Origin of the sequence: Xanthomonas sp. WHRI 8393 (assembly GCF_040203315.1) — a bacterium.
Taxonomy (GTDB): domain Bacteria; phylum Pseudomonadota; class Gammaproteobacteria; order Xanthomonadales; family Xanthomonadaceae; genus Xanthomonas; species Xanthomonas arboricola.
In genome coordinates this window covers 56,516-161,285 of record NZ_JBEGGL010000007.1, presented here as the reverse complement: position 1 = coordinate 161,285, position 104,770 = coordinate 56,516, and the positions used below count along the sequence as shown (strand labels likewise).

Annotated in this window: 94 protein-coding genes and 1 tRNA gene (1 of these 95 only partly in view); 55 read left to right on the top strand and 40 right to left on the bottom strand. The window is 66.3% G+C overall.

Annotated elements, in window-relative coordinates; translation table 11 throughout:
- Window positions 1-300: 300 nt before the first annotated feature.
- Window positions 301-2,112 carry a monovalent cation:proton antiporter-2 (CPA2) family protein gene (locus tag ABQ137_RS19070; protein ID WP_053051610.1) on the bottom strand — a complete coding sequence of 604 codons (1,812 nt, stop codon included), beginning with the start codon at window positions 2,110-2,112 and terminating at the stop codon, window positions 301-303.
- 548 nt (window positions 2,113-2,660) lie between these two features.
- Between ABQ137_RS19070 and mgtE the strand changes: the two genes are divergently transcribed.
- From mgtE to ABQ137_RS19025, 9 genes are all read left to right on the top strand, one after another.
- A complete protein-coding gene (mgtE, locus tag ABQ137_RS19065) occupies window positions 2,661-4,028 on the top strand; it encodes a magnesium transporter (protein WP_024940695.1) in 1,368 nt (455 codons plus the stop codon).
- Between the two features lie 260 nt (window positions 4,029-4,288).
- Window positions 4,289-6,997 carry a bifunctional acetate--CoA ligase family protein/GNAT family N-acetyltransferase gene (locus ABQ137_RS19060; protein WP_039521122.1) on the top strand — a complete coding sequence of 903 codons (2,709 nt, stop codon included), beginning with the start codon at window positions 4,289-4,291 and terminating at the stop codon, window positions 6,995-6,997.
- A 106-nt stretch (window positions 6,998-7,103) separates the two neighbouring features.
- Complete coding sequence (locus ABQ137_RS19055; RefSeq protein ID WP_039524674.1) at window positions 7,104-8,144, top strand: DUF475 domain-containing protein; 1,041 nt, start codon at window positions 7,104-7,106, stop codon at window positions 8,142-8,144.
- Window positions 8,145-9,225: 1,081 nt separating this feature from the next.
- Entirely contained in the window at window positions 9,226-11,724 is a 2,499-nt protein-coding gene (locus tag ABQ137_RS19050; protein WP_102582119.1) for a ribonucleoside-diphosphate reductase subunit alpha, read from the top strand.
- A 185-nt stretch (window positions 11,725-11,909) separates the two neighbouring features.
- On the top strand, window positions 11,910-12,953 hold the full coding sequence (locus tag ABQ137_RS19045) for a ribonucleotide-diphosphate reductase subunit beta (RefSeq protein ID WP_046345022.1): 1,044 nt from the start codon (window positions 11,910-11,912) through the stop codon (window positions 12,951-12,953).
- 89 nt (window positions 12,954-13,042) lie between these two features.
- A complete protein-coding gene (locus ABQ137_RS19040; protein ID WP_046345020.1) occupies window positions 13,043-13,528 on the top strand; it encodes a flavodoxin in 486 nt (161 codons plus the stop codon).
- Entirely contained in the window at window positions 13,500-13,826 is a 327-nt protein-coding gene (locus ABQ137_RS19035; RefSeq protein ID WP_024940689.1) for a thioredoxin family protein, read from the top strand. The genes ABQ137_RS19040 and ABQ137_RS19035 overlap by 29 nt, the downstream gene beginning before the upstream one ends.
- Window positions 13,827-13,866: 40 nt before the next feature.
- Window positions 13,867-14,319, top strand: coding sequence for a hypothetical protein (locus tag ABQ137_RS19030; RefSeq protein WP_167764360.1), 453 nt, complete (start codon window positions 13,867-13,869; stop codon window positions 14,317-14,319).
- 38 nt (window positions 14,320-14,357) lie between these two features.
- Window positions 14,358-14,762, top strand: coding sequence for an acyl-CoA thioesterase (locus ABQ137_RS19025; RefSeq protein ID WP_054591206.1), 405 nt, complete (start codon window positions 14,358-14,360; stop codon window positions 14,760-14,762).
- 6 nt (window positions 14,763-14,768) lie between these two features.
- Here the strand turns inward: ABQ137_RS19025 and ABQ137_RS19020 are convergent, their stop codons facing one another.
- The 4 genes from ABQ137_RS19020 to ABQ137_RS19005 form a co-directional block, all read right to left on the bottom strand.
- Window positions 14,769-15,284, bottom strand: coding sequence for a hypothetical protein (locus tag ABQ137_RS19020; protein WP_016903647.1), 516 nt, complete (start codon window positions 15,282-15,284; stop codon window positions 14,769-14,771).
- Window positions 15,285-15,674: 390 nt separating this feature from the next.
- Entirely contained in the window at window positions 15,675-16,619 is a 945-nt protein-coding gene (gene panE, locus ABQ137_RS19015) for a 2-dehydropantoate 2-reductase (protein WP_349783366.1), read from the bottom strand.
- Between the two features lie 5 nt (window positions 16,620-16,624).
- The gene (locus tag ABQ137_RS19010; protein ID WP_046345017.1) at window positions 16,625-17,428 is read right to left on the bottom strand and encodes an ABC transporter permease; all 804 of its coding nucleotides are present in this window, start codon (window positions 17,426-17,428) and stop codon (window positions 16,625-16,627) included.
- The gene (locus ABQ137_RS19005) at window positions 17,425-18,441 is read right to left on the bottom strand and encodes an ABC transporter ATP-binding protein (RefSeq protein ID WP_024940739.1); all 1,017 of its coding nucleotides are present in this window, start codon (window positions 18,439-18,441) and stop codon (window positions 17,425-17,427) included. The genes ABQ137_RS19010 and ABQ137_RS19005 overlap by 4 nt, the downstream gene beginning before the upstream one ends.
- Window positions 18,442-18,476: 35 nt before the next feature.
- Between ABQ137_RS19005 and ABQ137_RS19000 the strand changes: the two genes are divergently transcribed.
- A complete protein-coding gene (locus ABQ137_RS19000) occupies window positions 18,477-19,304 on the top strand; it encodes a ferredoxin--NADP reductase (protein WP_349783365.1) in 828 nt (275 codons plus the stop codon).
- A 260-nt stretch (window positions 19,305-19,564) separates the two neighbouring features.
- On the opposite strand, the gene dmeF is transcribed toward ABQ137_RS19000, so the two are convergent.
- Window positions 19,565-20,539, bottom strand: coding sequence for a CDF family Co(II)/Ni(II) efflux transporter DmeF (gene dmeF / locus ABQ137_RS18995; RefSeq protein ID WP_349783364.1), 975 nt, complete (start codon window positions 20,537-20,539; stop codon window positions 19,565-19,567).
- A gap of 65 nt (window positions 20,540-20,604) precedes the next feature.
- Here dmeF and ABQ137_RS18990 point away from each other — a divergent pair, with 65 nt between their 5' ends.
- Window positions 20,605-20,877: a metal/formaldehyde-sensitive transcriptional repressor gene (locus ABQ137_RS18990; protein ID WP_039514053.1), complete on the top strand. Its 273-nt coding sequence runs from the start codon at window positions 20,605-20,607 to the stop codon at window positions 20,875-20,877.
- A gap of 392 nt (window positions 20,878-21,269) precedes the next feature.
- Here the strand turns inward: ABQ137_RS18990 and ABQ137_RS18985 are convergent, their stop codons facing one another.
- Window positions 21,270-22,835 (bottom strand): GH39 family glycosyl hydrolase, encoded by a 1,566-nt coding sequence (locus ABQ137_RS18985; RefSeq protein WP_184434865.1) that lies wholly within the window; start codon window positions 22,833-22,835, stop codon window positions 21,270-21,272.
- A gap of 328 nt (window positions 22,836-23,163) precedes the next feature.
- Between ABQ137_RS18985 and ABQ137_RS18980 the strand changes: the two genes are divergently transcribed.
- The 5 genes from ABQ137_RS18980 to ABQ137_RS18960 are packed head-to-tail and all read left to right on the top strand — an operon-like array spanning window position 23,164 to window position 27,560.
- Entirely contained in the window at window positions 23,164-23,751 is a 588-nt protein-coding gene (locus tag ABQ137_RS18980; protein ID WP_167710015.1) for a hypothetical protein, read from the top strand.
- On the top strand, window positions 23,748-23,948 hold the full coding sequence (locus ABQ137_RS18975) for a helix-turn-helix transcriptional regulator (RefSeq protein WP_016903655.1): 201 nt from the start codon (window positions 23,748-23,750) through the stop codon (window positions 23,946-23,948). The genes ABQ137_RS18980 and ABQ137_RS18975 overlap by 4 nt, the downstream gene beginning before the upstream one ends.
- A 60-nt stretch (window positions 23,949-24,008) precedes the next feature.
- A complete protein-coding gene (locus tag ABQ137_RS18970; RefSeq protein WP_349783363.1) occupies window positions 24,009-25,592 on the top strand; it encodes an alpha/beta hydrolase in 1,584 nt (527 codons plus the stop codon).
- 31 nt (window positions 25,593-25,623) lie between these two features.
- Window positions 25,624-26,370, top strand: coding sequence for an ABC transporter ATP-binding protein (locus ABQ137_RS18965; RefSeq protein WP_024940732.1), 747 nt, complete (start codon window positions 25,624-25,626; stop codon window positions 26,368-26,370).
- Window positions 26,367-27,560, top strand: coding sequence for an ABC transporter permease (locus ABQ137_RS18960; protein WP_047127582.1), 1,194 nt, complete (start codon window positions 26,367-26,369; stop codon window positions 27,558-27,560). The genes ABQ137_RS18965 and ABQ137_RS18960 overlap by 4 nt, the downstream gene beginning before the upstream one ends.
- A 290-nt stretch (window positions 27,561-27,850) precedes the next feature.
- Here ABQ137_RS18960 and ABQ137_RS18955 read toward each other — a convergent pair whose 3' ends face one another.
- The 5 genes from ABQ137_RS18955 to ABQ137_RS18935 all read right to left on the bottom strand — a co-directional run bounded on the left by ABQ137_RS18955 (window position 27,851) and on the right by ABQ137_RS18935 (window position 35,477).
- Window positions 27,851-28,870, bottom strand: a complete 1,020-nt coding sequence (locus ABQ137_RS18955; protein WP_047127581.1) for an energy transducer TonB — start codon at window positions 28,868-28,870, stop codon at window positions 27,851-27,853.
- Between the two features lie 132 nt (window positions 28,871-29,002).
- Window positions 29,003-30,568: a tryptophan halogenase family protein gene (locus ABQ137_RS18950; protein ID WP_349783362.1), complete on the bottom strand. Its 1,566-nt coding sequence runs from the start codon at window positions 30,566-30,568 to the stop codon at window positions 29,003-29,005.
- Between the two features lie 12 nt (window positions 30,569-30,580).
- Window positions 30,581-31,594 carry a cupin-like domain-containing protein gene (locus ABQ137_RS18945; protein WP_349783361.1) on the bottom strand — a complete coding sequence of 338 codons (1,014 nt, stop codon included), beginning with the start codon at window positions 31,592-31,594 and terminating at the stop codon, window positions 30,581-30,583.
- On the bottom strand, window positions 31,584-32,285 hold the full coding sequence (locus ABQ137_RS18940) for a SapC family protein (RefSeq protein ID WP_349783360.1): 702 nt from the start codon (window positions 32,283-32,285) through the stop codon (window positions 31,584-31,586). Before ABQ137_RS18940 ends, ABQ137_RS18945 begins: the two co-directional genes overlap by 11 nt.
- 177 nt (window positions 32,286-32,462) lie before the next feature.
- The gene (locus ABQ137_RS18935) at window positions 32,463-35,477 is read right to left on the bottom strand and encodes a TonB-dependent receptor (protein ID WP_184577850.1); all 3,015 of its coding nucleotides are present in this window, start codon (window positions 35,475-35,477) and stop codon (window positions 32,463-32,465) included.
- A 251-nt stretch (window positions 35,478-35,728) separates the two neighbouring features.
- Here ABQ137_RS18935 and ABQ137_RS18930 point away from each other — a divergent pair, with 251 nt between their 5' ends.
- The 3 genes from ABQ137_RS18930 to ABQ137_RS18920 all read left to right on the top strand — a co-directional run bounded on the left by ABQ137_RS18930 (window position 35,729) and on the right by ABQ137_RS18920 (window position 41,125).
- Complete coding sequence (locus tag ABQ137_RS18930) at window positions 35,729-36,418, top strand: glutathione binding-like protein (protein WP_349783367.1); 690 nt, start codon at window positions 35,729-35,731, stop codon at window positions 36,416-36,418.
- 345 nt (window positions 36,419-36,763) lie between these two features.
- Entirely contained in the window at window positions 36,764-38,992 is a 2,229-nt protein-coding gene (locus ABQ137_RS18925) for a S9 family peptidase (protein WP_349783359.1), read from the top strand.
- 342 nt (window positions 38,993-39,334) lie between these two features.
- On the top strand, window positions 39,335-41,125 hold the full coding sequence (locus ABQ137_RS18920; RefSeq protein ID WP_104590271.1) for a DUF885 domain-containing protein: 1,791 nt from the start codon (window positions 39,335-39,337) through the stop codon (window positions 41,123-41,125).
- Between the two features lie 112 nt (window positions 41,126-41,237).
- Here the strand turns inward: ABQ137_RS18920 and ABQ137_RS18915 are convergent, their stop codons facing one another.
- Window positions 41,238-41,708: a hypothetical protein gene (locus tag ABQ137_RS18915; protein ID WP_065033446.1), complete on the bottom strand. Its 471-nt coding sequence runs from the start codon at window positions 41,706-41,708 to the stop codon at window positions 41,238-41,240.
- 198 nt (window positions 41,709-41,906) lie between these two features.
- Here ABQ137_RS18915 and ABQ137_RS18910 point away from each other — a divergent pair, with 198 nt between their 5' ends.
- From ABQ137_RS18910 to ABQ137_RS18900, 3 genes are all read left to right on the top strand, one after another.
- Window positions 41,907-42,149 (top strand): hypothetical protein, encoded by a 243-nt coding sequence (locus ABQ137_RS18910; protein WP_024939083.1) that lies wholly within the window; start codon window positions 41,907-41,909, stop codon window positions 42,147-42,149.
- A gap of 264 nt (window positions 42,150-42,413) precedes the next feature.
- Window positions 42,414-43,403 (top strand): porphobilinogen synthase, encoded by a 990-nt coding sequence (gene hemB / locus ABQ137_RS18905; RefSeq protein WP_024939082.1) that lies wholly within the window; start codon window positions 42,414-42,416, stop codon window positions 43,401-43,403.
- 344 nt (window positions 43,404-43,747) lie between these two features.
- Window positions 43,748-46,267, top strand: a complete 2,520-nt coding sequence (locus tag ABQ137_RS18900; protein WP_349783358.1) for a PepSY domain-containing protein — start codon at window positions 43,748-43,750, stop codon at window positions 46,265-46,267.
- Between the two features lie 867 nt (window positions 46,268-47,134).
- Here the strand turns inward: ABQ137_RS18900 and ABQ137_RS18895 are convergent.
- Window positions 47,135-48,016, bottom strand: coding sequence for a TolB family protein (locus ABQ137_RS18895; protein WP_349783357.1), 882 nt, complete (start codon window positions 48,014-48,016; stop codon window positions 47,135-47,137).
- A 52-nt stretch (window positions 48,017-48,068) separates the two neighbouring features.
- Between ABQ137_RS18895 and aroE the strand changes: the two genes are divergently transcribed.
- The 14 genes from aroE to ABQ137_RS18825 all read left to right on the top strand — a co-directional run bounded on the left by aroE (window position 48,069) and on the right by ABQ137_RS18825 (window position 63,623).
- Window positions 48,069-48,920: a shikimate dehydrogenase gene (gene aroE / locus ABQ137_RS18890; RefSeq protein WP_065033449.1), complete on the top strand. Its 852-nt coding sequence runs from the start codon at window positions 48,069-48,071 to the stop codon at window positions 48,918-48,920.
- Window positions 48,910-49,284: a hypothetical protein gene (locus ABQ137_RS18885; protein ID WP_016902791.1), complete on the top strand. Its 375-nt coding sequence runs from the start codon at window positions 48,910-48,912 to the stop codon at window positions 49,282-49,284. Before aroE ends, ABQ137_RS18885 begins: the two co-directional genes overlap by 11 nt.
- Entirely contained in the window at window positions 49,281-49,517 is a 237-nt protein-coding gene (locus ABQ137_RS18880) for a hypothetical protein (RefSeq protein ID WP_024939078.1), read from the top strand. Before ABQ137_RS18885 ends, ABQ137_RS18880 begins: the two co-directional genes overlap by 4 nt.
- A 253-nt stretch (window positions 49,518-49,770) precedes the next feature.
- Window positions 49,771-51,903 (top strand): ATP-dependent DNA helicase DinG, encoded by a 2,133-nt coding sequence (gene dinG / locus ABQ137_RS18875; protein WP_349783356.1) that lies wholly within the window; start codon window positions 49,771-49,773, stop codon window positions 51,901-51,903.
- Between the two features lie 188 nt (window positions 51,904-52,091).
- Window positions 52,092-52,700: a DUF6624 domain-containing protein gene (locus ABQ137_RS18870; RefSeq protein ID WP_349783355.1), complete on the top strand. Its 609-nt coding sequence runs from the start codon at window positions 52,092-52,094 to the stop codon at window positions 52,698-52,700.
- A 434-nt stretch (window positions 52,701-53,134) separates the two neighbouring features.
- Window positions 53,135-54,640: a catalase KatB gene (katB, locus tag ABQ137_RS18865; protein WP_024939075.1), complete on the top strand. Its 1,506-nt coding sequence runs from the start codon at window positions 53,135-53,137 to the stop codon at window positions 54,638-54,640.
- A gap of 58 nt (window positions 54,641-54,698) precedes the next feature.
- Complete coding sequence (locus ABQ137_RS18860; RefSeq protein ID WP_024939074.1) at window positions 54,699-55,274, top strand: ankyrin repeat domain-containing protein; 576 nt, start codon at window positions 54,699-54,701, stop codon at window positions 55,272-55,274.
- A gap of 843 nt (window positions 55,275-56,117) precedes the next feature.
- Window positions 56,118-56,342 (top strand): hypothetical protein, encoded by a 225-nt coding sequence (locus ABQ137_RS18855; RefSeq protein ID WP_016902784.1) that lies wholly within the window; start codon window positions 56,118-56,120, stop codon window positions 56,340-56,342.
- 454 nt (window positions 56,343-56,796) lie between these two features.
- Window positions 56,797-57,801: a tRNA dihydrouridine(20/20a) synthase DusA gene (gene dusA / locus ABQ137_RS18850; protein WP_065033495.1), complete on the top strand. Its 1,005-nt coding sequence runs from the start codon at window positions 56,797-56,799 to the stop codon at window positions 57,799-57,801.
- Window positions 57,802-58,135: 334 nt separating this feature from the next.
- On the top strand, window positions 58,136-58,438 hold the full coding sequence (locus ABQ137_RS18845) for a hypothetical protein (RefSeq protein ID WP_054591227.1): 303 nt from the start codon (window positions 58,136-58,138) through the stop codon (window positions 58,436-58,438).
- A gap of 71 nt (window positions 58,439-58,509) precedes the next feature.
- Window positions 58,510-59,193: a response regulator transcription factor gene (locus ABQ137_RS18840; protein ID WP_002808458.1), complete on the top strand. Its 684-nt coding sequence runs from the start codon at window positions 58,510-58,512 to the stop codon at window positions 59,191-59,193.
- Between the two features lie 74 nt (window positions 59,194-59,267).
- Window positions 59,268-60,638: an ATP-binding protein gene (locus ABQ137_RS18835; RefSeq protein ID WP_024939071.1), complete on the top strand. Its 1,371-nt coding sequence runs from the start codon at window positions 59,268-59,270 to the stop codon at window positions 60,636-60,638.
- 231 nt (window positions 60,639-60,869) lie between these two features.
- Window positions 60,870-62,351 carry a DUF1800 domain-containing protein gene (locus ABQ137_RS18830; protein WP_425519478.1) on the top strand — a complete coding sequence of 494 codons (1,482 nt, stop codon included), beginning with the start codon at window positions 60,870-60,872 and terminating at the stop codon, window positions 62,349-62,351.
- 84 nt (window positions 62,352-62,435) lie between these two features.
- Entirely contained in the window at window positions 62,436-63,623 is a 1,188-nt protein-coding gene (locus ABQ137_RS18825; protein WP_184520029.1) for a DUF1501 domain-containing protein, read from the top strand.
- Window positions 63,624-63,780: 157 nt separating this feature from the next.
- Here ABQ137_RS18825 and ABQ137_RS18820 read toward each other — a convergent pair whose 3' ends face one another.
- Entirely contained in the window at window positions 63,781-64,536 is a 756-nt protein-coding gene (locus ABQ137_RS18820; RefSeq protein ID WP_184520032.1) for a M90 family metallopeptidase, read from the bottom strand.
- Between the two features lie 8 nt (window positions 64,537-64,544).
- Window positions 64,545-64,859, bottom strand: a complete 315-nt coding sequence (locus ABQ137_RS18815; RefSeq protein ID WP_024939067.1) for a hypothetical protein — start codon at window positions 64,857-64,859, stop codon at window positions 64,545-64,547.
- Between the two features lie 88 nt (window positions 64,860-64,947).
- Between ABQ137_RS18815 and birA the strand changes: the two genes are divergently transcribed.
- The 4 genes from birA (at window position 64,948) to ABQ137_RS18795 (ending at window position 67,777) form a co-directional block, all read left to right on the top strand.
- A complete protein-coding gene (birA, locus tag ABQ137_RS18810; RefSeq protein ID WP_065033459.1) occupies window positions 64,948-65,913 on the top strand; it encodes a bifunctional biotin--[acetyl-CoA-carboxylase] ligase/biotin operon repressor BirA in 966 nt (321 codons plus the stop codon).
- Entirely contained in the window at window positions 65,910-66,638 is a 729-nt protein-coding gene (locus ABQ137_RS18805) for a type III pantothenate kinase (protein ID WP_039524746.1), read from the top strand. Before birA ends, ABQ137_RS18805 begins: the two co-directional genes overlap by 4 nt.
- Window positions 66,639-66,793: 155 nt before the next feature.
- A complete protein-coding gene (locus tag ABQ137_RS18800; RefSeq protein ID WP_349783354.1) occupies window positions 66,794-67,669 on the top strand; it encodes an SPOR domain-containing protein in 876 nt (291 codons plus the stop codon).
- Window positions 67,670-67,701: 32 nt separating this feature from the next.
- Window positions 67,702-67,777 (top strand) — tRNA-Thr (locus ABQ137_RS18795).
- Between the two features lie 177 nt (window positions 67,778-67,954).
- Here ABQ137_RS18795 and tmk read toward each other — a convergent pair.
- From tmk to ABQ137_RS18770, 5 genes are all read right to left on the bottom strand, one after another.
- On the bottom strand, window positions 67,955-68,632 hold the full coding sequence (gene tmk / locus ABQ137_RS18790; RefSeq protein WP_016904521.1) for a dTMP kinase: 678 nt from the start codon (window positions 68,630-68,632) through the stop codon (window positions 67,955-67,957).
- A gap of 510 nt (window positions 68,633-69,142) precedes the next feature.
- The gene (locus ABQ137_RS18785; RefSeq protein ID WP_016904520.1) at window positions 69,143-69,685 is read right to left on the bottom strand and encodes a GTP-binding protein; all 543 of its coding nucleotides are present in this window, start codon (window positions 69,683-69,685) and stop codon (window positions 69,143-69,145) included.
- Window positions 69,682-70,599, bottom strand: a complete 918-nt coding sequence (locus ABQ137_RS18780; protein WP_065033461.1) for a hypothetical protein — start codon at window positions 70,597-70,599, stop codon at window positions 69,682-69,684. Before ABQ137_RS18780 ends, ABQ137_RS18785 begins: the two co-directional genes overlap by 4 nt.
- A gap of 94 nt (window positions 70,600-70,693) precedes the next feature.
- Entirely contained in the window at window positions 70,694-71,053 is a 360-nt protein-coding gene (locus ABQ137_RS18775; protein WP_184520039.1) for a roadblock/LC7 domain-containing protein, read from the bottom strand.
- Window positions 71,054-71,117: 64 nt separating this feature from the next.
- A complete protein-coding gene (locus ABQ137_RS18770; RefSeq protein WP_054591235.1) occupies window positions 71,118-71,570 on the bottom strand; it encodes a roadblock/LC7 domain-containing protein in 453 nt (150 codons plus the stop codon).
- Window positions 71,571-72,048: 478 nt separating this feature from the next.
- Between ABQ137_RS18770 and rocF the strand changes: the two genes are divergently transcribed.
- From rocF to ABQ137_RS18735, 7 genes are all read left to right on the top strand, one after another.
- The gene (gene rocF / locus ABQ137_RS18765) at window positions 72,049-72,972 is read left to right on the top strand and encodes an arginase (RefSeq protein WP_046346094.1); all 924 of its coding nucleotides are present in this window, start codon (window positions 72,049-72,051) and stop codon (window positions 72,970-72,972) included.
- 109 nt (window positions 72,973-73,081) lie between these two features.
- Entirely contained in the window at window positions 73,082-73,234 is a 153-nt protein-coding gene (locus tag ABQ137_RS18760; RefSeq protein WP_006451340.1) for an entericidin A/B family lipoprotein, read from the top strand.
- 78 nt (window positions 73,235-73,312) lie between these two features.
- Window positions 73,313-73,447: an entericidin A/B family lipoprotein gene (locus ABQ137_RS18755; protein WP_016904515.1), complete on the top strand. Its 135-nt coding sequence runs from the start codon at window positions 73,313-73,315 to the stop codon at window positions 73,445-73,447.
- Window positions 73,448-73,696: 249 nt separating this feature from the next.
- Window positions 73,697-73,906 (top strand): CsbD family protein, encoded by a 210-nt coding sequence (locus ABQ137_RS18750; RefSeq protein ID WP_016904514.1) that lies wholly within the window; start codon window positions 73,697-73,699, stop codon window positions 73,904-73,906.
- Between the two features lie 181 nt (window positions 73,907-74,087).
- Window positions 74,088-75,377 carry a tryptophan--tRNA ligase gene (locus ABQ137_RS18745; RefSeq protein ID WP_349783353.1) on the top strand — a complete coding sequence of 430 codons (1,290 nt, stop codon included), beginning with the start codon at window positions 74,088-74,090 and terminating at the stop codon, window positions 75,375-75,377.
- Window positions 75,378-75,435: 58 nt separating this feature from the next.
- Window positions 75,436-76,380 carry an MBL fold metallo-hydrolase gene (locus ABQ137_RS18740; protein ID WP_349783352.1) on the top strand — a complete coding sequence of 315 codons (945 nt, stop codon included), beginning with the start codon at window positions 75,436-75,438 and terminating at the stop codon, window positions 76,378-76,380.
- Window positions 76,381-77,233: 853 nt separating this feature from the next.
- Window positions 77,234-78,886 carry a M28 family metallopeptidase gene (locus ABQ137_RS18735; RefSeq protein ID WP_065048491.1) on the top strand — a complete coding sequence of 551 codons (1,653 nt, stop codon included), beginning with the start codon at window positions 77,234-77,236 and terminating at the stop codon, window positions 78,884-78,886.
- Window positions 78,887-79,010: 124 nt separating this feature from the next.
- On the opposite strand, the gene ABQ137_RS18730 is transcribed toward ABQ137_RS18735, so the two are convergent.
- Window positions 79,011-79,427 (bottom strand): Rap1a/Tai family immunity protein, encoded by a 417-nt coding sequence (locus ABQ137_RS18730; RefSeq protein ID WP_046344903.1) that lies wholly within the window; start codon window positions 79,425-79,427, stop codon window positions 79,011-79,013.
- Window positions 79,428-79,513: 86 nt separating this feature from the next.
- Here ABQ137_RS18730 and yedA point away from each other — a divergent pair, with 86 nt between their 5' ends.
- Both yedA and rarD read left to right on the top strand, forming a co-directional pair.
- Entirely contained in the window at window positions 79,514-80,410 is an 897-nt protein-coding gene (gene yedA, locus ABQ137_RS18725; protein ID WP_024939056.1) for a drug/metabolite exporter YedA, read from the top strand.
- Entirely contained in the window at window positions 80,407-81,318 is a 912-nt protein-coding gene (gene rarD / locus ABQ137_RS18720; RefSeq protein WP_104593404.1) for an EamA family transporter RarD, read from the top strand. Before yedA ends, rarD begins: the two co-directional genes overlap by 4 nt.
- A gap of 228 nt (window positions 81,319-81,546) precedes the next feature.
- Here rarD and ABQ137_RS18715 read toward each other — a convergent pair whose 3' ends face one another.
- The 5 genes from ABQ137_RS18715 to ABQ137_RS18695 all read right to left on the bottom strand — a co-directional run bounded on the left by ABQ137_RS18715 (window position 81,547) and on the right by ABQ137_RS18695 (window position 87,678).
- Window positions 81,547-82,662, bottom strand: a complete 1,116-nt coding sequence (locus ABQ137_RS18715) for an alpha/beta fold hydrolase (RefSeq protein WP_349783351.1) — start codon at window positions 82,660-82,662, stop codon at window positions 81,547-81,549.
- Between the two features lie 194 nt (window positions 82,663-82,856).
- On the bottom strand, window positions 82,857-84,182 hold the full coding sequence (locus ABQ137_RS18710; protein WP_425479462.1) for an ABC transporter permease: 1,326 nt from the start codon (window positions 84,180-84,182) through the stop codon (window positions 82,857-82,859).
- A gap of 7 nt (window positions 84,183-84,189) precedes the next feature.
- On the bottom strand, window positions 84,190-85,350 hold the full coding sequence (locus ABQ137_RS18705; RefSeq protein WP_046344898.1) for an ABC transporter permease: 1,161 nt from the start codon (window positions 85,348-85,350) through the stop codon (window positions 84,190-84,192).
- A 12-nt stretch (window positions 85,351-85,362) separates the two neighbouring features.
- Window positions 85,363-86,052, bottom strand: coding sequence for an ABC transporter ATP-binding protein (locus ABQ137_RS18700; protein WP_024939051.1), 690 nt, complete (start codon window positions 86,050-86,052; stop codon window positions 85,363-85,365).
- 381 nt (window positions 86,053-86,433) lie between these two features.
- Window positions 86,434-87,678, bottom strand: a complete 1,245-nt coding sequence (locus ABQ137_RS18695; RefSeq protein WP_161961239.1) for an efflux RND transporter periplasmic adaptor subunit — start codon at window positions 87,676-87,678, stop codon at window positions 86,434-86,436.
- A gap of 288 nt (window positions 87,679-87,966) precedes the next feature.
- On the opposite strand from ABQ137_RS18695, the gene ABQ137_RS18690 reads away from it, so the two are divergent.
- The 3 genes from ABQ137_RS18690 to ABQ137_RS18680 all read left to right on the top strand — a co-directional run bounded on the left by ABQ137_RS18690 (window position 87,967) and on the right by ABQ137_RS18680 (window position 90,806).
- Complete coding sequence (locus ABQ137_RS18690; protein WP_349783350.1) at window positions 87,967-89,154, top strand: sensor histidine kinase; 1,188 nt, start codon at window positions 87,967-87,969, stop codon at window positions 89,152-89,154.
- A gap of 91 nt (window positions 89,155-89,245) precedes the next feature.
- A complete protein-coding gene (locus tag ABQ137_RS18685; protein ID WP_039524779.1) occupies window positions 89,246-89,848 on the top strand; it encodes a response regulator transcription factor in 603 nt (200 codons plus the stop codon).
- Between the two features lie 169 nt (window positions 89,849-90,017).
- Entirely contained in the window at window positions 90,018-90,806 is a 789-nt protein-coding gene (locus ABQ137_RS18680) for a ThuA domain-containing protein (protein WP_349783349.1), read from the top strand.
- Window positions 90,807-90,960: 154 nt separating this feature from the next.
- Here the strand turns inward: ABQ137_RS18680 and ABQ137_RS18675 are convergent, their stop codons facing one another.
- Both ABQ137_RS18675 and ABQ137_RS18670 read right to left on the bottom strand, forming a co-directional pair.
- Window positions 90,961-91,503, bottom strand: a complete 543-nt coding sequence (locus tag ABQ137_RS18675) for a cytochrome b (RefSeq protein WP_016902642.1) — start codon at window positions 91,501-91,503, stop codon at window positions 90,961-90,963.
- Window positions 91,500-92,597, bottom strand: coding sequence for a catalase family peroxidase (locus ABQ137_RS18670; RefSeq protein WP_184520054.1), 1,098 nt, complete (start codon window positions 92,595-92,597; stop codon window positions 91,500-91,502). The genes ABQ137_RS18675 and ABQ137_RS18670 overlap by 4 nt, the downstream gene beginning before the upstream one ends.
- A 162-nt stretch (window positions 92,598-92,759) precedes the next feature.
- On the opposite strand from ABQ137_RS18670, the gene ABQ137_RS18665 reads away from it, so the two are divergent.
- Both ABQ137_RS18665 and ABQ137_RS18660 read left to right on the top strand, forming a co-directional pair.
- Window positions 92,760-93,275 (top strand): RNA polymerase sigma factor, encoded by a 516-nt coding sequence (locus ABQ137_RS18665; RefSeq protein WP_016902644.1) that lies wholly within the window; start codon window positions 92,760-92,762, stop codon window positions 93,273-93,275.
- On the top strand, window positions 93,272-94,027 hold the full coding sequence (locus ABQ137_RS18660; RefSeq protein WP_184520057.1) for an anti-sigma factor family protein: 756 nt from the start codon (window positions 93,272-93,274) through the stop codon (window positions 94,025-94,027). Before ABQ137_RS18665 ends, ABQ137_RS18660 begins: the two co-directional genes overlap by 4 nt.
- A gap of 65 nt (window positions 94,028-94,092) precedes the next feature.
- On the opposite strand, the gene ABQ137_RS18655 is transcribed toward ABQ137_RS18660, so the two are convergent.
- From ABQ137_RS18655 to ABQ137_RS18625, 7 genes are all read right to left on the bottom strand, one after another.
- Window positions 94,093-95,463 (bottom strand): leucyl aminopeptidase family protein, encoded by a 1,371-nt coding sequence (locus tag ABQ137_RS18655; protein WP_349783348.1) that lies wholly within the window; start codon window positions 95,461-95,463, stop codon window positions 94,093-94,095.
- A 43-nt stretch (window positions 95,464-95,506) separates the two neighbouring features.
- Window positions 95,507-96,244, bottom strand: coding sequence for an HAD family hydrolase (locus tag ABQ137_RS18650; protein WP_349783347.1), 738 nt, complete (start codon window positions 96,242-96,244; stop codon window positions 95,507-95,509).
- 110 nt (window positions 96,245-96,354) lie between these two features.
- Window positions 96,355-97,461, bottom strand: a complete 1,107-nt coding sequence (locus tag ABQ137_RS18645) for an AI-2E family transporter (protein WP_184520065.1) — start codon at window positions 97,459-97,461, stop codon at window positions 96,355-96,357.
- Window positions 97,462-97,645: 184 nt separating this feature from the next.
- Window positions 97,646-98,029 carry a hypothetical protein gene (locus ABQ137_RS18640; RefSeq protein ID WP_054591247.1) on the bottom strand — a complete coding sequence of 128 codons (384 nt, stop codon included), beginning with the start codon at window positions 98,027-98,029 and terminating at the stop codon, window positions 97,646-97,648.
- Window positions 98,026-98,514, bottom strand: a complete 489-nt coding sequence (locus ABQ137_RS18635) for a hypothetical protein (RefSeq protein WP_016902650.1) — start codon at window positions 98,512-98,514, stop codon at window positions 98,026-98,028. The genes ABQ137_RS18640 and ABQ137_RS18635 overlap by 4 nt, the downstream gene beginning before the upstream one ends.
- A 3-nt stretch (window positions 98,515-98,517) precedes the next feature.
- The gene (locus tag ABQ137_RS18630; RefSeq protein ID WP_102251076.1) at window positions 98,518-98,880 is read right to left on the bottom strand and encodes a hypothetical protein; all 363 of its coding nucleotides are present in this window, start codon (window positions 98,878-98,880) and stop codon (window positions 98,518-98,520) included.
- A gap of 115 nt (window positions 98,881-98,995) precedes the next feature.
- Window positions 98,996-100,435, bottom strand: coding sequence for a Do family serine endopeptidase (locus ABQ137_RS18625; RefSeq protein WP_046344874.1), 1,440 nt, complete (start codon window positions 100,433-100,435; stop codon window positions 98,996-98,998).
- A gap of 242 nt (window positions 100,436-100,677) precedes the next feature.
- On the opposite strand from ABQ137_RS18625, the gene ABQ137_RS18620 reads away from it, so the two are divergent.
- Window positions 100,678-101,496, top strand: a complete 819-nt coding sequence (locus ABQ137_RS18620; protein ID WP_184520070.1) for a histidine biosynthesis protein HisIE — start codon at window positions 100,678-100,680, stop codon at window positions 101,494-101,496.
- Window positions 101,497-102,000: 504 nt separating this feature from the next.
- Here the strand turns inward: ABQ137_RS18620 and ABQ137_RS18615 are convergent.
- The 4 genes from ABQ137_RS18615 to ABQ137_RS18600 form a co-directional block, all read right to left on the bottom strand.
- Window positions 102,001-102,663 carry a DUF3313 domain-containing protein gene (locus tag ABQ137_RS18615; protein WP_184520073.1) on the bottom strand — a complete coding sequence of 221 codons (663 nt, stop codon included), beginning with the start codon at window positions 102,661-102,663 and terminating at the stop codon, window positions 102,001-102,003.
- A 59-nt stretch (window positions 102,664-102,722) separates the two neighbouring features.
- On the bottom strand, window positions 102,723-103,013 hold the full coding sequence (locus tag ABQ137_RS18610; protein WP_047130141.1) for a hypothetical protein: 291 nt from the start codon (window positions 103,011-103,013) through the stop codon (window positions 102,723-102,725).
- A gap of 99 nt (window positions 103,014-103,112) precedes the next feature.
- Entirely contained in the window at window positions 103,113-104,297 is a 1,185-nt protein-coding gene (locus tag ABQ137_RS18605) for a sensor histidine kinase (RefSeq protein ID WP_054591252.1), read from the bottom strand.
- Window positions 104,294-104,770: the 3' portion of a response regulator transcription factor gene (locus tag ABQ137_RS18600; protein ID WP_016902656.1), read on the bottom strand. The gene runs 189 nt beyond the window's last position; the window shows 477 of its 666 coding nt (coding positions 190-666); its start codon lies off the right edge, out of view — the gene reads right to left on this strand; the stop codon is at window positions 104,294-104,296. The genes ABQ137_RS18605 and ABQ137_RS18600 overlap by 4 nt, the downstream gene beginning before the upstream one ends.

The following is a 104,770-nucleotide window of genomic DNA, read 5'->3' as shown; positions in this document are numbered from 1 at the left end:
CAGAACCCGCTCACCCAGTTTCCGCAGCCCAAGTTCCCCGAGCAGACCCAGGAAGCGCCGGGCGCCCGGTCGCGCGCAGGCACGCTCCTACGAACGGCGAAGTGATTGTGGGTGGTTGGTGGGGGATCGGCGTATGACTTGGACGCAATCGGCCGCTCGCGTGCAGGTTGTCGCCGAGGCAACGACGGCGCCGTTACCGTTGACGAACGATGCACCACATCCACGTAGGAGCGTGCCTGCGCGCGACGAGGCTTTATCGGTAACGCCCGGGTCGCGCGCAGGCACGCTCCTACGAGGGGCTCAGCGATCCTGTGTGGTAGGCGCGGGCTCGCCGTCCACATCGGCCTTGACGTCGGCTTCGAACAGATTCATCAGGTCGGCGCGTGCGTCGCGCGAGGTCTGGATCACCTTGGCTTCGTCGTCGTAGACCAGGTGCTGGCGATGCAGCAACTCTTCGTCGTGCTGGCGGAAGCGTTTGACGTGATCCTTGGCAACCGCCTCGCCCAGGCCGAGCGAGGTCAGCACGCGTTCGCTCAGTTCCAGGCTGGAGGCGAACACTTCGCGGAACGGTTCGGCGCCCAGGTCCATCAGTTTCCAGGCGTGCTGGCGATTGCGTGCACGTGCCAGCACCGTGGCCTGCGGGTACAGGCGGCGGATCAGTCGCACCGTCTTGATGTTGGTGTCCGGGTCATCCACCGCGATCACGAACACCTTGATGCGGTCGGCGCCAGCGGCGCGCAGCAGTTCCGGTCGCGTGGGGTCGCCGTAGTACAGCTGGCTGCCGAAGCGGCGCAGATCTTCCACGGTGTCCGGGTTGTGTTCCAGGGCCACGAACGGCACATGCCGCGCGGTGAGCAGGCGCGCGACCACCTGACCGAAGCGGCCCATGCCGGCGACCAGCACCTTGGGCGTCTGCGCATCGATGGTGTCGAACGGGCGGTCGGACTTGGGCGCATGCAGCCGCAGCGGCCCGTTGAGGATGCGCTGCATGCCGAGCAGCAACAGCGGCGTCAGTGCCATCGACACGCCGACGACGGCCACCAGCCGGTCGTGGTTGGCGCGCTCCAGCAAGCCGACCCGATCGGCCTCGTTGAACACCACGAAGGCGAATTCGCCACCCAGCCACAACACGCTGCCCAGCATCAGGCTGCTGCGCAGCGGCAACTTCGCCACGCTGCCGATGCCGACCAGCAGCGAGAACTTGACCACCAGCAGGATCGCCACGCCGCCGGCGATCAGGCCTGGCTCGGCGACCACCCGGTTCAGATCGATGCCCATGCCGACCGAGATGAAGAACAGCCCCAGCAGCAATCCTTCGAACGGCTCGATCTGCGATTCGAGCTCATGGCGAAATTCCGAATCGGCCAGCAGCACGCCGGCGATGAAGGCACCCAGGCTGGCGCTCAATCCGGCTTCCTGCATGATCCAGGCGGTGCCCAGCACCACCAGCAGGGCGCTGGCGGTGAACACTTCCGGCATGCGCGTGCGCGCCACCACGTTGAACAGATGGCGCAGCACAAAGCGCCCGCACAGGATCACCAGCGCCAGTGCCGCGACCGCCTTGGCCACGTCGGGCCATGCCAGCGTGGCGTTCTTGCTGCCGCCGAGCAGCGGAATCGCCGCCAGCAACGGGATGGCGATCAGATCCTGGAACAGCAGGATGGCGAACGCCAGGCGCCCGTAGTCGCTATTGAGCGCCTTGCGCTCGGCCAGCAGCTGCAGGCCCACCGCGGTGGACGACAACGCCAGCGCCACGCCGACGATCAACGCGCTCTTCCAGCCCAGGTTGCCGAGCATCAGCAGGCCACCCAGGATCAGCGTGGTCACCACCACCTGGGTGGCGCCGGCACCGAACACCGAATGACGCATCACCTTCAGGCGGGCCGGCGACAGTTCCAGGCCGATCACGAACAGCAGCATCACCACGCCGATCTCGGCCGCGCCGCTGATGCGCTCGGCATCCTGCACCACGCCCACGCCATCGGGCCCAAGCACCACACCGGCGACCAGATAGGCCAACACCGCGCCCAGGCCGAAGCGCTTGAACACCGGCACCGCCACGATGGCGGCCAGCATCAGCACCAGAGCCAGTTCCAGACCACCGCTATGCATGCACGTTCTCCGTTGAGGTTCGCATTATGCCGCCCGCGGTCGGCTGCTGGCCTGGATCGGCGTGCGCTGCGTGCAACTGTGTGGATTGGCGGTGTGCGCTGGTTCGGTGATGCAAGCCGGCAGCACCACATCGCGGGCAGCAATGCGCCACGTCGTCCGCATGACTGAGCTGCATGTCGCCACGTCGTTCCGCATTGCACGCGTGCACGCAGCCGCCGTTGCAGGCGATGACCCACGGTCCTGGTCGGTCGCGCACAGCCGGTCGTCGGGTGCAATGCAGTCGCTTGTCGACATGACAGGCCCGGCGTTATGGCGTCCGCCTGGACGCCCGCTGAGCATGGCCTGCGCAGGGCATTGACCAAGCGGGCGCAGGCGCGCAGACTGCGCCGCGCTGCCGCCCGGATCACCGGCCGGTACGCACCTTTCGGAGCCCTTACTCATGTCCAGCGACAGTCACCCTAGACCCGGGTCGATGACCCAGCTGGCGCGCGCCTGAGGCTCAGGTTCGCTGGCTGTCATCGACGACGGTCGTCACCAGGCGAACCACCATGTACAACGAAACCCTGCGCCTTGCCCAAGGCGTCGATGCCTTGATCGCACCCATCGCCGACTTCAACACGGCCGATGCGGTGGAATACCTCAACACCCTCGACCGCGACGAGGCCGCACAGGTGCTGGCCGCGCTGCCGCAGCCGCGTGCGGTGAAATTGCTCGAACAGCCCGAGCTGCATGCCGCCAGCGCGCTGGTCGCGCTGCTGCCGGCCGAGCAGGCCGCCTCCCTGCTCGGGCAGATGGCCGACGACCGCGCCACCGACATCTTCCATGGCCTGGATGCCGAGCAGCGCCAGCCGCTGCTGTGGCTGCTCAGTGCCGAGGCGCGGCTGTCGATCCAGGCGTTGATGCGCTACCCGCCCAATACCGCCGGCGCGCTGATGACCACCGAGTTCGTGGCAGTGCCGGCCGACTGGACGGTGGGCCGCACGCTGCAGCACATCCGCGAGGTGGAGCGCAGCCGCGAGACGGTCTATGCGATCTATCTGCTCGACCCGCACAGCCGCGTGCTGACCCAGGTGGTCACCATGCGCCGGCTGATCACCGGCGCGCCGGATGCGCCGATCCTGGAGGTGGCGCAGGTCAATCCGCCGGTCACGGTGGACCCGGCACTGGACCAGGAAGAAGTCGCCCGCCTGATCCGCCGCCACGACCTGCTGGCGATCCCGGTGGTAGATGCGCACGGCCATGTGCTCGGCATCGTCACCGTGGACGATGTGCTGGACGCATTGATCGCCGAATCCACCGAGGACGTGCACAAGTTCGGCGGCATGGAAGCGCTGGACAAGCCCTACATGCAGATCGGCTTCGGTCAGATGATCAAGAAGCGCGCCGGTTGGCTGAGCGTGCTGTTCCTGGGCGAAATGCTCACCGCCAGCGCGATGCAGCACTTCGAGGACGAGCTGTCCAAGGCGGTGGTGCTGACCCTGTTCATTCCGCTGATCATGAGCTCGGGCGGCAACTCCGGCTCGCAGGCCACCTCGCTGCTGATCCGCTCGCTGGCACTGCGCGAGCTGCGCCTGGGCGACTGGTGGAAGGTGGCGCTGCGCGAGCTGCCGACCGGGCTCACCCTGGGCACCATCCTGGGCCTCCTGGCGATCGTGCGCATCACCATCTGGCAGACCGCCGGCCTGTACGACTACGGCCCGCACTGGCAGATGGTGGCGCTGACCATCGGCGCGGCGCTGATCGGCATCGTCACCTTCGGCTCGCTGTCCGGCTCGATGCTGCCGTTCGTGCTGCAACGGCTCGGCTTCGACCCGGCCAGCGCCTCGGCGCCGTTCGTGGCCACGCTGGTGGATGTCACCGGGCTGGTGATCTATTTCAGCATTGCCGCGGCGATCTTGAGTGGCACGCTGTTGTAATCGGTTGCCTTGGAGGCCTGGCGAGCAGTCGCCAGGCCTCTATCCATGCCGGACGTGTTTCGACTGACCGGAAGGGTGAATGCCTGCGTCCTCGGCGCATCAGGTGCATCGGCCTGGCGCATCGCCGACTCTAGCGATGCCTCTGCACCCCCCGGTTGGGTGGTGACCCCGGCGTGACACACTCATGGTGCACAGCGCGCCGATGCCTGGATCCATCAGTGCGTGTACCGTAGCGCGATGGCATTGTTCTCTTCCGCACGATGAGTACCTACCACCTGCAGCAGGTCTTTCGTCCCACCACCGTGGCGGTGGTCGGCGGCAGTCCGCGCGATCGCTCGGCCGGGCGGGCGGTGGTGCGCAACCTGCGCGCGGCCGGGTTTCCGGGGCAGATCGGCTGGGTGAGCCCGCGCTACAGCGAGATCGATGGCGTGCGCACGGTGGCGCGGCTGACCGATCTGCCCTGGGTGCCGGACCTGGTGGTGATCACCGCGCCGGCGCGCATCGTGCCGCGCATCGTGTCGATCGCGGCGCGGCGCGGGGTGGCTGCGGCGATCATCCTCACCGCCGGGCTGGGCAGCGGCCCCGGCTCGCCGGCCGCGCGCATGGAGGCAGCCGCGCGCGCCAAGGGCATGCGCATCCTCGGCCCGCACTGCCTGGGCGTGATCGCTCCGCATGCGCGGCTCAATGCCAGCATCGCCGCGCATTGCCCGCAGGCCGGCGACCTGGCGCTGATCTCCGAGTCCAGCGCGATTGCCGCAGCCTTGGTGGAATGGGGCGTGGCGCGCTCGGTGGGGTTCTCGGCGGTGGTGTCGCTGGGCGATACGCTGGATGTGGATTTCGGCGATCTGCTCGACTACTTCGCCACCGACTACCGCACCCGCGCGATCCTGCTGTATGTCGAACGCATCGGCGATGCGCGCAAGTTCATGTCGGCCGCACGCGCCGCCGCGCGCGCCAAGCCGGTGGTGGTGGTCAAGTCCGGGCGTCAGTTCCGCATCAATCCCAATGCCGACACCCACGCGCAGGCGTTGGCCGGCTCGGACGCGGTGTATGGCGCGGCATTCGCACGTGCCGGCCTGTTGCGGGTGGGCGCGCTGGACGAATTGTTCGCCGCCGCCGAAACCCTGGGCCGGCTCGGCAGTTTTCCCGGCCGGCGGCTGGCCATCCTCAGCAACGGCGGCGGGGTGGGGCAGCTGGCGGTGGACCAGCTGGTGCTGCGCGGCGGCACCCTGGCCGAGCTGTCGGCCAAGACGCTGGAGCGGCTGGATCAGTCGCTGCCGCAGGGCTGGTCGCGCAGCAATCCGGTTGACATCATCGTCGATGCCGACGGGCCGCGTTATGCCGCGGCGATCGAAGCCCTGCTGGACGATCCGGAGAACGACGCGCTGCTGGTGGTCAACGTGCCCACCGCGTTCACCTCCTCGGCCGATGCGGCCAAGGCGCTGACCCGCGCGCTGGACCAACGCAACCGCTACCAGCGCGAAAAGCCGGTGTTCGCGGTGTGGCTGGGCCAGGACGATGCGGCGATTGCCGCGCTCAATGCCGCGCGCGTGCCCACCTATGCGACCGAGTCGGACGCGGTGCGCGGCTTCACCCACCTGGTGCGCTACCGCGAGGCGCAGGCGGCGTTGATGGAGACCCCGCCCAGCCTGCCGGAAGATTTCGTGGTGGATGCCGGCATCGCCCGGGCGGTGGTCGACGACGCCCTGGCCGCCGGTCGGCGCTGGCTGGACCCGGTCGCCACCAACCGCCTGCTGGCCGCCTACGGCATCCCGATCGTGCCGCTGCAGGTGGCCGCCACCGCCAACGAGGCCGCATTGCTGGCCGACCCGTTACTGGCCGTCGGCCGCACGGTGACCTTGAAGGTGCTGTCCAGCGACATCGCGCACAAGTCCGATGTGGATGGCGTGCGCCTGAACCTTTCCAGCGTGGCGGCGGTGCGCGAAGCGGCGACCGGCATCCTGGCGCGTGCGCGCGCCGCGCACCCCAATGCGCTGATCGAAGGAGTGATCGTGCAGCCCACCGTGCTGCGGCCCAAGGCGCGCGAACTGATCGCCGGGATCGCCGACGACCCGGTGTTCGGCCCGGCGATCGTGTTCGGGCGCGGCGGCACCGCGGTGGAAGTGATCAACGACCGCGAGCTGGCGTTGCCGCCGCTGGATCTGCGCCTGGCCCACGAGCTGATCGGGCGCACCCGGGTGTCGCGCATCCTCAAGGCCTACCGCGACGTGCCGGCCGCCGACGAGCGTGCGGTGGCGCTGGTGCTGGTCAAGCTGGCGCAGCTGGCCGCCGACATCCCCGAAATCACCGAGCTGGACATCAACCCGCTGCTGGCCGACCGCGATGGCGTGATCGCGCTGGACGCCCGCGTGGCGGTGGCGCCGGCGCGCAAGCTGCACAAGGGCCGCGGCCATCCGCGTTTTGCGATCTTCCCGTACCCGAAGGAATGGGAGCGCCAGATCGGGCTGGGCGATGGCACGCATGCGCTGGTGCGCCCGGTGCGCCCGGAGGACGACGCGCTGTTCCGCGCGTTCTTCGCACGGGTCACCGACGAAGACCTGCGGCTGCGCTTCTTCCAGTCGGTCAAGCATTTCAGCCACGAATTCATCGCGCGGCTGACCCAGCTCGATTACGCGCGCTCGATCGCGCTGGTGGCCATCGACCCCAAGACCGGCGACATGCTCGGCGCGGTGCGGCTGCATGCCGACGCCGACTACGAGCGCGGCGAATACGGCATCCTGATCCGCTCCGACCTCAAGGGCCACGGCATCGGCTGGCAGCTGATGCGCATCATGATCGAGTACGCGCGCTGGCTGGGCCTGAAGCAGATCGAAGGCCAGGTGCTGCGCGAGAACCGCACCATGCTGGCAATGTGCCAGAGCCTGGGCTTCGGGGTCCGCCCGGATCCGGACGATGCGACCCTGATGGCGGTGACACTCCCTATAATGGGCGAGCCACGCCCGGCCTGACCTCGCGTCACGCCGCGGTCCCCCATCCTCCACCGCATGCCGGATCTGCCGGGCCTCACCCTGGCCGGTTGCTTCGGCTGTCGTCTCGGCCCGCCTGGGAGTGTCAATGTTCCGCGATTTCAGAATGTCGTTTTTGGTCACAGCGATCTGCCTGGGCCTGGCTGCCTGGTGGGGTCATACCTCCTCGATGGGTATCTGGCAGGCGCTGTGGCTGTGCCTGGTGCTGAGCGTGCTGGAGGTGTCGTTGTCGTTCGACAACGCGGTGGTCAACGCTGGCGTGCTCAAGCACATGAACGCGTTCTGGCAGAAGCTGTTCCTCACCGTCGGCATCCTGATCGCGGTGTTCGGCATGCGCCTGGTGTTTCCGATCGTGATCGTGTCGGTGGCCACCGGCATGGGCCTGGTGCCGGTGATGCAGATGGCGCTGAAGGAGCCGGACCGCTACAGCCAGGTGCTGACCGACAACTACCCGTCCATTGCCGCCTTCGGTGGCATGTTCCTGTTGCTGGTATTCCTGAACTTCCTGTTCGACCAGGAGCGCAAGCTGCACTGGCTCGGCCCGGTGGAACGGCTGGTCGGCAAGCTGGGCAAGGCCGATGCGATGTCGGTGATCGTGGCGGTGACGGTGCTGCTGTGCACCAAGCTGTTCCTGCCCAATGCCATTTTTCAGAGCGTGCTGTTCGCCGGCCTGGGCGGCATCCTGCTGTACCTGCTGGTCGGCAGCGTGGATGCCTTGTTCGAGTCCGAAGAGAGCGAAGACGGCATGGGCCCGGCCAAGCGCTCGGGCATTGCTGCCTTCCTGTACCTGGAAGTGCTGGACGCCTCGTTCTCGTTCGACGGGGTGATCGGCGCGTTCGCGATCACCCGCGATGTGGTCATCATCATGCTGGGCCTGGCGATCGGTGCGATGTTCGTGCGTTCGATGACGGTCTATCTGGTGCACAAGGGCACGCTGGACGAGTTCGTGTTCCTGGAGCACGGCGCCCATTACGCCATCGGCGTGCTGGCGATCATCATGCTGGTCGGCACCGTGTACCACGTGCCGGAAGTGCTGACCGGCCTGATCGGCGTGGCCTTCATCGCCGCCTCGGTGTGGTCGTCGATCCGCTACCGCAAGCGCCACCACATCGGCCCGACCGAGATCTGAGGCCGCGCAAGGCGTCACGCCATCCACTCAGCGCCTTTGTGGCCATCTGTGGCTTGGCTGCAGGGCCCTTGCCCGCCCACCACCGCGGGACACGCCGCAAGTACGTCCATGTAGGCTCTTACGCGGCATCCCTGCCGCGTAAGGTCCCGCGACGGTGGGCGGGCAAGGACCAGTCGAGATGGTCGGTGTGCACGGTAGGAGCCGTGCTTGATGCGCGTTGTTCGATCATGACGCGCCGGCTCAGCGTCCGATGCGCAATGCGCTACAGCAGCTTTCACGCGACCACCGACCAGCAGTCTGGTGCGGTGTCCTCGCCGATTGCGGGACCGTGTGGCGGCATGGATGCCGCCACCGAGCCCCCAGGGACGGGTTCACGGCGTGCCCCGCGAGCGGTGAGGGCGCCGCGCCCTCGACCCGACGTCGGCAGCGGCGAGTTCCTCCCACTGCCGGGCCGGGGAGTCGCCCCAGGTGTGCGGTGCCGCCTGAGGCAGTCACGGCCAACCGTGACCGGCTTCAGTCTCGATGGGTGTCGCAGCCAACCCAACCGGACCCAACTGATCGACAGAATTACCGGTTTGGGCCTTGACTGCGCAGTCCAATTGGACGGGTTCGCAGCCCCGCGCCGACCGTTCGTCAGACAGTGCTTTGTGCTGTAAGGGTTTTCGGGATTTTCCTACATTTGGTGTTGACCCCTCCGGGGGACCCCACTATCTTGGGGGAGTCGGTGGTTGGTCGCCCCAAGGCGTCCGGACCAGTGAGAGCATGATTTGCAGCAGGTTGCCAATCAAACGCCTCTCCGCGGCGGCAGCAACGAACGATCACAGCCATCCGGGCGTCGCCTGGAGCGGGCGGCGTGGTCTCGTTGCGCCGCGGTTGTTTCGCCACCGACCACTGCGCGACAGCACACCGCGCGGTGGCGGCCGTGGAATCTCCGGTAAGGAGATGGCTGGTGAAGGCGATGCCGCCGCAGACCGTGGGTCTTGCGTGCTGGTCGTCGCGCACCGCCATCGCTGTCCAGGGAATCCGGATCCGGCCGCAACCCGTCCCCAGCCGGGTTCGTGTGCCTACGCATGGAGGACGCATGACCACCAACGACACCCTTGCCGCGATCGCCGCCGGTACCGCAACACCCACCAGCGTTCCCGCCAGTGTCAGCGCGCCCGGTTGCGGCGCGCCGGAATTGACCGACCCGTCGGACATCGTGCCGCCTCCCCGCCAAGCCATTGCAATGCACGCACAGACCATCGAAGAACAAGCCGTCGCCACCTGGATCACCAAGGAAGCCGGCAACCGTCGGATTCCGTTCGAGCCGGAGCGCCTGGAGCGCGCCATCGACCAGATCCATGCCGAATTCCCGCAGCTGGACGTGGCCGACTACAAGCGCTCGGTGTTTGGCTTCGTCGACCGCAAGGACAGCGTCAACGCTGACGATCTGGTCGACCACCTGATCCGCGAGGCCGAGGCCCGCGTCGATCTGACCACCCCGGAGTGGGAGCACTTTGCCGCGCGCCTGTACCTGCGCCGCCTGTACAAGCGCGCCAGCCGCAACCGTTTCTACGACGCCAGCCAGAAGTACGGCTCGTTCGTCGGCCTGCAGGAGAGCCTGGCCGACCGCAATGTCTATTCCAACGACATCCTGCGCCGCTACTCCAAGGACGAGCTGATCGAAGCCGGCAAGATGATCGAGCCTGAGCGCGACAAGCTGTTCGCCTACAACGGCCTGTACCTGCTGGCCACGCGTTACCTGGCCACCGACAACTCGCGCGGCGTGTTCGAGCTGCCGCAGGAGCGTTGGCTGACCATCGCGCTGTACCTGATGCAGGACGAGATCGGCAACGGCAAGGGCAGCCGCGAGCGCCGCATGCAGTTGGTCGGCGAGGCCTACTGGGCGCTGTCCAACCTGTACATGACCGTGGCCACCCCGACCCTGGCCAATGCCGGCAAGGTCGGCGGCCAGCTGTCGAGCTGCTTCATCGACACCGTCGACGACAGCCTGCAGGGCATCTACGACTCCAATACCGACGTGGCGCGCGTGTCCAAGCACGGCGGCGGCGTGGGCGCGTATCTGGGCTATGTGCGTTCGTCCGGTTCGGCGATCCGCGGCGTGTCCAATTCCTCCGGCGGCGTGGTGCCGTGGATCAAGCAGCTCAACAACACTGCGGTGTCGGTGGATCAGCTGGGCCAGCGCAAGGGCGCCATCGCGGTCTACCTGGACATCTTCCACCGCGACATCGAGGCGTTCCTGGATCTGCGCCTGAACAACGGCGACCAGCGTCTGCGTGCGCACGACGTGTTCACCTCGGTGTGCATCCCCGACCTGTTCATGGAAGCGGTCGAGCGTCGCGGCGACTGGTATCTGTTCGATCCGCACGAAGTGAAGCGGATCAAGGGCTGGTACCTGCAGGACTTCTACGACGAGAAAAAGGGCGACGCCAACAGCAGCTTCCGTCGCAAGTACGAGGAAGTGGTCGCCGACGAGCGCATCACCCGCAAGACGGTCAAGGCGATCGAGATCTTCAAGCGGATCATGGTCAGCCAGCTGGAAACCGGCAACCCGTTCATGTTCTATCGCGATGAAGTCAATCGCAAGAACCCGAACAAGCACGAGGGCATGGTCTATTCGTCCAACCTGTGCACCGAAATCCTGCAGAACATGAGCCCGACGCGGATGATGCAGGAGATCATCAGCGGCAATCAGATCGTCACCACCAAGAAGGCCGGCGACTTCGTCGTGTGCAACCTGTCCTCGATCAACCTGGGCCGTGCGATCACCGTGCAGGCAGACCAGGCCGATCTGCTGGGCGCCGACGTGCTGGAGCGCTTGATCCCGATCCAGGTGCGCATGCTCGACAACGTGATCGATCTGAACCAGTTGCCGGTGCCGCAGGCCACCATCACCAACCAGAAGTACCGCGCCATCGGCCTGGGCACCTTCGGCTGGCACCATCTGCTGGCGCAGAAGTCCATCCACTGGAATGCCAAGGAAGCCGAGGACTACAGCGACGAGCTGTACGAGCGCATCAACTATCTGACCGTCCAGGCGAGCATGGAGCTGGCCAAGGAAAAGGGCACCTACAGCGTGTTCCGTGGCAGCGACTGGCACACCGGCGAGTACTTCCGTGCGCGTGACTACAACAGCCCGCAGTGGCTGGAGCTGTCCGCGCAGGTGGCCGTCAACGGCGTGCGCAATGCCTGGATGCTGGCAGTTGCGCCGAACATGAGCACCGCGCAGATCGCCGGTTCCACCGCCTCGATCGACCCGATCTACAGCGCGTTCTACTACGAAGAAAAGAAGGACTTCCGTCGTCCGGTCGCCGCTCCGGGCCTGTCGCTGGAAACCTGGCCGTACTACGAAAAGGGCGCCTACAAGGTCGACCAGTTCGCCAGCGTGCGCCAGAACGCGCGTCGCCAGCGGCACGTCGACCAGTCGATCAGCTTCAACTTCTACGTGCCCAGCACCATCCGTGCGAGCACCTTGCTGGACCTGCACATGACCGCCTGGCGCGAAGGCCTGAAGACCACGTACTACGTGCGCTCCAACGACATCGACATCAGCGAATGCGAGTGGTGTTCGAGCTAAAGCGCATGCAGTAGCTAAGCGCATTCGCGCTTCGCTTCCACGGTTCGCGTTGCGAACCGTGGACCCTGCTTCACCAGCTCCCACACCCCCGCGCCCTCGGCGCGCCTCCTGACTCAGGGGGCTTTCCTCCAGATTGATTTGTTGCGCCGCCGTACGCGCGACGCCTGAAACACGAGTAGAAACCCATGTCCGCAACATCGCTTGAGCGCATCAAGATCCTGGAGCCGCGTCACCCGAACCGCTCCACCGCCATCATCAATGGCCAGACGTCCGGCATCCTCAACTGGAACGACATCCCGTACCCGTCCTTCTATCGGGCTTACAAGGAGCTGTCGACCAACTTCTGGATCCCCGACGAAGTGGACATGAAGGGCGACGCGCGCCAGTACAACGAGCTGTCGGCGCGCGAAAAGAACGCCTACGACTCGATCATCGGCCTGCTGGCCACGCTGGATTCGCCGCAGACGCGCTTCATCTACAACGTCGCCGAATACATCACCGACCCGGCCGCGCATGCCAATGCCGCGATCATCGGCCAGCAGGAAGTGATCCATAACGAGAGCTACAGCTACGTGCTGGCCTCGATCACCGGCCTGGCCGATCAGAACCGCGTGTTCGAGATCGCGCGCACGCATCCGACCATCATCAAGCGCAATGCGCCGATCATGGGCGCCTACGAAGACTTCATGCGCGACAAGACGGCCGAAACGCTGATCCGCGCGTTGATCCAGTCCTCGATCCTGGAAGGCATCAACTTCTATTCCGGCTTTGCGTATTTCTACAATCTGGTCCGCCAGAACCGCATGACCGGCACCGGCAAGATCATCAGCTTCATCAACCGCGACGAGCTGGCCCACTCCAAGTTCATCAGCGAGCTGATTCGCGCCATCATCGGCGAGAACCAGGCGCTGCAGGGCGACCAGCTCACCGATTACGTGCACAAGGCCTTCGAGCACGCGATCGACCTGGAAACCCAGTGGACCGCCGAAGTGCTGGACGGCATCGACGGCATCGACGTCGACGAGATGATCCGCTACGTGAAGTACCGCGCCAACAAGATGGCCGGCATGCTCGGCATCGAGAAGCTGTACGAAGGCGCCAACGACAACGTGATGCCGTGGATCAAGGCCTACGCAGACAACTTCACCGAAACCAAGACCGACTTCTTCGAAATGCGCAATGCCTCGTACAAGAAGACCAACTCGGATAACGGCTTCGACGATCTGTGAGTAATAGGGAATAGGGAATCGGGAATGGCAAAAGCAGACAACACCGCGCTCTTCCGATTCCCCATTCTCCATTCCCAATTCCCCGCCCCATGAACATCCTGCTCGCACTGGCCTCGTTGAGCGGCAACACGCGCGATGTCGCGCGCAGTGTTGCACTGCGCTGCGAAGTGGCCGGGCATGCGGTGACCTGGGTGGAAACCGATGTGCAGACGCTGGCGCAGGTGCCGCATGCGCCGGGGCAGTACGAACTGTTTCTGCTCGGTAGCTGGACCGACAACGGCGGCCGTACGCCGGCAGAGATGAAACGCTTCATCGTCGAGTTGGTCGAGACGCTGGGCAAGCCGCCGCGGGTGGCGGTGTTCGGCACCGGCGAAACGCAATGGGGCGAGGACTATTTTTGCGGCGCGGTGCATCGCATCGCCCAGTTCTTCGCCAGCCCGTTTCCACGTTTGACCATCGAACAGATGCCCCACGGCCAGCGCGACGCGCAGGCCATCGCCGCCTGGACCGACGAGGTCCTGGCCCAATGCAAGAACGATCCCCATGATGCAGACCATTACCGTCACGTCGCCTGAGCACTACACCGCCGCCCTGGCCGCGCATCCGCGCTTGCTGGTCGACTACTACAAGGACAATTGCCCGGGCTGCAAGATGCTCGACATGTCGCTGACCAAGTTCGCCGCGAGCGAGGACGCCGCGGGCGTCGCACTGCTCAAGGTGAAGTTGGAAGTGGTTGGCGAGGAGTTTTTCCGCAGTCTGGGCCTGCGGCAGACGCCGACGTTGGCCTTGTTCAAGGACGGCGCGGAAGTGACACGTCTCCCCGGTTTCCAGTCGCCGGCGCAGGTCGAAGCGGCGGTCCGTAGCGGGCTGTGAGCGCGCCGGAAGTCCATCGCAACCGCGCAGGCTTCCGGCAATGAACGCCACCGTCACCATCGTCGCCTGGAGCTTCCTGCTGGCGGGGCTGGGGTTGTTGACCGGTGCGGCGCTGTTGCCCGATCAGGCGCGCTGGATCCTGTTGCTGCTGGGTGTGGCGTTCGGCGGCGTGGGGGGCGGCATCCTCGGTTATCGCGTCTGGCATGCGCGGCGTGCTGCGTGGTTGCGCCGGCATGGCACGGTGGTGGAAGCCCGCTTCGTGTGCGTCGAACGCAATGCGTCCTTGCAGGTCAACGGCGTGCACCCGTTCCGTATCCTTGCCCATCGCCAAGACCGCACGCACAACACCCTGACTGAGTATCGCAGCGACAACCTGTGGATCGATCCGCAGCCGTTTCTGGTCGACGGGCAACCGCTGCGGGTCCTGGTCGATCCACGACGCCCGGCGCGCTACCACATGGACCTGAGCTTCCTGCCAACGCTGCGCAGCTGATCTGGCTGGCTTTCCTTCCTTCTTCCGGTACCGCCTTCATGAGCAGCTCCACCACCGTTGCACCGACCGAGGCCCGCATGGCCGAGATCGTGTTCCCCAACCACACCAACCACATGGGCACGCTGTTCGGTGGGCAGGCGCTGGCGTGGATGGACAAGGCCGCCTTCCTGGCCGCCTCGCGCTATGCACGCCGTGCGGTGGTGACCGCGCGCTCGGACCAGGTGGATTTCAAGCTGCCGATCCGCCAGGGCCAGATGGTGGAAACCATCGCGCGGGTGGTCTCGGTGGGGCGCAGCTCGATCAAGGTGGAAGTGGAACTGATCGCCGAAGACCTGCTCAGCGGCGCACGCGAGCTGTGCACCCGAGGCCACTTCGTCATGATCGCGCTCGGCGACGACGGCAAGCCGACCACGGTGCCGCCGCTGCCCGCGGTCAGCAGCTGACGGCGCTTATTCCTCGACCTCGCGGTCCTCGCGCTTGGTTTCCGCCATCGCCTCGGGCTCCAGCTCTTCGGCGCTGCGATTGAGTTTGACGAATACGCCCCAGGCGATCAGCAACAGCGCCGCGCACAGGCCCACCGCCGCCGCATACGGCAGCTTGGCCGGGTCGTCGTGCATCAGCTCGAAGATCGACACCAGTGTCTCGATCGCCAGCGCAATCACGATCACCACGAAGAACCGCGACAGATAGCGGCGCACGCGCGTGGGGCCGCTGACCTTGACGTCGCGCAGGATCTCTTCCTCGAAGATGGTCTGGCCCAGCTCCAGCGTCACCAGCGCCACGGTGAGCAGGCCGATCGCCTCCAGCACCACGTTGAAGCGGTCGCGCACCACCATGTCGCCGCCGGGGGTAAAGCCATGCCACAGCTCCAGCCCGGCCATCGCCACCAAACCTGCCGCGCACAGCACGAAGAACGCCAGGATCACGAAATGACCGGCACGGAACAGGTGGCTGAGCAGTTTCATCGGCGGCGACACAGGCGAGGGGACGCAGAGCATCGTGTGCACCGCGTCGTTGCAGCGCGAAGGCAATGGCAATGCCCATGCCCATGTCGGCGGTGGCGCGTTGCGGCAGATGTCGCCTTGCAGTGGTCGTGCGTTGACACTGCAACGCACGCGCCCGATCGAAGCAGGCATCAGGAACCGGCTTCTTTCCGAAGACCGCTTCAACGATCAGCGCCCAAGGGGCGCCAATCAGCTGCAACAAGCGTGGAGGTGCCAGAGAGACGGACGGCGCTACACGAGAAGCCGTCTTGCTCCAGGTCGCAGCCCTTCCCCCGCCGGGAAAGGTGCCCGAAGGGCGGATGGGGGGTACGGTCGACACGCACTCCTGCCGCACCCCGCACCCCAACACCCTCAGCTATGCCGCAACACCTGATACGCCTGCAGATGCACATTCGCCGCCATCAGCAGCGGCGCGTTGCGCCCTGTCTCGCGCACCCGCTTCAACATGTCGCCGACGATCTGCGCCGCTTCCACGTCCTGGCCGGTTTCCAGATCGCGCAGCATCGAGGCCTTCAGCGGCGAATCCACCTGCAACAAGGTCTGCAGCGCCTTGGCGCGGGCAGCTTCCGGGATCGGCTGCCCGGCCGCATCGGCGGCCCACAGGCATTCGTTGTACAGGCCGTTGATCAACGCGCGGCCGTCGTCGGTGGCGACGATCGCCCCGACCGGTGCACGCATCAGGCAGGTCGCAGCGGCCAGCGCGGTGAGGAAGCTGTACTTGATCCACTGCTCCTGCGCGATCTGCTCGCTGGCCACATGATCGATGCCGGCCTGCGCGCAGGCCGCCGCAAGCGCCTGCACCCGTGCCGATGCGGCGCGGCCATCGCGCTCGCCGAAGGTCATCGCCGCCGGCTTGCCCAGGTGCAGGATCTCACCGTGCTCGCCCTTGGTCGCGCTGATGAAGCATAACCCACCCAGCACCCGCGCCGCACCGAAACGCTCGTCCAGCGTCGCGTAATGGCGCAGGCCGTTGAGGATCGGCAGCACCGTCGCGTGCTCGCCCACCGCCGGCGCAATCGCCTCGATCGCGCTATCCAGGTCGTAGGCCTTGCAGCTGAGGATCACCAGATCGAACGGCCGCTGCGCCACCAGGGCCGGCAGGTCCTGCGCGGTGACATGCGCTACCGGCAGATCCGCATCGCCCAACGGGCTGCGGATGCGCAGGCCATCGGCCTGCAGTTGCGCGGCCCGCGCAGCGCGTACCAGAAAGGTCACATCGACCCCGGCCTGTGCCAGGCGTCCGCCGAAATAACCGCCGGTGCCGCCGGCACCGAGGATGAGGATACGCATCGCCATCGTCATCAGCTCCGCAGACCCACGCCACGGCGCAGCAGCCACAGCGCCAGCGCGCTGAGCACCGCGACAAAGCCCAGCATCAGCGCGTAGGCGACCCAGATCGGCACGTCCGAGCTGCCGAGCAGGCCGTAGCGGAACGCGTTGACCATGTAGAAGATCGGGTTGGCGTGGGTGGCCGCTTCGGCCCACGGCGGCAGCAGCTTCACCGAATAGAACACGCCTCCCAGATAGGTCAGCGGGGTCAGGATGAAGGTCGGCACGATCGCCACGTCGTCGAACTTCTTGGCGTACACCGCATTGACGAAGCCGGCCAGCGAGAAGATGGTCGCGCCCAGCAGCACCGTGGTCAGCGTGACCAGCGGATGCGGGATGCGCACCGGGGTGAAGAACATCGCGATGATCAGCACCAACGCGCCGACCATCACCCCGCGCAGCACCGCGCCGGAGACGTAGCCCCACAGGATCACCCAGTTGGGCATCGGGCTGACCAGCAGCTCCTCCACATGCCGGCCGAACTTGGCGCCGAAGAAGCTGGAGGAGATGTTGCCGTAGCTGTTCTGGATCACGCTCATCATCACCAGGCCCGGCACGATGAACTGCATGTACGAGTAGCCGCCCATGTCGCCCACGCGCGAGCCGATCAGCCCGCCGAAGATCAAGAAGTACAGCGTCATGGTGATGGCCGGCGGCACCAGGGTCTGGCCCCAGATGCGCAGGATGCGCTGCACTTCGCGGCGCACGATGGTGCCCAGCGCAGTCCAGTTGCGGCGCGCGTTGGTGGGTTCGGTCACGGTGCGGATCTCGTTCATGGCTGGCCTCCGCTGCGCGGCTGCGCGGGCGGTGTGCCGTTGGGGGCGACGGGCGTGGGGGCGGTGGCCGGTACCGGGGCGTCACCAGTCAGGCGCACGAACAGCTCTTCCAGGCGATTGCTCTTGGTGCGCATCGAGCGCACCCGGATGCCGGCGCTGCCGAGCGTGGCGAACACGCGGTTGAGGTCCATCGCGCGCGGCATGTCCAGGTCCAGCGTGTGGCCATCGATGGCGGTGAGCGTGGTGCCTTCGATCACCGGCAGTTCGGCCGGCAGGACACCGTCGATATCGAACAGGAAGCCTTCCACGTCCAGCTTGGCCAGCAGTTCGCGCATCGGCCCCTGGGTGACAATCTGGCCGTGGTTGATGATGGCCAGGTTGCGGCACAGGTGCTCGGCTTCTTCCAGGTAATGCGTGGTCAGGATGATGGTGGTGCCGGCGGCGTTGATCTCCTTGAGCACGCGCCACATGTCGCGGCGGATCTCGATGTCCACGCCGGCGGTGGGCTCGTCCAGGATCAGCAGCCGCGGCTGGGTCATCATGGCGCGGGCGATCATCAGCCGGCGCTTCATGCCGCCGGACAGCGTGCGGCTCATCACCTGGGCCTTTTCCCACAGGTGCGAGCGGCGCAGCTCGGCTTCGGCCAGCGCGGCGGCCTGCTCGCGCGGCATGCCGTAGAAGCCGGCGTAATTGACCAGGATATCGAAGGGTTTTTCGAACAGGTTGAAGTTGACCTCCTGCGGGACCAGGCCGATCAGGCGCATCGCATCGCTGCGTTGGCCGACCAGGTCGGTGCCGAACACTTCCACCTGGCCGGCGGACAGGTTCACCAGCGAGCTGATGATGCCGATCAGGGTGGATTTGCCGGCGCCATTGGGGCCGAGCAGGGCGAAGAAATCGCCTGGCGCCACGTCCAGCGAGACGCCCTTGAGCGCCTGGGTGCCGTTGTCGTAGGTCTTGCGCAGATCGCACACACGCAACGCGGGTGCGGTGATCGGAGATGGAGAATTCAAGATATTCCTTCGCGTCAGCGTGACGGCGCAGCGAGTTGCAGGCCGTTATTATAGAAGCCCGCGGGGGCAAGCCCCGATCACAGACTGTCCCAAATACGTTCGTGCCCGTTCAATTCCCCCTCAAGCTTGTCGACCGGCGCATGATTGCGCCCACCGTGGCCCACTGCCAGTTCCTGCGTGACGACGGGCAGCCGCTGGATTTCCAGCCCGGGCAGTTCATCCAGATCCATTTCGATGCCGCCGACGGCACGCCGACCAAGCGCAGCTATTCGCTGGCGACCATCCACGACCATGCGCTCGGACCGGGCGAGGCGGTGGATATCGCGGTGAGCTTCGTGCCCGGCGGCTCGGCCACCGCGCTGTTCGAAGGCCTGCAGATCGGCGACCAGTTGCAGGCCAGCGGGCCCTACGGGCGCTTCTGCCTGCCGCCGGGCAACCACAACCGGCGTTATGTGCTGATCGCCACCGGCACCGGCGTCACCCCGTACCGCTCGATGCTGCCGCTGCTGGCCGAGGCGATCGCCACCCGTGGCGTGCAGGTGCTGCTGCTGCAGGGCGCGCGCACGCCGGCCGAGCTGTTGTACGGCGACGACTTCCGCGCGTTTGCCGATGCGCATCCGCAGTTCCGCTATGTGCCGTGTTTTTCGCGCGAGCTGCCCGAGCAGCCGCATGCCGATGTACGCCAGGGTTACGTGCAGCAGCAGCTGGCCGAATGCGCGCCCGACGCGCAGGGCGATATCGCCTACCTGTGCGGCAACCCGGACATGGTGGACAGCTGCATCGAGGCGTTGAAGGCAGCCGGCCTGCCGAACGCGCAGATCCGCCGCGAGAAATACGTCAGCCCGGCTCCGGCGAAAACCTGAGCCAGTCGCACGGTGCCGGGCTGGCTTGCTCGGTACCCGCCGATCGCGCCCGGTACGCGGTTCCCGACGCGTTCAAGGCCGCTCGACAGCATCGCGATGCTGTCCTGGCCATCCCTCCCGCCCACTGTGCGCTGCTGCAGTCGCATCCTGTGCTCCGGCGCGTGGTGCAACTGGAGCCACTGCTGCTCGGGCTGGCATTCTCGCTGACCGCTTCCGCGCTCACTACTGCAGGGCGCCGAATGCAGCGCGCCGCCGAATCGTCAGGCCGCAGCCCGCGTCGCTGGCGGGCGCTGCAGCTCGACGGTGATGTGCACCAGTTCTTCGTGGATCTGCAGGGCAGCGCGGACCAGGTCCGCATCGATGTCGGCCGCCGTGACCAGACTGACGACGCAGGCATAACGATCACTGCCCACGCGCCAGACATGCAGGTCGCCGATGTCGATGGCGTGCGGCAGCTCGGCGATGACCTGCTTCACTTCTTCCACCACCGGCGCATCCATTTCCGCATCCAGCAGCACGCGGCCGGTACTGCGCAACAGCCCCCACGCCCACACGGTGACCAGCACCGCGCCGAGCATGCCCATGATCGGATCCAGCCAGGTCACGCCCCAGTACATGCCGGCGAGCAGCGCGACGATCGCCAGGACCGAGGTCGCCGCGTCGGCCACCACGTGCAGATACGCGGCACGCAGGTTGAGATCGGCATGCCCATCGTGGTGATGACCATGACCATGACCGTCATGCGCGTGGTCGTGGTGATGACCATGCGCGTGGCCGTGCGAGTCGCGTAACCACCAGGCGCAGATCAGGTTGACCAGCAGGCCGATGACGGCGATGACGGTGGCTTCCTGGTACTGGATGGGCTTGGGCGAGAACAGCCGTTCCAGCGACTGGAATGCCATCAAGCCGGCCACGCCCAACAGCAGGATGGCGCTGGTATAGCCGCCCAGCACTTCGACCTTCCAGGTGCCGAAGCTGAAACGCAGGTCGTTGGCATTGCGCCGCGCGAAACGGTAGGCGAACAGTGCCAGCCCCAGCGCCAGTGCGTGCGAGCTCATATGCCAGCCATCGGCGAGCAGGGCCATGGAATTGAGCGTCCAGCCGCCGACGATCTCCACCAGCATCATGACCACGGTCAGGATGACGGCCTTGCGGGTGCTGCGCTCGGCAAGCGGGTTGGCGCTGGCGAATGTGTGCGACTGCGCGCAGTGCGGTGCGGCGTGCGTGATCGACATCGGAAGGGGCTCTGGCTACGATACCCCCCTAGGGTATCTCAGGTACCCCCGGGGGGTATACGGCAATGGCACATCTGAATCAGGACAAATCCAAACTGCTCGCCCGCGTGCGCAGGATCCGCGGGCAAGTGGAGGGGCTGGAGAAAGCCCTGGCGCAGGACGTGGACTGCACCGCGTTGCTGACGCAGGTGGCGGCGTTTCGTGGCGCTGCGCAGGGCCTGATGGTCGAGCTGCTCAGCGAGCACTTGAAACACCACGTCGCGGCACCGGAGGCGCTGGGCGAGCGCGAACTGGCGGTCGACGACATCACCGCCATTCTCAAGACCTATCTCAAGTAAGAGCGGTCATCAAAACGACTGCGCTCACCGTCAGATAGGCGCGGCCGGTGCTTGGAATGGGCGTGTACCACTCGTGCACTGCGGCTCCTGCGCGCTACGTTTTGTTTGCAGCTTCAAGTCCTGCACATCGGGTCCAAGCGATCCCGCCGATTCGATTTCAACCTTGTGCGCTGCGCGGGCTGAGCGACGGCCCAGCGCGCTGGACCTTGATGATGTCGTGCCTGCAGTGTCCTGCGGCGATGCGCACGACGTGCCGCAACGCACGCGTGACGCATCCGATGTCGCGAACGATGCACGGTCGGGACATCGCGCCGAACTGCGCGCATCGCTGCGCGCACGCAATCCACCCGCAACGCCTCGCCTGATTGCAGGCGCAATGGCGTGCCGGGCGCTCAGCGCGCCGATGGCTCCAGCGTCATCAGCACCACATCGTTGCTGCGCATCGGCACGCGGATCTCCACCACGCCATCGGCGCCGACGCGCACGCGCCGGTCCTGCTCGGGCGTGTCGCGCGTGGCTTGCTGCAACTGCGCCAGCTGCCGCGGCGCCAGGTCCTTGGGCATGCCCATGTCGATGTACAGCGACAGCGGATCGTTGCGCCGGTAGCCGGTCTTGCGCACCTGCAGCCTGTAGTTGCCGGCCGGCACGTGCGCCAGGCGGAAGACCAGCGCTGCGCTGTCGGTGCTCGGCACCTGTTTGGTATAGAACGGGGTATTGCTCACCGCCTGCACCGGCTGCTGCCAATCCCAGGCCAGCGCGGCGATGCGCTGGCCATCCACCGCCGCAAATGCGTGCGCATCGCGCAGCGGAATATCGCGGCCCTTGAGCGCGTTCAAGTACTTGTAGGCAAACCACGCCGGCTTGCGGATGCCCTCGCGATTCATCAGCCCGAAGCCGCCGTGGAAGGGCGTGGGCGGCGGACCGGGTTCTTCGAACAGGTCGGTGTAGGTCCAGTAGCTCATGCCCTGCACCAGGCCTTGCACCTGCTTGAGCTTGGTCAGGATGTAGGGCGCGTTGATGTAGCTGTCGTGGACGAAATCGCGCGGCGTATAGCTGCTGCTCCACTCGGTGAAGTACAGCGGCAGATCCGGAAATGGCGAGGCCTGGATCTGCGCACGCACGCGGCGCACGTCGCCGACGATGGCATCCGGCGATGCCGACAGCTTGACGTCCTGCTTGCCATCTTCATCGAGAAAGCCGCCCTCCACGCCATAGGTATGCGTGGTGACGAAGTCGATCGGCAGTTTGTGCTTGGCAACGAAGGCCAGCAGTTCCGGCACCCAGTCCGCACCGGCGGTGGAGGGGCCACCGACGCGCAGCTGCGGATCGATCGCCTTGATCGTGCGCGCGGTGTTCGCATACAGATCGAAGTAAGCCTGCTGGTCGGCGTTCTCCCAGAAATCCTTGAGGTTGGGCTCGTTCCACACCTCGAAATACCACTGCCGCACCTCGTCGGCACCGTAGCGCGCACGGATGTGGCGCACGTACGCATCGATCAGCTGCGTCCACTTGGCCGGGTCCGGATGCGAGGTGTTGCCCTTCCAGTAGAAGAGCGTCTGTTCGGAGGTCTTCATCGCGGCGGGCGTAAAGCCCAATTCCACGAACGGACGGATGCGCTTGGCCAGCAGCGCATCGTAGAGCTGATCCAGTTTGGTCCAGTCGTAGACGAGCGTGCCGTCGACGTCTTTCACCGTGCCGAGCACGTCATGGAACACGTCGTGGAAGCGGATATAGCGAAACCCCAGCTCCTGCACCGCCGGAACCAGTTGCGCCTGGCTGTCGCTGCGGATCAAGGTGCCGGGAAAGTCCGAGCCGATCGACAGGTCGTAGAACCGGTCGACCGGCCCGGCGGCGCTGGCCAGATCCAGCTCGATCGTGCGAGGCGCCGCCTCCTGCGCCATGGCAGAGCTCGCCATGCAGCCGCTCAGTGCAATTGCCAACCAGATCTTCAGACGCATCACCGCTCCCGCCAATGTTCGATCGCGGAGCGTAACCCAGCTCCGGCCCAGTGCTGCGGACGGGCGTGCTTGGTCTTCCTGCTGCCAGCGTTGCGTGGCGATGGGCAGGGATTGCACGCGGTCGAGTGTGTAAAGGGTGCTTGACAGCCGGCCGCGCCCGGCGCATCGTGCCTGTCAAGTTGACTTGACAGGCGAAGGGAATGCGTCAGCAGCATCGGCAATGGGAGTGCATACCGGCGTGGTCGGCGCAGCGGTCGCTGCGCAGCGATACCGGGATGGAGGGCACTGACCTGCCAGTGCGTCCATCGGACCGCGCGAGGCAACGCGCATGACCCGCTGCAGACGCAATGCGCTACTGGCGCTCTGCCTGGGAGCCGGCCTGCTCGCCGTCAGCGCGCTCGGTCGTTGGCAACTGCTGCCGCTGAGTGCCCACCTTGCCGGGCTCTGTGCCGGCGCGGGCGTGTCCTGCCTGGTGCTGTCGCTGCTGCTCTTGCTGTCGCGCGGCAGCCTGCGCGACAGCACACGGCCGGCATTGGCGCGGCGCTATTACCGCGAATTCGGCGTGCCGATGGGCTTGTATGTGGTGGTGATGCTGTTCTGGAGATATTTGCTTGCGCATGTGGATCCGAGCTGGGCACGCGTGCTGATCGCCTTGTTGCCGGCCGTGCTGGTCGCCCTGGTGATCCGCGCGGTGGCGCGCTACGTGCGCGACTCGGACGAAATGCAGCGGCGCATCGAATTGGAGTCGATCGCCATTGCCGCCGGCCTGGTCAGCGGCGCGTACATGACCGGCGGGTTCCTGCAGGCCGCCGAGCTGATCGACATCCCCGCGACGGTGGCGATGTTGTGGGTATTTCCGATGTTGTGCGCCATCTACGGCATCACCAAAAGCATCAATGCCCGACGGTTCGAATGAATAGCCGGGTGCGCGAATTGCGCGAGGCCAGCGGCTGGTCACAGGGCGAGTTGGGCGAACGCCTGGGCGTATCGCGGCAGACCATCAATGCGCTGGAAACCGGCAAGTACGATCCCAGTCTGCCGTTGGCATTTCGCATCGCGCGTCTGTTCGGGGAATCGATCGAGCACGTCTTTCTTTACGAAGACGGGCAGTAGCCGCGCCGGTCACACCCGACCGGATGCGGCGTCAGGGGACAGGAACTATCAGGAGAGATGGTGAACATGGTGAAGCAACCCACACTGGTGGCGGCGCTGCTGATCGCATTGCTGGCAACCGGATGCCAGCCTGCGGACCAGCCGGCTAAAAACACGGCTGCCACGACCAAGACGGGCGCAGCCACGCCCGGCCTCGCGCAGCCGCAGACCGGCACCGCCGCAGGCAATCGTTACGGCACGCTGCAATTTGCACCGTGCACGCTGAGTTCCGGCAGCGCGGCCGGCAATATCGAGGCGCAATGCGCCAGCCTGCGCGTGCCGGAAAACCCGGCCGCGCCGACCGGGCGCAGCATCGATCTGAAGATCGCCTGGCTGGAAAGCGAGGCCGGCGCCGGCAGCACACCGGATCCGGTGTTCTTCATTGCCGGCGGGCCGGGACAATCGGCCACCCAGGTCGCCGCGATCGTGGACATGGGGCTGCATGAAGTCCGCAAGCGGCGCGACATCTTCCTGGTCGACCAGCGCGGCACCGGCGGTTCGCATCCGCTTGCGTGCCGCGATGCCGCCGGCAAGCCGCTCGTACTGGAAAACAGCAGCGCCGCCACCGCCGAGCAATTGACCGATTACGCACGCCAATGTGCACAAGGGCTACGCAACGATGCCGATCCGCGCTATTTCACCACCAGCGAGGCGATTGGCGATCTGGATGCGGTGCGCGCCGCACTGGGCGTGCAGACGCTCAACCTGATTGGCGGCTCCTACGGTACCCGGGTCGCACAGCACTATGCGGCGCGCTATCCGCAACACACACGCACGCTGGTGATCGATGGCGTGGCGCCGAACGATCTGGTGATCGGCGGCGAGTTCGCGCGCACGTTCGAAGATGCGATCGCGTTGCAGGCCACCCAATGCCGCAAGGACGCGGCATGCGCCAAACGCTTTCCGGTGGACACGCGCACGCAGCTACGGCAGGTGGTGGAGCGCTTGCGTCAGGCGCCGGTGGCGGTGGATTACCGCGACCCGCGCACCGGTGAGCTGCACCACGAGCAGGTGACGGCCGATACCGTGGTCGGCCTGGCGTTCGGGTTTTCGTATGTGCCGCAAACCGCCTCGTTGTTGCCGCTGGTGCTGGACGAGGCGGCGGCAGGGCGTTACGCCTCGCTGATGGCGTTGGCGCAGATGAGCGCCTCGGACATGTCCGACCAGATGAATCGCCCGATGCAATGGTCGGTGCTGTGCAGCGAAGACGCCGGCCGCTACACGCCGCCATCCGGCAAGGACGACACCTTGCTGGGAGCGGAAGTGGCGCAGATGTTCTTTGCGCCCTGCAAGGCCTGGCCGACCAAGCCGACCCCGGCTGCCGACGCCGCACCGTTCAAATCCAAACTGCCGGTGTTGTTGCTGTCGGGCGAGCTGGACCCGGTGACGCCGCCGCGCTATGCCGAGCGTGTGCTGCAGGGCCTGCCCAATGGCCGTCACCTGGTGGCGCCGGGGCAGGGCCACGGGGTGTTTCGACTGGGCTGCATGCCCAAGGTGCTGGGCCAGTTCCTGCAGACCGCCAATGCCAAGGCACTGGATGCGCAGTGCGTGGCCAGCCTCAACAATGTGCCCGCGTTTACCTCGTTCAACGGATGGGAACCATGAGCCGCACCGACCACGCCACGGAGGCGCACGCATGATCGTCGTCGACAAGCTGCACAAGTCGTTCAAGACCAAGACCGGGCTGGTGAAGGCGGTCGATGGGGTCAGTTTCAGTGCTGCCGATGGCCAGATCACCGGCCTGCTCGGTCCCAATGGCGCCGGCAAGACCACCACCTTGCGCATGCTCTACACGCTGATGTCGCCCGACCAGGGCAGCGTTACCGTGGATGGCGTGGATGCCGCCCGCGACCCGGTGACGGTGCGCCGCGCGCTGGGCGTGTTGCCGGATGCGCGCGGCGTCTACAAGCGGCTGACCGCGCGCGAGAACATCGCCTACTTCGGTGAGCTGCATGGCCTGTCGCGTGCGCGGATCGCCGAGCGCACGCGCCTGCTGTCGGCCGCGCTGGACATGGACGACATTCTCGACCGTCAGACCGAAGGCTTCAGCCAGGGCCAGCGCACCAAGACCGCGATTGCGCGCGCGCTGGTGCACGACCCGCGCAACGTCATCCTCGACGAGCCCACCAACGGGCTGGATGTGATGACCACGCGCGCCATGCGTGGCTTCCTGCAGCAACTGCGTGCCGAGGGGCGTTGCGTGATCTTTTCCAGCCACATCATGCAGGAGGTGGCGGCGCTGTGCGATCGCATCGTCATCGTCGCCAAGGGCACGGTGGTGGCCTGCGGCAGCGCCGACGAACTGCGCGCCAGCACCGGCGAAGACAATCTGGAAGACGCCTTCGTCAAGGCGATCGGCTCGGACGAGGGACTGCACGCATGAGCACCACATCGTTGTTGTCCACGCTATGGACGGTGCTGCGCAAGGAGTTGCGCGACATCGGCCGCGATCGCCGCACGCTCGCACTGGCCTTGCTGCTGTCGCCATTGCTGTATCCGGTGCTGATCCTGGGCATGGGCGCATTGAGCGAAAGCCGCGTGCGTACGCAGATCGACAAGCCATTGGAGATCCCCATGCTCGGCCGCGAGAACGCGCCCAATCTGGTGCGGTTCCTGGCCGCGCAGGGCCTCAATGCGGTCGATGCGCCGGCCGATCTGACCGCCGCGATCCGCAATCAGGATGTGGATGTGGCACTGCGCATCAGCGACAGCTACGCCGACGATTGGCGCGCCGGGCGCCCGGCCCTGGTGGAGGTCATCAAGGACAGCACGCGGCGCGAGGCCGACGTGCCGAGCCTGCGCCTGCAGGCTGCGCTCGGCAGCTATAGCCAGCAGGTGGGTGCACTGCGCCTGCTGGCGCGCGGTATCGATGCGCAGGTGGGCAGGCCGCTGGAAATCGCCGCGCAGGATCTGGCCACTGCCGACGCCAAGCGCGGGCAGATGATGGCGATGCTGCTGCCGGTGCTGCTGGTGATCACCTCGTTCCTGGGTGGCGCCTCGCTGATCCTGGATGCCACCGCCGGCGAGCGCGAACGCCAGTCGCTGGAACCCTTGCTGGCCACCCCGGCGCCGCGCAGCGCGATCGTCAGCGGCAAGATCGCCGCCGCCTGCGTGATCGGCATGGTGTCGCTGTTGCTGACTTTGCTGGCCTTCAAGTTGAGTGCGCAGCTGTCCACCTCGAACCTGGGCCGCCAGCTCAACGTCGGCTTCGTGCCGATGCTGCAGATGCTGTTCATCCTGGTGCCGATGCTGTTCATCGGCACCTCGCTGCTGACCTATCTGGCCGCCGCCGCCAAGAGCATGAAGGAAGCGCAGGCGCATATGACCTGGCTGTTGCTGCTGCCGATGCTGCCGGGCTATGCGCTGATGGCGTATCCGCTGAAGACGCAGCTATGGCATTTCGCGGTGCCGTTTCTGGCGCAGAACCAGATGCTGCTCAAGGTGATTCGCCACGAGCAGATCAACGCGCAGACCTGGGCGGTGTATCTGCTGGCGGGCTTCGGCGTGGCCGCGGTGCTGTGGTACGCGGCAGTGCGGCGCTATCACCAGGAGCGGCTGGCGATTTCCGGCTGATGTTCCTTCTCCCCCTCGGGAAAAGGTGCCCGCAGGGCGGATGAGGGTACGGGTCACCAGCAAACAAAAAGCCCGCATCGCTGCGGGCTTTTTGTTTGGTGCCCGACATTCGCCGGGAGTGCAGTGCATCGATCATCGGCAGCCATTGGCCATCAGCCAGCAATCAACAAACGATCGACCAATCAAGCGATCAACGACCAAGCAATCAAGCAACCAAGCAATCAATCAAGCAACCAGCAGACTCACTCACTCAGCCGCATGCAGATGCACTCGATCGCCCAACGCACCAATCAACCGCCGGGGTTGAACGACAGCGTGCGCCGCGTGGTCACCGGTGCGGCCACCGGTTCGAAGCGCCAGCGTTTGACCGCATTGAGCGCTTCGCGGTCGAACACGCGCGGCGGGGTGGCGCGCAGCACGCGCGAGGCGGTGATCGAGCCGTCGGTGCCGACGGTGATCTCCACCAGCACTTCGCCGGAGGTGCCGGCGCGCAGCGCTTCGGGCGGGTAACGCGGTGCCGGGGTGCTGATCGGGCGTAGCGACTGCGCGGCCGGTGCAGCTGCGGCAGTCGCCGGGGCCGGGCGCGGGGCGGCCGGGGTCGGAGCAGGCGTCGGGGTCTCGGCCTGACGGCGCGCCGCAGCCTGGCGTTCGGCTTCTGCGCTCTGCTGGCGGGCGGCTTCCTGTTGCGCGGCGATCTGCTGCGCAGCGGCCGCCTCGCGGGTCTGCTGCTCGGCCAGACGCTTCTGCTCGGCCGCCTGCTTGGCCTTGTCTTCGACCAGCTTCTTGGCCTGCTCGGCATCCTGCTCGGAGCGGCTGGCGGCGGTCTTCATGCCGGTCTCCAGGCCGCTCTTCAGGCGCGGCAGTGCCGGTGCCTTGGGGTCGACCTTTTCGATCAACGCGATCAGGCGCTGCGCTTCGGGGAATTCTTCGCGGCTGATGCCCTGTTCGGCGGCGATCAGCGTGTACGGCAGCAGGTCGGTCAGCGCGCTGTTGACGGTGGCGTCCTGCGGCTGCTTTTCACGCAAGGCCAGGTAGTACTCCACCGCGTTGTCGCCGGCCGGGGCATACATGCGATTGTCCTGCAAGGCCTTGGTGGCCGATGCGCGCAACTGGTCGGCGGCCATCGATTGCACCTGCGGCGACACTGCGGTGGCCGGCGTCGGCGCGGCGGCCGGTGCCGCAGGCGTGGCGCCGGTGGCAGGCGCGGTGGCGGCGGCCTTGTCGTCCTGCTTGGAGCAGGCGGCCAGGCCGACCAACAAAATGACCGGCGCGATCCGGCGTGCCATACGGCCCTGTGTCAGATCCAACATGCGTCCCCCTTACCCCGATTGCGAAAGATGCTGCGGCGAGGCCGGCCATTGTTCCCGCAATGGACGGCAAAGCGGCAATCTAGCATTGCTGGGGCGGTCTAAGCCAAGGGGGGCGCCTGCCGGGCGCGAAATTCATCGCGCTCCGGTGGCCAGCGCGGCGTTGGCCGGCAGCCGCGTGGCCGGCTCGGGCAGCGGCGGCGCAGGGCAGTAGCGGCGCAGGAAGTCCGCATGCGCAGGCAGCCGCGCCAATGCGGCATCGACCCGCGTGCGGATGGTCTCCAGGAAATGACGAAGCTCGGCATCGCCCATCAGGTCGGCCACCGGGTGGTGGTGCTTCGGCGTGATGCCCTGGCCCAGCATCACCTGCACCCAGGAATTCTCGGCAAACAGCTCGTTGGCCTGGTGGAACACCCGCCCGCTCTGGCGGAACAACTCCACCCGGTGACGCAGCGTGTCGGGGATGTCCATCGCCGCGCAATCGCGCCAGAACGGCGTGTCGCGGCGGTCGGTGGCGTGGTAATGCAGGATCACGAAATCGCGGATATGGGTGATTTCGGCGGCGGCCTGGCGGTTGTACTCGGCAATGTCGACATCGTTGATGACCTGCGGAAAGGTCTGCATCAGCCGGATGATGCCGCGCTGGATCAGATGGATGTTGGTCGATTCCAACGGCTCCAGGAAGCCGCTGGCCAGCCCCAGCGCCACGCAGTTCTTCTCCCAGACCCGATGCCGCTGATTGGGCGTGAAGCGCAGTGCGCGCGGCTGGGTCAGTGCGCGGCCGCTGAGATTGCGCTGCAGTACCTGCGCGGCGCTGTCCTGATCCATGTAGCGGCTGGAGTACACGATGCCGTTGCCGACCCGGTGCTGCAGCGGAATGCGCCACATCCAGCCCGCCTGATCGGCGCGCGAGCGGGTGTAGGGTACCGGCGCGCCGACCGATTCGGTCTGCACCGCCAGCGCGCTGTCGGCAAACAGCCACTGCGACCAATCGTCCGTGCCCACGCCCAGCGTCTTGCCGATCAGCAGGCCGGCAAAGCCGGTGCAATCCAGGAACAGATCGCCTTCCACCCGCGTGCCGTTATCCAGCGTCAGCGCGGTGAGATAGCCGCTGTGCGCGTCGGTCTCCACGTTGCCGATGCGGCCTTCGATACGCTGCACGCCGAAGCCTTCGCTGAAGCGGCGCAGGAAGCGCGCGTACAGTCCGGCATCCAGGTGATAGGCGTAATTCATGCCGCCGTTGGGCAGATGCGCAAAGCGGCCTTCCTGCGCGGCACGCAGTTCCAGGCAGTAGTCGCCGAAGTCGCGCGCCAGGCCACGCTGCCGGCCCTTCAACCAGAAATGCTGGAAGCCCGCGCTCCAGTGATCGGTGCCGGTGTGGCCGAAGGAGTGGATGTAGTGCCGGTTCACATCGCGCCAGTGTTCGAAGCCGATGCCCAGCTTGATGGTGGCCTGCGTGGCGGCCATGAACGCGGCCTCGTCGATCTCCAGCAGGCGGTGAAAGGTGACCAGGCTGGGAATGGTGGCTTCGCCCACGCCCACCGTACCGATCTCGTCCGATTCCACCAGGGTGATCTGCAGGTGCCGGCCCAGCACTTTGGATAACGCGGCGGCGGCCATCCAGCCGGCGGTGCCGCCACCGGCGATGACGACGCGGCGTACCGGGCGCTGTTGTGGGTCGGAAGGGGCGGTGTCGGTCATGGCGTCAGATCCTCAGCGATTCAGGCGTTGCAGCAACCGCGCGCGCAGGCTGCGGGCACGGGCCTCGTCCATCGGCGCCAGGACGCCGCGCGCAGACTCCGGCATGTGTGCGGCGGTGTCCGCATCGGCATCGAACACGTAATGGTCGAACACGTTCTGCCAGATCGCGCGTTGTTCCGCTGGCAGGTCGCGGAGGGTGAGCAGCGCCAGCATCAGCGCGTTCATCGGCGAATCCATGTAGGCCGGGCTCTGCCGCCACCAGAAATTCACCAGCACGTTGAACGGCGTCAGCGCTTCGACGTGATGCCACCACATGCTGGGAATGAACAATGCATCGCCCGGTTCCAGCTCGGCCACCAGCGCGTGTTCCAGCGCCTGCGCATAGCGTGGAAAGCGCTGCAGGTCCGGCGCGGCGATATCCACCAGGCTGACCGGCTGCCCGGCCGGGGTGAGATCGAGTGGGCCGATATACAGATTGGCCAGTTGCTGCGGCGGAAACAGGGTAAAGCGGCGGCGCCCGGCGACCACGCAGGCCAGGTTGTCGGGCAGGTCCTGATGGGCGGCGATGCGGGTGCGGTTGCCGATCCAGATACTGGCCAGCGGCTCGCGCTGCGGCAGCGCGATCGGGTTATGCGCGCGCAGGCCGGGCAGGTAGGTGTCCAGCGTGGTGGAGCCGACGTAGATCGCCGGTGGCTGCGGGTTGTGCAGATCGCGCAACAAGGTCTCCAGCACCACGCCCAGCGGCACGCGCTCGGGGCGGAAATTGAAGCCGCTCATGTCCGCGTTGTAGAAGAAGCGCCCGCCGATGTCCGGCGGGCCGACCTGTGCCACCACCGCTTCGCCGCGATCGAAGCCGCGCAGGTAGGCGGCGGCGGCCTGCGCCGAGGTGGCGCCGGCCTGCGCCAGTGGCCAGTCGCGCACCAGCCCGCGCAATACCAACGGCGTTGTCGAGCGCAGCACGGCTGGGTCCAGCTGTTGCGGGTCCAGTCCGTGCCGTTCTTCGATGGCGCGCGGCTCAGCCAGCATGACGGCGCTGCATGCGGTCGAGCAGATGGCGGAACTGGGCGACCGAGGCCACCGCCATGTACAGCGGTTCCAGATCGCCGTGCCGGTGCAGGTCGAGCAGGGCCGCATCGTCGAGTGCGCGCAGGCGTTCCTCGTGCACGGCGTAGAGCCCGGTCAGACGGCATTCCAGGCCGTTCTGCAGCGTGGCCTCGAACACAAACGGTTCGAGCAAGTCGTAGCCAAGCAAGCGGTCGACGAACGCCTGGCTCGCGGCCAGGCCATCGTGCAAGGTGCGCAACACCTGGCCGATGTGGTCGAGAAATTCGGTGGTACCGCCGTGTTCGCGAAACAGCACCTCGCCTTCGCTGCGGCTGATGCGCGGGCTGTCCAGGTCCACGTGCACCATCGGCCCGTCCGCCTGTTCGCCGATCAAAAACGGTTGCCGCTGGATCGCCAGCGGCACGTACGGCGCATCCCAGCGCGCACCATCCAGGAACAGGTTCTCGCCCAGGCGTAATCCCAGCAATGCCAGCGGCTGAAAACTGCGCTCGCCGCTGCGATGGAACACGATCGGGTACTGCGCCTGCAGTTGGCGGAACTCCTGCGGAAAGGTCGCGGCCGACATCACGTCGTCGCCGTAGGCGGCGCCGTGCGTGGTGATCACGCGCAGGTCGCGGTGATCGAGGTTGTTCAACAACACGGCATTGGTCATGGGGGGAAAGACACATCACGCGGGGCGCGTGGCCCATGCTTGGACAGTTGCTTCGGCATGGCAAGTCCCGGATGCGACACATCCGGGAAACGCCACGAGAGCGCCGTGCGAAACGCCCCGGCAGACTCGCTGCCGGGAGCGCTTAAAAGAACATCACTGCATGACCAACGCGCTGCATCACCAGAACTTGTAACGCACGCCCAGCATGTAGCGCGGGCCGGTCTGGGTGGCGTAGATGATCTGGTTCGGGTGACGGCCGTGCTGGCGCTGCACCTCGTCGGTGAGGTTGATCGCCTCCAGGCTCAGCGACAGGTTCTCGGTCCACTGGTAGCCGATGCTCAGGTCCAGCTGGCCATAGGCTTCGGTGTAGACCGGGTTGGGCTGGCCGCTGCCGTCGAAACGTGCAGCCAGGAACTCGTCGCGCCAGTTGTAGGCCGCACGCACCTGCCACTTGTCCCTGTCGTAGAAGCCGACCACGTTGGCCGAGTCGCTCAGCCCTTCCAGCGCGAATTGCTCGCCGATCACGTAGTTGTCGTAAGTCAGGCCGGAGTCGACCTTGGTGTAGTTGGCCGACACGCCGAAGCCGCTGTCGCCGAACATGTGCTGCAGGTTGAATTCCCAACCGTCCAGCGAGGCCGAGCGCTGGTTGGCCGGCGCGGTGATGGCGAAGTTGGCCACCGGATCGCCCGGCTGCCCGCTGATCACGCCGGTGGCGTTGCCGTTGGAGTCGTCCGGCCCGCGCGCCACACCCGGCGCACCGCCGCGGTTGCGGAAGATGTAGTTGCGGATGCAGGTCAGGTCGGCCGAGGCGCAGCCGTTGCCCAGCGCTTCGTTCCAGTACGCACCACCCACTGGCGTGTTCAGGCCCAGCGAGGTGTCGTTGCGCGTGGTCACGCCGATGTAGTTGTCGATGTTCTTGCGGAAGAAGCCCACCGAGGCGTAGCTGGCATCGCTGTAGTACCACTCCAGCGAAAAATCGATGTTGTGCGAAAGCAGCGGCTTCAGGCCGGGATTGCCTTCCTGGCCGGTGCCGCCTTCCAGGCGCGCGATCTGGTTGAGCGTCTGCCCGCCCTGGATATCGCCCCAGCCGGGCCGGCCGATGGTTTCGCCGTAGCTGCCGCGCAGCACCAGATCCTCGGTGAGCTTGAAGCTCAGGTCCAGACTGGGTAGCCAGTATTCGTATTTGCCGCTACCGCTGGCGAACGCCGAGTCGGCCAGGCGGATCGGCAACTCGTTGTTGGCGACCCAGTCGATACCCACCGCCACTGGCACCAGTGCCTGCGCCTCCACCTTGGTTTCTTCGTAACGCACACCGGCGGCCAGGCTGATCGGCACGCGCAGATCGTCCCAGCTGTTGTTCCACTGCAGGTAGGCGTTCTTGGATTTTTCGGTCACGCGGCGGTCGGTGGTGAACACCGGCGAGGTGCGGTATAGCGCATCGTCGCCGGCCACCTGCGCGGCCGCCTGGCGGGCACGTTCGAAGTCGAACAGGAACAGCTGGTTGAACTGTGCCGGATTGCCACTGCCGTCGATCGCATCGAAGTACTGCGCAAACGAACTGGGGATCCACAGATCGTCCGGATAATCGGCCGCGGTGCCGGCACCGCCCCAGGTGTCGCGCTGCACGTTGGAGAATGCCGAGCGGTTCTTGACCTCGGTGCTGCCGATGCCGAACTTCAACTGCGAATAATTTTCGAAGGTGAAGTCGCCGTTGACCTGGGCCTGGTCGATCTCCGACTTCATGTAGCTGTTGCGGAACGCCGAGCCGGTGACCAAGGTACGCGACGGATCCAGCCCGGTCAGGCCAAAGCCCAGCTGCTGCTGCAACACCGGGAAATCCTTGCTGAAATCCACCACCGAGGTGCCGCGGTAAAAGCCGGACACGCCCAGCGAATTGCTGGAACCGAACGGGCTGTCCGCACCGGCTTCGGCGGTGGAGCGGTGGATGTCGAAGTTGAGCTTGAACTGGTCGTTCACCGCCCAATCCACGTTAAAGCCCAGCGACTTGTTCTGGTTGCGCGTGGCCGCATTGGAGCCGGCGGTGGCCAGATCGCTGGTGGCCGGATTGACGATTTCCGAATAGCTCACCGGCCCAGCGACCGGGCCATTGGTCCAGGCGCTGGCCGACGGCCCATAGTTGAACCACACCGACATCTCGTTGCGCTGCTGCTGGATCTTGTTTTCCGAATAGGTGTAATCCAGCGTGGTGGTGACGTTGTCCAGCGGCTTGTACTGCAGCGTCAACTGGCCGTTGGTGCGCTGGCGCTCGACGCCGACCACGCGGTAGTTGAGGTTCTGCGGCACCGAATAGATGTCATTCGGGCCGGGGCGGTTGACGATGTTTTCCGAGCCCGGTGTACCCGGCTGCGGGATGGTGCCGTAGGCGGTGGAATCGCCGCGGAACGAACGCCAGCCGTTGGGCACGCCGACCTGGCTATAGCCGAAGTCACGTTCCTGGTAGCTGCCGCTCAGCGATACGCCGAAACGTCCATCGGCCGAGGTGTTGCTGAAAATGCCGGAGATTTCCGGGGTCAGCGCATCGCCCTGCAGGCGTCCGGGCAGATTCTCGTTGGAGCTGTCGTGCACGCCCTTGAGGCCGACGTTGGCATGCAGGCCCGGGTTGTCCAGCGGCCGGCTGGTCTTGATGTTGATGGTCGCACCGATGCCGCCAGTGGGCGTGCTGGCGCGGCTGGTCTTGAACACCTCGATGCCGGAGATCGACTCCGACGCCAGGTTGGCGAAGTCGAACGCGCGCGAATTGGAGGCGTTTGATTCCTCGATGCTGGCGCCCGGCATCTGCCGGCCGTTCAACAGCACCAGGTTGAAGTCCGGGCCGACGCCGCGCACGGTGACGCGCGAGCCTTCGCCCAGCGAACGGTCGATCGACACGCCGCTGATACGTTGCAGCGACTCGGCCAGATTGGTATCGGGGAACTTGCCGATGTCTTCGGCCACGATGCCGTCGACGATGCCTTGCGCATCGCGCTTGACGTTCATCGACGAGGTCAGGCTGCCGCGGATACCGGTGACCTGCACCGCATCGAGCGTGGCGGGATCGGCCTGGCTCGCGCCGGGGACGGTGGATGCGGACTGCGGTGCCGGCGCGGTCTGCGCGGCCAGCGGCGTCGACAGGGCAAACAGCAGGGCAGACGTCAGACGCCGCGTGCGCGGCAGGGTGCGTGGCTCTCTCACAATGATTTCTTCCCCAAATGAAGATAGCCGGCCCCAGAGAGGACAGGCAAAGGTCGATGACACAATCGTGCATTTGTGAGCGCAGGCTTAACCAAGTCAATTTGCACTGCAGCATCGGCCACGAGCCAATCGCGTCACACATCGTTCCAGCCAGCACCACCGCACGCGCACGCACCGGTCGCGGGCTTGGTCGTACCATCGATCGCCAAGGCGCGCGCTGCGTGCCACCCCTTGCCGAACTGGAGCGCACGATGATCGACCTGTACTACTGGCCCACCCCCAACGGCCACAAGGTCACCTTATTCCTGGAAGAGGCCGGGCTGGACTACACGCTCAAGCCGGTCAACATCGGCAAGAGTGAGCAGTTCGAGCCGGCCTTCCTGCAGATTTCGCCCAACAACAAGATGCCCGCGATCGTCGACCACGCACCGGCCGACGGCGGCCCGGCGCAGAGCGTGTTCGAATCCGGCGCCATCCTGCTGTACCTGGCCGAGAAGACCAGCCGTTTCCTGCCGCGCGATGCGCGTGGCCGCATCGCCGCGCTGGAGTGGCTGTTCTGGCAGATGGGTGGACTGGGGCCGATGAGTGGCCAGATGGGCCACTTCAACGTCTACGCGCCGGAAAAGATTCCCTACGCGATCGAACGCTACAACGCCGAGGTGCGTCGCCTGCATGGCGTGCTCGACAAGCGCCTGGCCGAGCAGGCATTCCTGGCCGGCCCCGAGTACGGCATCGCCGACATGGCCAGCTATCCGTGGATCGAGGTCTACGCCGACATCCGCCCCGATTACGCCGAGCTCCCGCATCTGAAGCGCTGGCACGACGCCATCGCCGCGCGCCCGGCCACGCAACGTGCGTATGCGCTCAAGGAGCAGGTCAACCCCAACGCCGGCAAGCCGCTGAGCGAGGAAGAGCGCAAGCATCTGTTCGGTAAACGCTGAAGGCGCAGTAACAACAGCGCGGCACGCACGGCAGTTCCACACGGCGGCTGAGTTCCTCTCCCCCGGGAGAGGGGTTGGGGTGCAGGTACGCAAGTGGAGCCAGACCCACCGCCCCCCGTAACCTGCGCACCACGAAACGCGCATGCACCATCCGCAGCCCGCCAACTGCGACCATCAGCCCAAACGCACCTCTGCTCGCTAGAAACTGAGCGACAACAACCCCAGCACCATGCTGCAGCACACGCGCAGAACCGCGCGCAGCCCTTCATCACGCGCAGCATCGCCGCGCTTCTCAAACACCGCACGCGCCCGCATCCTGTGCGTTATCTCAAGACAGGATCTTCGATGCGCGCCCTGTTCGCCGCCCTTGCCCTCATGCTCAGCACGATCACCACCGCCCACGCCGAAAAACTCACCCTCGACGCCATCACCGGCCCATTGCCGTTGTCCGGCCCGACGCTGATGAAACCCAAGGTCGCCCCCGACGGCTCGCGCGTGAGCTTCCTGCGCGGCAAGGACAGCGACCGCAATCAGCTGGATCTGTGGGAGTACGACATCGCCAGCGGCCAGACCCGGCTGCTGGTGGATTCCAAAATCGTACTGCCCGGCACCGAAACGCTCAGCGATGTCGAAAAGGCCCGCCGCGAGCGCCAACGCATCGCCGCCTTCGCCGGCATCGTCGATTACCAATGGGCGCCGGACGCACATGCACTGCTGTTCCCGCTCGGTGGCGAACTGTATCTGTACGACCTGCGCAAGACCGGCGCGGCGGCAGTGCGCAAGCTCACCCACGGCGAAGGCTTCGCCACCGACGCCAAGCTCTCGCCCAGGGGCGGCTTCGTCAGCTTCGTGCGCGAGCGCAACCTGTGGGTGATCGACCTGGTCAGCGGCAAGCAGCTGCAGCTCACCAGCGACGGCAGCGAGACCATCGGCAACGGTGTGGCCGAGTTCGTCGCCGACGAGGAAATGGATCGCCACACCGGCTATTGGTGGGCGCCGGACGACTCGGCGATCGCCTTCGCGCGTATCGACGAATCCGGCGTGCCGGTACAAAAGCGCCCCGAAGTCTATGCCGACCACACCGAGGTCATCAGCCAGCGCTATCCGCAGGCCGGCCAGCCCAATGTGGCCGTGCGACTGGGTGTGATCGCGCCACGTTCCAACGCCGCGCCGCGCTGGATCGAGTTGGGCAATAACCCCGATATCTATCTGGCACGGGTGGATTGGCGCGATGCGCAGCGGCTGACCTTCCAACGCCAGTCACGCGACCAGAAAACCCTCGAGTTGATCGAAGCCACGCTGGCCAGCGGCAAGCAACGCGTGCTGATCACCGAGACCTCGCCGACCTGGGTACCGCTCCACAACGATCTGCGTTTTCTCAAGGACGGCCGTTTCATCTGGAATTCCGAGCGCAGCGGCTACGAACATCTGTATGTGGCATCGGAAGACGGCCGCACGCTCACGCCGCTGACCTCCGGCGCCTGGGTGGTCGATGCACTGCTCGCCGTCGATGAGCAAGCCGGCACGGTGTATTTTTCCGCCAGCAAGGAATCGCCGACCCAGGCCCATATCTACGCCGTGCCGCTGGCCGGCGGTGCGATCGAACAACGTTCGACAACCCACGGCACGCACGCCGCCAGTTTCGCCGGCAATGCCAGCGTGTATGTCGATACCTGGTCCAACACCACCACGCCGCCGCAGATCGAGCTGTTTCGCGCCAATGGCGAAAAAATCGCCACACTGTTGAAGAACGATCTGGCCGATCCGCAGCACCCGTATGCCAGATACCGTGACGCGCAGCGCCCGGTGGAATTCGGCACGCTCACCGCTGCCGACGGCGCCACGCCGCTGCAGTATCGCCTGATCAAACCGGACGACTTCGACCCGGCCAAGCGCTATCCGGTGATGGTGTACGTGTATGGCGGCCCCGCCGCGCAGACCGTGCTCGATGCCTGGCCAAGCCGTGGCGATGCGCTGTTCGATCAATATCTTGCGCAGCGTGGTTACGTGGTGTTTTCGCTGGATAACCGCGGCACCCCGCGACGCGGCCGCGACTTCGGTGGCGCGCTGTACGGCAAGCAGGGCACGGTGGAAGTGGACGACCAGCTGCAAGGCGTGGCCTGGCTCAAGGCGCAGCGCTGGGTCGATCCCACCCGCATCGGCGTGCAGGGCTGGTCCAACGGCGGCTACATGACGCTGATGCTGCTGGCCAAACACAGCGCCGCCTACGCCTGCGGCGTAGCCGGCGCACCGGTCACCGACTGGGGCCTGTACGACACCCACTACACCGAGCGGTACATGGACCTGCCGGCCGGCAACGCCGCCGGCTACCGCGACGCACGCATCGCCACCCATCTGGACGGCCTGCGTGCCAAGTTGCTGCTGATCCACGGCATGGCCGACGACAATGTGCTGTTCACCAACTCCACCGCACTGATGAGCGCGTTGCAGGCGCGCGGCACTGCCTTCGAATTGATGACCTATCCCGGCGCCAAGCACGGCTTGTCCGGCAGCACCGCCCTGCATCGCTACAAGACCGCGGAGGCATTTATCCAGCGCTGCCTGATGCCCTGAGCGGCCGGCAATCGGTGCCGGGGAGACGGAACTGCAGTGGTAAACGACCGCCGATGCCTGGCATCGGCGACATTCACAAGACCGGCCGGGCAGGAGATGCCCGTTGCAGTGTGGACCTGCACGGGCCGAGCGGCGAGGGAAGCCGGCGCCAGGTGGACGCCAGCCGCAAGCACGGGCGATGGCGCTAGCAAATGCTGACATTCGCCAGCACACCGCCAATCCAATCAACCTGGTAGCCGACCCGCAAGCGCCGCCGCACTCCTGCCGACCATGACCTAAGACGCATTGCCGCAGCCGCCGCGGATGGGTAGGGTCGCGCTACTCAACTTGCGGATCCGCCCGATGAAACCACTCGTTCTCGCCATTGCGCTGGCGCTCGGTGCTTCGCTGCCATTGCAGGCACAGACCGGCAAAGCCGCGCAGGCCCAACCTGCCACGCCGGCCTGGGTGCAGACCAGCAATGGCTATGCACAGATCCTGCTGAACGCGCAGGCGCCATTCCAGCCCGAATACGCCAGCTTCTTCGGCGTGCCCGGCTACGATGACCAGGTCATCGACCTGGGGCCAAACAATGCCGCGCGCTACCGCGATGCGATGAACAAGGCGCGCGCCGCGTTGCAGGCCAAGCTGGCCACCGAGCGCGACGTCAATGTGCGCCAGGACCTGCAGATCATGATCGCTGCGGCCGAGCAGAACATCGAAGGCAGCGAACTCAACGAGCGCTATCTGTTGCCGTGGAACGATGCGCCGCAGCTGGTCTTCAGCGGCCTCAATGGATTGTTGTCCGACCAGACCGTGCCCGAGCGCCGCGCCAAGGCGCTGGACCGCCTCAAGCGTTACGTCGGCCTGGTGCCGGGCAGCACGCCGACCACCACACTGGCCCGCCAGCGCTACGAAGAGCAGCTTGGCAACACCACCTTGCTGCAGCCCACCCAGCGCGAAGTGGAGCAGGCGCTGGCGAACGTGGACACCTACGTCGCCGGCATCGGCGAGTTGTTCGCCAAGTACAAAATCGCCGGCGGTGACGAAGCGCTCAAGGCGATGTCCACCCAGTTGAAGGATTACGCCAACTGGACCCGCACCACGGTATTGCCGAAGGCACGCAAGGACACCCGCCTGCCCGAACCGCTGTATGCCTTCCAGCTCAAGCAGGTCGGCATCGATATCGCCCCGCAGCAGCTGATTCAGCGCGCGCAGCTGGAATTCATGGAAACCCGCTCGGCGATGCGCCAGCTGGCGCCGCTGGTGGCCAAGGCCAAGGGCGTGCAGGGCAGCGATTATGTACAGGTGATCCGTGCGCTCAAGGGCAACAAGATCGCCGACGACCAGCTGGAAACCCACTACCGCGGCGTGATCGACCAGATCGACCCGATCATCCGTCAGCAGCGCATCGTCGATGTGCCCAATCGCCCGATGCAGATGCGCCTGGGCAGTGCCGCCGAAAGCGCCGCGCAACCTGCGCCGCACTTCCTGCCGGCACCGCTGATCGGCAATACCGGCCAGCAGGGCCAGTTCGTGCTGCCGCTGGGCAACCCGACCGCCGACGGCGCCAAGAAGGAACAGTACGACGACTTCAACTTCGGCTCGGCCGCCTGGACGCTCAGCGCGCACGAAGGCCGCCCCGGACACGAACTGCAGTTCACCGCCATGGTCGAACGCGGCGTGTCGCTGGCGCGCAGCCTGTTCGCGTTCAACTCGGTCAACGTCGAAGGCTGGGCGCTGTATGCCGAAGCCGAAATGGTCCCGTATGAACCGCTCGACGGTCAGCTGATCGCCCTGCAGTTCCGCCTGCTACGCGCCGCCCGCGCCATGCTCGACCCGATGCTCAACCTCGGCCTGATCGACCGCGAACGCGCACGCCAGGTGCTCGAAGACGACGTCGGCCTCTCGCCAGCGATGACCCGCCAGGAACTGGACCGCTACACCGTCCGCGCGCCCGGCCAGGCCGGCAGCTACTTCTACGGCTACACCCGCATCCTCGAACTGCGCATGCGCACCGAGCTGGTCCTGGGCAAGAAGTTCGACCGTCTTGCCTTCAACAACTTCCTGCTCGACCAGGGCCTGCTGCCGCCGGACCAGCTGGCCAAGGCGGTGGAAACACAGTTCATTCCAGCGCAGCAGGGCAAGCGCTAAGCGATTCGAGGCTGTGTATTGAATCAGGGCGCGATGGAGCTTGAAGGAGCCCACCATCGCGCCCTGCTGCAGTGTTGCCTACGCAAATGCTTTCAAATCCTTGTGATTCGCCTCAGCGCGTTGGAGGCGGCATATCCGGCGCCGCGCGCTGCTGCGCCCCCGCCGGCACCCAGATCGCCATGCCGGCCGCACGCTTCTGTGTGGTCGGGATGCCGATGCCCAGGCCACCGCCGACCCGGCCGCCGTAGCTGCCGCCGCCGACCGACAGGCCGCCGCCGGAGCGTTCCGAGCCCACGCCGACGATGACCACGCCGTTGGCGCCAAGCTTGGCGGCTTCGCGCTTGAGCCGTTGCACGGCTGCATCGGTCTGGCCCTGGGTGCCGAAACCGGCAGCGCTGGTGGATTCGAGCTGGGCGATTTCCACCGAGCCGACCGGTGCATTGGAGTACACCTGCACCAGTGACGGGTCGATCGGCGTGCGCGCCTGGCCCAGCATCACCTTGGAACTGCTGGCGCAACCGGCTAGCAAGGCAACGGTGGCTGCCGCGATGGCGGCATTCCTGATCAGCGATTGCATGTACATGGTGGAACCCCCTGTGGGTAATGGCAACGATGATCCGGCGCCCGGACTGAATCGCTCTGGACTTTGCCGCACCCTAGCCATGCCCACGTGAGGCTACCGCCAAGCCGCCATTGGTCAGGGTGACCATCTGCCCACAGCGCCTTGGCGGGCGCGGCGCTAAGCTCGGGGCTTCTTTGAATGGCGAGGTGGCACGTGGGATTGATCAGCCTGCTGTGGGGCATTGTGGCGCTGCTGTGGATGGTGCTGGCCTTCATCCCGTTGCTGGGCTGGGGCAACTGGTTCCTGATCCCGTTTGCGGCGTTGGGCGCGCTGATCGCGGCGATCGCGCTGCTGTTCACCTCGGCCGGCAATCGCGGACGTGCCAAGACCGGTTTGCTGCTCAACGGCCTGGTGATCGTGGTCGGGGTGATCCGCCTGAGCCTGGGCGGCGGCGTGATCTAGCTCGCGGCGTCGCCTTCCAGGCAGGTCGCGCGAGCTCTGAAGGGCCGTGCACCGGCTGGGGACGGAGAAGATCGACGCGTGGCACCGCCGCCAGCCGGGCGCGTTCCCTGTGGGGTGAGCTGACCGCGTGGTCCAAGCGGATCACGCTTGCATTGCATTGATCACGGCGTGATCCGGCCCGTTGCACCGCTGCGACACAGCGTCGCAGCGCGTCCGGCGGCGGGTCGCGGGCGTAAACTTGCGGGCTGCTGACAGGAGCCCATGATGGCCCATCCCCATTACCGTCCCCGCCGCATGCGCCACGATGCGTTTTCGCGCCGTTTGATGCGCGAAAACACGCTGACCACCGATGACCTGATCTGGCCGGTGTTCGTGCATGAGTTGTCCGGCCGCGCGCCGATCGCGTCCATGCCCGGCGTCGAGCGCCTGTCGCTGGACGAATTGCTGCGCGAAGCCGAAGCGGCCCTGGAGCTGGGCATTCCGGTGATCGACCTGTTCCCGGTGATCGACCCGGCCGGCAAGAGCCTGGACGCGGCCGAGGCCTGGAATCCGGACGGCCTGGCGCAGCGCGCAGTGCGCGCACTGAAAGCGCGGTTTCCCGAACTCGGCATCATGACCGACGTGGCGCTGGACCCGTACACCACGCACGGCCAGGACGGCATCATCGATGCCAAGGGCTATGTGCTCAACGAGATCACCGTCGAGGCGCTGGTCAGGCAGTCGCTGTCGCATGCCGAAGCCGGCGTGGACATTATTTCGCCGTCGGACATGATGGATGGCCGCATCGGTGCGATCCGCCGCGCGCTGGATGCGCAGGACCATCTCAATGTGCGCATCATGGCTTATTCGGCCAAGTACGCCTCGGCGTTCTACGGCCCGTTCCGCGATGCAGTCGGCAGCGCCGGCAATCTGGGCAAGGCCGACAAGACCACCTATCAGATGGACCCGGCCAACAGCGACGAGGCCATGCGCGAGATCGCGCTGGACCTGGAAGAGGGCGCGGACATGGTGATGGTCAAGCCGGGCATGCCGTATCTGGATGTGGTGCGGCGGGTGAAGCAGGAATTCCGCGTGCCCACCTTCGCCTATCAGGTCAGCGGCGAGTACGCGATGCTCAAGGCCGCCGCCGCCAATGGCTGGCTGGACGAACGCAAGTGCGTGCTGGAAGCGCTGATGGCGTTCAAGCGCGCCGGCGCCGATGGCGTGCTGACCTATTTCGCACCGCAGGTGGCGCGTTGGTTGCGGGAAGGCTGAGTGCGCCGAGGCGGTGCTGTGACGCCCTCCAGGCCGCAATCGGCGCCTGCAGGCTTGGCCCGATTCGAAAAACCCAACGATCTCGCAGGCCGCGTTCTGTCCCGGCCTGCGCTGCGTGCGGCGCGCGCCATCCTTCCGGATGGGGAGGGAAGGTGTGGCGCAGGCAGCTTGATCAATCTGCTTCCCGCAGATCAATGGGTACCGGCGTTGCTGCAATGATCGAGTGACATAGCAGTCGCTGACTGACGGCGCTGCGGCAGTGGCATGAGCCTCGCAATCCCACGCAAACTGCGATAACGATTCTCATCTACAATGGCGAGCCCACTGTTTGCGGCTGCTCGCGCGTGCTCAAGACCGTCCTGTTCCAATTGCACTGGCTGCTCGGCATCACGGCCGGGCTGGTGCTGTCGGTGATGGGGCTGACCGGCGCGTTGATGTCCTTCGAAAACGAGATCGTGCGGTTGGCCAATCCGGCCATCGCGCAGCTGGCACAGCGGCATGCCGCAGGCGAGCGGCCATTGCCGGTGGATGTGCTGCTGCGCCGGCTGGACCTGGATCAGCAACAGGCGGTCACCCGTATGCTGATCGATCCGACTGGTAAGCGTCCGTCCAATGCACGCCTGGCCGGCAAGGACGGAGGCCGGGTGTACTTCGATCCTTACACCGGCGACAGGGTCGCCGCCCCGCGGCTGAGCGGCGCGTTTGCCTTTATCGAAGACCTGCATCGCCATCTGACCGCCGGCAAGCGTGGCCAGGCGGTGACCGGTGCGAGCACCCTGATCCTGCTGTTTTTCTGCGCTTCCGGCCTGTATCTGCGTTGGCCGCGACGCTGGTGGAGTCTGCGCACCTGGTGGGCAGTGGAATGGCGGCGGCAGGGGCGCAGTTTTCTGTGGAGCCTGCACGCGGTGTTCGGCACCTGGTGTCTGCTGGTGTACCTGCTGGTGGCGCTGACCGGGCTGACCTGGTCCTACAACTGGTACCGCGACGGCATGGTGGCCTTGCTCGGCACCGAGCCGGCGATGCGTGGCGGCGGGCGCGATCACCGCCCGGCCACGGTGGATTTTGCAGCCGTGCAACGCACCCTGGATGCCATCCCGGCCACACACAGCGCGGCACTGGACCTGCGTATCCCGCCGCGTGCGGGGCAACCGCTGAGCGTGCGGTTCCTGCCCGACCATCCCGATCACGATCGCGCCTACGACAATCTGGAGATCGAGCCGGGCAGCGGTGCGTTGCTGCGTCGCCAGGACTATGCACTGCTGCCGCGCGGGCAGCAGTTGCTGGTGAGCATGTTTCCGCTGCATTCGGGCAGCTTCTTCGGGCTGCCGGGCCGCATCGTGGTGTTGCTGGCCAGTGTCGGCATGTCGGTGTTCTTCGTGACCGGCTGGATGTTGTACCTGGATCGCCGCCGCAAGAAGCGCGCGCTGCGTGCCGCGCGCGATGTCCTGCACGGTGCCCCAGCGGCCTCGCAGGCCGAGCCGTGGTTGATCGGGTTCGCCAGCCAGAGCGGGTTTGCCGAACGGCTGGCCTGGCAGGCGGCCGGGCATCTGCAGGCGGCCGGTCTGCCGGTGCAGGTGCGCTCGCTGGCACAGCTCACCGCGCAGCATCTGCAGGGCACCCGGCATGCCTTGTTCGTGGTCAGCACCTTCGGCGATGGCGAGCCGCCCGATACCGCCCGCAGCTTCGAGCGCGAACTGTTGCGTCAGCGCATGACGCTGCCACAGCTGACCTATGCCCTGCTCGCCCTGGGCGACCGCCAGTACGCGCAGTTCTGCGGGTTTTCCCGACGCATCGAGCAGTGGCTGCAGGCGCAGGGCGCGCAGCCGTTGTTTCCGGCAGTGGAGATGGACAACACCGATCCGCAGGCCCTGGCGCAATGGCATGCGCAACTGGCGCAGATTGCCGGTGCGCCGGTGGCCGCCGTGCCGCTGGCCCGCCCGACGCTGCTGCACTGGACGTTGGCGGCGCGCACGCATCTCAACCCGGGCAGCGAGGGAGCACCGATCTGGCAGATCGATCTGCTGCCACCGCCCGGCACGCACTGGCAGGCCGGCGACATCCTCGAAGTGCAGCCGGCGCACGCCTACACGCACGTGCGCGCGTGTCTGGCCGCCTGGGGCCTGCCGCCCGACGCGCTGGTGCATGTCGATGCGCAGTTGCTGCCGCTGCAGCAGGCCGTCGCCGAGCGCGTGCTACCGGAGCCGCCCACGCGCCCGCCCACGCCGCATCCGGATCCGCAGACCTGGCTGGACGCCTGCGCCTGGCTGCCGACCCGCGATTACTCGCTGGCCAGCGTGCCGGCCGATGGCGTTGCGACCGCGGTGGTGCGCCTGACCACAGGCGCCGACGGCAGCCCCGGCCTCGGTTCGGGCTGGCTGATCTGCCACGCACCCATCGGTGGGCAGATACGCGCGCGGTTGCGCACCAATCCCGGATTCCATCGCATCGAACAGGCGCCGATGGTGTTGATCGGCAACGGCACCGGTATCGCCGGTTTGCGCAGTCTGCTACGCGAGGCCGAGCTGGCCGGCGTGCACGGACATTGGCTGCTGTTCGGCGAACGGCAGGCCGCGCACGATGGTCTGTTTGCCGACGAACTCCAGGCCTGGCACGCGCGTGGCCATCTGCAGCAGCTGGACCGGGTGTTCTCGCGCGACCAGGCGCACAAGCGCTACGTGCAGCATCACTTGCGCGAGACCGGCGACACCTTGCGCCACTGGATCGATCGCGGTGCGGTGATCCATGTCTGTGGCAGCCTGGACAGCATGGCGCGTGAGGTCGATGCCACGCTGCGCGAATTGCTGGGCGAGACGCGGCTGGAGTCGCTGACCGCAGCGGGACGTTATCGGCGCGATGTGTATTGAGCGCGGTCATGGCCACTACATCGCTGGGTTGGAGCGGCTAGTAAAACGTGGCGTGCGGTCGTCAAGCGGATGCGAACGGTTTGGGAAAATCCCGGTGAACGACGGAGACATGCTGCGTCCTAGCAAGCATCGACCGCGCCCTCCTTGCAGCGTGTACGGTGGTTCTGTTAGCTGCAACCATGGCGTCTAAGCGCGGTCCGATGCTTGAATCAAAAGCCCGGTTGGTCGAGGACGCGATGCCCTCACCACGTCCGGGACACGCCGTGAATCCGTCCATGGAGGCTCCGTGGCGGCATCCATGCCGCCAAGGGTCCCGGAACCGGTAAGGACATCACGCCTGCCAAGATGGTCGTGCGCTGATGGAACTGCAAAAAGCGAGATGACTCAAGCGAGACGACTTAACGCAGCGGCCTGGCTGCTTGTATGCATGTGTGGATGACTATTAGCGATAGGGGGCAAACCCAATCTACTTGCTGCCCGCTTTCGACGGACAGCTTTGGAAATCAGACCACGTCTGCCAGATCACAAGGATCATGCAACCACCGCTGCATCTGACCCGCCTGCTGCCGCTCCCGCTTCTGACCATGCACACCGACCATCCCGGCTGGCCCTTGTCCGCCTACCGTCGCGGGACCTTACGCGGCATGGATGCCGCGTAAGAGCCTACACGGACGTACTTGCGGCGTGTCCCGCGATGGTGGGCGGGCAAGGGCCCTGCGACCAAGCCTCAGATCAGCAGCTCTGCAATCAAACCGCAGATCAGCAGTCCTGCAGCGAGGACCCAGATCATCCGCTCTGCAATAGCTTGGCGTGAAGTCGTATCCCAGGCAGCCCCTGGCAAGAGTCTGCGCACCCACCCACCCACACTCAACGGCAGCTCGTATCCCCCTTCACCGCCGGCGCCTTCATCCGATAGATGTCCAACTGCCCCGCACGCGGTGCGCGCGCACTGCCGGTCACCAGCAACTCGCCTGGCTTGGCCGCATCCACCACCGCACCGAAGGTGCGTTCCTGCGGCCCGTTGAACGACAGCGGCACTGCCTGGCCCACGGTGTAATGGCCGTTGCTGCAGGTCGCCAGCAATAACTGGCTGGGACCATCCTGCCGGCCGCGTGCCCATACCAGCCCCCGTCCATCGCCAAGCCAAGCCGCATCCAGCTCGTCGTCGGCGCTGTTGATATCGCTCAATGCCACCGGCGCGATGAACGCCTGCCCATCCCAGCGCGCCACGAACATGTCCATGCCGCCGGCGCCACCGTGGCCATTGCTGGCGAACAGCAGGCGGGTGCCGTCCAGCGACAGTGTCGGGGAGCGCTCGTCGCCGCGGCTGTTGATCGCCGCGCCCAGCGATTGCACCGCACCGATCCGGCCCTGCGCATCCACCGGCGCGCGATACAGGTCGGCGCCGCCGGCACCGCCAGGGCGGCTGGAGGCGAACAGCAGCCAGCGGCCATCGGCACTGAACAGCGGGGAGGTCTCGTCCTGCGCCGTGTTGATCGGCAGCACTTCTGCGTCCTGCCAGCGCCCGCCGTTCAACCGGGCCTGCCACAGATCCCAGCCCCCGGTGCCGCCGGCGCGGTCGCTGGCCCAGACGATGCGTTGCCCGTCCGGACTCAGCGTGGCGCGCGCTTCGTTGGCCGGCGTGGAGACCACGCCCATGCCTTCGATGCCGAATTCGGCAAGCCCCGACGCGACCGGGACGCAGAGTAAACTTGCCGCCAGCGCGAGCAGTGTCCATCGAAGTTGCATGCGGGGTTCCTGCCTCAAGTCGCGCACAGTCTAGTCAACCAGAGAGCGTTTCATGCCCGTATCCCGTTATGCCGTGTTCGGTCACCCCGTCGCCCATTCGCTGTCGCCGGCCATCCATGCCGACTTCGGGAAGCAGACCGGCATCGCGCTGGACTACACCGCCATCGACGCACCGCCAGAAGAGTTCGCTGCCGCGCTGGAGCGCTTCGCCGACGAAGGCGGCAAGGGCGCAAACGTCACCCTGCCGCTGAAGGAGGCCGCCTGTGCGTTGTCGGCCAGCCTGAGCGATCGCGCGCGTCTGGCCGGTGCGGTCAACACGCTGGTGCGCAACGACGGCCAGTGGCAGGGCGACAACACCGATGGCGCCGGTCTGGTACGTGACCTCACCGACCGCCACGGGCTGGATCTGCGCGGTCGCCGTGTGCTGCTGCTCGGCGCCGGTGGTGCCGCGCGCGGCGTGGCACCGGCGCTGCTGGAAGCGGGCATCACCGAAATGGTGGTGGTGAACCGCTCGCCCGAGCGTGCCGATGCCTTGTGCGATGCGCTCGGCGAGCCGGGGCGGGTGGTCTCGCGCTACATCGAAGACCTGCGCGATCTGGGCGACTTCGAACTGATCGTCAATGCCACCGCGGCTGGGCGCGATCGCGACGCCGGTGCGTTCGCCATGCCGCTGGGCCTGGTCAACAGCCTCACCGCGGCGGTCGATCTCAATTATGGCCCCACCGCCATCGCCTTCCTGGCCTGGGCACGTGCGGCGCAATGCCGCTACGCCGTTGATGGCCTGGGCATGCTGGTGGAACAGGCCGCCGAGAGCTTCGCGCTGTGGCACGGCGTGCGCCCGGACACCGACCCGGTCTACGCCGCGCTGCGCGCGCGCGAGGCCCTTCTGGTCAGTGCCGACTGAGGTGGGCAGCGTCACCGCCACCGATATCCTGCTGACCCTGGTCACCAGCCTGCTGTCGCGCGTGCCGATGCTGATCGCGTTGCTGCTCGGGCTGGTTCTGCTGTGGCGTGCCTCGCAAAGCCCGTTGCGGCGTGCCGGGCTGGCCGCGCTCTGGTTGCTGCTGGGCTGCTTGTTTGCCGAGGTTGCCTTCCAGGCGATTCCGATGCTGTTGCTGCAGCAAGGCAATGTGCGTCAGATCAGCATGGTGACCAGCATCGCCCACTTCGTGCTGATGGCGATGCAAGGCGTGGGCATCGGCGTGCTGGTGTGGACGCTGGCAGGCAGCCTGCAACGCGTGCCGCCCGCCGCCGGCCCGCGCCCATGATTCCGCTCAAAGCCATCGCGTTGGTGGTGGTCGGGCTGGTCAGTGCCGGGCAGGGCGGGTGGACGCTGCTGCATCCGCAGGCGCTGGCTGCGGTCAATCGCGGCGGCTTGCTGTATGAGCGCTTCGGGCCCACTGGCGTGGGTGCCGGCATGTTGCTGATGGGCGTCGCAATGGTGGTTATCGGGCTGGTCTGGGCGCGCCATGCATGGCCGCCGCGGACGCAAGGCCGCTGACAACGTGGAGCGACGCTGCCTGCTCGTTGCAGGCAGCGCAGGGTGATTGGGGCGGCATCCGTTGCGCGCCCCTTCGGGTCAGAACTTGCGGGCAGTGCCCGCCAGCGATGAGCGGATCCGACGCATGCAGTGGCCGTGCAGCGTGCGTACCCGGGACCAAGATGGCGGTGGCGCCGCCCCGCGCCAGCAAACACGTTCAGCCGAGTGCCACGCCGGTCGCAGGCGCTGCGCCGGTCCGTGCGAAAATAGCGCGATGAATGAAGTCGCCCCACCGGCCGCGCCGTCGGCGCCGGTTCCCACCCAGCGCGTTCTGACCGACCCGATCAAGGCCGGCATCCGCGAGGCCTACGCCAAGCTGCAGGCCAACACGCCCGGCTTTGCCACACGGCGGGCGCAGAGCCAGATGATCGGCCTGGTCTCGCGCGCGCTGGCCACCTCCGGCGGCATCGGCATTGCCGAGGCCCCCACCGGCGTCGGCAAGAGCCTGGGCTATCTCACCGCCGGCGTGCCGATCGCCCTGGCCACCAAGAAGAAGCTGGTGATCAGCACCGGCACCGTGGCGCTGCAGTCGCAGTTGGTGGAGCGCGACATCCCGGCCTTCCTCAAGGCCACCGGGCTGGAAGCCACGGTCGCACTGGCCAAGGGCCGCACCCGCTACCTGTGCACGCGCAACGCCGCCGAGCTGCAGGGCGAGACCAGCCAGGAAGGCATGTTCGACGACGAACAGGTGCTCTACGACCGCCCGCTCAGCCCGGCCGACGCGGACCTGGCCAAGCGCCTGGCCACGGCCTACGCCGAGCGCAGCTGGAACGGCGATCTGGACGATGCGCCCGAGCAGGTCTCGGTGCCGCTGCGCCTGCGCATCACCACGCCGGCCTCCGGCTGTGCCGGCCGCCGCTGCAGCTACGCTGCGCAATGCCCGGTGCTGAAGGCGCGCACCGACGTGCGCGAAGCGCAGATCGTGGTCACCAACCATGCATTGCTGCTGTCGTCGCTGTCGCTGGGCGATGCCGAGAATGGCCAGCCCTTGATCGCCCCGCCCGCCGACATGCTGCTGGTGCTCGACGAAGGCCATCACATCGCCGGCGTGGCGATCGACCAGGGCGCCGCCAGCCTGCCATTGGACGAGATGGCCAAACGCACCGGACGGTTGCAGATCCTCATCGCCGCTGCCTACCGCGCGGTGGAAAAGGACAAGATCGGCAACCTGTTGCCCAACGAGGCCATCGAGGTGGCCGCGCGCGTGTCCAAGCTGCTCAAGGCCTTCCACGCCGAGGTCGAACGCGTGTGGAAGCCCGAGCCCGGCGAGCGCGATCCCTTGTGGCGTGCGGCCAACGGCAAGCTGCCGCCGCAATGGGGCCCGGCCATCGAAGAACTCGGCGAAGAAACCCGCGCGTTGTTCAACTGGGTGCATGCCGCGCACAGCGCGATCGCCAAGGGCAAGCAGGACGACTCGGCGCGCGAACGCCTGCAGCGCAGCCTCGGCCTGGCCCTGGAGATGGCCGAGCAGCAACACAATCTGTGGAGCGGCTGGCGGCGCGAAGACAAGGAAGGCCAGCCGCCGATGGCGCGCTGGATCACCCTCTCGCGCGACGGCGATCTGATCTGCCATTGCTCGCCGGTGTCGGCTGCGCAGGTGCTGCGCACGATGATCTGGAACGAAGTGGATTCGGTGGTGATGACCTCGGCCACACTCACCGGCGGCGGCGATTTCCAAGCGTTCGCGATCGACAACGGCCTGCCCGATCACGCCGAAATGGCCTCGCTGGCCTCACCGTTCGACCTGCCCAATCAGGCCGAATTGATCGTGCCCAATTTCCCGGTCACCCCAGACGATCGCGAAGGCCACCCGAAGGAAGTCGCACGTTACCTGGTGCGCGAACTCGACTGGACCGGCAAGGGCAGCATCGTGCTGTTCACCTCGCGCTGGAAGATGGAAAAGGTCGCCGACCTGATGCCGCTGGCGCAACGCAACCGCGTGCTGGTGCAGGGCGAGGGCAACAAGTCGCAACTGATCACCGAACACCTGCGCCGTATCGCCGCCGGCGAGGGCTCGGTGCTGTTCGGTTTGAACTCGTTTGGCGAAGGCCTGGATCTGCCCGGCGATGCCTGCACCACGGTGGTCATTACCCAGGTGCCCTTCGCCGTGCCGACCGATCCGCAGACCTCCACCTTGAGCGAATGGCTGGAGAGCCGCGGCCACAATGCGTTCAACCTGATCGCCATTCCGCATGCGCTGCGCACGCTGACGCAGTTTGCCGGCCGTTTGATCCGCAGTTCGAGCGACCACGGCCGCGTCATCATTCTCGACTCGCGCCTGCTGACGCGTCGCTACGGAAAACGCATCATCGACGCGCTGCCACCGTTCAAGCGGGTGATCGGCTAGTCCAGGGCAGCCCTGCGCCAGTCCCGTGCGGAGGATGGAACATCCGTCTCGCAGAGTGCCGCTGTCACACGTTTGCGGTGCATGACCGTGCCCGTCGCTGCGCTTGTGGTGTCGATGGCAGCGGTATCTTTCCCTGCCGTGCTTATCGACGCGATGTCGTGACCTTTTGAGATCCGGGAGGATTGCGGATGAAGACAGTGATGCTCGGTGTACTGCTATGGCAGCTGACAACGGCGGGATGGGCGATTGCCGAAGCCGATCGCACTTTGCAGCAAGATCGTCCAGGCATGAACGCCTCTTATCGCGAACAGCTGCTGGCACTGGCTGATGCCGATCAGAAGATCCGTGAGCAGATTCGTGGTGCTTTCACGGCGCAACAGCTGCAGGCCAATCAAGGTGCAGCAAAAGACATGGCCATGCGTCTGGTTGCGTCGCAACGGGAAAACCAGGCTGCGCTGTCTGCATTGATCGACAAATTCGGCTTCCCCGATGTCGCGTCGGTCGGCGAAGACGGGGCGCATGCTGGTTTCCTGGTCGCGCAGCACTCCACTGACCGCACGTTTCGCGATGGCTTCCTGAAGAACATCGAGGTTGCGGTGGCGCGCGGGTCTTACAGCACCGCAGACATGGCATTGTTCGTGGATCGTAATCTGATCATGTCGGGCAAGCCGCAGCGCTACGGCACCCAGCGCAAGGCGGACGGCAGCCTGTTCGAGCTGGAGGATCCTGCCCAGTTGGCACGCAGACGGGCAGACGTCGGTTTGCCTGACGAGCAGAGCGGTTCTGGTGGTCTTTGAACCGTGAGCGATCCAGGTGCGAGGCGATGACTACTGTTTAACGCATGGGTCGCGCGTTCACACCTGGATCAAGAAGACGTTGCAAGGTGTTGGTGCCTTGGTTTCCACTAGGCGATGACACCCGGCCCTGTGGGTATTTTTCACCGCATGCTGTCGCTGGTTGCTGAGTGTGCGGATCTTCCGCACTGCAGTATTCTTGCAGTCGCCAACGCGCTGCATGCGTCGCTGTGAATCAGCTTGGCCACCTCATCCGCGGGATAAGCGGCATGATCTTCAACGTGTCGCCGCCTTGTAACGCGATGCATATCACGCTCTGTAGTCATCATCATGTTCGCCTATCGCAGCGATCATAACTAACGACTTCTCACGCTTCGGTCCGCTGGCCATGATTCAGCTCCCTCAAACGAGCTGACGCCATGCGCCCTGGATCCCTCATGGTGCTAGCCCTGCTAGCCCCGACGCTGATCGCACCGCCGGTCTTCGCCCAATCCGTCCTGACCCGCGACAACGGCGCCAAGGTCGGTGACAACCAGAATTCGCAGACCGCCGGAGCCAATGGCCCGACCCTGCTGCAGGATGTGCAGCTGATCCAGAAGCTGCAGCGTTTCGATCGCGAGCGCATCCCCGAGCGCGTGGTGCATGCACGCGGCACCGGCGTCAAAGGCGAGTTCACCGCCACCGCCGATCTGTCCAGCCTGACCAAGGCCAAGGTGTTCAGCGCCGGCGAAAAGACCCCGGTCTTCGTGCGCTTTTCCTCGGTGGTGCACGGCAACCACTCGCCGGAAACCTTGCGCGACCCGCATGGCTTCGCCACCAAGTTCTACACCAGCGAAGGCAACTGGGATCTGGTCGGCAACAACTTCCCGACCTTCTTCATCCGCGATGCGATCAAGTTCCCCGACATGGTCCACGCGTTCAAGCCGGACCCGCGCACTAATCTGGATGACGATTCGCGCCGTTTCGATTTCTTCTCGCACGTGCCCGAGGCTACACGCACGCTGACCCTGCTGTACTCCAACGAAGGCACCCCCGCCGGCTATCGCTTCATGGATGGCAACGGCGTGCATGCCTACAAGCTGGTCAATGCGCAGGGCGAAGTGCATTACGTCAAGTTCCACTGGAAGACGCTGCAGGGCATCAAGAACCTCGACCCCAAGCAGGTCGCTGCCGTCCAGGCCAAGGACTACAGCCACCTGACCAACGATCTGGTCGGTGCGATCAAGAAGGGCGACTTCCCGAAGTGGGACCTGTACGTACAGGTGCTCAAGCCGGAGGACCTGGCCAAGTTCGATTTCGATCCGCTGGACGCCACCAAGATCTGGCCCGACGTGCCGGAGCAGAAGGTCGGCCAGATGGTGTTGAACAAGAACGTCGACAACTTCTTCCAGGAAACCGAGCAGGTCGCGATGGCGCCGGCCAACCTGGTGCCGGGCATCGAGCCGTCGGAAGACCGTCTGCTGCAGGGGCGCATCTTCTCCTACGCCGACACCCAGCTGTATCGCATCGGTGCCAATGGCCTGAACCTGCCGGTCAACCGTCCGCGTGTGGCCGTCAACAACGGCAACCAGGATGGCGAAGGCAATAACGGCCACACCACCAGCGGCGTGAACTACGAGCCGAGCCGGCTGGAGCCGCGGCCGCAGGACACCGCTGCGCGTTACAGCGCGTTGCCGCTGTCGGGCACCACCCAGCAGGCCAAAATCACCCGCGAGCAGAACTTCAAGCAGGCCGGTGAGTTGTATCGGTCCTACAGCAAGAAGGATCGCGCCGATCTGGTGCAGAGTTTCGGCGAGTCGCTGGCCACCACCGACACCGAGAGCAAGCATCTCCTGCTGTCGTTCCTGTACAAGGCCGACTCCGAGTACGGCACTGGCGTGACGCGTGTCGCCAAGGGCGACCTGGCCCGGGTCAAGCAGCTGGCCTCCAGCCTGCAGGACTGACCCACCCACGGCATCGCGGCCTGTGCCGCGGTGCCGTTTTCGCTATCGGGAGAGCCATATGCGCACCCTGTTGTTTCTGATGCTTGGCACCCTGTCTGCAGCTGCCAATGCTGCCTCGCCCGCGCCGATGTCCACCAGCGTCACCGCTGCCGCCGCCGACCCGGCGCAGATCAAGCTGCAGTTGCGCGAGTACTTCTTCGACGCGGCACGCGAAGGGCGGCAGGACATGCTGGCCGAGTTCATCCGCTCGCACTACGACCTCAATACCCGTGACGAGAAGGGCTACACCGCCCTGATCCTGGCGGCCTATCACGGCCAGCGCCCGGCAGTGGAGCAACTGCTCAGCGCCGGTGCCGACCCCTGCGCGCAGGACAAGCGCGGCAACACCGCGCTGATGGGCGCGATCTTCAAGGGCGAGCTGGGCATCGCCAAGCGGCTGATGCAGGCCGACTGCGCGCCGGACCAGCGCAACAACGCCGGTCAGACCGCCGCGATGTACGCAGCGCTGTTCCAGCGCACCGACGTGCTCAAGGATCTGGCCGCCAAGGGCGCAGACCTCAGCCTCAAGGATGGGCAGGGCAACGATGTGACCAAGCTGCAGCGCGGCGAGTTTGCGACGACCCCGGCGCGCTGAGCGCGCCTGTGATGCGTGGCGGGGCAGGTATGCGTGACGCCAGGCGTCAGCAGGCTCGCACCGGCGCCATGCGGCCGATACCGGCGTGAGCCGACGGCGATGCATGCTGCAGCGTGCCGTACCACGATGCACCTGATGCACAGGCCAGTCGCCTGCAGCCCGCAGCCGGGCGGATTGCACGCATAGCGCTCGGCCGTCTTCGAAGCGCTGTAGGTGGTTGCGACGGCAGCTCCATCCCGGTGGCCGTCGGATGAGTCGCTGATTGGTATCGCCCGAGTCCGGCACCTCGATACCCGGAGCCTCGAAGGCCTCGCCTGCAGCACTCCACCGCGCGTACCGGCGACACCCGCTCATTTATGACCACCGACGTGGTTCGGGAGGTAGCCGTTGCGTACCGAGCGCACCGTATGCTCGCTCTTAGATCGGCTGGCCGCGCGGTGACTTACTCAATCTGCCTTCATCACCTGCCGAGAGGCGCAACCACCGCCTCGGCCAGGTTCGGAGGTCAATCACTGTGCACCGAGCGCAGTGAGTCGTCGCTCCCGGGTCGGCCAGTGGCTCGCCGACCTGCTCGATTTGCCTCCACGACCCGCTGGAAAACGCAGCCACCGCCTCCGCCGGTTTTCCGCCGCAGGCGCGTTGGATCTTTGGCGGCGGTGGTGATTTTTGTGCCACTGCGTCAGGAGTCCCCTGACATGGAAACCTTTGTGCGCCAAGGGTTTGACATAAGTCTGAGTGCGCGCTGACTTGCCTGAAATTTGTTCGGAAAAATCGCAAAAAACAGTTCAAGAAAGCGCTGCGAACGCCGATGCTTCCGCTATCGCACACTGGAACCCCCGGACCATGAAGCTCGATCCCTCCATCCCTTTCCTGATGTCCCTGCTGGCGATGGTGCTGTGCACCGCCACCGCCGTGGTCGCGCTGGTGTTCGGTCAGGTACACGTGCTGGCCACGTCGTGGAGCTTCTACACCGTGCTGGGCACCGCCCTGATCACCCTGGTTGCCTCGTACCATGCGCTCGGCAAGCCGTTGAGCGCCGAAGAGCGTGTGGGCTTCCGCAACCCGTAACTGCAGATCCTGTCCAGGCGCAGTGCACGACGCCAGCACTGGACGACACAAGCTCCGCTCGTCATTGACGATGCACCGCGTTCGCTCGACATGGGCGAACGCCCAGGCACTGCGCATCCTGCAGCGATGCCGCCCGATAACGCGCGCACTTGGCGTGCGAGGGCAACGACAGCAGCGCCGGCACGGTGTCGTTCGTCTCTTTCGATGGCAGCGATAGCCGCGATACCGGACGCCCAGGCGCGCCGCCAGCGGGTTCCATCAACGCGCGGCATGCCGACCTTCGCCAGCCCCTATGGGTCAATCACATGGCGCAGTGAACCGGCGATCGATCAGCGGGCTCCGGCAGGTCGGCCTCGCAGGATGCCATGCCGCGCTGCGGCAGATTCATCGACACCCGTGTAAGCTGTTGATCCTGCTCCGCATTCCGATGGCTGCCTGCTGCGGCCACATGTCGATGACCGCTTCCGCCGATCGCTACGCCGCCTCCCTGCGCCTGTCCGTCGCCCCGATGATGGATTGGACCGACCGCCATTGCCGGGTCTTCCATCGCCTGCTGGCACCCTCGGCACGTCTGTACACCGAGATGGTGCACGCCAATGCGGTGATCCATGGCGATCGCACGCGGCTGATCGGGTTCGATCCGGTCGAACACCCGCTGGCGCTGCAACTGGGCGGCAGCGAGCCGGCACTGCTTGCGCAGGCAGCGGCGATTGCGCAGGAGTGGGGCTACGACGAGATCAACCTCAATTGCGGCTGCCCGTCCGATCGCGTGCAGGCCGGGCGCTTCGGTGCCTGCCTGATGCGCGAGCCGGGCCTGGTGGCCGACTGTGTTGCCGCCATGTGTGCGGCGACCACGCTGCCGATCACGGTCAAGTGCCGCCTCGGCGTGGACGACGATGACGACTACGCCGTGTTCGCCAGCTTCGTCGATCAGGTGGTCGCAGCCGGTGCCGCCATGGTGGTGGTGCATGCCCGCAACGCGTGGCTCAAGGGCCTGTCGCCCAAGGAAAACCGCGAAGTGCCGCCGCTGCGTTACGACTGGGCGTATCGCCTCAAGCAGGAGCGCCCCGCGCTGCCAGTGGTGCTCAATGGCGGCATCGCGGCGGTGGAGACCGCGATGGAGCATCTGCACCAGACCGACGGCGTCATGCTCGGCCGCGCCGCCTACCACGACCCCTACGTACTGCATCGCCTGGATGCAGCCCTGACGCATCGTGCGGAACAGCCGCGCGACCAATTACTGCGCGCCTTGCGGCCCTACGTCGAGTCCCAACTGGAGCAAGGCCTGGCCTTGAAACACATGACCCGACACGTGTTGGGGTTGTTCCATGGCCAGCCGGGCGGACGCGCGTTCCGGCAGGTCCTGAGCGAGGGCGCACACCGGCCAGGTGCCGGCTGGGAGCTGGTCGAGCAGGCCTTGCAGCGGACCGACACCCAGGGCTGGCGCGTTGTGGCCTGAACTGGCCTGCCGCTTGCATTACCTGAACAGGCATTTCCGCTGTCTGCTTCTGACCGGGATGCCAACTGCCGGGCACGGGTACGAGTTCCAGAAAAGTGCCGTTCCAGGCGTCCAGGGATTCATTTCACTGAACAGCGTTAACACAAAGCTAAAAAGTTCAGATGGGATTCACCCCGAAAAATCAAGAATTTGGACCATTCTCGGGCTCGACCATGCTGTCACCGGTGGCCGGTTTCACGAATTTTGAATGTTCCTGAACAACCCGCTAGGATTCATTGTGACCCAGCCCTCCTGCCGCGCTTGCTATGTCGTATTGGTTGCCCTCGGGCTAGCCATGGCAGCGCCATTGGCGTGGGGGCAGGCATATCCGATGTCGCACGCGGGACGCGATCCATTGCCGCCTTCCGCGCGCGGTAATGGGCGCACGCTCTCGGACACCATCCGACAGGTGCAGCGGTCCACCGGTGGACAGATCCTCAGCGCCGAACGCGTGCCGTTCGACGGGGGCAATCTCAACCGCGTCAAGTACATGAAGGACGGCCGCGTGCATACCGTGTACGAGTCGGAGCAGATGCAGGCCGCGCCGCCGCGCAGCCAGGCGCCGCCGGATGCGCCACCACGCGACGATAACCACTAGACGTAGATAGTTCTGCGTTCAGTCTCATAAATTCCCCGGCCATTGGCCGACAACGTAACTAGGGAGAGTGCATGCGTATCCTTTTGGTCGAAGACGAAGCTCCGCTGCGCGAGACCCTTGCCGCGCGCCTGAAGCGTGAGGGCTTTGCTGTCGACGCTGCACAAGACGGCGAAGAAGGCCTGTACATGGGCCGTGAAGTCCCGTTCGATGTCGGCATCATCGACCTCGGCCTGCCCAAGATGTCGGGCATGGAGCTGATCAAGGCGCTGCGCGACGAAGGCAAGAAATTCCCGGTGCTGATCCTGACCGCGCGTTCGAGCTGGCAGGACAAGGTCGAGGGCCTCAAGCAGGGTGCCGACGATTACCTGGTCAAGCCGTTCCATGTTGAAGAGCTGCTGGCGCGCGTCAATGCGCTGCTGCGGCGCGCGGCGGGCTGGAGCAAGCCGACGCTGGAATGCGGCCCGGTCGCGCTGGATCTGGCCGCGCAGACGGTCAGCGTCAATGGCGCCAACGTGGACCTGACCAGTTACGAGTACAAGGTGCTCGAATACCTGATGATGCATGCCGGCGAACTGGTCTCCAAGGCCGATCTGACCGAGCACATCTACCAGCAGGATTTCGATCGCGATTCGAACGTGCTGGAAGTGTTCATCGGCCGCCTGCGCAAGAAGCTCGATCCCGATGGTGAGCTCAAGCCGATCGAGACCGTACGCGGTCGCGGCTACCGTTTCGCCATTCCGCGTACCGAAGGCTGAGTCCGCGCATCGGCAAGCAGGAAGATCAGGTGCCGGGCCGCTCCAAGTGGTATAGACGCTGGCGGCCGCGCTCGCTGCAGGCCCGCCAGCTGCTGGCCGCCAGCCTCAGTCTGGTGGCCTTCCTGGCGCTGGCGGGTTACGCGCTGGATGTGGCGTTCGCCGACACCGCCGAAAAGAATCTGCGCGAGCGGCTGAAGAACTACGCCTCTGCGTATGCCGCCAATATCGATTTCGTCCGCGACGGCTCGCTGTACATCGGCGGCCAGCCGCCGGATCCACGTTTCGATGTGCCCGGCGGCGGGCTCTATGTGGAAGTCGTGCGCCCGGACGAAAGCTGGACCTCGATGTCGGCCGAAGGCCCGAACATTCCGCACGGGCGTATGCTCGAGCCGCGCCAGGAAGAATTCATCGGCCCGCTGGAGATGACCCAGATCGACGGCAGCGTGGGCCAGTTGTACCGCTACGGCCTGGGCGTGAGTTACGTCGAGCGCGAACACGGCGGTGAGATTCCATACACCATCTACGTGATGGAAGATGCGCGCTCGATGGGCGCGCAGCTGCGCGTGTTCCGTGGCGCGGTGTGGTTCTACCTCGGCAGTGCCGGTGTGGTGCTGCTGGTGCTGCAGGCCTTCATCCTGCAGTGGAGCCTGCGTCCGCTGCGGCGGGTCATCAACGAGTTGACCAAGGTGCAGCGCGGTGAGATTCAGCGCATGAGCGAGCAGCATCCGCGCGAACTGGAGCCGCTGACCGAAAGCATCAACGCTTTCATCGAGAGCGAGCGCGACAATCTGGACCGCCAGCGCAATACACTGGCCGATCTTGCGCACAGCCTCAAGACGCCGATCGCGGTGTTGCGCACCCAGCTCGATAGCGGCCAATCCGAGCGCGACCTGCACGAGGAAATGGATGTGCAGTTGCGCCGCATGAACGATCTGGTGTCCTACCAGCTCGCTCGCGCGGCCTCCAGCGGGCACAAGCTGTTCGCCGCACCGCTGCCGATCGAGTCGACCGCCGAGGAGATCGTGCGCGGGCTGGAGAAGGTCTATTCGGTCAAGGGCGTGTTGTGCGAATTCGATATTTCGCCCGATGCGCGCTTTCATGGCGAGCCGGGCGATCTGCAGGAATTGCTGGGCAACCTGCTGGAAAACGGCTTCAAGTGGGCGCGCAGCCGCGTGCTGCTGACCGCACAGCCCGGTCCCACCACCGGCAGCCGTCGTGCCGGATTGATCCTGTCGGTGGAAGACGACGGCCCCGGCATCGCGCCGGAAGACGTAGCCAAGATCCTGCAGCGTGGCGTACGTGGCGACGAGCGCGTGCAAGGCCACGGCATCGGCATGTCGATCGTGCAGGATCTGATCAAGGCTTACCGCGGCGAGCTGCAGGTGGTGCGCTCGCAGGAACTGGGCGGCGCCCGCTTCGACGTGACCCTGCCACCGGGACTGTGACCGGCATGGGGTGCGGAATGAACCCGTGGTCAACGCCGCGGCGCGCTCCGACAACCGTTTAACGCCCCGCGCGTTGGCTTGACCATACTGGGCCCGTTTCAGGCCGTTGCGATGGAGAGCTGCATGTTCGAGCGCAATGCACAGACACGCTGGCTGAGCGCACGTCCAGCAGGCGCGCCCCGCCATCACCGATGGCAGCTGGCATGGCTGTTGGCGGGCTGCGCTTTGGCGATGTCGTGCAGTGCTGCCAATTCAGCACTGACGCCGGCGCAGACGCGCTGGCTGCAGCGTGCGACCTACGGCGTGGATGCCGACAGCGCCGCGCAACTGCAGCGGCTCGGCCCCAAGCGCTATGGCAGGTCGCTGTTGCAGGCCAGCGACGATGCGGCGTTGCCAGCGCCGATCCGTGCACAGCTGCAGCACTTCGATGCGCTGCACACGCCTTTGCTGACATTGCTCACGCAGTACGAGGCCGACAAGATCCGCCTGCAAGACATGCCTGATGGTGAGGAAAAGACCGCGTTGCGCAAAGCATGGCAGGCGCGTGGCGGGCAGATGCTGACCCAGGCGCGTCAGGCGCAGCTGTTGCGTGCGGTGTATGCGCCGGAGCAGACGCGCGAGCAGCTGGTGTGGTTCTGGCTCAATCATTTCAGCGTGTACGCCGATAAGGGGCGGGTGAAATGGATGGCGGCCGATTACATGGAAAACGCGATCCGCCCGCATGCCACCGGCAAGTTCGCCGACCTGGTGATGGCGACGCTGGAAAGTCCGGCGATGCTGGAATATCTGGACAACGCCAAGAACGCCAAGGGCAAGGTCAACGAAAATTACGCGCGCGAACTGATGGAACTGCACACGCTGGGCGTGCATGGCGGTTACAGCCAGCAGGATGTGCAGCAACTGGCGCTGATACTCACCGGCGCCGGCCTGGTGCCGGTCAAGGCGGAGGGCGCTCCGCCCTTGCCGACTGCCGTGCCGGGGCAGCCGCAGGTAGTGCGCAAGGGGCTGTTCGAATTCAATCCTGCGCGCCATCAACCCGGCGACAAGACCTTGCTGGGCCAGCGCATCGCTGCGGGCGGCCTGGATGAGATCGAGCGCGCGGTGCAGCTGTTGGTGCGGCAGCCGGCATGCGCGCATTTCATTTCGCAGCGTTTGGCCGAGTACTTTGTCAGCGACAAGCCGCCGGCCGCGCTGGTCGAGCGCATGGCGAACACGTTTCAACGCAGCGATGGCGATATCGCCCAGGTGATGCAGGCCATGCTGGACGCGCCGGAATTTGCGCAGGCGCAACCGCGCAAGTTCAAGGATCCGAATCGGTTCGTGGTTTCGGCCATGCGACTGGCGTACGAGGGCCAGCCGGTGGTCAATGCCGCGCCGATGGCGAGCTGGCTGCAGCAACTCGGCGAGCCGCTGTTCGGGCGCATCACCCCCGATGGCTGGTCGCTGCAATCGCAGGCGTGGACCAGCTCCGGGCAACTGGCGCGACGTTTCGAGGTGGCACGTTCGCTGGGCAGCGGGCCCAAGCAATTGTTTCGCTTCGATGGCGATAACGACACGCCACTGCCGGCGCTGACGCAGATCGACACGCGCCCATCGTATCGCTGGGTGGCACCGTCGCTTTCCAGCGGCACGCGCGATGCCTTGGGGCAGGCGCGTTCGCCTGCGGAATGGAACGGATTCCTGCTGTCATCGCCTGACTTCAACTATCGCTGATTCGAGGGTCGCCGATTCAACGGTTGCCGATTCAAACCTGCTGTTTCAACGTTCGACCAGCGATCACCGCCACAGGAGCGCGCCATGCAACGACGTCAATTTCTGCTTGCCTCTGCAGCGGCCGCAAGTCTGCCCTGGAGCGGTCGCCTGTTTGCTGCGCCACGCGACAGTGCGCGCATGCTGGTGGTGTTCCTGCGCGGCGGCTACGACAGCAATAATCTGCTGGTACCGCATGCCAGCGATTTTTATTATCAGGCGCGTCCGACCCTGGCGATCGCGCGGCCGGATGCGGCCAACCCGAACAGTGCCGTTGCGCTGGATACGCAATGGGGTCTCAACCCGGTGATGCGCGATGCGCTGCTGCCGCTGTGGCAACGCCGGCAACTGGCGTTCGTGCCGTTTGCCGGTACCGACGATCTGTCGCGCAGTCACTTCGAAACCCAGGACGATATCGAATCCGGTCAGGCTGGCCGGCAGCGCCGCGATTATCGTTCCGGCTTCATGGCGCGCCTGGCGGGTGTGCTCAGCGGAGTGCCGGCGATTGCCTTCACCGATTCCTTACCGCTGACCTTCCAGGGCGGCGGCGACTTGCCCAACGTGTCGTTGCGGGGCATCGGCAAGGGCGGTCTGGATGCGCGTCAGGCACAGATCCTGTCGCAAATGTACGACGCAACCCCGCTGGCGGCCGCTGCGCGCGAGGGACTGGCACTGCGTCAGCAGGTCACCGCGCAGCTGCGCGAAGAGATGGAGCATGCCGGTCGCGGCGCCGCCAGTGCGCGCACCTTCGCCGACGAAACCCGGCGTATGGCAAGCCTGATGCGCGAGCGTTATCGGCTGGGCTTTGTCGATGTCGGCGGTTGGGACACGCACGCCAATCAGGGCAGTGTCGAAGGCGGCCTGGCGAACAATCTGCGCAATCTGGGCGAAGGGCTGGCGGCGTACGCCGACGCCCTCGGGCCGGCATGGAAGGACACCGTGGTGGTGGTGCTGTCCGAGTTTGGCCGCACCTTCCGCGAGAACGGCAGCAGGGGCACCGATCACGGGCACGGCACCACCTATTGGGTGCTGGGCGGCAGCGTGCGTGGCGGCCGGATCGCCGGCGAGCAGGTAGAAGTTGCGCAGGCGCAGCTGCTGCAGAACCGCGATTATCCGGTGCTCACCAATTACCGCAGCCTGTTCGGCGGTGTACTGAGCCGGTTGTGGGGATTGTCGCCTGCGCAGCTGGAACGGGTGTTTCCCGGTGCGAGGCCGCGCGATCTTGGGTTGGTGTGAGTGCCTGGCAATGCGCGAGCGATTTTCGATCCGTCCGCGTGTAGCCGCGTGCGGCATCGCGCATTGGTGTGCTCAGTCGCTTGAAACGCGTGCGATTGATGCGCGCGACAGCATTGCACGACGACAGCCCAACGCATGCAGGCATGCTACCGCACCATCAGCGCTGCGCTGACGCCGCAAACGGCGACGGCCCATAAAAACGCGTCAGCTGTGCAGCGACATCCGGCATGAGGCGCGCCAGCAGCTGTGGCGCGGAGAAGTGGTATTCGCTTACGACCGCGAAGAATTCTTCCGGTGCCTCGGCGGCATACGGGTCGATCTCGGTATCTTCGCCCGCATCGACGCGTTGGCAAAACGTATCGAAGGCGCGCTGGAAATCGCGTGCCCAGGCACGCTGCGCATCGCGCGGCAGCGGCGGGGTGCCGTCGAGCGCGCCATCGAGTGCATCGAGCTTGTGCGCCATCTCATGCACGATCACGTTGAAGCCGGCCTGCGGGTCGTCCAGGTCGGCCTGTACGTCGGCCCAGCTGACGATCAGCGGCCCTTGCTCCCAGGCCTCGCCAATCAGGGTGTCGTCCCAGGCATGCATCACTCCGGCCGCATCCACATGCGTGCGTTGCACGCGGAATGCGTCCGGGTAAACGATCAGCTGCGACCAGCCACGCCAGCCGGCCGCGCCGATGTTCAGCAGCGGCAGGCAACACATGGCTGCCAGCAGGACGTGATCGTGCGGTTGCAGCTGCAGCCCGTCGAGCGGGGAAATGGTTTTTTGCCGCAGGAACTGCGCAGTCAGTGCACGCAGACGGTGCTGGCGGGGCAGATCGAGCGCAGCGACCCAGGCGCAGCGGCGGCTGACCTGCAGCCATAAGGCATCGGGAATATCGGCCGGCGGCCGGCGCAGCCGGCGCAACAACCACTGGATCAGCGGAACATGCCCGGCAGGAAGCTATGCCAGCGCGGCATCGTGCGCATACGGGGGAACAGTCCGTCGCCGTCGCCACCACCACCGCCGGTGGCCGGCGCGGGCTTGTGCGCGGGAGCACGTGCCGGGGTTGCCGGCTCGCCGTTGGGGGTTCTGCCGCGTGCCGCCGAGTTGCTGCTGACGCAGCTCTCATGATCGCCATCGGCCAGCTGGTCCGATGCCAGCGCGGCAAGCGGAGCCAACAACAGGAGCAGGCAAACCGTGATTCGGCGCATCGTCCACATCCAGGGCAAGCGGCGTGAGTCGCCGATCATAACGTGCTTTTCACTCCCTCACGCAAGCCAGGCTGGGCGGGTGCGGACGCTTGGCGCATACTTTCGCGGATCGATTTGGGGACTTGCCGTGGATGACCGCGCCTTGCTGGCCAAACTTGCGAGCGGCCGGCTATCCGGCGATGCGTTGGCGCGCGATGCCGGGTTGACCCGTGCGGCGGTGTGGAAGCGGATCCAGAATCTGCGCGCGGCCGGGGTCGAGATCGAAGGGCGGGCCGGGGACGGCTACCGCCTGGCGGCGCCGCTGGACCTGCTGGACGACGCGCGCATTCGTGCGGCGATGGCGGCCGATGCGCTGGCAGGCCTGGCTGCGCTGGAGATCGCCTGGACCCTGGAATCCACCAACACCAGCTTGCTGGCGCGCCCGGCGCCGGCGCAGGGCGTGGCGGTGCTGCTGGCCGAGCGGCAGACCGGCGGGCGCGGCCGGCGTGGGCGTCAATGGACCTCGCCACTGGGTGCGCACATCTATCTGTCGGCCTCGCGCCGTTTCAGCGGCGGATTGGGCCAGCTGGCCGGGCTCAGCCTGGCCGTGGGCGTGGCGGTGGCCGAGGCCCTGCGCGGTTGTGGCTTTGCCGATGTCGGGTTGAAGTGGCCCAACGATCTGCTGGCGCGCGAGCGCAAGCTGGGCGGCCTGCTGATCGAAGGCGGCGGAGAAATGGCCGGCAACGCGCGCGCGGTGATCGGGTTGGGTTTGAACGTGCATATGCCGGCGGCAGCGGCCGCTGCGATCGACCAACCGTGGGTGGATCTGGATACGCTGGCCGGCCACGCGGTGTCGCGCGATACCGTGGTGGCCGCAGTGTTGTCGGCGCTGCTGCCGGCGCTGGAACTGTTCGAGGCGCAGGGGCTGGCTCCGTTCCTGGGCCGCTATGCGGCCTTGGATGTCCTGAGCGGCCGCGCGGTGCAGGTCGAGGAGGCCGGCACCCGGCATCACGGCATTGCGCTTGGCCTGGCAGCCGACGGCGCGTTGCGGGTGCAACTGGGCGAGACGGTGCGGCTGTTCCACTCCGGAGAAGTGAGCGTGAGACCTGCATGAGCGAGTGGTTGTTCGACCTGGGAAATTCGCGGTTCAAGTACGCACCGCTGCAGGGCGACCGCGCCGGCGACGTGCAGGCCTGGCCGCATGGTGCCGAGGCGATGGACGCGGCCGCGTTGTCGGCCTTGCCCACCGGACGCATCGCGCACGTGGCCAGCGTGGCTGCGCCGGCGTTGACGCAGCGCATGCTCGGCTGCCTGCGCGAGCGTTTCGAACAGGTGCGCATCGTGCGGACCGCGGCCGAGTGCGCCGGCATCCGCATCGCCTATGCAGACCCGGGCCGCTTCGGGGTCGATCGCTTCCTGGCTCTGCTGGGCGCACGCGGCGACGCACCGGTGCTGGTGGCCGGCGTGGGCACCGCGCTGACCATCGATGTGCTCGGCGCCGATGGGCAGCACCACGGCGGCCGTATCGCCGCCTCGCCGACCACCATGCGCGAGGCGCTGCATGCGCGCGCGGTGCAGTTGCCGGCCAGTGGCGGGACCTATGTCGAGCTGGCCGACGACACCGACGATGCGCTGACCTCCGGCTGCGATGGCGCGGCGGTGGCGCTGATCGAGCGCAGCCTGCAGCACGCGCAACGCAGTCTGGGCGTACCGGTGCGGCTGCTGGTGCACGGGGGGGGCGCGCCGCCGCTGCTGCCGTTGTTGCCCGATGCCAGCTTCCGCGCCGCGCTGGTGCTGGACGGGCTGGCGACCTGGGCGAGGTCTGCGTCGGCACCTTGAACGGTGGGCCATGCGATCGTGCGGCCACGCGGCGGGCGCGGCCGGGAGACGGAATCGGTCGGCAGCGCTCGTACACTGCGCCCCCACTACCTGGCATGGGCAGCAAGCCGACCAGCGCTCGCCGGTTGTGACTGCCCGCGCTTAGAATCCATCGCATGTATGTCCGCGCACTCATCGTCGTCCTGATCGTCCTCAATGCCGGTGTGGCCTTGTGGTGGGCGTTGCAGCCGGCACCGGCAGCGGTGGCGGCACCGCCGCAGCCGGCCGGTGTGGCGCGCCTGGAAGTGCTGCCGAGCACTGCGGCAGCATCGCCAGGCGAGGCGAGCGAGGCAGGCATGGGCCCGGCAGCTGCGGTCACCGCACCATCGGATGCACCTGCACCTGCACCTGCACCGACTGAGACACCGACGGCAGCAGCGGCAGCGTCTTCTTCGATAGATGCGGCCGCCGCGAAGGTGGCCGCAACGTCGCAGACGTCGGCACAGGTTCCACCACCAACCAAGGTCGCTCCAACACCGAACGAGGTTGCGGCAGTGGCGATCAAACCATCGCCAGCGGTACCTACTCCCGCCGCTGCGCCGGAGCGTTGCGCCAGCCTGGGGCCGTATGCGGCGCGCGCCGATGCCGATGCGGCGCTGGCACGCCTGCGTGGCCAGGCCACGCGCACCCGCGTGCGCGAGGACAAGGACGCCGGGGTCAGTACGTTCCGGGTGATGCTGCCCAATGTCGGCGATCGTGCAGCGGCGCAAGCCTTGGTCAAGCGCATCGCCGCCGCCGGCATGGGCGACTATTACGTGATTGCCCAGGGCGAGAACAACACCATCGCGCTGGGGCAGTACCAGAGTCGCGAGCGTGCAGAGCGACGGCAGGCCAGCCTGGTCGGTGCAGGGTTTCCGGCGCAGTTGCTGCCCAGCGGCACCGGGCAATCGCGCTGGTGGATCGATGTGCGCAGCACGGCTGCGATCGGCACATTGCAAGGCACCGCAGGTGCAACGCGTCAGCGGTCGCTAGATTGCGCCGCGCTGCGCTAGAATGCGCACCGGCGCGCAACGCGCCTGCCTTTGCCGGCATAGCTCAGTTGGTAGAGCAACCGCCTTGTAAGCGGTAGGTCCCCAGTTCGAATCCGGGTGCCGGCACCACGAAGGTTCTTGGTTCAACCTGTAGACGCACGGGTCGCATGAAATTGACTGCGCCATGGGGCAGCGTCTCCAGACCGCGTCTTGCGCGGTTTGATCGGCCGAAAACAGCTATCTTCCCGCAGCCCGCCAATCACAGCGCGCCAGTCGCTGTTGCCTGCGCGCAGGACGCGCAGCGACTCAGGCCGGGCGACCGGCCGACAGCAGTTCCAGCGTGGCCTGGTCGGCATCGGTGGCGTCGACGCGCAGGCGTTCGGCCAGAGCGGCAACGACGATGGCGTGGGCCTGGCGGAGCACGCTGTCCGCATCGGCGCTGGCATCCACGACGTGCTTTCCCGGCAACTGCAACTGCGCAAAGATGCTGCGGCAGCGTTCCAAGTTGTCCTGGGTTTCGAAGTGATTGGGTGCATCGCCGCGGGCGCGGATACGCGCCAGGCCGGTGGGCGGGGGCAGGTCGAGCAGCAGCAGCACGTCCGGGCGCGGCGCGAAGGCGTTGCGCTCCAGCAGATCGTCCAGCGGCAGGCCGGCGGCGCCCTGGTAGGCGACCATCGAGGGGAAATAGCGGTCCAGGATCACGATGTCGCCGCGTGCCAGCGCTGGTGCGATCAGGGTGTCCACGTGTTCGTGGCGGTCGCGGATCAGCAGCTCGGCTTCTTCGTCGGCGCTGAGGCGGCCGGTGGCGGCGGACTGGCGCAGCTGGGTGCCCCAGGGGCCGTTGGTCGGCTCCTTGCTCAGCACCACGCGCGCGCCGGCCGCTTCCAGCGTGGTGGCCAGGCTGCGGGCGAGGGTGGTCTTGCCGGCGCCGTCGATGCCTTCGATCGCGATCAGCAGACCGCCGGGCTTCAGTTCGATTGTCATCGCGCTACTTTATCCGATCGTGGTGCTGGATCAGCACCTGGCATTGGCGCGGACGTCGCCCTGCAGCGGCCGATCCCGGCGCATCGGGTCTGCGCTGCGCGTCACCGATGGCACCGCCGCTGCCGCGCGTCGATGCCTGTGCGAGATGGCTTGACGACCGTCATGTCCAACGCAGTGCCGGGCATGCACAACAACCGCATCACGACCGCCGCTTGCAGGCGCTGCCGGCTGCTGGCGCTATTGCATATGCCGTATGACCGGTATGTCCTGCGCGATGTCGGGAACGTCCCGATGCCCTGATTTCTGGCTGCGCGGCATACTGAACAAGTCAGGCAAAGCACCCGAATGTATGACGTCCGCGTTGCGTGCCTGGCAACAAGGAAGATGGACGCGTCGCCGTCACCCTAGAGGCGGCATCCCCCGCGTGACGCCCTCTCAGGCACCGTCGTGACCGGATTCCTTGTTTTTCTCGCGCACCGACCACGTCGGCAATGCCACGTACGCGCCCGCTCAGCTGGTCGCCGAGGTGTAACGATAGGACAGCAGCGACTTCACCAGGAACGTGATCTGGGTGGCCGAGCGTGCGTCCACGCGCATGACCGGGATGCGGAAGCCTTCGGCCACCAGCGCATCGCGGAACGGCGGCAGCAAAAAGTCCTGCATTTCGTCGGTCATGGTGATGCCCACCGCCAGGCTTGCCGCAGGTGCGATCTGCGAAAACTCGCGCAGCAAGGCCACGGTGGCATCGCGCATCTGCGGATCGCGCGCGCTGACCAGCACGATCACGCCCAACGCGCCGTCGCACACCAGCGGCCACATGAAATCCAGGTACTTCTGCCCGGGCACGCCGTAGACGTGCAGCAACTCGCCGTCTTCCAGTTCGATCGAGCTGTAGTCCAATGCGACCGTGGTGTAGGTCTTGTCGCCGTAGGCATCCTGGCTGAGCGGCATCTCGGTGCTGACCGGCTCCACGTCGGAGATGGCGCGCACGGCGGTGGTCTTGCCGGCGCCCATGCCGCCAACGAACACCAGTTTGTTGGCCGGAAGACTCATGACTGCGCCTGAAAGAGAGAGAGGCCAAAGCGACGTGCGACCCAGGAGAAAAACCGGGAGTTGCTGCTGTCCGGACGGGGCTGCGTTGCAGGCACGGGAATCTCCGCAGTCTGGGCAAGGCCGCTGGCGAGTGCAGCGGCGAACAGGCATTCCACCGTTTGCAGCGGCAGCTTGCAAGCATTGGCCAGCGCCTGCGGGCGCCACGGGCGCGCATGCAGGTGGGCAATGGCAAGCAGCTGCGCCGGCGAACTGGTCTCGGCACTCAGCTCCGGCCATTGCCGCAACCGCAGCGCATGGCTGGGTTCGACCGCCGGCAGCGCGGGGCGCAGGTGCTCGGGCAGGGCGAAGTACAGCGCTTCGAAGGAAATACGTTGGCTCAGTGCGCTACCGGCGGTGTCCGGCGCAACCTGCCAGCCGGGGCGATCCAGGGCCGCCAGCAGCTCGGTCAAGGCGATGCCGGCGGGGAGCTGCACGCAGCTGTCGGCCGGGTCCACGCGCACCTGCAAATGTCCGTTGCGCAGCAGCACCGCAGCGGTGCCGAATTCGCCGCGGCAATGGCGGACCAGCAAGGCCGGCTCGGCGACCTGCGCATGATCGGAGGACGACAGCAACAGGCGCATCTGCTCGTTGAGTTCGCGCACGGTGGCGCCGTGCTTGAGCCATGCGCCGCCGACCGGTGTCCGCGACACCACCAGCACACGCACGGGTTGCCCTTGCAAGGCCTGCCAGGCGGCCAGGCCGTCGGGGCTTTCCAGCCCCAGCACCACCACCTCGGCGGCGTGTTGCGGCCATTGCCCCAACTGCACGTCGATGCGCTCGGCCAGCAGCAACGAGCACGCCAGTTTCAGGCGCGTGGTGTGCAGCAGGTCCAGGCCGGCCGTGGCGACCCGCATGGTGTGAATGGGTGAGGTCATGACAGGGCGCCGCGTCGGCGCGTAGCAAGTACGGTGGCTGCCGGTACGGACCGGCAGGCCGGGCAGGCGACGCGTGCGCGCCGCCTGGTTGGCATCAACCGAAGTCCAGGGTCTTCTCGAATGCCTTGAGCTCATGACGGGCCATGGCCAGATTGGCCTTGGCGCGATCCAGCACGACGTACAGGAACAAGGTGCCGTTGCTCTCCAGCGGGCGCAGCAGGTGGTATTGACGCGCCAGGGTGATCAGGATGTCTTCGATGGCGTCGTTGAGGCCGAGCTGCTCGGCGATACGGCGCTTGGCACGCACCACCTCGGTGTTGCCGGCTGCGGCAAGTTCCAGGTTGAGATCGGTGCCGCCGGTCATGCCCAGCGCCATGCCGCTGTCGCTATCGACCAGGGCAGCGCCGACGAAGCCGGCGATCGAATGCAGGTGTTCCAAATTGAGTTTTGACACGGGTCGTCCTTACGAGCGGTGAGAAATTCAGTGCACTGGCACAAGCACGAACAGTGCCAAACGCTCAGTCGGCCGGCTGCGCCAGCGCTGTCGCCAGTCGGCCGGCGCAGTCGCGTGCGTTGAACAGCAGCGCTGCGGCATTGAGATCGCTGCTGCCCACCGCGGTGAGCGTCAGCGGTTTGTCGGCGCGAATGCGGATCAGCACCAGCTGCCCGCCGCGCGTACTGATGGTGGCGTAGTCGGCTTCGCTCAGACTGGATTCGCGTGCCAGGGTCTCGCCCAGGGTCAGGAACGAATTGGCCATCGCTGCCAGCCGGCGACCGTCCACATCCAGGCTGGATTGTTCGGCGATGGCGCGCCCGTCGGCAGTGGACAGCATCAGCAGACGGATGCCCGGCTCGCGCTCGATGGTCTGCGCGAACTCGCGCCCGATGCGCTGCAGATCGTATTGGTGCGACGCCCGCGCGACCTCGCCCACGGCAGCCTTGACGACCTGGTTGACGGCGTTATGCGGCATGAAATCCTCCCCTGTACGAAACCCGCTGCGCGATGAAAGACCTTGTCGATGACACCGGATCCCGCGCTGGCGGGCGAACAGTAGCATCGGCACCTTCCGTCATCGTCATAGCACCCTCAATCTCTTAACTGTGCGGTCAGACAAGCACAGTCCGCAAAGCGCAGATACGCCACAAACTGCCCAACCACGTCACTTCAAGCAGCCATCAGACCGCGGTCGCCGCCGCCAAGCGGGCGCGGCCGATGCACTGCCAGTGCTCCGGCCTGACTGCAACGCGCCTGTACCGCGGTGTTGCGCCTGCCATCCGTACCGGTCCGACCATTGCCCGCTACGCACTATCGGCCGCACTTTCGATTGCTGCAGTGGCAAATGCGATTGCGTGATCGGTGACGCAGGCCGGACGTCGTGCTGCGCTGCCGCGCGTCAGCGCACGAGCCGGCGACTAGACTGCAGCGCTTTCTCGATGCTGGAGCAATGCATGGCGACGCAGTACCTGCCGGTTTCCCTGATTGGCGTTCCCACCGACATCGGTGCCGGCCACCGTGGTGCGCGGATGGGGCCGGAGGCGTTGCGCATCGCCGGGCTGCAGGAGGCTTTGATCGGCCGCGGCGTGGAGGTGCACGACCTGGGCAACCTGGATGGCCCGCGCAATCCCTGGCAGGCCCCGCAGGCCGGCTACCGGCATCTGGACGAGGTGGTGGCCTGGAACCAGGCGCTGATGGAGGCCAGCTATGCGCAGCTGCGCGCCGGCCGCATGCCGGTCATGCTCGGTGGCGACCACTGCCTGGGCATCGGTTCGATCACCGCGGTGGCCAAGTACTGCCGCGAGCAGCAACGCCCGCTGCGGGTGCTGTGGCTGGATGCGCACTCGGACTTCAATACCAGCGAGGTGACGCCGTCGGGCAATGTGCACGGCATGCCGGTGGCCTGCCTGTGCGGGCTGGGCCCGCAGGCGTTGACGCATCTGGGCGGCAGCGCACCGGCGTTGCTGCCCGAGCAGGTGCGGCAGATCGGCATCCGCTCGGTGGACCCGGAGGAGAAGCGCCTGATCAAGCAGCACCGCATCGATGTCTACGACATGCGCTACATCGACGAGGCCGGCATGAAGCGCACCATGGAAACCGCCCTGCAGGGCATGAGTGATGACACCCATCTGCATGTGAGCTTCGACGTGGATTTCCTGGACCCGAGCATCGCACCGGGCGTGGGCACCACCGTGCCGGGTGGGCCCAACTACCGCGAGGCGCAGCTGGTGATGGAGATGATCGCCGACACCGGGCGCATGGGGTCGCTGGACATCGTCGAGCTCAATCCGGTCCTGGACAACCGCAACGCCACCGCCGAGCTGGCGGTGGATCTGGTCGAGAGCCTGTTCGGCAAGTCAACACTGATGCGAGATTGATCGATCGCTGAACGCAGCACGCCGCGTTCACATCAAATCCACGGCCGCGCAGTCAGATTTGTCGCCAGACACGGTGCGTCTGCACCGAACGCAGAACTGAGGAAGACCGATGAAGCGACTGCTGACACTGATGGTACTGGGCCTGTTTTCGGCCGGCGTGATGACTGGCTGCAACACCATGGCCGGCGCCGGCAAGGACATGCAGGGTGCAGGCGAGAAGGTCGAAAAGAAGGCCGACAACTGCAGCGACGGTAAGTGCTGATCCTTGCGTTTTGAACCCTAGTTGTTTGATTTGATTGATCTGCGGCAAGCCGCCGCTTTACCCACGAAGGAGTCTGTTATGAAGCGTGCAATTGTGCTGCTGGTGCTGTCGGTGTTGTCGGTCGGTATGCTGTCGGGTTGCAACACCGTCGCAGGTGCCGGCAAGGACGTGCAGGGCGCTGGCGAGAAGGTGGAAGACGCTGCGCGCAAGTAATCTAGCGCTGCATGCAGAAAAAACGGGCCGCAAGGCCCGTTTTTTTTGCCTGATGCCTTACGCAGGCAGGGCAGCGCGGCGACGCATCTGGGCATGCGACGGCGCGGACATACGTAGAACTGTGCCGCAAGCGTCGGCAACTGTTCAGTGCGGTGAGTGCGGATTTGACGGCTTTTGATCTGCGGCGAACGGCGCCATGGGCAACCTGCGTAGACGGTCAATCGCGGCCGCAGCAGCGGAGTCGACGCAATGAACACTGACATCATTTCCGGCAAGTGGACCCAGCTCAAGGGCAAGGCGCAGGCCAAGTGGGGCGACCTCACCGACGACGATTTCAAGGTTGCCGAGGGCAACGCCGAATATCTGCAGGGTAAGTTGCAGGAGCGCTACGGCTGGGATCGCGACCGCGCCCAGACCGAGGTGCGCGCCTTCGAAAAATCGTTGCGCGACGACACCTGACGGTGCCGCGCAACCGCGCCCACCCGCCGTGGTGAGCGCAACTGCACAGGACGGGCCGCTCGATGCGGCCCGTCTTGCGTCTGCCGCCGCTGCCGGTAGCGGCAGGTACAAGGCACCGTCTCGTTCATGCCAGGGGCACGGAACCGCTAAACTTGCGTGCTGACTCCCTGGCCTTACGCAGATGACCACTCGCGTCCTTACCGGCATCACCACTTCCGGCACCCCGCATCTGGGCAATTACGTCGGCGCGATCCGCCCGGCCATCCAGGCCAGTACGGCTGCCGATACGGAAAGCTTCTACTTCCTGGCCGACCTGCACAGCCTGATCAAGGCGCAGGACCCGGCGCGGACGCAGCGCTCCACATTGGAGATCGCCGCCAGCTGGTTGGCCTGCGGCCTGGACCCGGAAACGGTGTGGTTCTATCGCCAGTCCGATGTGCCGGAGACCACCGAGTTGCTGTGGCTGCTGACCTGCGTGGCCGGCAAGGGCATCCTCAACCGTGCGCATGCCTACAAGGCGGCGGTGGACAAGAATCGCGCCGACGGCGAAGACGACGATGCGGGCGTGACCGCCGGCCTGTTCATGTACCCGGTGCTGATGGCCGCAGACATCCTGATCTTCAACGCGCACAAGGTGCCGGTGGGGCGCGACCAGATCCAGCATATCGAGATGGCGCGCGATTTCGCCCAGCGCTTCAACCACGTGTATGGCCGCGACTTTTTCACCCTGCCCGAGGTGGTGATCGACGAACAGGTCTCGACCTTGCCGGGTCTGGACGGCCGCAAGATGAGCAAGAGTTACGGCAACACGATTCCGCTGTTCGCCCCGCGCGAGGAACTGCGCAAGCTGGTGTTCTCCATCCTCACCGATTCGCGCGCGCCCGGCGAAGCCAAGGACACGCAGGGGTCGGCACTGTTCCAGCTGTACCAGGCCTTCGCCACGCCGCAGGAAACGGCGGCCTTTGCGCAGGCTTTTGCCGATGGCATCGGCTGGGGCGACGCCAAGCAGCAGCTGTTCGAGCGTATCGACCAGGAGATCGCACCGCTGCGCACGCGCTACGAGGCGCTGATGGCCGAGCCGGCCAAGATCGAGGCGATCCTGCGCGCTGGTGGCGCACGTCTGCGCGCACGCTACGCCACGCCGTTTTTGGCCGAGCTGCGTGCTGCGGTGGGGCTGCGCGATCTGTCCAGCCAGGGCGATGCGGCTGCGACGCCGGTGGGCGAGAAGAGCGCGCCGCCGGTGTTCAAGCAATACCGCGAGAGCGACGGGCAGTTCTATTTCAAGTTGACCGATGGCGCCGGTGCGTTGTTGCTGCAGAGCGATGGCTTCGCCTCGCCACGCGATGCGGGCCAACTGATTGCGCGGCTGAAGCAGGCCGAGCAAGGCAGCGACCTGCAATTGCCGGGCGTGCATGCGCAGGTGGAGGCGGAGGTGATCCTGGCGGCGCTGCGCGTGTTGCGCGAGGCGTAACGACACTCGTGGAGCCGGTGGCTAGACTGTGGCCTCTCGCATAGCCGTGGGGGGAGCAATGACAGCGACTGCCGATTCCAGCATCCACACCATCGACACCGGCTTTGGCGGTGTGCAGTTCGATGCGGCGTACCTGATCGTCGAGGCGCAACGTGGCGCCTTCGTCGATTGCGGCACTTCGCTGTCGGTGCCGCAGATGCTGGCCGCATTGCAGTCGGCCGGGCTGACGCCGGCGCAGGTCGACTGGCTGATCCTGACCCACGTGCATCTGGATCACGCCGGCGGGGCGGGAGCCTTGCTGCAGCATCTGCCCAATGCGCGGGTGCTGGTGCATCCGCGCGGCGCGCCGCACATGATCGACCCCGCCCGACTGATCGCCGGTGCCACGGCGGTGTACGGCGCGGCGGAAATGGCGCGCAGTTACGGCGCGATCGTGCCGGTGCCGGCCGAGCGCGTGGTGGAAGCGGTCGACGGACAGACCGTGATGCTGGGCGAGCGCGCGCTGCGCACCATCGAGACGCCGGGCCACGCACGCCATCATCTGTGCGTGTGGGATGCGCGTAGCCGCAGCTGGTTCACTGGCGACACCTTCGGCCTGTCGTATCGCCAGCTTGATAGCGCGCAAGGCGCCTTCATCCTGCCGACCTCCTCGCCGGTGCAGTTCGAACCGGAGGCGATGCTGCACTCGATCGCGCGGCTGATGGAGACCGCGCCGCAGGCGATGTATCTCACCCACTACGGCCGGGTCGAATCGCCGGCACCGCTGGCGCAGGCACTGGTCGAGCAGATCCATGCGATGACCGCCATCGCGCTGGACTGCGCGCAGCGTGCGGACCGCCATCGCTGCATGGTGGCGGCGCTGACCGACCTGTATCTGCAACGCGCCCGCCTGCACGGCTGCCGGCTGGATGATGCACGCGTGGCGCAGCTACTGGGCACCGATATCGAACTCAACGCGCAGGGCCTGGCGTGCTGGCTGGATCGCGCGACGCGTACCAATTAGCGCCGCTGGAGTGGGTAACATCCACCCACTCGAACGCTGCAGCGAGTCGTCGCATCGTTCGGCGACAGTCAAAAAGCCGCGTCAGTCGAGTGCGCGCGGTGTCCTCACCGCTTGCGGGACACGCCTTGAATCCGTGCGTGGAGGCGCGGTGGCGGCATCCACGCCGCCACACGGTCCCCGCAATCGGCGAGGACACCGCACCAGAGAGTTGGTCGGCTGCTTTTGAAAGCTTGTTGCTCGGCTAGTGGTAGTAGCTGAGACGTTTTAAGTTGCGTGTTGACGCCTGTCCGCCGCTCGGCTTGTGATCGAAAGATGGTGAGGCGCTAATCGAACGCACAAGTGATCCGACCGGCGCAGGTCATGCACCGCTTTTAACCATGCACACCGACCATCCCGACGGGTCCTTGTCCGCTCACCGTCGCGGGACCTTACGCGGCAAGGATGCCGCGTAAGAGCCTACAAGGACGTACTTGCGGCGTGTCCCGCGATGGTGGGCGGGCAAGGGCCTTGCAGCCAAGCCGCAGATCCGCCGCCCTGCAACCGATCTATCCGCACTGCACAGGCTCCGGAAAACAATGCCAAAACAATCGAGACCTTGACCCGTAGCCGCGTTTAGACGCGAAAAAAAGTCTCGGTTCAAAAAGCCCAGTGAGTCGAAAGCGCGATGCCATCACCACGCGCATGACATTCCGTACATCCCCATGCAGCTCCGTGACAGCATCCATGCAGCCCAAGGGGCCTGCTAGAAAGGAAGACATCGCGCCTGCCAGCGCGGGTCAAAGCGCTCCCGTGGCGGCCGCGCGCTTGTAAACTGTGTGTCATCTATCTGTTGCAAGGCCATGCCGTGAATCCGATGCGCATCCTGTTGTTGTCCGCCTGCCTATTCGTGGGGGGCGTGGCGCAGGCCGCCAACGATCTGCCCGGTGGCGGCATCGATGCCGAAGCGTTGTCGCGGCATGTGCGCCTGCTGGCCTCGGACGAGTTCGAGGGCCGTGCGCCGGCCAGTGCCGGCGAGCAGCGCACGGTCGATTACCTGGTCGAGCAGTTCAAGGCTGGCGGCCTGCAGCCGGGTGGCGAGCAGGGCGGTTGGACCCAGGCGGTGCCGTTGGTGCGCGCCCAGGTCGATGGCCCGGTGCGCGCCAGCCTGCGTGTCGGCGGCAAGAGCCAGACGCTGGTCAATGGCACCGATGTGACCCTGCAGAGCCTGCGTCCGCAGGACGCGGTGCGCTTGAAGCATGCACCGCTGGTGTTCGTGGGCTACGGCATCAGTGCGCCGGAGCGGCAGTGGGACGACTACAAGGGCGTGGACCTGCGCGGCAAGATCGCGGTGGTGCTGATCAACGATGCCGACTTCGAATCCAGCCAGCCTGGCGCCTTCGATGGCAAGGCGGTGACCTACTACGGCCGCTGGACCTACAAGTACGAAGAGGCCGCGCGTCGTGGTGCCGCCGGCGTGTTGATCGTGCACGAGACCGCGCCGGCCGCGTACGGCTGGGCGACGGTGCAGAGTTCGGGCCTATCGCCGTTGTTCGATATCGAACGCAGCGATGCCGATGCGAAGGCGCAGCATGTGCCGGTGCGTGGCTGGATGCAGCAGGCGTTGGCGGTGTCGCTGTTCCAGCGCGCCGGGCTGGATTTTGCGCAGGCCAAGCAGCGCGCGCAGCAGCGCGACTTCGCCCCGGTGGCATTGGGCGATGCGACGCTGTCGGTGGACTTCAAGCTCAAGCGCGAGCGCGTGGTCACGCACAACGTGGTGGCCAAGCTCACCGGCAGCCAGCATCCGGACGAGACGGTGATCTTCTCCGCGCACTGGGATGCGTTCGGCGTTGGCAAGGCCGATGCCGGCGGCGACACGGTGCGGCGTGGCGCGGTGGACAACGCCACCGGCGTGGCCAGCGTGCTGGAACTGGCGCGCGTGTTCGCGGCCGGCCCCAAGCCGCAGCGCACGCTGTATTTCATCGCGTTGACGGCAGAAGAGAAGGGCCTGCTCGGCGCCAACTATTACGCCGCGCATCCGCTGGCGCCGCTGGACAAGACCGTGGCGGTACTCAACATGGAGATGTTCAGCCCGGATGGCCCCACCCGCGATATCGCCTCGTGGGGACGCGGACGGGTGTCGCTGGAAGGCGATCTGGAAACCGCCGCCAAGGCGCGCGGCCGCAGCTATTCGCCGGACCCGAATCTGGAAGCGGGCTTCTTCTACCGCGCCGACCATTTCGCCTTTGCGCGCATGGGCGTGCCGGCGATCACCGCCGGTCCCGGGCTGGACATGCTCGACGGCGGCGTGGCGGCCGGCAAGGCGCTGCGCGACAAGTATTTTGCCGAGTGCTATCACCAGCCCTGCGATCGCTGGACCCCGCAATGGGATGCCAGCGGCCACGCGGCCGACACCACCCTGGTCTACGATGTCGGCGTGGCGCTGGCCAACGGCCGGCAGTGGCCGAGCTGGCAGGACGGTTCGGAGTTCAAGGCGATCCGCGCCAGCAGCGACGCCGCGCGCAAGTAGGGCCGGTGGTATGCAAACGCCTGCTGCTTTCGAGCCCGGGCGTCGGGCGATCGGCGAGGCGAACGTCAGTGCATCCGGCCATTGCGTGGCGGTTGGTCGAGCCGGCTTGCGGCGACCGCGCCGCCTATTTGCGGCACGGGTAGCGCTTGGCCAACGCCTGCACGATCAACGCAGGTGCGGCCTCGTCCAGGCGCGCATCGGGTAGCGCGCCGATATCGCTGATGATCGCCTGCATGTCCGGCGGGCCGCTCTTGCCGGCCGGCATGCACCATTGCGTGCGGTAACTGCTGCTGGCGACGCCGAGCAGGTAAGCGCCGGCGCGGTTTGCCGAGAGCATGACCTTGAGCTCGGTTTGTTCGGGCGCGATCTCCGGCGCCAACGAACCGTCCAGCCCGGCCTCGAGGAGTTTGCGCCCGCTGGGCTCCCAGGGTTCGGGTACGCGTGCCAATGCGCTGGCCGATAGCACGGTCAGGGCGGCCAACATCAACCAGGGGACGCGACGCTGCATATGCACTCCGGGCCGGGGATCAATGCGCACCATACCGCGGCAGGCGCCCGAGAGGCGTACGACGTTGGCGTGGGCAGGTGATCTAGAATTGAAGTTTCCGCTGTATTTGGCAATCTTCGATGTCCTCTTCACACGATGCTGTGGCGCCTGCGCGCAGCGGCCTGGTCGTTGTCGCGTTGTTGCTGGTCTATGTGGTCTGGGGCTCGACCTATCTGGCGATCCGCTTTGCGTTGGAAGGCGGCGCGCTCCCGCTGACCATGGTGTCCGGGGCGCGCTTCATCGTGGCCGGCACAGTGCTGTATGCGGTGCTGCGCTGGCGCGGTGTGGCTGCGCCGACGCGCGCGCAATGGAAGAACGTGGCGATGATGGGCGCGGCCCTGTTGCTGCTGGGCAACGGCATGGTGGTGCTGGCCGAGCGCAGCGTGTCGTCCGGCCTGGCCGCCACCTCGGTGGCATCGGTGCCGCTGTGGATGGCCTTGTTCGGCGCCTTGCGCGGGCAGCACGCCAGCCGTGGCGAATGGCTGGGTATCGTGATCGGCTTTCTGGGCGTGGTCTGGCTCAACGCCGGCAGCAGCCTGACCGCCACGCCGGGCGGGCTGGTGTTGCTGCTGATCGCGCCGATCGGCTGGGCCTTCGGCTCGGTGTGGTCGCGCGGACGCGACCTGCCGTCGCCGTTCATGACTGCCGCCGGGCAGATGCTGTGCGGCGGCGTGTTGCTGGTCAGCACCGGCCTGCTGATCGGCGAGCGCCCACAGAGCCTGCCGACCTCGCAGGGGCTGCTGGCCGTGGCCTACCTGTGCGTGTTCGGCTCGATCGTGGCGTTTACCGCCTACGTGTGGCTGCTGCATCACGTGCGCCCGGCGTTGGCCGGCAGCTACGCCTACGTCAACCCGGTGATTGCGGTGGCGTTGGGTGCCTGGCTGGGGCATGAGCGTTTCAGCGCGCACGACATCGGCGCGATGGCGGTGATCCTGTCCGGCGTGCTGGTGGTGACCCTGGCCAAGGCGCGGCGATGACGGCGGTCTCGCCGACCGAGGCGCGTCGCGGGCTGTTGATCACCGCATCGACCTTCGTGATCTGGGGCCTGGTGCCGCTGTACTGGCACCTGCTCAAGGCGGTGCCGTCGCTGCAGATCATCGCGCACCGCATCGTCTGGAGCGCGCTGTTGGTGGTGGCGTGGTTGCTGGCCACCTCGGGCCTGCGCTGGTGGCGCGCCATCGCCGCGCAGCCGCGCGCGCTATGGATGCTGGCCGGCAGCAGCGTGGCGATTGCGTTCAACTGGGGCCTGTATATCTGGGCGATCAACGCCGGGCACGTGATCGAGGCCAGCCTGGGCTATTTCATCAATCCGCTGCTGAGCGTGTTGCTGGGCGTGCTGGTGCTGAAGGAACGCCTGCAGCGCATCCAGTGGGTGGCGGTGGTGTGTGCGGCGGTGGGCGTGCTGTGGCTGACCCTGGATGCCGGTGCGCCGCCGTGGATCGCGCTGGGGCTGGCGTTCTCGTTCGGTGCCTACGGCCTGCTGCGCAAGCTGGTGGCGGTGGATCCGGTGGCCGGGCTGGGCGTGGAAAGCGTGTACCTGTTCGTGCCGGCGCTGCTGCTGGCGGGCTGGGGCGAGCAGGGCCATGGCGGCGCCTTCCTGAGCGGCTGGGATCTGCGTACCGATCTGCTGCTGATCGTCGGCGGCGTGCTGACCGCGGTGCCGCTGATCGGGTTTGCGTATGGCGTGCGGCGGATTCCGCTGTCGCTGGTGGGCATCCTGCAATACATCGCGCCGAGCCTGCAGTTGCTGCTGGGCGTGTGGTTCTTCCACGAGCCGTTCGATCAGGGGCGCGCGATCGGATTTGCCGCGATCTGGGTGGGGCTGCTGCTGTTCGTCGGCGATAGCCTGTGGCGGCAGCGGCGGCCGATGGTGGTGACGCCTTAAGCATCGGCCGATGCGCGATCCGGGCAATCGCGCAGCGGCTGCGTTGCGCGGTGGGCAGCAGCGCGGTGCGCGCTTCGACAGCCTGCCGTTGCGCAGCTCCTGCCTGGATTCAGGGCGAGCAACAGACCACTGCGTTCTGCAGTCAACGGCATATCATTCAGACCCACCGTTTCGTAACGCGCGGTTAGCTACCGCCTGACGACTGTTGGCGGCGTCTGTCAGCCGCTCTCAGCCGCGCGGCGCCAACGCCGATGTCGCCACCGCCAGCGTGGAGGTCGGCAGTGCCTGCGGCGCGGGGCAGTGGCCTGGATCCTGTTGCGTCTGCGCCAGCCACTGGTCGATCGGTCCACCCAGCAGATCCAGCCGCAGCGGCAGGCTCAGATGGGTTTCGCCAGGCAGCTCGACGTAGTGCGCGCGCGGGCTGGCCAGCGCCAGCGCACGCCCATGCGCGACCGGGATGTGCTGATCGGCATCGCCGTGCACCAGCAGCACGCAGCTGCGCGTGTCGGCCAAGGCCTGCGTGACATCGACGTGGTCCAGGTCCAGCTGCAGCTGGCGGTCGGCGGCGGCGATCACCGCATCGATATTCTGGTCGGCATAACGCCAGCGCGCATACGCGGCCACCGCCTGCCCACGCCAGCCATTCGGTTGGCTGGCGAGCAGGTGCGGGACCATGTCGCGAATGCCGCGCCCGGCGTTGGCGAAGGATTCCATCGCTACCACGCCGGTCACACGCGGCCCGAGCTTGTCGGCGGTGAACAGCGCGGTGGCGGCGCCGTAGGAAATGCCGAACAGGTACAGCGGGCCACGGATCTCGCCACGCGGTTGCAGTGCATCGAGCACGTCGATGACGTCGTCGGATTCGCGCGTCCCGTAACCGGACGGGCCACCGCCGGAATGGCCGTGGTTGCGCAGGTCGATGGTGATCACCCGGTAGCCGGCCTGCGCCAGTTCCAGCGACCATGGCAGCAGCGAATCGCCATCCATCATCCAGCCATGCAGCAGCACCACGGTGCCGCGCGGCGTCGGCGGGGTCGCGGTGGGCACCTTGAAACTGAAATCGACATCCAGCGCATGCGCCGGATCGTGGCGCTGGCCGAGATAGCGGTAGTGCATGGCGTACTGGCCGGGGTCGATCGCGCGCCAGAAGATCGGCACCTGATCGCGCGTGACCACATGCCCGCTGCGGTTGGGCACCGTGGCGATGGTGGCGGCAATGCGCTCCTCGTCCAGCAGTGGCGAGGTGCCGCCGGGTGCAACCAGGCGCTCGCTGAGCGAGGTGGAGGACGAGGAACAGCCGGCCAGCCACAGGCAGGCGCAGGCCAGCAGAATCAGGCGCGTCATGGGCGAAGATCGATGGATGCAACGGCCGGGCAGCCTACGGCCTGCCCGACCCGCGCATCTACCGCAGTGCAGTGACAAAACGATGACAGCCCGCACTGCGTTCAGCCGCAGCAGCGCACTTGCTCCGCGTTGGCTGTCACCAATCCCCACTCCCGATTCCCGATTCCCGATTCTCGGGCGGGCCAGCGGCCCGCCTAAACCTCACGCAAGGCAGTGGTGATCGGCAACCGCGCCGCCCGCAAGGCCGGGAACAGCCCGCCGACCAGGCCAATGCCCAGCGCCCATTTGAGCCCGCTCCACAACAGCTCCGGCGAGACCTTGAACTGGAACACGATCTGGCTGAAGTTGCTGCCCAGCGTGGACACGCTGTAGCCATTGAAGATGGCCCAGGCGATCAGGCCACCGAGCAAGCCGCCCAGCAGCGCCAGCAGCATGGTCTCCAGCATCAGCGCCATGATCACCGGCGTGCCGCGGAAGCCGATCGCCCGCATCGTGGCGATCTCGCGCGCGCGCGTGGCCACCGCCGCATACATGGTATTGAGCGCGCCGAACACCGCGCCCACCGCCATGATCGCGCCGATCACCGTGCCCAGGATGCTGATCAACCTGTTCAAGCCGCCGCCCTGTTTGCCGTAGTAGGCACGGGTGGTTTCCACATCCAGTTTGAGCCGCGGATCGGCGCCCATGGCGGTCTTGAACTGGCTGAAACCGGCCTTGCCGGTGGTGCGCACGCTGATCGACTGGTAGGCGCTGCGGTTGTAGGTGGTGGCCAGCGTCTGCGCATCGGTCCACAGCTCCGAATCGTGCGCATCGCCGGAGGCAAACACGCCGACCACGGTCCATTGCTGGCTGCCGAGGGTGAGCGTCTTGCCCAGCTGCAGTCCGCGGAACTGAGTCAACGCGCCCTTGCCGACCACGATCTCGCGCAGGCCGGGGGTGAAGCGCCGTCCCTGCACCAGCCTGACCTTGTCGTGCACCGCCCAGGCCTGTTCGCCCACGCCACGCAGTTGCGCGTTGACGTCGGTGCCATCGGATCTGGAGGCGATGTTGACCACCTGCGAGAGCTCCGGCGACAGCAGCGGGCGGCCCCTGGCATCGGCGGCGATGCCGGGCAGGCTGCCGATCAGCGGCACCAGGTCGCGGGTGATCACCGAGTTGGTTTCGGCCTGCGAGCCGCCGCGCAGAACAATCGCGGTAGTGTCGTCGCCGGTGCTGTTGAGCGTGGCCTGAAACCCCTGGCCCATCGCCAGCATCGCCACCAGCACGCCGACCACACCGGCGATGCCGACCACGATCACCGAGCTGGCACCCCAGCGTTGCGGCAGCGTGGCGATGCCGATACGTGCAGCGGCCAGTGACAGCCGGCCGCTGCGGGTGACAACCAGCCACACCGCCAGCAAGGCGGCGGCGACCAGCACGCCGATCCACGGCAGCGCGATCCACACGGCCAACCCGACGGCCAGCGACACGACCGACAGCAGATTGACCAGACGGTTCTTCCATTGGGTTTGCATCTGCATGCTCCTGTCAGCGGCCGGCGAGGGCATCGACGATCTTCAAGCGCTGCGCGCGTCGCGCCGGCAGCACACCCACCACGATGCCGATGCCGGCCATCAGGCCCAGCCCGACCAACCAGGTCTGCAGCGGCACGCCCTGCACCGGCATCACCCCGCCGCTGCGTGCGGCCACCAGCGGAATCACCAGCGACGCCAGACCCATGCCGATCAACCCGCCCAGGCCGATCAACAGCACCGACTCCACCATCACCAGACTCAACACGGTGCGGTCCTGAAAGCCCAGCGTCTTGAGCGTGGCCAGCTCCGGTATGCGCTCGCGCACCGCCTGCGCCATGGTGTTGCCGGTCAGCAGCAGCAAGGTGAAGAACACCGCGGCCATGATCGAGGTGACGATCAGGCCGATATCGGCGAACTGTTTGATGAAGGCCTGCTGGAACGCCGATTCGGTCTGCGACTTGGTTTCATGATCGGAGTTGGCCGACAACGCGTCGATCGCCTGCGCCACACGCGAGGCCTGGTCGGCGTTGCGCAACGTCACCGTGTACCAGCTGACCCTGCTCTTGATGTAGTCGTTGGACTCGTCGAAGTATTTCCAGTTCATCATCAACTGGCGTTCCTGATTGGCCGCCACCGCGCGGTCCTTCATGCGGAAGATGCCCACCAGTTGCAGCGGCCAGTCGTTGCTGCCGCCACGCGGGAAGATGGTGGCCTGCAGCGGAATGGTGTCGCCGATCTTCCAGCCATTGGCCTTGGCCAGGGTCTCGCCGACGATGGCGCCGGTGCGCGTGGTCTGGAACGCCTTGAGCTGTTCCTTGGGCAGCTCGTACTCGCTGTAGACGTCGAAAAAATTGGGCGCTACCGAAAAGTTCGGGAAGAAATTCTTCGGGTCGCGGTAGATGCCGCCGAACCACATCGCCGAGGTCACATCGCGCACGCCCGGCACGCTGCGGATCTGCGGCTCCAGGCTGATCGGCAGCGATTGGGTGATCGACAGGCGCGAGGCCACCACCAGGCGGTTCACGCCGCTGACGCTGCCGCCGGAAGTGAAGGCCACGCGCACCGAATCGAGCATGCCGAACAGCAGGAACGCCGCCACCACCGACAGCAAGGTCAACAAGGTGCGGGTCTTGCTGCGGAACAACTGCGCCCACACCAGCCAGAGATACTTCATGGCAGCACTCCCTTAGAGCACGAGCGGCGCATCGGCCAGCTCGCCCTTGTCCAGATGGATGGTATGGGTAGCGTACTCGGCGGCCTTGGGGTCGTGGGTCACCATCACGATGGTCTTGCCGTGTTCGCGATTGAGTTCCTGCAGCAGGCGCAGGATCTCCTCGGCGTTATGGCGGTCCAGATCGCCGGTGGGTTCGTCGCAGATCAGGAACGTGGGGTCGGACACGATCGCGCGTGCAATCGCCACGCGCTGCTGCTGGCCGCCGGACAGTTCGCTGGGCTTGTGGTTGCGGCGTTCCTGCAGGCCGACCAGGGTCAGGGCGATTTCCGCATTGCGCTTGCGTTGCGCGGCGTTGAGCGCGGTGAGCAGCAACGGCAGCTCCACGTTCTTTTGCGCGGTGAGCATCGGCATCAGGTTGTAGAACTGGAACACGAAGCCGACGTGGTGACTGCGCCAGGTCGCGAGCTGGCCGCCGCTCATGCGGTCGATGCGCTCGCCCTGGATCTCGATCTCGCCACCGCTGGGGTTGTCCAGCCCGCCGATCAGATTGAGCAAGGTGGTCTTGCCCGAGCCGGACGGACCCATCAGCGCGACGAAGTCGCCGCTGGCGATCTCCAGGTCGATGCCGTGCAGCACCTGCACCTGCTCGGGGCCGCGTTGGTAGGTCTTGGTGATGTTGCGCAAGCTGACGAGAGCGGTCATGGCGACTCCTGGCGGTGCAATGGAAAGAGGCAAGCGCGATGCGGCATGGCGACCGCGATTGCATGAGGCGGCAACACGGCGATGCGGTGACGGTGAGGCGGCAAGACGGTGCGAGGCTGGATGACGACAGACGCAACTGCTGGGACATGCGCGACGACGCATGGCGGCGACAAGCCAGGCGGCTAGGTCTGCACTGACCGATGACGCCGCTGGCTGTGGATCACCAACGCCGCTGTGATCGTTGCTATGTGGCTGCATCGCCTTGCGCGATCGCAGCGCCATCCAGGTGCCACGATCGCATCAGCCATTGCCGCCACCGTGGGCGCCGCGCTCCCCGGAGCGGCGTCGCTGCCCAGCTGGTGACTGCAGTGACCGGCGCAGTTACTCGGCAGCGGCCGCGTCGGCTTCGGCCACCGTGTCGCCGTCTTTCAGGCCTTGCGGCGGATCCAGCACCACAGTGTCGCCCGCACTCAAACCCGACACCACCTGGCGGTCCTCGCCCATCACCATCCCGGGAGTGACCGTCTTCATGCTGACGGTGTTGCGCTCGCCGACCACGAACGCGACCGTGCGCGTGTCGCGTTCGACCAGTGCCGCAGCCGGCACGCGCACGCCTTGCGGCTTGCTGGCCTCCTGCGTATTGGCCCGTTCCAGAAAGCTCACCCGCACGCCCATCTCCGGCACGATGCGCGGGTCCTTGAGCTTGAGCGCCACGCGCACCTTCACCGTGGCCTTGCCGCGGTCGGCCGTGGGAATGATGGCGATCACCTCGCCGGGAATCTTCCATTCCGGATAGGCGTTGAGCACCGCTTCCACCGGCATCTTCGGCTGCACGCGGCCGATGTAGGACTCGCCCACTTCCACTTCGATCTCCAGCGATTCCATGTCCACGATGGTGCCGATGCCGGTGCGGGTGAAGCCGCCGCCGGCCGACAGCGGCGAGACGATTTCGCCGGGCTGCGCGGCCTTGGCGGTGACCACGCCGGCAAACGGCGCACGCACCACGTTGAAGTCCGAGCGGATTGCCGAGATCGCCAGCTGGTCCGATGCCACGCGCACATTGCGTTGCGCATTCTGTAGCTGTGCGCGCAAGGCATCGCGCTGTGCAGTGGCCTGCTCGTACTGCGAGCGCGACACCAGTTGCGCACCGACCAACGATTGCAGCCGCGCCGCATCGGCATTGGCCACTGCCAGTTGCGCCTGCATGTTGTCGACCTGGCTGCGTGCGGCCGACAGCTGCGATGCCGACAGCGTGCGCTGCGCATCGGCATCCAGCGGGTCCAGCGTGGCCATCACCTGGCCTTGTTCGACGCGCATGCCTTCTTCGATCATCACCTCGCGCACCTTGCCGGTGACCTGCGCCGACACCGTGGCCATGCGCCGCGCCACCACGTAGCCCGATGCGTCCAGCACCGAGGCACTGCTGCTGCCGGCGCTGATCGCCACCACCGCTGCGGTCTGTACCTTCGCCACCGGGCGGCGGGTGAACCACCACGCCGCGGCCGCCAGCAGCACGATGACGATCACGGCGGCGATGACCCAGCCGCCGCGCCGTGCAGGTTCGGGGGCGGCAGGACGCTGGCGGTCGATGCGGAGTTGCTTGAGCAGATCGGCGGAAGTATTCATCGATGACCAGGACGGGATGCTGCGCGAAATGTGACCGGCCGCAGGCGGCGCCGCAAGCTGCCGGAAGTCACCAATGCGATCGGCGACGAACGGTAGCGCGACCAACGCTGCTGCCAGGTGCTGCGCAGCATGCGACCGCGATGGCGGCATCCACCAGTGACAGCTGTCACCTGCCGTGCATGACAGCGGCAACTGGCCGCGCCCTTCAGGATGGGCGAGGCTGCAGCATCGGGCGCCCGGTCGGGCCCGGCAGTGGCAGAATCCGATCACCCACATGGACCCACCCCGATGCGCGTGTCGTTACCCGCCTGGCTTCGCCCCGCCGCCAATTCGCAGGTTGCCGCGCGGCTGGCGCAGGGCCAGTCGCCGTGGATGGATGGTGTGCATCTGCTGTGGTCGAGCTGGGTGTTCGTGGTGCCGGTGTTTTCCTCGCGGGGGTACGACAGCACCTGGCTGCTGTGCACCCTGCTGTCGTATCCGGTCTTCCTGCTGCTGTATGCGCGCATGTTGCTGGCGCCGCGCGGCACCCTATATCGCTATGCCTGGGCGATGGGTGTGCTCAGTGCCGCGTTGCTGCCGGTGTATCCCTCGGGAATCAGCTATTTCGTCTTCGCCTGCCTGAGCCTGCCCCCGTCCACACGGCAGGCCCTGTGGCGGCACTTCGCGATGCTGGTGGTGATGAACGTGCTCTACCTGGGCTGGGCGCACTGGCTGGGAATGCGCCTGCAATCGCTGGTGTGGCTGCCGGTGTCGGTGCTGGGCATGGCCGGTGTCGGTGCGGTGTACAGCATCAACGAACGCAAGGACGCGTTGCTGCGCCTGTCGCAGGACGAAGTGCGCCGGCTGGCCGCCACCGCCGAGCGCGAACGCATCGGCCGCGACCTGCACGATCTGCTCGGCCACACCTTGTCGCTGGTGGCACTCAAGTCCGATCTGGCCGCGCGCCTGATCGCGCGCGATCCGCAGGCCGCGCGCGGCGAGATCGATGCGGTGGCGCAGATTTCGCGCGATGCCCTGGCGCAGGTGCGGCGTGCGGTCACCGGCATTCGCGCCGCCGGGCTGGTGGCCGAGCTGGCGTCGGCGCGGATACTGCTGGAGATGGACGGCATCGTGCTGGAACACGCACTGGAAACGCTGGCCTTGCCGCCCGAACACGAAACCGCACTGGCACTGGTGGTGCGCGAAGCGGCCACCAATGTGCAACGGCATGCGCAGGCCAGGCGGATGCGCGTGAGCCTGCGCGCGCAGGGCGAGCAGGCGGTGCTGGACATCAGCGACGATGGGCGTGGCGGGGTGATCGTGCCCGGCAATGGCCTGGACGGCATGCGCACACGCCTGCACGGCCTGGGCGGCGCGCTGGAAGTGGAAGCGCTGCCGCGCGGCATGCGCCTGCGCGCCAGCGTGCCGTTGCCGCAGCCCACGCTGGCGACGGCGCAGCCGCCCTTGCCGGTGCCGCTGCTGCCACCGTCGCGCTGATCGCGCACACGTCCACCGCATTGCACGCAATGCACGGCGGGCCCAAGCGCTGCTATCGTGCGCCACCGTTGTCTGCATATGAGCGCGCGCGATGATCCGGGTGTTGTTGGCCGAAGACCAGGCGCTGCTGCGTGGCGCGTTGGTCGCCTTGCTTGGGCTGGAAGACGATATCGAGGTGGTCGGCAGCGCAGGCGATGGCGAAACTGCCTGGCGCGAGCTGCAACGCCTGCAGCCGGACGTGCTGATCACCGATATCGAAATGCCTGGCCTGACCGGCCTGGAGCTGGCCCAGCGCATCCAGCGCCAGGCACTGCCGGTACGGGTGATGATCGTCACCACCTTCGCCCGCCCGGGATTTCTACGCCGCGCGCTGGATGCCGGTGTGGCGGCGTATCTGCTCAAGGACGCGCCGGCCGAACAACTGGTCGGCGCCCTGCGTCAGGTGCAGCGTGGCGGGCGGGTGATCGACCCGCAACTGGCGCTGGATGCCTGGGTCGAAGCCGATCCCTTGAGCGAACGCGAGCGCACGGTGTTGCGGCTGGCCGGCGAAGGCCGCTCGGCCAGCGAGATCGCGCAGCAATTGCAGTTGTCGCATGGCACGGTGCGCAATTACCTGTCCGAATGCATCGGCAAGCTGGGCGTGGCCAATCGCATCGAAGCGTATCGGCTGGCGCGGCAGAAAGGCTGGCTGTGACGCAGTGACGCAGGCGCGTTGCGCTGTCAGCGAGCGCGGCAATGAATGGCATGCTGCGCCGCGTATCCGTTGTGCATTGCTGCCTGCCGCTATTCCAGATAACGCGAAAAGCATGCCGCGCAGGCGCGGGTACACTGCCGGGCCAGAACGATCCCTGCGAGCGAACGGCATGAAATCCCTGTGGCTGTTGGGCCTGCTGATGGTGTGCGCATTCAACGCGTCTGCCGAGCAATTCAAGATCCTGGTGGCGGCGATTCCCAACCAGTATCACCACGACTATATCCCGGTCGCCAAGCCGCAATTCGAAGCGATGGCGCGCAAGCATTATGTCGAGTTGGTGTGGGCGTGGAATGCCAAGGCCTTCGATGGCGATCTATCGCAATACGCGGCGATCGTGCTGCTCAATACGCCGGCCACCGATCTGGATCCCACGCAGCGTGCGAACTTTCAGACCTACGTGCGCAACGGCGGCGGCGTGGTGGCGGTGCACAAGGCGTTTGCGATCAAGCGCGGCGAGTGGGAGTGGTACGACCACCTGATCGGCCGCTCGTTCCGCACCCATCCGTACATGCAGACCGCGATGGTCGACGTGGTGGACGCCAACTTCCCGGCCACTGCCGGCCTGCCCGCGCGCTGGGTGTGGACCGACGAATGGTACGAATACGATCCGCCGTACAGCGACGATCTGGTCACGCTGATGACGGTGGACGAAACCAGCTACGACCCCACGCTGATCTGGCCGGGCCAGGTCGCCAAGGGCATGGGCAAGCAGCACCCGGTGGCCTGGTACCACCATTTCGAAGGCGGCCGCGTGTTCGCCACCGCGCTCGGCCACCTGGCCGAGGCCTACAACGACCCGCGCTACCTGGAGCATCTGTACGGCGGGATTTACTGGGCCGCCACCGGCAAAGGCATCGAAGCGTCCGCGCCAGCGGCCAAGACAAAACGCCAGCATTAAATCCTAGCCCCTCTCCCGCCGGGAGAGGGGTGAGGGTGAGGGTGCGCGGCAACGCCACTCCAGATGGCGGTCAACCCGATGCTTCGCCCGTACCCGCATCCGCCCCTGCGGGGGCACCTTCTCCCGGCGGGAGAAGGGAGCCGACGCCCGTCCATCAACGCGCAGACCGCTCGCCACGCGCCATGCTGGAAAACACGCCATCGCGGCGCACCCAGGCATGGAACAGCGCCGCGCTCAGATGCCCCAATACGGTGGCGAACAACAGGTACGCCAACCAGCCATGCGCGCTCCGCAACCAGGCGTACAGCGCAGGATCGTGCGGCGCGATCGCCGGCAGGTTCGCGCCCGGCCACAGCACGATCGGATAAGCGCCGGCCGACAGCATCGCCCAGCCGATCAACGGCATGCCCAGCATCAGCGCATACAACAACCAGTGCGAAGCGGTCGCCGCGGCCTTCTGCCAGGCCGGCAGGTCGGCCGGCAGCGGCGGCGGGCGGTTGCGCAGGCGATTGATCAGCCGCAGCACCGCAAGGATCAGGATCGCAATGCCCAAGGGGCGATGCAGATCGATCAACCACGGCCGCTGCGTCACCGAAGCCACCATGCCCACACCGACGAACAGCATGGTCAGGATCATCGCGGCCATCAACCAGTGCAGCACGCGTGCGGGCAGATTGAAGTGGGTATGGCTGCTCATTGGCGTGCTCCCTGGCCGGTGGCGGCGCTGCCTGTGCCATTGGCGATCTCATGCTCGCGCCGGTTGAACGATTGCGAATACACCGACGAGCGCGCCGCCAGGATCGGGTCGTTGGATCCGGCAATGCCCTTGGGCAGGATCAGCGGGTCGTAATTCAGGTCGCGGCACGGGCCGGTGGCCTGCGGCTCGGCATGGTCGATCGATACCGTGCCGGCGACGATCTGCTTGCGGCTTTCCGGCCATGGCTGCGAGGGGTCGTCCACCGCATCGCCCGGCTCGGCCACGGTCAGCACCAGGTCCCAACGCAGCGGCCCCTGCGCCAGGCGCGTGTCCAGATCGGTGGCGAGAAAATCGCCATCGGCCTGCGCGCGCTGTTCGGCGCTGAGCTCCTGGAATGGGGTATGCGGACGCATCGACCAGCGGATGTAGCGCTCGCGTCCATCGGCGGCAATCGCGCGGAACGCATTCACCCCGTTGTATTGCGTGTTGGCCCAGCTGTTGGACCACGGTGCGGTCTTGGCCCACTGCTGGAACTTGGCTGCTTCCGGATACTGCTTGCCGAACGCGGCCAGCTTGGCCGGGTCGGGCTTGCCGGTGGCCGGGTCCGGCCGGGATGCCACATTCAGTGCCTGGAAACCGGCCGGCGTGGCCACCACGAAGAACGGGAAACTGTTCATCGCGGTGCGCCATTCTTGCCCGTCGTCGCTGCGCAACAGCAATGCCATGCTGCGTACGCGTGCCGCACCATCGGCGCCATGCGGGTCGCCGCCGCCGATCGACAGGCGCCCGAGCACCGGCGTACTGGCCTGGCTGAAGATGCGTGCCGACGACAGCCAGGTGGCCTTGCCGCTGGACTTGAATTCCCCGCTCACACACACGCCCTTGGTATGTGCGCGGCGAAAGCCCGGATGCGGCGGCCCGCTGGCCTCGATGGTGTCGGTCATGCGCGCGGCGGTCAGCCGGTCGCCACCGATCCAGCCGGCGGTCCAGGCGAACGCAACCGCCAGGCCGCCGGCAATCGCGGCGATCCCCAGCAAGGGCGCCACGCGAACGCGTCCATGCTGTGGCGGTGGGGAAGGAGGTGGCAAGGTCATGGCTGGCTCCAGGGGTCGGTGCGGTGAGTGGTCGATGCAGTGAGACGACGTGCAGGCCGGCTTATTCCCGTGATCGCCCAGGCGTTGTGGCACGCGCATCGAACGTGGGAATAGTCCACGCTCCAGCGCGTCTACTGTGTGATGCCACCACCAAACCTGCCGATGGATGCTCTGGACGATGACCAACTGCGTGCCGTGCTGCCGGCGCTGCGTCGCTTCGCGCGCTCGCTGAGCGGCGAGCCCGCCAGCGCCGACGACCTGGTGCAGGCCACGCTGGAACGTGCGCTGCGGCGTTGGCGCACCCGCCATACCGCCGAGGCCCTGCAGCCGTGGCTGTTCGCCATCCTGTACCGGCAGTTTCTGGACGGGCAGCGCCGCGCCGCGCGCTGGCAGCGCGTGGTGGGCCTGTTCGCACCGCAGCAGCCCAGCCAGTCCGCATCGGCCGAGCAGGTGCACGACGGCCGCGCCATGCTGGCCAGCCTGGCGTTGCTGCCGCCGGAACAGCGCGCCTTGCTGCTCCTGGTCAGCGTGGAGGGTTTCAGTTACCGCGAGGTGGCCGACACCCTCGGCATCCCGATCGGCACGGTGATGTCGCGGCTGTCGCGCGCGCGCGAACGCCTGCGTGCATTGAACGAAGGCCACGTGCGCCACGCACCTGCATTGAGGATCCTGAAATGACCAGCACCCCGCCGCCTGACGAACACGCACTGCACGCCTATGTCGATGGCCGGCTGGAGCCGGCGCAACGCGCAGCGGTGGCCGCCTGGTTGCAAGAGCACCCGGCGCAGGCCGCGCGCGTGGCCGGCTGGAAACGCGATGCCGAAGCGCTGCGCGCCGCGCACGCCGGCCTGGAGCCGGAGATGGCCACGCTGGCGCTGACGCCTGCAGCGATTCGCCGTGGCCTGCAGCAACGCCGCCGGACCCTGGTGGCCATGGCCGCCAGTTGCGTGCTGGCGCTGGGCCTGGGCACCGGGCTGGGCTGGCAGTTGCGCGAGAGCCGGCTCGCCATTCAGCGCGTGCCGATGGCTGATGCAGTGGCCGCCTACCGCCTGTTTGCCGATGTCGACGCGCATCCGGGCGTTGCGTTGGAGGTGAAGCGCCGTACGGAATTGGAGCCGTGGTTGCGCACGCATTTCGGCAATGCCGGTGTGGTGCCGGATCTGCGTGCGCAGGGCTATGTGCTGCGCGGCGGGCAGTTGCTTTCCACACCGGAAGGCGCGGCAGCGATGCTGGTCTACAGCGATGCCGACGGCGCGCGTATCGGCCTGTATCTGCGTCCACGCAGCGGGCCGATGCCCACCGGCGAACGGCGCGATGGCCGTCTACTGGCGCAGTACTGGGCCGAAGGCGAGACCGCGTTTGCGCTGGTCGGCCCGGCGACGCAGACACGCATGCGCACGATCGCGCCGTTGCTGCGCAGCCAGGGATGACCGGCGCGACTCAAGCTGCGTGCTGATGGCCCGCGCGCGCTACGTGCGCGGCGAGCTCTGCGAGCTCAGCCGCCGTAGCGTTGCTGGAGCATCGCAAAGGCCGAGCGCAGCGCCAGCGCCTCGCCGCCTGCCGGGCGGCCGGGGCGGTCGCTGTCGTTCCAGGCATACACGTCCAGATGCGCCCATAGCTGGCCCGGCGCGACAAAGCGCTCCAGGTACAGCGCGGCGGTGACTGCGCCGGCCATGCGCGAGCCGGCGTTGGCCATGTCGGCGACATGGCTGTTGAGGTAACGCAGATACGGGCGCCACAGCGGCATGCGCCAGACCGGGTCGCGGGTCTGCTCGCCGGCACGCAGCCAGGCCTGCGCCAGCGCATCGTCGTTGGCGAACAGCGCGGGCAGGTCCGGCCCCAAGGCGATGCGTGCGGCACCGGTGAGCGTTGCGAAATCCAGGATCAGATCGGGGCGCTGCTCGGTGGCGTAGCTCAGTGCATCGCACAGCACCAGGCGGCCTTCGGCATCGGTGTTGTCCACTTCCACCGTGACGCCGGCGCGGGTGGTGATGACTTCGCCCGGGCGGAACGCATCCGGGCCGACGGCGTTTTCCACCGCGGCAATCAACAGGGTCAGTCGTACCGGCAGCTGCTGCGCCATCACCAGGCCGGCCAGCGCCAAGGCATGCGCCGCGCCGCCCATATCCTTCTTCATGTTGCGCATGCCATCGGCCGGCTTCAGATCCAGCCCGCCGGTGTCAAAGCACACGCCCTTGCCGACCAGCACCAGATGCGGATGCGCCGCATCGCCCCATTGCAGCTGGATCAGCCGCGGCGCCCGGTGCGAGGCGCGCCCGACCGCGTGGATGGTGGGGAAGTTCTGCGCCAGCAATTGCTCGCCAACGATGGCGTCGACCTGGGCGCCGTGCGTTTGCGCCAGTGCGCGCGTGGCCTCTTCCAGATGCTGCGGGCCCATGTCCTCGGTCGGCGTATTGACCCAGTCGCGCACGCGGATGCAGGCCTCGATCAAGGCGCGCGTCTGCGGTGTCGGCGTGGCGGCCAGTTCGGCCGGTGCGCGCGGTACCTTGCGGTAGCGCGAGAAGCGGTACGCACCCAGGCCCCAGCCCAGGTGCAGCAGCGCCTGCTCGCTCTCGCTCAGTGGGTTGGCCAGGGTCCAGCGGCTGGCCGGCGGCAGCGCCATCGGTGCATGCGAGTAGGCGTAGGCATCGGCGCGGTCGCCGATGCCCAGCACCGCGCCGGCCAGCCCCTGTTCGCCCGGCAGCAACAGCACGCTGCCTGGCGCGGCATCGAACCGTTGCGCCTGTGCCCACGACAGCACGTGCGTGGGCTGTTCGGCGCACCAACGTGCAAAGCCTTCGCGGTCGAGCACATGCAGCGGCAAGGCTGCGGCGTTGGGATCGATGAAACCGGTGAGCTGCGACATGGAAATCCTCGGAGGCGGCGCCATGCGCCGAGCAAAAAGTGGCTCAGGCGGGAAGGCGGATGCCGGCGTGTGCGGGGTCGGGGTGCGGCTGCTGCGCGTCCAGCCAGTCGGCCAGCCCGGTCATGGAGTCGAACTCCAGATCCGGTTGCTGGGTCGGGTGCGACCACTGCGCTCCATCACGGTTGATCCAGCAGGCGCGCAGCCCGGCATCCAGCGCGCCCAGCACGTCCATGCGCACGTGGTCGCCCACATGCAGCACCTGCGCCGGCGGCACCTCCAGCCGCGCGCATGCGGCCAGGAAGATGCTCGGATCCGGCTTGGCGCTGCCGTGCTCGCGCGAGCCCAGCTGAAACGCGAAGTGATGCATCAGCCCGATGCGTTGCAGATCGGCATTGCCATTGCTGAGCGCGGCCACCGGCACGTGCGTGGCGATACGCGCCAGCGCGTCCAGTGCATCCGGGTAGCACTCCACCTGGTTGCGCGCGGCGTAGAAGACGTCGTACGCAGGCTCCAGCAAGGCCAGATCGCCGCCGCTCTCGCGCAGCGCCATTTCCAGCGTCAACCGCCGCAGCGCGCTGAGGTCATGATGCAGGTGCGGGTTGTCGGCAAAGCTGCGCTCGCGCAGTTCGCGCATTGCCTCTACCGGAAACCGCTCGGCGGTGACCGGGCTGTGCTCGCGCATCCAGTCGTACAACACCTGGTCGATCCGCGCCCCGATCGGCGCAAAGGGCCACAACGTATCGTCGAGGTCGAGGGTGATGGCGCTGATTTGGAAGCTCATCGCCAGATTTTACGGTCTTGCGTTGGGATTGGGGAATCGGGATTGGGGATTGGCAACGGCAACTGCGCGGTTGCGTTTACCAATCCCCAATGCCAAATCCCCAATCCCGGCTACTCCAACAACCGCGCCCAACGCTGCATTCCCTCCACCCGGCTCAGCACCATCTTGATGCAGACCAGCAGCGGTACCGCCAGCAGCAGGCCGACCATGCCCCATAGCCAGCCGAACAGCATCAGCGCCAGGATCAGCATCAGCGGCGAGATCGCCATGCGGCGGCCAAGCACGATCGGTGTGACCACCTGGCCTTCGATGGTGTGCAGCGCCAGGTACAGGATCGCCGGCAGCATCGCCGACAAGGTAGTGCGGAATTCCACAAAGCCCATCAGCAGCATCAGCATCACACCGATCAACGGGCCCACATACGGCGCGAAGTTGAGCAGCGCCACCACCGTGCCCCACAGCAGTGCTTCGGGCAGCGGAATCTTGAGCACATACAGAATGCCGGCGAAGACCAGCCCGACCAGCGTATTGATCACGCTGATGGTGAGCACGTAGCGCGAGACCTCGCGCTCGATGTCCAGCATGATTTCGGTGGTGAAGCGTTGCTGCTGTCGGTTGGGCAGCAAGGCGATCGCATGCCGTTGCAGGCTTTCGCCGTAGACCATGAAGAAGAACGTCAGCAGCACCACCGCAAGCACCGAGGCGGCCAGCTTCGGCGTGCGCACCAGCGCCTTGTAGGGGTCGTCCATCTGCGTTCGCACGATCTGCACGCTGCGCTGGCCATCGCCGCCGGCCGCGCGTGCAAAGTTTTCCGCGGCCTGATTGGCCTGCATCACCGGCTTGGTGAAATCGCGCACGTCGCGCGCGATCTGGCGCATCTGCCGGGGCGCCTGCTGCACCCATTCGGCGGCCGGCCCGGCCAGCTGCGCGGCCAGTGTCACGGTACCGGCCAGGCCCAGGCACAACACCATCAAGGCGCCGAGGAAGCGGGGGATGTACAGCTTGCGCAGACCGCGCAGGATGGGGTTGCCGATCAAGGCAAAGAAGGCGGCCAGCATCACCGGCAGGATGATCGTCTGTGCAGCCCACAGCGTATAACCCACCGCAAGCGTGGCCAGCACCACCAACGAGACCGGTGCGCGTGGGCGTGGTGCCGGTGGCGGCGGGAGTGAATCTGCCGCAGCGGTAGCATCCATAGAATCGACGGGAAGAGTCATGCGCGCCCTGGCAGCAGACTGGCGTGCTGCCAGCGGTGGGCCATTATCAGCCGAACGCGTCAACGCAGCGCACAGAGGGTGTGCGCGTAACGTCAGTCCTTAACAGCACCAGTAGCGGGCTCTGCCGCGCATCGGGCGGCAGACATCCGCAGCGTGATCCCGAGCGACGCTCGGGAACCCGCCATTACGCAGCGCGATCGATCGGCGCCTGCACCACCGTCACCGGTGGATCGGCAGCGACCTCTTCGGCACTGTCTGCGGCACGTTCGGCCTGCTCGGAGGCTTCCTGTGCACGGTGTGCGGTGAACAGCGCAGAGATCGTGCTGATCATCTGCAGAATCTTCGGGATACCGCCGAGCTTGCTGGCGATGCTGCCCAATGCCGCCTGCGGTTCGTTGCGGCCAGTGACAAACCCCAGGCCGAAACCAACCACCATGATTCGCAGCGGAGACCACCCGGCACGCCAGGTGTCACGCAATTGTCCCCAATGCAGGCGCGTTTCCTGAGCGCGCCCCTCCACCAGGAATTCGGCGCGTTCCACGCGCTGACGCAAGGTGCCAAACTTCATGTGCGTGCTCCATTGGCAGCCGATGCGTGGGCATCGTCGTCGTCGCTGCTGTCATCGAAGATGCCCAGCTTGACCAGCTGACGACGTGTTGCATTCAAGCCGGTGTGATCGAAGTAGAAGAACACCCGCCACGCCGCAATGCCGGTGACCAACAAGCTGGCCAACGCGGTGAAAAACATCGCCTGGAACCACGAAAGGCCGGCGCGTTGCAGCAGCGCGATGATTGCACCTGCCAGCAACAACCACGACGACGCGCCGAAGACCACGGCAACGCATGCCCAGGCCAGTCCGCGCCCGAAGGCACTGCGTGCTAGTTGCAAGTCGGCCGACACCAGCCGGCGCAGTGCGCGGCTGGTGTCCTTGGCCGAGCCCAGCGTGGCGCGGCCGGCTGCGCCGACCGCACGTACGCTTTCGTCCAGTCCTGGCGTCTCCGGCCGCGCGTTGGGCGCGTCGGAGGCGGCAGCTGTAGAGGCCTGGTCGCTCACGACTTAGTTGTCGTTGCTGCGTGCCAGCTTGGCAATGATCCAGCCGGTCGCAAACGCAACGCCGAACGCAGCCAGCGGGCGCTCACGAATCAGATCGGTGGCGCTTTCCAGCAGGTCGTTGCCCTTGCTGACCAGCACGTCGAGCTGTTCCTTGGCAGCGGCGCCGCCGAACTCGGCAGCAGCCATGCCGGCCAGTGCGGTATCGGAGAGCTCCGCCTTGACGTTGGCGCGACCGAGCTTGAGCTCATCTCCTGCGGCGCTGGTGGCGCCCTTGACGGCCTCGCCTGCGGCGCTGGCGGCAGACTTCAGGTGGGTGCCGGCTTCGCTCAGATTTTCTTTCAGCTGGTCGGTATTGGTGGGGCTCATGCGATATCTCCTTCGGTCATTGATGGCAGCCGCGACAGCATGCGGGCGTGGTGCAGCAATAGCATCGCTACGGTGTAGGAGGTGTTAGTGCGCGCCGATGGCAGTGCACGCCACGTCAACGCATCAACGCGTCGTACTGCGCGTTGCCACGCAGGATGCGCACGACCAGTTGCTGCGGTTTGCGCTGGAAGTTGGCACGCCAGCTGGCCAGATCGGCAAACTCGCCCACGCTGCTGGCCACGATCACATCGCCGCTGACCAGACCATTGGCTGCGGCACGACCGCCGCGTTTGACCTCGCTGACCATGACGCCGGTAATGCCGGACTGGCGCAGCGATTCGGGCAGGTCCACGAAGGTGGCGCCGCCCAGGCGTGGGTCGAGCATGTCGCCGGTGACTGCCCGGTCCTGCTCTTTCAGTTTGGCGGTGAGGGTGAGCGGTTTGCCATCGCGGCGAATCTCCAGCCTGACCGGGCTACCAACCGCCTGCAGGCCTTCATAGTTGTGCAGCGCTTCTGCACTGTCCACGCGCTGGTCGTTTGCCGCCACCACCACATCGCCTGGCTGCACACCTGCGGCGGCCGCAGCGGACCCTGGCAACACACGCGTCACCAGCGCACCCCGCAACGAATCCACACCCAGGCCCTGCAGCATCTGCTGGGTGAGATTCTGGGTTTCCAGCCCGAGCGTGCCACGCACCACCACGCCCTTGGTCACCAATTGCTCCACCACATTGCGCGCCAGGTTGGAGGGGATCGCCAGACCCAGGCCGATATTGCCGGCCATGCTGCCCTGGGGATTGAAGCTGGCGGTATTGATGCCCACCAACTGGCCCTGCAGGTTGACCAGCGCACCGCCGGAGTTACCCGGATTGATCGAGGCATCTGTCTGGATGAAATTCTGGTAGCCCAGCCCGCGAATACCGCTGCGGCCCACTGCCGAGACGATGCCGGAGGTCACCGTCTGGGTGAAGCCGAACGGGTTGCCGATCGCCACCACGAAGTCACCCACGCGCAGCGCATTGCTGTCGGCCAGCTTGATGTCGGTAAGGTTGTCGGCCTTGATGCGGATCAGCGCGATATCGGTATCGGCATCGGAGCCGATGAAATCGGCCTTGACCGTGCGCCCGTCGCCAAGCGTCACCTGCACATCGTCGGCATTTTCGATGACGTGGTGATTGGTCAGCACATAGCCTTTTTGCGCATCGATGATCACGCCAGAACCCAGCGACTCGTTGATGCGGTCCTGCGGCACCTGCGGAAACAGCCGGCGCAGGATCGGGTCGTTGAAGAACGGGTTGCGCACGCGCACCACTTGCTTGGTATTGACGCTCACCACCGCCGGCATCGCTTGTTGCAGCATCGGCGCCAGCGACGGCACCGGTTGCCCGGCGACGGCGGCCGGCAACGCGGCGGCCGCGGGCAAGCTAAAGGTAGTGGAGGCACCGGCCGGTGCGGCCTCGGCGCGGTTGTCCATCCAGGCGTTGATGCCGGTGGCGGCAAATCCGCCGAAGGCAGCGGCCAGGGAAAGGGTCAGCAAGGTGGGCAGCGGGCGCATGCAACGAGTCCGGGTTACGCGGTGGAAGAGGAATAGGGCGTCTGACTGCGTAAATCAAGCTGAACGAGAGTGCCAGCGGGCAATTTAACGCCTGGTGAAAGCGCCGCCGAGCCCTTGCCGGCGCTGCGTTGACAGTCGCTTGAGCCCGGCGTAGCGTCCGCTTGATCCGATGCCTGTTCAGCATACGCATGCCGCTGCGCATCGCCCGCGTTTTCAGCACTGATGCCCTTAAGGAGGGTCCTATGAGCAACGGCAATGGTGTGACGGCAACCCTGTCCGAGGCTGTCGATAGCGTCAAGAGCACTGCCACCGAACTGGGCGAGACCATCGCCAGCACCACCAGCGACGCGGTGGCCAGCGTGCAGGACGCGGCCGGCACGGCGGCGGCAGAGGCCAAGATCCGCGTCGCCAAGGCCCGCAAGGCGGTGGTCAAGGTCGAACAGCGCGTTGTCGAAAAGGCCGGCGATGCAGCCACCGCGGTCAAGCGCAGCGTGGCCAAGACCAAGCGCTCGCTGGTGTCGGGCAAGGAGGCCGCCAAGGACAAGTTGACCGCCACCAAGGACGCTGCCAAGCAGAAGCTTGCATCTACGAAGGATGCCGCCAAGCAGAAGCTGAGCAGCACCACCGATGCTGCCAAGAAGAAACTGGCCAACACCAAGGCCAGCGCCAAGCAGAAGCTGGAAGCCGCCAAGGCCAATGCCAAGGCCGAAGCGGCAGCACTGAGTGCCAAGACCGCTGCCAAGAGCGCAGCGCGCAAGAGCGCGGTGGCCACGGTAGGCGCGCGTGCGGCAGCGAAGAAGGCTGCGGCCAAGGCGGCGCCGGTCAAGAAGCCGGTCGCCAAGACCATCGTCAAGCCCGCCGCCAAGAAGGCACCGGTGGCCAAGCAGACCGCCACCAAACAGGCCGCAGTGAAAAAGGCCCCGCTCAAGAAGGCGGTGACCAAGACCACCCTGAAGAAGGCCGCCAAGGTCACCAAGACCCCGGCCACGCGTGCCGTGGCCAAGACCACCGCCGCCCGCAAGGCGGTGGGCAAGAAGGTGGCCAAGCGCGTGACGCGTTGATGCTGCAGCACCAAGATGGCATTGCACGCTGACGATGCGTTGGCCGTGCAGACCGACAAAGGCCGGCGCTGTCTGTACAGCGCCGGCCTTTTTTGTGGTGTGATCGTTAACGAGGCGGTCCCTTGCTTGCTGCGCTCATGTGATCGGGCAAGTGACTGGATCTGACATTTGAACCGGATGGGCATCTGTCCGCACCGCTCGCCAGATGCGGGACATCAAGCCACGCTCCTCACGGAGCGAGAAGGTACGGCTTGCACGCCATGGGCGCGCGTCCTTGAGCGCCTGCGCTGCAAGAATGGGTTGGGTGTGCAGCGGCGGTAGCGTGAAACCGACGAAGCCGCATGTCGTCGCGAGGCTTCGCCCGTACCCTCATCCGCCCCTGCGGAGCACCTCCTCCCGATGGGAGAAGGAAACTGGAAGCCATCGCTTCCGCTAATCCGATTCCCGATTCCCGATTCCCGAATCCCGAATCCCGAATCCCGAATCCCGAATCCCGAATCCCAGCTACTCCATTCCCTTGACCAACTGCTCGGCGCCCTTGCGAATACCGGCCTTGGCGGCGTCGTAGGCGCCCAGGCTGGCCTTGATGTTCATTGCGCTCGGATACTGTTTTTCGACATAGGCGGCGAGCAGGCGGTTGCTCTGCGCGTCGAAGATTTCCACCGCGTAGCTGACCGAGCCGGAAAACGCGCCTTCCTTGCCGCGTGCGGCCTGCACCGCGTTATAGGAACCGCCGCCCAGATCCACCTTCATGAAGGTGCCCAGCACCCGCTTGCTGGGCTTGGCACCGGTCAGGCTGATGCGCACGCGCAAGGTGTCGCGATCGGCCACCGTCGTGCGCTGCCAACGCTGCCCGATCGCATTGCCGAACTCCTGTTGCATGTAATCGGCGAGCATGCGTTTGTCCTGCTCGGGCACGTCTTCGAATTGCGCGTCCGGACCGCGATAGATGCTGACCGGCTCGACCAGTGCGGCGCGGTAGCGCGTCCAATCCACCTCGCCCTGATAGGCGTATGGCATGCGGTCGCCACGGCTGCCATCGTGCGGGCGCAGATAGCTTGAAGACGGCAGCTGGCTGTACGGCATCGGGCGCGTACTGGCACAACCGACCAGCGTCACGCCGACAACCAACAGCGCGCAGCAGCGGACAAGGGAATGCGACGACATGGGCAGATACCTGGAGAGGAAGCAGATAGGGACAAGCACGCGCGAGCGGGGCCGCGCGCTCAATGCATCAGATAGCTGGCCACCGCCAGCGCAAACACCACGGCGGCGGCAGTGAACAACACCCCGCTCTTGGCCCAGTGCTGCAGCCGGCGCGCCTGACGTGCGCTGCGGATATCCGGCAGTTCGCTCCAGATGTCGCGATTGCGCGTGCCGGTGCGGCCACAGCGAAAGTCCAGCAGGAGGACATCGGCGACAGGGGCAGGGGCAACGCTGTCGTTGGCAGCCGTATGCGGCGCCAGCAGCGCGATGGCGGCGGGGGAAAGCGGGGTGGAACGGATCGAGTGAAACATCACCATGCATCCTGGATGCGTGCGGTGAGTGCACTGTAGGCAGCGGGTGTTGGAAACTTATTGGTTGGACGCTGGACGATCGCCGCGCGCCGCCTGCGTTCAGCCGGTGCGGCGCACGCCCTCGCTGGCGAACACCACGCGCACGCACAGGCCGCGGCCCTCGTGGCCTTCGCAGGTTTCGATGCTGGCTTCGTGCAGGCGCGCGATGCCGGCCACCAGCGACAGCCCGATCCCGCTGCCCTGCACCTGGCTGCCGGCAACCCGGTAGAAGCGTTCGAAGATGGACGCGTGGGCACTCTCCGGCACGCCCGGGCCGTCATCGCTGACCTGCACGAACGGATGCAGCGCATCGGCGCGCAGGCAGTAGCCGCAACTCACTTCCACCATGCCATGAGGCCGGCCATAGCGGATGGCGTTGTCGACCAGATTGCGGATCAGGATACCCACCGCATCCACGTCGCAACGCAGCAGGCACGGCGATGCTTCCACCTGCAGATTGACGTGGCGGGCCTCGGCCTGCACGCTGAATTCGTCCAGCACATGCGAGATCAGCTCGCCCATGTCCACCTGCTGGTACGCCGCCGAACTGATGCCTGCATCCAGTCGTGCCAGATCCAGCAATTGCTCGGCCAGCCGATTGCTGCGGCGCGCGGTTTCCAGCAGCTGCTGCAGCGCCGCGTCCTTGGCCTCCAGCGTGGGTGCGCGCAGCGCGACCTCGGCGTAGGCATGCAGCGCAGACAGCGGGGTGCGCAGTTCGTGCGCGGCGTCTGCCACGAAATCGCGCTCGGCCTGCACGGTCTTTTCCACGCGGGCCAGCAGCGAATTGAAGGAGCCGATCAGCGGGCGAATCTCGTCCGGCACCTGCGCCAGCGGCACCGGCTCGGTCTCCAGCCCGGTGCGTTGCGCGATGGCGCCGGAGATGGCGCGCAGCGGTGCGAGCGAGGTGCGGACCGCCCACCACACCAGCACGCCCAATACCCCCAGTTGCAAGGTGTTGAGCACCATCGCAATCAAGGTCTGCTTGAAGCTCATGCGCGAGGACACATTGCCGATCGGGGTGTGCGTATCGACCGCGGCCGGCGGCTCCGGTTGCGTATCGAAGCGGTGCTCCAGCGCATCGGGCAGGGCGCTGATCAACTGGTCGCCGAACATGTTGAGCTCCTGCTCGAACACGCTGTGATGGCCCTGGGTGACCAGGGCGACCAGGATCCACAACGAGGTGGACCAGCTCAACAACACGATTGCGGCCAGCGCCGCCAGCATGCGTGCCTGCAGCGATTTCATTCCGGTGCCTTGCCGACCATGTAGCCCTGGCCATACACCGTGGAGATCAGCTCGTCGCCCAGCTTGCGGCGCAGCTGGTGCACGTACACCGCAATCATGTTGCTGCCGCCTTCGGACGGACCGCCGTAGACGCCTTCTTCCAGTTGATCCTTGGTGACCACGCGCCCGGCGCGTTCCATCAGCGCCAGCAGCAGGCGGTATTCGTGCGCGCTCAGCGCCACCCACTTGCCGTCGCGGGTGACCTTGCGGCTGCTCGGGTCCACGCAGACATCGCCCTGCGTGAGCAGCGGCACCACGCGTCCCTGGCTGCGTCGGGTGATCGCACGCAGCCGCGCCATCAGCTCGTCGAACTGGAACGGTTTGACCAGATAGTCGTCGGCACCGGCATCCAGGCCGCGGATGCGGTCGGTGAGCTGGCCGCGCGCGGTCAGTGCGATCACCGGCGTGGCGTCGTAATGGCCGCGCATGAAGCG

Bases quoted from the DNA above. Each gene is read 5' to 3' on its own strand.
- ABQ137_RS19070 (WP_053051610.1), bottom strand. From the start codon at position 2,112: ATGCATAGCGGTGGTCTGGAACTGGCTCTGGTGCTGATGCTGGCCGCC.
- mgtE (WP_024940695.1), top strand. From the start codon at position 2,661: ATGTACAACGAAACCCTGCGCCTTGCCCAAGGCGTCGATGCCTTGATC.
- ABQ137_RS19060 (WP_039521122.1), top strand. From the start codon at position 4,289: ATGAGTACCTACCACCTGCAGCAGGTCTTTCGTCCCACCACCGTGGCG.
- ABQ137_RS19055 (WP_039524674.1), top strand. From the start codon at position 7,104: ATGTTCCGCGATTTCAGAATGTCGTTTTTGGTCACAGCGATCTGCCTG.
- ABQ137_RS19050 (WP_102582119.1), top strand. From the start codon at position 9,226: ATGACCACCAACGACACCCTTGCCGCGATCGCCGCCGGTACCGCAACA.
- ABQ137_RS19045 (WP_046345022.1), top strand. From the start codon at position 11,910: ATGTCCGCAACATCGCTTGAGCGCATCAAGATCCTGGAGCCGCGTCAC.
- ABQ137_RS19040 (WP_046345020.1), top strand. From the start codon at position 13,043: ATGAACATCCTGCTCGCACTGGCCTCGTTGAGCGGCAACACGCGCGAT.
- ABQ137_RS19035 (WP_024940689.1), top strand. From the start codon at position 13,500: ATGCAGACCATTACCGTCACGTCGCCTGAGCACTACACCGCCGCCCTG.
- ABQ137_RS19030 (WP_167764360.1), top strand. From the start codon at position 13,867: ATGAACGCCACCGTCACCATCGTCGCCTGGAGCTTCCTGCTGGCGGGG.
- ABQ137_RS19025 (WP_054591206.1), top strand. From the start codon at position 14,358: ATGAGCAGCTCCACCACCGTTGCACCGACCGAGGCCCGCATGGCCGAG.
- ABQ137_RS19020 (WP_016903647.1), bottom strand. From the start codon at position 15,284: ATGAAACTGCTCAGCCACCTGTTCCGTGCCGGTCATTTCGTGATCCTG.
- panE (WP_349783366.1), bottom strand. From the start codon at position 16,619: ATGGCGATGCGTATCCTCATCCTCGGTGCCGGCGGCACCGGCGGTTAT.
- ABQ137_RS19010 (WP_046345017.1), bottom strand. From the start codon at position 17,428: ATGAACGAGATCCGCACCGTGACCGAACCCACCAACGCGCGCCGCAAC.
- dmeF (WP_349783364.1), bottom strand. From the start codon at position 20,539: ATGTCGATCACGCACGCCGCACCGCACTGCGCGCAGTCGCACACATTC.
- ABQ137_RS18990 (WP_039514053.1), top strand. From the start codon at position 20,605: ATGGCACATCTGAATCAGGACAAATCCAAACTGCTCGCCCGCGTGCGC.
- ABQ137_RS18985 (WP_184434865.1), bottom strand. From the start codon at position 22,835: ATGCGTCTGAAGATCTGGTTGGCAATTGCACTGAGCGGCTGCATGGCG.
- ABQ137_RS18980 (WP_167710015.1), top strand. From the start codon at position 23,164: ATGACCCGCTGCAGACGCAATGCGCTACTGGCGCTCTGCCTGGGAGCC.
- ABQ137_RS18975 (WP_016903655.1), top strand. From the start codon at position 23,748: ATGAATAGCCGGGTGCGCGAATTGCGCGAGGCCAGCGGCTGGTCACAG.
- ABQ137_RS18965 (WP_024940732.1), top strand. From the start codon at position 25,624: ATGATCGTCGTCGACAAGCTGCACAAGTCGTTCAAGACCAAGACCGGG.
- ABQ137_RS18960 (WP_047127582.1), top strand. From the start codon at position 26,367: ATGAGCACCACATCGTTGTTGTCCACGCTATGGACGGTGCTGCGCAAG.
- ABQ137_RS18955 (WP_047127581.1), bottom strand. From the start codon at position 28,870: ATGTTGGATCTGACACAGGGCCGTATGGCACGCCGGATCGCGCCGGTC.
- ABQ137_RS18950 (WP_349783362.1), bottom strand. From the start codon at position 30,568: ATGACCGACACCGCCCCTTCCGACCCACAACAGCGCCCGGTACGCCGC.
- ABQ137_RS18945 (WP_349783361.1), bottom strand. From the start codon at position 31,594: ATGCTGGCTGAGCCGCGCGCCATCGAAGAACGGCACGGACTGGACCCG.
- ABQ137_RS18940 (WP_349783360.1), bottom strand. From the start codon at position 32,285: ATGACCAATGCCGTGTTGTTGAACAACCTCGATCACCGCGACCTGCGC.
- ABQ137_RS18930 (WP_349783367.1), top strand. From the start codon at position 35,729: ATGATCGACCTGTACTACTGGCCCACCCCCAACGGCCACAAGGTCACC.
- ABQ137_RS18925 (WP_349783359.1), top strand. From the start codon at position 36,764: ATGCGCGCCCTGTTCGCCGCCCTTGCCCTCATGCTCAGCACGATCACC.
- ABQ137_RS18920 (WP_104590271.1), top strand. From the start codon at position 39,335: ATGAAACCACTCGTTCTCGCCATTGCGCTGGCGCTCGGTGCTTCGCTG.
- ABQ137_RS18915 (WP_065033446.1), bottom strand. From the start codon at position 41,708: ATGTACATGCAATCGCTGATCAGGAATGCCGCCATCGCGGCAGCCACC.
- hemB (WP_024939082.1), top strand. From the start codon at position 42,414: ATGGCCCATCCCCATTACCGTCCCCGCCGCATGCGCCACGATGCGTTT.
- ABQ137_RS18895 (WP_349783357.1), bottom strand. From the start codon at position 48,016: ATGCAACTTCGATGGACACTGCTCGCGCTGGCGGCAAGTTTACTCTGC.
- aroE (WP_065033449.1), top strand. From the start codon at position 48,069: ATGCCCGTATCCCGTTATGCCGTGTTCGGTCACCCCGTCGCCCATTCG.
- ABQ137_RS18880 (WP_024939078.1), top strand. From the start codon at position 49,281: ATGATTCCGCTCAAAGCCATCGCGTTGGTGGTGGTCGGGCTGGTCAGT.
- dinG (WP_349783356.1), top strand. From the start codon at position 49,771: ATGAATGAAGTCGCCCCACCGGCCGCGCCGTCGGCGCCGGTTCCCACC.
- ABQ137_RS18870 (WP_349783355.1), top strand. From the start codon at position 52,092: ATGAAGACAGTGATGCTCGGTGTACTGCTATGGCAGCTGACAACGGCG.
- katB (WP_024939075.1), top strand. From the start codon at position 53,135: ATGGTGCTAGCCCTGCTAGCCCCGACGCTGATCGCACCGCCGGTCTTC.
- ABQ137_RS18860 (WP_024939074.1), top strand. From the start codon at position 54,699: ATGCGCACCCTGTTGTTTCTGATGCTTGGCACCCTGTCTGCAGCTGCC.
- ABQ137_RS18855 (WP_016902784.1), top strand. From the start codon at position 56,118: ATGAAGCTCGATCCCTCCATCCCTTTCCTGATGTCCCTGCTGGCGATG.
- dusA (WP_065033495.1), top strand. From the start codon at position 56,797: ATGACCGCTTCCGCCGATCGCTACGCCGCCTCCCTGCGCCTGTCCGTC.
- ABQ137_RS18845 (WP_054591227.1), top strand. From the start codon at position 58,136: ATGGCAGCGCCATTGGCGTGGGGGCAGGCATATCCGATGTCGCACGCG.
- ABQ137_RS18840 (WP_002808458.1), top strand. From the start codon at position 58,510: ATGCGTATCCTTTTGGTCGAAGACGAAGCTCCGCTGCGCGAGACCCTT.
- ABQ137_RS18830 (WP_425519478.1), top strand. From the start codon at position 60,870: ATGTCGTGCAGTGCTGCCAATTCAGCACTGACGCCGGCGCAGACGCGC.
- ABQ137_RS18825 (WP_184520029.1), top strand. From the start codon at position 62,436: ATGCAACGACGTCAATTTCTGCTTGCCTCTGCAGCGGCCGCAAGTCTG.
- ABQ137_RS18815 (WP_024939067.1), bottom strand. From the start codon at position 64,859: ATGATCGGCGACTCACGCCGCTTGCCCTGGATGTGGACGATGCGCCGA.
- ABQ137_RS18805 (WP_039524746.1), top strand. From the start codon at position 65,910: ATGAGCGAGTGGTTGTTCGACCTGGGAAATTCGCGGTTCAAGTACGCA.
- ABQ137_RS18800 (WP_349783354.1), top strand. From the start codon at position 66,794: ATGTATGTCCGCGCACTCATCGTCGTCCTGATCGTCCTCAATGCCGGT.
- tmk (WP_016904521.1), bottom strand. From the start codon at position 68,632: ATGACAATCGAACTGAAGCCCGGCGGTCTGCTGATCGCGATCGAAGGC.
- ABQ137_RS18785 (WP_016904520.1), bottom strand. From the start codon at position 69,685: ATGAGTCTTCCGGCCAACAAACTGGTGTTCGTTGGCGGCATGGGCGCC.
- ABQ137_RS18780 (WP_065033461.1), bottom strand. From the start codon at position 70,599: ATGACCTCACCCATTCACACCATGCGGGTCGCCACGGCCGGCCTGGAC.
- ABQ137_RS18770 (WP_054591235.1), bottom strand. From the start codon at position 71,570: ATGCCGCATAACGCCGTCAACCAGGTCGTCAAGGCTGCCGTGGGCGAG.
- rocF (WP_046346094.1), top strand. From the start codon at position 72,049: ATGGCGACGCAGTACCTGCCGGTTTCCCTGATTGGCGTTCCCACCGAC.
- ABQ137_RS18760 (WP_006451340.1), top strand. From the start codon at position 73,082: ATGAAGCGACTGCTGACACTGATGGTACTGGGCCTGTTTTCGGCCGGC.
- ABQ137_RS18755 (WP_016904515.1), top strand. From the start codon at position 73,313: ATGAAGCGTGCAATTGTGCTGCTGGTGCTGTCGGTGTTGTCGGTCGGT.
- ABQ137_RS18750 (WP_016904514.1), top strand. From the start codon at position 73,697: ATGAACACTGACATCATTTCCGGCAAGTGGACCCAGCTCAAGGGCAAG.
- ABQ137_RS18745 (WP_349783353.1), top strand. From the start codon at position 74,088: ATGACCACTCGCGTCCTTACCGGCATCACCACTTCCGGCACCCCGCAT.
- ABQ137_RS18740 (WP_349783352.1), top strand. From the start codon at position 75,436: ATGACAGCGACTGCCGATTCCAGCATCCACACCATCGACACCGGCTTT.
- ABQ137_RS18735 (WP_065048491.1), top strand. From the start codon at position 77,234: ATGCGCATCCTGTTGTTGTCCGCCTGCCTATTCGTGGGGGGCGTGGCG.
- ABQ137_RS18730 (WP_046344903.1), bottom strand. From the start codon at position 79,427: ATGGTGCGCATTGATCCCCGGCCCGGAGTGCATATGCAGCGTCGCGTC.
- yedA (WP_024939056.1), top strand. From the start codon at position 79,514: ATGTCCTCTTCACACGATGCTGTGGCGCCTGCGCGCAGCGGCCTGGTC.
- rarD (WP_104593404.1), top strand. From the start codon at position 80,407: ATGACGGCGGTCTCGCCGACCGAGGCGCGTCGCGGGCTGTTGATCACC.
- ABQ137_RS18715 (WP_349783351.1), bottom strand. From the start codon at position 82,662: ATGACGCGCCTGATTCTGCTGGCCTGCGCCTGCCTGTGGCTGGCCGGC.
- ABQ137_RS18710 (WP_425479462.1), bottom strand. From the start codon at position 84,182: ATGCAGATGCAAACCCAATGGAAGAACCGTCTGGTCAATCTGCTGTCG.
- ABQ137_RS18705 (WP_046344898.1), bottom strand. From the start codon at position 85,350: ATGAAGTATCTCTGGCTGGTGTGGGCGCAGTTGTTCCGCAGCAAGACC.
- ABQ137_RS18700 (WP_024939051.1), bottom strand. From the start codon at position 86,052: ATGACCGCTCTCGTCAGCTTGCGCAACATCACCAAGACCTACCAACGC.
- ABQ137_RS18695 (WP_161961239.1), bottom strand. From the start codon at position 87,678: ATGAATACTTCCGCCGATCTGCTCAAGCAACTCCGCATCGACCGCCAG.
- ABQ137_RS18690 (WP_349783350.1), top strand. From the start codon at position 87,967: ATGCGCGTGTCGTTACCCGCCTGGCTTCGCCCCGCCGCCAATTCGCAG.
- ABQ137_RS18685 (WP_039524779.1), top strand. From the start codon at position 89,246: ATGATCCGGGTGTTGTTGGCCGAAGACCAGGCGCTGCTGCGTGGCGCG.
- ABQ137_RS18680 (WP_349783349.1), top strand. From the start codon at position 90,018: ATGAAATCCCTGTGGCTGTTGGGCCTGCTGATGGTGTGCGCATTCAAC.
- ABQ137_RS18675 (WP_016902642.1), bottom strand. From the start codon at position 91,503: ATGAGCAGCCATACCCACTTCAATCTGCCCGCACGCGTGCTGCACTGG.
- ABQ137_RS18670 (WP_184520054.1), bottom strand. From the start codon at position 92,597: ATGACCTTGCCACCTCCTTCCCCACCGCCACAGCATGGACGCGTTCGC.
- ABQ137_RS18665 (WP_016902644.1), top strand. From the start codon at position 92,760: ATGGATGCTCTGGACGATGACCAACTGCGTGCCGTGCTGCCGGCGCTG.
- ABQ137_RS18660 (WP_184520057.1), top strand. From the start codon at position 93,272: ATGACCAGCACCCCGCCGCCTGACGAACACGCACTGCACGCCTATGTC.
- ABQ137_RS18655 (WP_349783348.1), bottom strand. From the start codon at position 95,463: ATGTCGCAGCTCACCGGTTTCATCGATCCCAACGCCGCAGCCTTGCCG.
- ABQ137_RS18650 (WP_349783347.1), bottom strand. From the start codon at position 96,244: ATGAGCTTCCAAATCAGCGCCATCACCCTCGACCTCGACGATACGTTG.
- ABQ137_RS18645 (WP_184520065.1), bottom strand. From the start codon at position 97,461: ATGACTCTTCCCGTCGATTCTATGGATGCTACCGCTGCGGCAGATTCA.
- ABQ137_RS18640 (WP_054591247.1), bottom strand. From the start codon at position 98,029: ATGAAGTTTGGCACCTTGCGTCAGCGCGTGGAACGCGCCGAATTCCTG.
- ABQ137_RS18630 (WP_102251076.1), bottom strand. From the start codon at position 98,880: ATGAGCCCCACCAATACCGACCAGCTGAAAGAAAATCTGAGCGAAGCC.
- ABQ137_RS18625 (WP_046344874.1), bottom strand. From the start codon at position 100,435: ATGCGCCCGCTGCCCACCTTGCTGACCCTTTCCCTGGCCGCTGCCTTC.
- ABQ137_RS18620 (WP_184520070.1), top strand. From the start codon at position 100,678: ATGAGCAACGGCAATGGTGTGACGGCAACCCTGTCCGAGGCTGTCGAT.
- ABQ137_RS18615 (WP_184520073.1), bottom strand. From the start codon at position 102,663: ATGTCGTCGCATTCCCTTGTCCGCTGCTGCGCGCTGTTGGTTGTCGGC.
- ABQ137_RS18610 (WP_047130141.1), bottom strand. From the start codon at position 103,013: ATGTTTCACTCGATCCGTTCCACCCCGCTTTCCCCCGCCGCCATCGCG.
- ABQ137_RS18605 (WP_054591252.1), bottom strand. From the start codon at position 104,297: ATGAAATCGCTGCAGGCACGCATGCTGGCGGCGCTGGCCGCAATCGTG.